This window comes from Acidithiobacillus sp. YTS05 (assembly GCF_024396695.1).
GTDB classification, from domain to species: Bacteria; Pseudomonadota; Gammaproteobacteria; order Acidithiobacillales; family Acidithiobacillaceae; genus Igneacidithiobacillus; species Igneacidithiobacillus copahuensis.
In genome coordinates this window covers 2134702-2248057 of sequence record NZ_CP094359.1, presented here as the reverse complement: position 1 = coordinate 2248057, position 113356 = coordinate 2134702, and the positions used below count along the sequence as shown (strand labels likewise).

Genomic DNA, 113356 nt, shown 5'->3' with positions numbered 1-113356 from the left:
ATCACCTGCATGCGACCTTACGCCGGCTGCAGCGGGACTTCCCGATCTCGCAAAAGACGGTGCAGCATCTCTTGCATACCATCGATGACAAACCGGCCTATTTGCCGCGCGTCCTGCTGACCAAACTATCGCCGGAACTGCTGGCGCGTTTTGCCGTACGGGAGGAAAGCTATCCCGGAGTTCGTCTTGCTGTGCGCTGGCACCGTTACTACCCTTATGGCAGCCTCTTTGCGAATACCATTGGTTATGTTGGGCCAGTCACCCAGAGAGATTTACAAGGGTTTGATCCGCAGCAGTATCTGTACCGGCACACCATTGGCGTCAGTGGCCTGGAGTACACCCTGGAACGGCAATTGCGCGGACATTTTGGCTATGACATCCGCAGCGTGAATGCCTTGGGGGACCCGGTGGCGCCTCTGCGCCGGGTGCCGCCCAAGCCGGGCGACGTTCTGCGCACCACCCTGCGTCTGCGGGTGCAAAAAGCCGTTGCCCACGTCATGAAAAAGGAGCACTACCGGGGTGCCCTCATCGCCATCAACCCCGATACCGGTGCGATCCTCGCCAGTGTCAGTAATCCCAGTTTCAATCCCAACTGGTTTGTCGGAGGCATCAGCAGCAAGCATTGGCAGGCGCTGTTGCATGATCCCGATCACCCCTTACTCAACCGAACCCTTGCTGGATTGTACCCTCCAGGCTCCACCATCAAGCCGTTTTATTCCCTGGAAGCTCTACAGAACGGTGTGATTGCTCCCAACTTCCATACCTACTGCCCGGGCTACATCAAGGTAGGAGGGCATGTCTTTTGGGACTGGTATCGCTCGGGTTTTGGCGAGACCGGACTGCGCAAGGCGTTGGCCTGGTCGGTCGATGTCTTCTTTTATAAATTAGCGCTGAAGATGGGGATTCAGCTGCAGGACCAGACCCTGTGGCGCTTTGGTTTTGGCAAACCGGCACCTATTGACCTCGTCGGCAGTGCCGCAGGATTCGTCCCTACACCCGCCTGGAAGGTCCGCCAACTCCATGCGCCTTGGTATACTGGTGATACGGTGATTCTGGGGATTGGTCAGGGGTATCTGTTGGTCACCCCGACCCAGTTGGTGCGCGGGGTCGCCGCCATTGCCAATGGGGGTAGTTTGCCCTATCTGCATGTACTGAGGGATGTGAAAAACCCGCAAACGGATCAGATCATCAAGCCGGATTTTCCGGCGGCACGCGAGTTACACCTTCCCGGATTTGCCCTACGTGCCGTGCGCGCGGGGATGCGCGCCTGTGTTACCTCAGGCACCTGCAAGACCGTCGCCTATCCGGGCCTGAGCGTGGCGGGCAAGACTGGCACCGCCGAGGTACCGGTGGGCTACAGAGACGGACGCACGATCTATAACGATGATTCCCTCTTTATCGGTTGGGCGCCTTACCATCACCCGAAAATTGCGGTAGCGGCGGTGGTAGAGGATGGCGGCGGCAATGCGTGGCAGGCCCTGCCACTGGCGAAGGCCGCGATCCTCTCCTATTTGCGTCCCAAGCTGAAATTGCATACGTTTACCAATATCGTCGTCAATCCGGCCCAGGCCTTCGGTTAAGCTCGATTGGAACTTGAGTCTACGCTTGTGTTCTAATATAGCCTCTAGTCAATAGTAAGAATGTAGGAGAGTAGCCATGTTTTATGCGTTGTTCATCGTTCTTAGCCTGCTCTGGGTCATCGCCATGGTCATGGGGATGAAGAGTACCTTCACCAGTGATGATGGTAGCGAGCGCTCCTAAAGGGACATTGGGTAGTGGGTATTCTGGTTCATGATGCGCGCTACTGAGCTGTTTCACTTTTCCCCCTGGCAGCGCTTGCGCCGTTGGGGTACGCGCATGCGTGCCGTTTTGCGTCTCGATCGCTGGTTCCCCCAAATTCCTTTGGCTTTGGCGGTGGCGGCGCTGGGCGCACTTTCTTTGCTACATGCCCTGCCTGCCTTGAAGTCGTTGATCCCGGAATTATCGGTGATCACTCCCAGCAGCAGTCTCACAGATCTGCCGATCATGTCGGAGCTTGGCGCTGTTCCAGCACTGGTCGTGGGTGCGGTGCTCCTGATCATGGCCTTTGGTCTGGTCTTCCGTTCCCGACTGTCCTGGGCTCTGACGCTGATGATTTCGGCCATCAGTCTGGCCCTCCTTCTGCACCGGTACCAGCATCTCAGTATCGCCATGCTGATATTCAACGGTCTGATTCTGCTCGGATTGCTGATCTTCCGGCGCCATTTTTCCCGGTCGAGTGTCGCCGCAGGTACCCTTTTTGCCTTTCTCTCCATCGTTTTACTGCTGAGCTATGCCGTCTTTGGTTCCTATGTCCTGGGAGCTGGTTTCAGTCCGCAAATCAAATCGTTGGACTCGGCTCTGTATTTTGCTGTGGTGACCATGTCTACCGTCGGCTACGGCGACATCGTGCCCAAAAGTCCGGAAGCGCGCTACTTTGTCATCTCCATCATCATCCTCGGGATCACCGTTTTCGCCACCTCGATCTCCGCCGTAGTCGTGCCGCTGATCAATGGGCGAATGCAACGCCTGCTGCTGGGCGAGAAAAAATCCGACTGGAGCGACCATTATGTCCTCATCGGTGACAATCTTTTCGCGCAGAATACCTACCGGGCCCTGCGCCGCCGCCACCTGCGCGTGTTGGTAGTAGCGCCGGCGCGACCGGAACCTCTGTGGCTACCAGAAGAAGACCTTTTCGTGGGTGATCCTACCGATCCCGAGATCCTTCGCCGCGCTGGTGCGATGCGGGCCCTGGGAGTCCTGGCGCTGCGCAACGATGATAGTGAAAACGCCTTCATCATTCTCACGGCCAAGGAGATGGCAGTTCCCGGCAAAACCGTGGCTCTGGTGGGAAACCAGCGGCACTTGCAACGTCTGCGTCAGACGGGCGTAGACCTGATCATTGCCCCGGAGGTTCTGGGTGGACAGCTACTCGTAGAAAGCCTCATGGGAGAGGAGTTTCACGGCGACGCGGTACTCGATACCATTTTCAGTACTGGCGCCAAGGTCTGATCAGTCAACTCCCTTCTGACTGAGCTGAAAATCGCCCAACTGCAGGCGGCGCAGGCTGTGCACGTAGCCCGCAGTGTCGTCGGTGCTTGCCAGCGGACCGATCTTAACGACATAGCCCTGGGCGGCGGGGACCAGATGCGCCGTCGTAATTCCGAAAGCCTGCAATTTTTGCTGTTCCGCACGGGCGCGCTGCAATTCCATGGGTTGGGTACTGATCAGGTAAATGACATCTTCCAGTTGGGGGGCGGAAAGCACCGGCCGTACAGTCGTCGTGACTGGCGTTGCGACTGGCTTTGCTGGAGCCGATAGCGGTTGCTGGGGACTGGCAAAAGCGCTGGCGACTACCGAGCGCAGTTTGGCCTGGGAATGCTGTACGCCAGAACCAGGCGACTGCAGGGTGGAGGGCACACTGGGTACGACGGCTCGAATGTTCTGTACCGGAACCAGTTGCTGCATTACCTGCGGACGATAGGGCGCTGGTGCGGGAACGCTACTTTGCACCGCCTGGATGTTCACTTGCGCCGTTCCCTGGTTGACGATGCCCAAGGCACGCGCACTGCCAATCGATAAATCCATGATTCGCCCAGCAACGAATGGGCCGCGATCATTGACCAGAACGAGAATGCTGCGACCATTTTGCAGATTGGTGACGCGTACGCAGGAGGGTAGGGGCAGCACCCGGCTTGCAGCAGTCAGGCGGTTGTCGTGAAAGGTGGTGCCCATAGCCGTGACGTGACTGGAGGAAGCGATGTCATACCACGAGGCGGTGCCCGTCTGGTTATACCCCTGGGCAATTTGCAGCGGGTGGTACCACTGCCCATTAATCTCGTAAGGCTGATTGTAGGCCGCCTGCAGATTGGGAGAAGGTGCGTAGCAGGTGGTGCCGGTGGAATAGGCCACTCCGGAACTCGAACTACGCGCCATGGAAGATGATGGCGGTGGTGTGGAGACGCTGGCACAGCCGGCCAGGGTCGCGAGCCCGGCGGCAACGCAAGACCAGCGCAGCAGACGGTTGGGTGCCCATTCCTGCATTCTTCTTTTCACCTCCATTTTTTCATGGCGAACTGGCGCGCCGCGATACCTATGGTAATACGCGAGATATGGATCTTAGTAAAATGAAAGATAGAAGAAAAAAATAGACTTGCCAAGGTGCTTGCAAGTATCGGCACGGATACGAGCGGGTTACCCGCTGACAGTCAGATATTTTTGTCGGCTCTGCAACCAGCCTTGCATGTTCTGCAGATCCCGCCGCAGCAGGCTGGCCATGATTGCCAGCGAAAAGCCGAGCACGCCGAGCGCCGTCCACCACAAAAAGGTAGGCATACCAAAGATGAGGTTTACCAGAAAAACCCCCAATATCGGTCCGAAGAGGAACAGGCTCAGCATCCATTCGCGCCGCAGTAATTCGATACTTGCCCCAAAACGATCGAGGCACAGGGGGTGCACCTCACCATCGGTGTTTTTCAGCGCAACGACTTCATTGCTGTGCAGCAGAATTTCACAATGCTCCTGCGCGGTTTTCTGCCCCGCTGAGGGAATTTGCATGACCATCTGTCGTCCATTGAGCTCAAGGCGCGCCCAGCGAAGCGGCCCAGAACCGGCAACGACGATCCCCTGTCGTTGCCAGAACGGAACGGCTTTCTGCCAGGTAAGGACGGCTCGCTGCCATATTTGTTGGTCAGGCCGCGCGTTGTCCCTTGCCAAAGCGTCGCCTGCTCTCAATTGGGGGTGCAGTTATAACCAGGGGGACAGCTGGGTGGCGTCTGATACTGTGGCGCGGTCGGTGTACAGGTATATCCTGGCGGGCACTGCACATTGTTGGCAGGCGGGGCGTAATAACTCGGCTGCGCTGGCTGGGGGGCCTGCTGTTCCTGCGACCGGGAAATGCCGTAGCCGGCCAGGCCACCGAGCCCTGCCCCGATGGCAGCGCCCGCCAATGGTGAACCGGTCTGATTGCCAATGACCGCGCCGGCAATGGAGCCCAGAAGTGCCCCGCCGGTGGCATTGGCCGTGGTCCCGTTACTGGCGTAGGGATTATTGGCACAGCCCGCCAGGACGGCAGGAACCATTGCGATGACTATCCAACGTATTGTCGTCATTGATAACTCCCTCTATCTATACCGTTACAATTGGCTTTACCCACAGTCAATATGGTAGCATTTTGTGACATGCGCAAGTAGGTGCCTTGGAGCTTCCCCAAGGTGATCCAGATCCCCTGCAGAGAGGATGTTTCCGTGAAGAAGAACATGATAATGGTGGCACTGTTGCTGGGAATGGCGGGTTCTCTCAGTGCCTGTAGTTCCACTGTTGCCCCGCAGATCAATCCGGTGCCGTACTACACCTACTATCCTGCCTCCCTTGCGACAGTCGTGAGTGCCACGGAGCGCGCCCTACCGGCCGCCGGTATGCGTTTTACCGGGACGAAGACCGTCAATGCGCAAACGGTGGAGTTGCGCGGATACACTGCAGGAGGGGACGCAATCCTGATCACCTTGCATGGACTTGGGGCGTCGGTCACAAAATTTGATGCGCGGATTGGCCTGTATGGTCACCTGCGCGACGTGCAGGACATTGAGCATTGGGTCGGTAAATATGTGGGAGAAGCGATCTCAGCTCCTGCCAATTAAAATGTGCAACGACTTGGACGTCGTCAGGCCGACACAAACCGTCAGGAAGATCCTGATTGCCGGTCATGTTGGGGCTGGCAAGACCACGGTATTGCAGACTCTCTTCGGCGATCAGGCCCTGACTACCGATGCGCTCCATAGTGAGGCGGTCTCGGATAGTAAAACCACGACCACGGTTGCTATGGATTACGGGGTGATCGATTGCCCGGTGAGCAATGACCGTTTGCACATCTATGCTATTCCGGGACAGGAGCGTTTCCAGTTCATGTGGGAAATTCTGAGCCGGAATGCCAGCGGGATACTGCTGCTGATGGATGCACGCATACCCAAACCGCTGCAGGCAATCCATCTCTACTTGGATCGGATTTTGCCCTATCTGCACCAGCCCTCCGGCGTAGTTGCGCTCAACAAGCTTTCCGGAGCGGAACGCGAAGAGCTGCGTCTTCCGCCCTATCTGCGACACGGAGACCTCCGCTTGCGTCTCACTACCACGGACGTCCGTGATCGCGAAGAAGTGCTGACATTACTGCGACTCCTCGTTGGTGAGATTGGACAGAGGAACGCTATGCACGACGAATTTTCTTTGGGCGGCATCCAACGCGGGGTGCCACAATCTCCTTCCCGGTAAATTTTCCATTTTCGACTAAGTGCCTACGCACAGAGTGGCAAGTCAGGAGCGTGATCCGTGCAGGGTTTGATGTTGATCCTGGAAATCGTTGTGGTGGTGCTGGTCGCTATTGAAGTGTACATCCGCTTCACGGGGCGACGTAAGGGTAAGAAACCGGCGCATAGCACCGAATTTCCCTTAGCCCCGCCTGCGCCCGAAGAGAAGCCCGTCGTCGCGGTGTCTCCTTCCGTCTCGGCGACGCCTGCGCCGCAGCAGGTCGTGCAGGAAGAAGCCCTGAGCGGGGAGGATCTGCTGCGGGAAGCGGACATCTATATGCAGTACGGCCATTATTCACAGGCCGCGACGGTCTTGCGTTGGTATGTGGATCTGCAGCCTGGCGATGGCCGAGCGATCAATCAACTCCTCGACGCTTACCTCGCCCTCGAGGATATGAATGCCTATACACAGTTGCTCGAGAGCCTTGGCGAATCGAGTGCCGTGCCCGGCGACGAGCTTTGGTGGAAGCAACGGGTGGGCGATGGCTTGCGACGCGATCCGGGAAATCTGGAATTGCTCGTCCTCGCGGAAAAGATGGGCATGCCCATTCCCTCGCCAGAGGCACAACTGCAGGAGCCAATGACGGCGGCCAAGGCACTAGCTTTGGTGTCACGCAATACCGATCCGCACTATGGCATTGCCATATTGCAAGCCGCCATCCAGGAAGAACCCCTGCGTTTGCCGCTGTATGCAGAACTGCTGCGCATCACTCACAATCAAAGAGATATCGATGGCTATATCGACGCCCTGATCCTGATGAATCTAGCGCTCGCTAGTGGTGGCGGCGGCATTCGCGAGCGGATGTTGCGGGCCGGCATGAATCTAGGGCCTCACCCACTGTGGGAGCGCCTGGCCAGAGATGGCAAAAACCCGGCAGCCCTGCGGCAACTCGCCGCAGAGCGCTCACTCCGTTTATCGCCGAAGCTACCGGAATAAATTAGATCCGCGCACGCAAGACTGGGTTGTCGAAGTGCTGTTCGTGGACCTGAATCTGGCGCAACGGGGCGGATTCCTCGAAGTTGCGGATTACCTCCAGCACGTCATGGTCGACGAATGCCACTTGCGCACCGTCTAGGGTGAGTACGCTGCCGTTTGGTAGAGAGTCCAGCAGATGTGCCAGACGAGCCTTGTTCACAAAGGTCAATTCGCGTTTGAAGCGCAACAGATAGTGATTGGGATCTTCCTGACAGAGCTCCAATGCACTGCGATAGTTGGCGCGCAATACGAAAAATAGACCTACTACCAGCCCGACAGCGACGCCGATCAACAGATCGGTAAAAAGTATGGCAACAATGGTAATGACAAAGGGGAGCAGCTGTGTCTTGCCCAGCGAATACATGTGGCGAAAGACTTTGGGGTGGGCGAGCTTGAAGCCGACCATGATCAACACCGAAGCCAGGGCCGCGAGCGGGATCTGGTTGAGGAAAGACGCCAACAGCAGCACGGCAAGCAGCAGAAAGACACCGTGCAGAAATGCCGCCGCCTTGGTCCTGCCGCCGGCGCTGATGTTGGCGCTGGAACGCACGATGACCGACGTCACGGGTAGCCCGCCAATCAGTCCACTGATGATATTGGCCACTCCCTGGCCGTAGAGCTCGCCATCCAGAGGCGTACGCCGCTTGAAAGGATCGAGTTTGTCGGCGGCTTCGATGGACAGTAGGCTCTCCAGGCTCGCGACGATGGCGATGGTCACGCCAACGATCCACACCTGCTGCTTACCCAGGGCCGACCAATCGGGAAACTGCACGAGCTGGCCGAGTTCTGCCGTAGAGTGGATGACGGGCAGTTGCACCAGCTTGTCGGTGTCAAGTTGCAGCCATGGGAGTACAGCACCAAAAAGCAGGTTGAGTAGTGTACCGGCAAGTACGGCCATGAGGGGGCCAGAAAACCAGGTTTGTCTTTTCAGGACCGGAACCAAGTCCCAGAGCAGAAGAATGGTCAGGCAGACCACGCTGATCAATACTGCACCCCACTGCAGGTGCCCCAGCGCGCTGAAAATGCCGGAGAAAGTGTTTTCCGTTCCACCGCTACTGAATTCCTGGCTGCCAAATTGTCCGAGATCGAAGCCCACTGCATAGGGAAACTGCTTCATGATCAAAATGATGCCGATGGCTGCAAGCATGCCTTCGATGACTGCAGAAGGGAAAAAATAGGCAATGCCACCGGCGCGCAGAACGCCCATCAGGATCTGCAGACCACCGGCGATGATGACCGCCAGCAGGAAAATGGGAAAGCTGTGCAGGTCTTCGATGGCAACAACAATGATGGCCGTGAGTCCGGCAGCGGGCCCGCTGACCGAGAGGGGCGATTTGCTGAACAGCGGTACGATCAAGCCGCCGACGATGCCCGCCAGAATACCCGCCATCAGCGGCGCCCCCGATGCTAAGGCCACGCCCAGACAGAGGGGGATGGCCACTAGGGCGACGACCAGGGCAGCAGGAACGTCGAAACGCAAATTGGCAAGGGGTGAAAGATTGAGTTTCTGGACAGCAGGCTGCTGCCCGGCGGAGGAGGTCTGTGGCAGACTCATCCATTGGCTCCCTTTATCAGATATGGCGAGTCATTAGAGTAACAGCGGGCAAGCTAGTTCCCTAGCCATAAAAAACCCCCGCAGGGCGGGGGTTGTTGGGTTTGGAAAACCTCTGTGCTCAGGCCAGGCGCTGGCGAATTTCCTGGGTGGCCTTGACCATGTTCTCCAGGGCTGGGGTCACCTCGGCCCACTTGCGGGTTTTCAGGCCGCAGTCGGGGTTGACCCAAAGACGCTCGGCAGGGACCACCTTGGCGGCCTTTTCCATGAGCTGCACCATCTCTTCCACACTGGGTACCCGCGGAGAGTGGATGTCATAGACGCCCGGCCCGATCTCGTTGGGGTAGTTGAAGGTGGCAAAGGCATCGAGCAGCTCCATCTGTGAGCGGGAGGTCTCGATGGTGATCACATCCGCGTCCATCGCCGCGATGGCCGGCAGGATGTCGTTGAACTCCGAGTAGCACATATGGGTATGGATCTGCACGTCATCGGGGGCGATCTGCGCCGAGATGCGGAAGGCACGCGAGGCCCAGCCCAGATACTTGTCCCAATCCTTGCGCTTGAGGGGCAGACCTTCGCGGTAGGCCGGTTCGTCGATCTGAATGATGCCGATACCGGCATCGATCAGATCCTTGACCTCATCACGGATGGCCAGGGCGATCTGCAGCGCGGTGCGCTCGCGCGGTTGATCGTCACGCACAAAGGACCATTGCAGGATGGTGACCGGACCGGTGAGCATGCCTTTCATCGGCTTGCTGGTGAGGGACTGGGCGTATTTGGCCCATTCCACCGTCATTGGGTGCGGACGCGAGACATCCCCGAAGATGAGTGGCGGCTTCACATAGCGGGAGCCGTAACTCTGCACCCAGCCGTGACGGGTAAAGGCGAAGCCGGCGAGCTGCTCACCAAAGTATTCGACCATGTCGTTGCGCTCGGGCTCACCATGCACCGGCACGTCCAGGCCTAGACGCTCCTGTTCCTTGACGACCAGGGCGACCTCCGCCTCCATCATCTTGTGGTATTTGGCGTCAGACAGCTCACCCTTGCGGTTCTGCAGTCGTGCCTTACGAATTTCCGGTGTCTGCGGAAAGCTGCCGATGGTGGTGGTAGGGAAGGGAGGCAGTTTGAAACGCGCGGCCTGGGCCTGGGCACGGGCCGGGAAGGGACTGTGGCGTTGGCCATCATCGTTGCCCAGCTCCTGCAGGCGGGCGTTGACGGCGGCGTTGTGGATGCGTGGCGAACTCTTGCGCGAGGCGACGGCCTTGCGCGCCGCTTCCAGTTCCTGGGCAACCGCCGACTCGCCCTTGTCGATTGCGCGGGCGAGCACCGAAAGCTCGTCCAGCTTCTGCACGGAGAAGGCCAGCCAGGATTTGAGTTCGTCATCCAGTTCTGTTTCCTGGGCCAGATCTACCGGACTGTGCATCAGGCTGCAGGAAGGCGCGATCCACAGACGATCACCAAGGGCTTTGTGCGCTGGCGCCAACAATTCCAGAGCGGCGTCGAGATCGGTTCGCCATACGTTCCGTCCATCCACAACGCCCAGAGAGAGGATCTTGTCGGCTGGGTAGTTCTGCAAGAAAACGTCGCGTTGCGCTGGCGTCCGCCGCAGATCCAGATGCAGTCCCGCCACGGGCAGGGCCTTGAGCCGTGCGGCATGATCGGCGACGGACTCAAAGTAGGTGGCAAGCAGGATCTTGGGTGTCTTCCCCTGAGTCAGCTGTGCATAGGCCGTGTCCAGCGCGTCCAGCCACTCCTGCGGCAGATCAAGGACCAGTGCCGGCTCGTCCATCTGCACCCATTCGACGCCAGCCGCGGCCAGCTTGGCAAGGATTTCGGCGTATACGGGCAGGACTTTGGGCAACAGACTCAGGCGATCGAAGCCGCTGTGGCGGGGCGCCTCGCCGTGACCAGCGCAGCCCTCATCGTGGCGATGACCAGCCTCGCCATGGGCGATGTCCAAGTCTTTTTCCTTCCCGAGCCACAGGTAGGTCAGCGGACCCACCAGCACCGGCTTGGCCTTCACGCCCAAGGCCTGGGCCTCTTTCACCTGGGCAAAAATCCGCTCGCTGCTCAGCCGGAACTCCATATCCTCATGGAATTCGGGGACGATGTAATGGTAATTGGTATCAAACCATTTGGTCATTTCCATGGCCGGCTGCGTCTTGGACCCACGCGCCATGGCAAAGAAGGTGTCACGATCGACTTCGCCACCTGCAAAATCGTAGCGCGGCGGGATGGCGCCCAGGGTGCAGCTCATATCGAGCATTTGATCGTAAAAAGTGAAATCGCCCACAGGGACGAGATCGACGCCGCAGGTCTGCTGGATACGCCAGTGACGCTCCCGCAGCTGCGCACCTCGTGCCTCCAGCTCGGCGCCGTCGATTTCGCCAGACCAATAGGCCTCGGTGGCCTTCTTCAGCTCACGCTTGTGGCCGATGCGGGGAAAACCAAGATTGTGCACCCGGGTCATGTCATCACTCCTCTGCCAAAATTGCAGCCATCATGCCCCGCTGGTGGGTGCGGCTCAAGTGGGAAATTTTACGCCCGGGGATGAATCCCCTTCACTGGCCGGATCAGTCGAGACGAAAACCGCGGTGGATGGCGACGATGCCACCGGACAGATTATGCACGTCGACCCGCGCAAAACCGGCATCCTCCATCATCATGCGGAAGGTGTCCTGATCGGGAAAGCGGCGTATGGATTCCACCAGATACTGATAACTGTCGCGGTCCTTGGCGACGATTTCGCCAATCTTTGGCAGGATATTGAACGAGTAAAGATCGTAGATCTGCTGCAGGCCCGGCCAACGCGGATGCGAAAACTCGAGGATCAAGGCGCGGCCGCCAACCTTGAGTACCCGGTAGATCTCCGCCAGGGCGCGTTCGGGATGGGTCATATTGCGGATGCCGAAAGCCAGGGTAACGAGATCGAATTGTTGGTCGGGGAAGGGCAGCTCTTCGGCATTGGCCTCAACGAATTCGACGCCGGCGAGCATGCCTTTGTCGGCGAGGCGCTTTTCGCCGACCGCCAGCATCTCCGGGTTGATGTCGGAGACGACAATGCGACCATTTGGCTGTAGACGTTTATAGAGAAGCGCCGCCAGGTCTCCGGTGCCGCCGGCCAGATCCAGCACCTGCTGCCCTGGGCGGGGCCGAGCCAGGTCTACCGTGTAGCGCTTCCACAGCCGATGCACCCCCAGCGACATCAAATCGTTCATCAGGTCGTAGCTGCTCGCAACGCTGCTGAACACCCCGCGCACCAGCTTTTCCTTTTCCGCCTCCGGAACTTCCTGATAGCCAAAATGGGTGGTGGTAGACTCTTGCTCGTTTTCCGGCAGGTCGTGATCGGTCATCCCTCTCTCCATTAGATTGAACGCAGCAGTAAACTGCCTTTCTCGCTCAAATAGTTACGCAGCAGGCTGGCAAAATCCGCCCGCACCGAGCTGGCGACTTCCGGCAACTCCATGAGTTGCGCGGTCCACCGCCGTAGTTTGCCGAGACTTTCCCAGCTCGGCAATGGTCGCAGGGCATGGAGGATTTCCATGCGCATGAAGAGCGGGGCGATGGCGGCGTCGACTAGGCTGAAGCGCTCTCCTGCGAAAAAAGGTCCGTCGCCCATTGCCGTTTCCAGTCGCTGCAGTTTGTCGAAGAGCTGCCGGTGCGCCGCAGTAAAGCGTTCCTCTCCCTGCGCCACCATCATCTGAAACTGATCTCCCAGCGCCTCGCCCCCCAGGGCGATCCACGCCCGGTGCCGGGCCCTTTCCAGGGGGTCCGCAGGATGCAATGGCGGCGGCAGAGTCTCGTCGAGATACTCGTTGATGACCTGTGATTCAAAGAGCACGGTATCGTTATCGATACGCAGGCAGGGAACCTTACCCAGAGGCGAGATGGCCAGAAACCACTCAGGTTTGTGGGCTAGGTCGATATGGGTCAGGGTGAAGAGAACCTCTTTATGCAGCAGGGTGATGACCGAGCGCTGCACATAGGGGCATAGAGGAAAGCTGATCAATTCCAGGGTCATGGCTGGCTCCAGCGGCGTGCGCTCAGTCCGCCTTGGCGCATCGATAGAGTGCCACTTCTCCGAGAAGATTGGGCAGAATGCGGTTACTCGCGGTGTTGCGACGGCGATCGTCCAACACTACGCGCTCGCGCACCTCGATGCGATTTTTGTGGCACAGGGCGTCAAAGTCGCGAAGGGTACAAAGGTGGATGTTAGGGGTATCGTACCACGTATGTGGCAAAACGTCGGTCATGGGCATGTGCCCGCCGACCCCGAGTTGCCAGCGCGCGCGCCAATGGCCCATGTTGGGAAAGGTAACGATTCCCTCGCGGCCCACCCGCAACATTTCCAACAGAAGATCGAGTGGGTAATGCACCGCCTGCAGGGTCAACGACAAAACCACCGTATCCACGCTACCGCTAGCAAATTGCCGCAGGCCACTATCCAGGTCTTGTTGCAGGACCGGCACGCCCCGCCGCAAGGCCGCCGCCACCCGCTCATCGTCCAGTTCGATACCGTAACCCTTGACCTGTTTTTGCTGCTGCAGATGAGAGAGCAATTCCCCTTCGCCGCAACCCAGGTCGAGCACGCGACTCCCGGGACGAATCCAGTCGGCAATGATCCGCAGGTCGTGTCGCAATGTCTGGCTCATACGCCGAGCTCCTCTGCCATACGCTCCAGATAAGAGCGCATGACCCGTAAGTACTGGGGAATCGGTAGCAGAAACGAGTCATGCCCATGATGGGATTCAATTTCGGCATAGCTCACATGCGCGCCGGCGGTATATAGGGCCTGCACGATCTCGCGCGATCGCTCGGGCGAAAAGCGCCAATCGCTGCTGAAGCTGGCGACAAAAAATTTTGCTTGGACCTTGGCGAGGGCTGCCGCGAGATTGCCTCCGTAAGCGGCAGCGGGATCAAAGTAGTCGAGTGCCTTGGTGATGTAGAGGTAGCTGTTGGCATCGAAGTGCTCGACGAAGCGGGATCCCTGATAGCGCAGGTAGCTTTCGACCTCGAAATCAATGTCAAAGCCATAGGAAAGAGTCTTGCCTAGCCGTGTTTCCCGACCGAATTTCTGCCCCATGGCATCGTCGGAGAGATAGGTGATGTGGCCGATCATCCGCGCCAGGGCAAGGCCGTGGCGTGGCTTGCTTTCGTAGCGGTAATAGTGCCCGCCGTGAAAATCGGGATCGGTCATGATCGCCTGACGACAGACCTCGTTGAAACCGATGTTCTGCGCACTCAGATTGGGCGCTGCAGCAATGACCAGGGCATGTCGCAAGCGCTCCGGGTAATCGATGGCCCACTGCAGGACCTGCATGCCACCCAGACTTCCGCCAACGATTGCCGCCCAGCAATCGATGCCGAGATGATCGCTGAGGGTGACCTGGGTACGAACCCAGTCCGACACGGTAACCATGGGAAAGTCCATCCCCCAAGGCTCGTTGCTTGCCGGATTGATGCTCGCCGGTCCGGTGGAGCCCTTGCAGGAGCCAATGAAATTACTGCACACCACAAAAAAATGTCGCGTGTCGATAGGTTTGCCGGGCCCGATCATGCTGTCCCACCAGCCTGGTTTTTTGTCTGTTGGGGAATGGTAACCGGCAGCATGATGGTCGCCAGACAATGCGTGACAGATCAAAATGGCGTTGCTGCGAGCGCTGTTCAACGTACCATAGCACTCGTAGCGCAGAGTGTAGCCGGGCAGACTGCGGCCACATTCCAAGAGTAGATCTTCTGTGATGTGAAGGTCCTGGTACTCTACCAGTCCCACGCAATCATCGGGTATGCGCTCCGGCATCAACGTCCCGCCTGGCTTGTAAGAAAGGCTGAGTCTACTCAGGGGGCGCACGGCGGACAAGGACTCGATAGGCGTCCGAAGGAAAAACTCCGCGAGCCACAGGATCCGCCTCTGCATGGCGAGTTCTTCCACGGCCCACTCTTTGGAAGCAGCATCGCACCAGAGGATCGGGACTTCCTTCAGCAAAGAAAAGGGCCTGAACCTATGTTCAGACCCTTGCTTTGTATGGGGTGACTGATGGGGCTCGAACCCACGACAACCGGAATCACAATCCGGGGCTCTACCTGCTGAGCTACAGTCACCGAAGAATAAGAATGATAACGCCCGCAGGCCCTCCTCTGCAAGATCTTCGGCGGGGCCTCCGGGCGAGAGATCAGTCCCAGCTCAGGGCGCCACCGGTTTGATATTCGGTGACTCGGGTCTCGAAGAAGTTCTTTTCCTTCTTCAGATCCATCATCTCGCTCATCCACGGGAAAGGGTTTTTGACCCCCTCCCACTGCGGCTTGAGACCGATCTGGCTGAGCCGGCGATTACCAATGAAATGCACATAGTCCTTGAACATTGGCGCATTCAGCCCGAGCACGCCACGCGGCATGGTGTCGTCGGCGTAGGCGCATTCGAGTTCCACACCCTGATGAATCAGGGCGATGATCTCTTCCTGGAATTCCTCGGTCCACAGGTGCGGATTTTCGATCTTGATCTGGTTGATCATGTCGATGCCGAAATTGCAGTGCATCGATTCGTCGCGCAGGATGTACTGGTACTGTTCGGCGGCACCGACCATCTTGTTCTGCCGCCCCATGGCCAGGATCTGACTGAACCCCACATAGAAGAACATGCCTTCCATGATAGTGGCGAAAACGATCAGGGAGCGCAGCAACAGCTGGTCATTTTCTGGCGTACCGGTCTTGAAATTGGGGTCCGCCAGGACTTCGATGAAGGGGATGAGAAAATCATCCTTGGCGCGTACCGAGGGGACTTCATGATACATATTGAAGATCTCCCCTTCGTCGAGCCCCAGGGATTCGACGATGTACTGGTAGGCGTGGGTATGAATGGCCTCTTCAAAGCCCTGGCGCAGCAGATACTGGCGGCACTCGGGCGCGGTGATGTGACGGTAGGTACCGAGCACAATGTTATTGGCTGCCAGACTGTCGGCGGTCACAAAAAAGCCGAGATTCCGTTTGACGATGCGGCGCTCGTCCTCCGTCAAGCCCTTGGGATCCTTCCAGAGGGCGATGTCGCGGGCCATCTGGACCTCTTGCGGCATCCAGTGATTGGCGCAGGCCGCGAGATACTTGTCCCAGGCCCACTGGTACTTGAAGGGTACCAATTGGTTGACATCGGCCTTGCCATTGATGATGCGTTTGTCTTCGGCGCGCACACGGGCAAAGCTGCTGGCCTGGATGCCAATATCGGCGCCGGCCTGACCTTGTTCGTGGTAAGCAGGCAGGGTGATGGACTGCGGTTGTTCTTCTGCAAAATCTAGCATCGGTCTCTCCAGTTTTCGGCTGCCTTACTGGCAGGCCTCGCAGGTGGGGTCGTCAATGGCGCAGGCCTTGAGGCTGCCGGGCACCGCATTGAGGGTACCGGTCTGCACCGTGGATTTTTCTGCCGCGGTGGCTCCCAAAGAGCGCAGGTAATAGGTGGTCTTGATACCGCGCCGCCAAGCCAGGCGATAGGTATCGTCGATCTTCTTGCCCGAGGGCGTACCGAAATACAGATTCAGGCTCTGCGACTGATCCAGCCACTTCTGCCGCCTGCCGCCTGCTTCGATCAACCAGTCGGGATCGGTCTCGAAGGCATTGGCATAGAGGGGCTTCAGGGCAGCCGGGATGCGGTCGATGGGCGCGACCGAGCCATCGAAGTACTTGAGGTCGTTGACCATCACCTCATCCCACAAATCCAGGCGCTTGAGGTCCTCCACCAAATACTGATTGACCACGGTGAACTCGCCGGAAAGGTTCGATTTGACGTAGAGGTTCTGGTAGATCGGCTCGATCCCCTGGCTGACCCCAACAATATTGGAGATCGTCGCCGTCGGAGCAATGGCCAGGCAGTTGCTGTTGCGCATGCCACCGCGCACCTTCTCGCGCAGGCCCGACCAGTCGAGCTGCTGGCTACGGTCGAGATCGACCCCCTGACTGCGGCTCTGCGCCAGAATCTCGATGCTGTCGATGGGCAGCACCCCCTGGCTCCAGAGGGAGCCTGCGAAACTTTGGTAGGTACCGCGCTCGCGGGCGAGGTCGGCCGAGGCATCGATGGCATGGTAGCTGATCAGTTCCTGGCTGATATCCGCAAAGCGCACCGCAGCATCCGAGGCATAGGGAATGCGCAGGGCGAGAAGGGCGTCGGAGAAACCCATCAAACCCAGTCCTACGGGGCGGTGACGCAGATTACTATTGCGTGCCTTGCCGAGGGCGTAGTAGTTGATGTCTATGACATTGTCGAGCATGCGCATGGCCACCCGGATGGTGCGCGCCAACTTTTCGCCATCGATGGCGGCGAGGATCTGCTCCGCGCTCAGGTCAGGGTTCAGGGCTAGCGGATCCTGCCCCGCCGGCTGACGCAGATGCGCGACAAGATTCACCGACCCCAGGTTGCAGACGGCGATTTCCTTGTCGCTGGTGTTCAGGGTGATTTCCGTGCAGAGATTGGAGCTGTGCACCACGCCTACATGCTGCTGCGGGCTGCGCAGATTGCAGGGGTCCTTGAAGGTGATCCACGGATGACCGGTCTCGAAGAGCATGGTCAGCATCTTGCGCCACAGTTGCACGGCCGGCAGTCGTTTGTAGAGCTCGATCTTGCCCGCCAGTGCCTGCTCTTCGTATTCCTCGTAACGGGCGCGGAAGGCAGCGCCGGTCAGATCATGGAGCTCGGGGACGTCGTTGGGGCTGAAGAGCGTCCAGTCGGCGCCCGCCTCTACCCGTTCCATGAATAGGTCAGGGATCCAGTTGGCGGTGTTCATATCGTGGGTGCGGCGCCGATCATCGCCGGTGTTCTTGCGCAGCTCGAGAAATTCTTCGATGTCCAGATGCCAGGTTTCGAGATAGGCGCAGACGGCACCCTTGCGCTTACCACCCTGATTGACGGCAACCGCGGTGTCATTCACTACTTTGAGGAAGGGGACCACGCCTTGGCTCTTACCGTTGGTGCCCTTGATGTAAGAACCCAGGGCGCGTACCCGCGTCCAGTCATTGCCAAGGCCACCGGAATACTTGGAGAGCAGGGCATTGTCCTTGATCGACTCGTAGATGCCATCGAGATCATCGGCGACGGTGGTGAGGAAGCAGCTCGACAACTGCGGTCGTAGCGTACCGGAATTGAATAGGGTAGGAGTGGAGCTGACGAAATCGAATTGAGAAAGTACCTCATAGAAGGCGATGGCCTGCTCCTCGCGATCGATCTCCTCGATGGCGAGGCCCATTGCGACGCGCATCCAGAAGGCCTGCGGCAATTCGATGCGCCGCTCGCGCACGTGCAGGAAATAGCGATCATAGAGGATCTGCAGGCCCAGATATTGAAAATTCAGGTCACGCTCTGGGCGTAGCGCTGCGGTGATGCGATCGAGGTCGAACTGCGCCAGACGCGGGTCGATGAGTTCGTGCTCGATACCCGTGGCTAGATAATCGCGAAAATAGTCGCTGTAACGCTCTGTCATCTGCGCCTGGGTACATGGCTGCCCGACCACCTCGCGACGGATGCGGTCGAGGAGCAGGCGCGCCGACACGTAGGCATAGGCGGGGTCGCGCTCGATCAGGATGCGGCTGGCAAGAATGGGAGCTTGATAGAGTTCAGCCTCACTGATTCCATCGTAGAGATTTTTCAGAGTGGATTGCAGGATCAGTTCTGGGGAAACCGCTGCACCCAAACCGGCACAGGCTTCGTCGATGACGGCCCGCAAGCGCTCGCGATCGAGGGGCTGGCTGCTGCCATCGGCCTGACGCACCTGCAATTCCGTGCATAGCTCCTGCTCCTGCTGTTTCTGCCGAGCGCGTTCCCGTGCGCGCTCTTCCCGGTAGAGAACGTAAGCGCGCGCCACCTCATGCTCCCCGGCACGCATCAGCGCCAATTCGACCTGATCCTGGATATCTTCGATGTGGAAGGTGCCGCCGCCCGGTTGCCGACGCTCCAGTGCGCCGAGCACCTGTTCCGTGAGTTTTGCTACCTGTTCCCGGACACGCGCACTGGCGGCTCCGCCCGTGCCTTGCACCGCGAGGAAGGCTTTGGTCATGGCGACCTGAATTTTGCTGGCATCGAAGGGCACCACCGCTCCATTGCGGCGGATGACGCGGTGACGGGAATCGGACAGGTCCGGGACAACGGCTGTGGCAGTGCTGGGCATGGGCTCCTCCTTGGTGATAGCACAAAATATAGTTATCCCAGTGCCATTGTCAACACTATATATAGTGTTGACAAGCTGTGGATGACCTGGGGATAGGCAGTGCAGAAATTGCATAAAAAATTTAGACTTGTTCTATATCGCTGGCCGGCGCATACTCTTTCGCAACATTCAGTCGGAGAAGCACGTCATGACGAATAACGCCCTCGATCTCGCCCGGGAAAATTTGCTGCAGCCCGCAGGAATCGACGAGACGGCACTGGAGCGCACCTTTACGCAGTTGCGCCGCCGCGCCCTTGACGATGCGGATCTGTACTTTCAATACAGCCGTAGCGAGGCTTTCAGCCTGGAAGAAGGAGTGGTCAAATCGGGCAGTCACAGCATTCATCAAGGAGTGGGGGTGCGTGCTATCCAGGGAGAACGCCAGGGTCTGGCCTACTCCGATGAAATCGCGGTGGAGGCACTGCTGGGAGCAGCGGAAGCGGCGCGCAGCATCGTTCATCACCCGGGCGAGCAGCGGGCGCTGCAGTGGCGCTCCCGCAGCGGTCTGGATTTGTATCCAAACGTCGATCCTCTGGCGAGCATCGAAAATCGCGAGAAAATCGCCCTTCTCGAGCGTCTGGAAGTGGCTGCACGGGCAGCCGATCCGCGTGTGGTGCAGGTAATGGCCAGTCTGGCCGCGCGCTACGAGGTGGTATTGGTGGCGCGTCTGGATGGCAGTCTGGCTGCCGATTTGCGACCGTTGGTGCGACTGAACGTCACGGTGATCGCCGAGGAGAATGGTCGGCGGGAACAGGGAAGCGCCGGTGGAGGGGGACGCCACGACTATCGCGCATTTCTTGCCAGCGACGTGGCCGAGGAGTATGCCCGTGAGGCAGTGCGGCAGGCGCTGGTCAACCTCGAGGCGGAGGCCGCTCCGGCCGGCGGTATGGAAGTTGTCCTCGGGCCTGGTTGGCCGGGTATTCTGCTGCACGAGGCCATCGGTCATGGTCTGGAGGGGGATTTCAACCGCAAAGGCACTAGCGCTTTCTCTGGTCGCGTTGGGCAGCGGGTAGCCGCGCCCGGGGTCACGGTGGTGGACGATGGCACCCTGAGCGGCCGGCGGGGAAGTCTCAATCTTGATGATGAAGGGCATCCAACCCAATGTACCGTACTGATTGAAGACGGCATTCTGCGCGGGTATCTGCAGGACAGTCTGAATGCCCGGCTTATGGGGGTTGCCCCTACCGGTAACGGTCGGCGTGAATCCTATGCGCATCTGCCTATACCGCGTATGACTAATACCTACATGCGCAATGGTCAGCACGATCCGCAGGAAATTATCGCCAGTGTCAAGAAGGGGCTATATGCCGTGAACTTCGGCGGTGGGCAGGTCGACATCACCAGCGGCAAGTTCGTGTTCTCGGCCTCGGAAGCGTATCTGATCGAGAATGGCCGCATCACGCGTCCAGTCAAAGGAGCGACCCTGATTGGAAACGGGCCGGATGTGCTCACGCGGGTTGAAATGATTGGCAACGACCTCCAATTAGATCCAGGAGTGGGGACCTGTGGGAAAGACGGACAGAGCGTGCCGGTGGGAGTCGGTCAGCCAACATTGAAAATTCGTGATCTCACGGTTGGCGGTACCCAATGATGCTGGGTTATCCGCTATGCGCGGGGTGCGCTATTGTCAGTTTTTCTGCAGAGGTCTAAGATCGCACATGTTGGGGTATTTTGTACCCGATCTAAACTCCCGATGGGGGAGGTGAGGAAATGAATAACGTTTTCAAAAACGTACTCTTGTGGGTGGCGATTGGGGTCATTCTCATTTTCGTCTTCCAGAATCTCAATTCGTCGAGTTCGACGCCAGCTCAGGCAATGAACTTCTCGACCTTTGTCAATAGCGTCAAGCAGGGGCAGGTTGCCGATGTGACTATGGACGGCAACCATCTGACCGGTGCGCTCAGTTCCGGGCAGCAATTCAGTGTCTACACCCCGCCCAACGATACCCAGTTGGTGCCGCAGTTGCTGGCCGCCGGGGTCAAGATCTCGGTCAAGCCGCCGCAAGGCCAGTCGTTGCTGTTGGCTTTGCTGATCAACTGGTTCCCGATGCTGTTGCTTATCGGTGTGTGGATCTTCTTCATGCGCCAGATGGGGGGCGGCGGTGCTGGTGGACGGGGCGCCATGAGCTTTGGTCGCAGTCGGGCACGCATGCTGAGTGAGGAAAACAACAAGATCACCTTTGCCGATGTTGCCGGTGTGGAAGAGGCTAAGGAAGAGGTGGCCGAAATCGTAGATTTTCTGCGGGATCCCTCCAAGTTCCAGCGTCTTGGTGGCCGTATTCCCAAGGGTGTATTGCTCATGGGTTCGCCTGGTTCGGGCAAGACCCTGCTCGCACGCGCCATTGCCGGCGAGGCCAAGGTGCCCTTCTTCTCGATCTCTGGATCGGACTTTGTTGAGATGTTTGTCGGTGTGGGAGCCTCGCGCGTACGCGACATGTTTGAGCAGGCGAAAAAGCACGCCCCCTGCATCATCTTCATCGACGAGATCGACGCCGTTGGTCGCCAGCGTGGTGCCGGTCTCGGCGGTGGCAACGACGAACGCGAGCAGACCCTCAATCAGATGTTGGTGGAAATGGACGGTTTCGAGGGTACGGAAGGGATCATCGTCATCGCCGCTACCAACCGTCCGGACGTGCTCGATCCTGCCTTGTTGCGTCCTGGCCGTTTTGACCGGCAAGTAACGGTTCCGCTTCCAGACATTCGCGGTCGCGAGCAAATTTTGCAAGTACACATGCGCAAGGTGCCTTTGGCGCCAGATGTGGACGCCAGAGTCATCTCGCGCGGCACACCGGGCTTCTCCGGTGCTGACCTCGCCAACCTCGTCAACGAGGCGGCCCTCATGGCGGCGCGCAAGAGCAAGCGCTTGGTCGATATGCACGACTTCGAGGACGCCAAGGACAAGGTGATGATGGGTGCCGAGCGCAAGTCGGTGGTGATGAGCGACAAGCAGCGGGAGACCACGGCCTATCATGAGTCGGGCCATGCGGTGGTTGCCAAACTGCTGCCGGGTACTGATCCGGTGCACAAAGTCACCATCATCCCACGTGGCCGTGCCTTGGGGCTAACCATGCAGTTGCCGACCGAGGATCGCTTCAACTACGAGCGCCAGGAGATCCTGCACAACATCTCTATCCTTATGGGTGGGCGGATTGCCGAAGAGGTATTCCTCAATCAGATGACCACTGGCGCGGGCAATGACATCGAGCGAGCCACGGATCTGGCGCGCAAGATGGTTACGCAGTGGGGCATGTCCACCATCGGACCCATGGTGATTGGCGAGAAAGAGGAAGAGATGTTTCTCGGGCGTGAAGTCACCAAACACAGCAGCGTGTCCGAGCGCACTGCGCAGACGGTGGACGAAGAGGTACGGGGGATCATTCAGGAACGCTATCAGGTGGCGCGCAAGCTCATCGAAGATAACCGCGACATTGTCGAGCGTATGGCCCATGCGTTGCTCAAGTTCGAGACCTTGGATGCCGGCCAGGTCAACGACCTCATGGCTGGGCGCGATCCGCGTCCGCCGCAGGACAACAACCCCGGCACACCAGCGGTCAGTGGTAACAGCGGCGTCGGCAATTCTGAGCAGGTTCCCAATAACCTGCCCAAGCTTAACCCCGGGGAACACCCCGTTTGAGTTCTGCTGTGCTGCAGCAAAGACGCCCCTGGCTGCAGGGGCGTTCTTGTATCATGGGGATCATCAACCTGACCCCAGACTCTTTTTCTGATGGTGGTCGCTATGTCTCGGTGACTGCGGCCTTGGCTCATGCACGTCGTTTGTGGGCGGAGGGGGCGGACATCCTTGATCTCGGTGCGGAGTCGACGCGGCCGGGAGCGATGGAAGTTTCGGTAGAGGAGGAACTCGAACGCCTCCTGCCCGCCTTGGAGGCGATCCGCGCCGAGATTCCCCTACCCATTTCTGTGGATACCCGTAAGGCAGCGGTGATGCGTGCCGCCCATGCGTACGGAGCTAGCCTCATCAACGATGTCAGTGCCCTGAGCTTTGATCCCGATGCGCTGGCGACGGTGGCAGAATTAGGGCTTGATGTTTGCCTGATGCATATGCGTGGAACTCCAGCTACCATGCAGACCCTCACCGCCTACGAAAATGTGCTTACCGAGGTACATGACTATCTTGCCCAGCGGCGCGATGCGTGCCTGCAGGCGGGTATCCGCGCGGAGTCCATCGTGCTCGATCCGGGCATCGGTTTTGCCAAGGAACAGGCTGATAATATTCGCCTGCTGCGGCATCTCGACCGCTTGGCGACGCTTGGGCACCCCATTCTGCTCGGCGTGTCGCGCAAAAGGTTTTTGGGGGAGATTGCCGGCGTGGAAAACCCCGGTGAGCGTGTGGTAGCGAGTGTGGCGGCCCTCCTCTGGACCCGACAGCGGTGTCGCAGCGCGATCTATCGGGTGCACGATGTTGCCGCTACGCGGCAGGCACTCAACATTTGGGAAGCGATGGAAGCGACAGGATAAAGCGAATATGGCCAGAAAATTTTTCGGAACCGACGGCGTGCGCGGTCGGGTGGGAGAAATGCCCATGCGTGCGGATTGGATCCTGCAGCTCGGCTGGGCTGCGGGTAGGGTGCTCACCAGGGGGGTAGCCGGCAGGCCGCAGGTGCTGATTGGTAAAGACACCCGCCTTTCTGGCTACCTCCTCGAATCGGCCCTGGAATCCGGGCTGGCGGCGGCAGGCGTCGATGTATTGTTGGTTGGCCCGCTGCCGACGCCCGCCATCGCTTACCTGACGCGTACCCTGCGGGCCCATGCCGGCATCGTCATCAGCGCTTCGCACAACCCTTACGAAGATAACGGCATCAAGTTTTTCTCTGGCGATGGCTACAAGCTCCCGGATACGGTGGAGGAAGCCATTGAGGCCGAGCTGGAAGGACCCATGCGCTGTGCTGCTGCAGACTCTTTGGGGAAGGCACGCCGCGTGGAGGATGCCGCCGGTCGCTATGTCGAATACTGCAAGACGACCTTTCCGGCGTCCGCCGATCTGCGCGGCGTGCGGATCGTTGTCGATGCCGCCCACGGTGCCGGCTATAAGGTCGCGCCCATGGTGTTCAGCGAGCTGGGTGCGCAGGTGGAGAGCATCGGAGCGCGACCCAACGGTGTCAATATCAATGATGGGGTCGGTTCGACGGCGCCGCAGGCGCTCATTGCTGCAGTGCGCGAGCGACAGGCCGATCTGGGGATCGCCCTGGATGGCGATGGCGATCGCGTCCTGCTCGTGGATGCGCGAGGTAATACCTGGGATGGCGATGCCGTCCTGTGGCTGCTGGCGCAGGCCTTCCGGGAACGGGGCGCCTTGCCAGGGGTCGTCGGTACGGTGATGAGCAATCTCGCCTTGGAAAAGGCGCTGACAGAGCAGGGAGTGCCTTTCGTGCGCAGCGCTGTGGGAGACCGATATGTGCTGGAGACGATGCGCCGTCTGGGCTATCCCTTGGGTGGGGAGAATTCCGGTCACCTCATCACTCCCGCAAATACCACGGGCGATGCCATTCTTGCGGCGTTGCAGGTGCTTGCCTTTTTGCAGCAGAAAGGCAGGAGTCTGCATGAGCTGGCCGCTGGTCTGAAACTGTATCCGCAGGTTTTGCTCAATTTGCGCCTGCCAGACGCGCGCCAGCACTTGGACCGCCCCGATGTGCAGCAATTGCTGCAGGCAGCGGAGGCACAGCTCGCCGGACGCGGGCGACTTCTGGTGCGTGCCTCGGGTACCGAACCACTGTTGCGTATCATGGTAGAGGCGGTTGACTGTGGGCTGGCGCAAAAGGTCGCTGAGGAGTTGCGGGCGCAAGTGGCCGCCGGTGTGACCGAATCTGTGGCGGTCTAGAGCGTGCGAACAGGGTAAATTGACCCTCGTCAGCGGACTCTTTACACTGCCCGTCCTATTAGCAATTGATGACAAATGTGAGGAAAGGCGACGTGCGGTCGATCATGGTAGCGGGCAATTGGAAGATGAATGGCTTGAATGCGGATGCCGAGCACCTCACCCAAGCCATTCTCGATGCGGGTCTGGCGCCAGCCTCGCCGGAGGTTGTGGTATTTCCGCCCTTCACGCTATTGCCGACGGTGCATCAGTTGGCCAAGGGCAGTTCCTTGCGTTGGGGCGGACAAAATCTCTTTTGGGAAGCGCACGGTGCCTATACGGGTGAGATCTCGGGACCGATGCTGCGCGATCATGGCTGTCGTTATGTTCTGGTTGGACACTCGGAGCGCCGTCAGATTTTTCAGGAGTCGGATGAAATCGTCCTGAAAAAAGTGAAGGCCGCCCTCCTGTCTGGTCTGATTCCCATGGTCTGTATCGGTGAAACCGAGCAGGAAAGGGTGCAGGGCCAAACGGAACAGGTGTTGCGGCGTCAGATAGATGCCGTTCTCCCGGCCTTGGGCAGTAGCGGACAGCAGGCCAACATGGTCCTTGCATATGAGCCAGTCTGGGCCATCGGTACCGGCAAGACGGCCAGCCCAGAGCAGGCGCAGGAAGTGCATGCCTTTGTGCGTGGCCTGGTCGCTGCAAAGAATCCCGATATTGCCCGCAAAATCCTCATTCTCTATGGCGGTAGTGTCAAGGCCGGCAACGCCCAGGTCCTGTTTTCCCAGCCGGATATTGATGGTGGTCTGGTCGGTGGAGCCTCATTGCAGGCAGTCGAGTTTTTGCAGATCTGTCAGGCCGCCCATGCGGTAGCCCGAGGTATTTGAGCATGTATACGGCGTTATTGATTTTTCAGGTACTGATTTGTGTCGTGCTGGTAGGTCTGGTACTGATTCAGAAAGGACAGGGCGCGGATATTGGCGCAGTCTTTGGCGGTGGTGGTTCGCAGACCGTTTTTGGTGCTGCGGGGGCGGGCAACTTTCTCAGCCACGTCACTGCAATTCTTGCCGCGATTTTCTTTCTCAACAGCCTGGCGTTGGCCTATCTGTCAGAACATGAGGCACACCAGATGGGGACGGGTATTGCGCTGCCAAGCTCGACGGCAGCGCCCTCTGCTGCCGCACCGGCAACGGCGTCGACCGCATCTGTAGCTGCAGGCGTGGCGAGCAGCGGGAGTCCAGTTTCCGCCTCGGCAAAATCCGCTGTGTCCGGAAAGAGCGTGGCCACCGGGAATTCCTCTCCAGGCAAGCCTTGACGTCCTGGGCGGGGCATGAGAAAGTTTTGATTCACTTGCCGAAGTGGTGAAATTGGTAGACACACCGTCTTGAGGGGGCGGCGGCGCAAGCCATACCGGTTCGAGTCCGGTCTTCGGCACCAAATTACAGCCCGCGTGGCTGTTTTTTTGTCTCTGTAGATTTGCAGAGATTTGATTATATAGAAAAAAAGTTTTTTATGGCGACCCTGATGGGTGCGTAATGACTTTGACGGAGGGGCCGGGTGCTCGGACATTATTTGCCTGTGCTGATATTTCTGCTGATCGCCTTGGTGGTTGGCATCGTGCCCTTGATTCTGGGCAGCAAGCTCGGTCCTAATCGGCCCGACAGCGAAAAGCTGTCTCCCTATGAGTGTGGATTCGAGGCCTTCGAGGACGCCCGCGTCAAGTTCGATGTGCGTTACTATCTGGTGGCGATTCTGTTCATCCTGTTCGACCTCGAAATCGCATTTTTGTTTCCCTGGGCCGTCGTCTTTGACTCCGTCGGCATGACCGGGTTCCTCGCCATGATGGTGTTTCTCGCCATTCTGGTGGTCGGCTTCATCTATGAATGGAAGAAGGGGGCTCTGGAATGGGAATAGAAGGGGTTCTCGAAAAGGGTTTCGTCACCACCAGTATCGATACGGTGGTCAACTGGAGTCGTACCGGGTCTTTATGGCCAATGACCTTTGGCCTTGCCTGTTGTGCCGTGGAGATGATGCACGCGGGTGCCGCGCGCTACGATCTCGATCGCTTTGGCATCATTTTTCGTCCCAGCCCGAGGCAATCCGACGTCATGATCGTTGCCGGTACCCTGGTCAATAAAATGGCCCCGGCCTTGCGCAAGGTCTACGACCAGATGGCCGAGCCGCGCTGGGTGGTATCCATGGGCTCTTGTGCCAATGGTGGCGGGTATTATCACTACTCTTACAGTGTCGTGCGCGGTTGCGACCGGATCGTACCGGTGGATGTCTACGTCCCAGGCTGTCCACCCACCGCCGAAGCACTTCTTTTTGGGCTGATCCAGCTGCAGAAGAAGATCCGCCGTACGCACACAATAGCCCGGTAACGCAAAAATGGACGATCTGGAAATGGTATCCCAGCAGATCGAGGCTGGGCTCGGGCAGCGGATACGCCGTCGGCAGATTGCCCGCGGCGAGCTGACCCTGGAACTCGCGTGTGACGACTTTCTTGCCAGCTGCACCTGGTTACGCGATGAGGCGGGTTTTGATCAGTTGATCGACATTTGTGGAGTGGACTATGCCGAGTACGGTGATGGTACCTGGGAGGGCGAGCGTTTCGCCGCCGTCTACCATCTGCTCGGTATTCAGAGTCGGCAGCGTCTGCGCCTGCGCGTGTTTCTCGACGAAGATCTTCCGATCATCGCCTCGGTGAATGCGATCTGGCCGGCGGCCAATTGGTTTGAGCGGGAGACCTTCGATCTCTTTGGTTTTCTCTTTGAGGGGCATCCCGATCTGCGGCGAATTCTCACCGATTACGGCTTTGTTGGCTATCCCTTCCGCAAGGATTTTCCTCTGGTAGGAACCGTTGAGATGCGCTACGACCCAGATCAGCGGCGGGTAATTTACGAGCCCACCCGTACCGAGGAGCGGGTGGTCGTGCCGCGCATCGTGCGCAGTGACGAAGAGGGGCGATACGATGCCAGAAATTAGTAACTTCACCATGAACTTTGGGCCGCAGCATCCCTCTGCCCATGGCGTGCTGCGGCTGGTGCTGGAGCTCGATGGTGAGGTGATCGAGCGCGCCGATCCGCATATTGGCCTTCTGCACCGCGCCACGGAGAAGCTCGCCGAGCACAAGACCTTCCTGCAGAACCTACCGTACATGGACCGGCTCGACTATGTATCGATGATGTGCAACGAGCACGCCTACTGTCGCGCCGTCGAGGGGCTGCTGGGGATCGAGATTCCCCAACGTGCCCAGTATATCCGTACCCTGTTCGACGAAATCACGCGGGTACTCAATCATCTGCTGTGGCTCGGCGCCTATGCCCTCGATGTCGGAGCCATGTCGGTATTTCTCTATTGCTTCCGTGAGCGCGAAGATCTCATGGATGTCTACGAGGCGGTCTCGGGGGCACGCATGCATGCTGCGTACTACCGGCCCGGTGGCGTGTACCGCGATCTTCCCGCGCAGATGCCGCAATATGAAGCGTCTCCTTACCGCGATGCGAAGCGGCTGGAGGAGCTCAATGCCAACCGTGGCGGTTCTGTCCTCGATTTCATCGAGGACTTTACCCGCCGTTTCCCTGGCTATGTCGACGAATACGAAACCCTGCTTACCGACAATCGCATCTGGAAGCAGCGCACCGTGGGAATTGGTGTGGTCGCGCCGGAGCGGGCCATTGCCCTGGGTTTCACCGGGCCGATGTTGCGCGCCTCCGGGGTCGCCTGGGATTTGCGCCGTACCCAGCCCTATGCGGCCTATGCCGATCTGGATTTCGAGATCCCGCTGGGCAAGGAAGGCGACTGTTATGATCGCTACCTGGTGCGCGTGGCCGAAATGCGCGAAAGTAACAAGATCATTGCGCAATGCGTCGACTGGTTGCGAAAAAATCCCGGCCCGGTCATGGTTGACGATTACAAAGTTGCGCCGCCCCCACGGGAAGAAATGAAGACCAGCATGGAGGCCTTGATCCATCACTTCAAACTCTTTTCCGAGGGCATGATTGTGCCGGCTGGCGAGATCTACGCCGCAGTCGAGGCCCCGAAGGGGGAGTTTGGTATTTACCTGCTTTCCGATGGAGCCAATAAGCCCTATCGCATGAAGATCCGGGCGCCGGGCTTTTCCCACCTTGCCGCCATGGACGAGATGGCCAAGGGGCACATGATTGCCGACGTGGTAGCGATTCTGGCGACCATGGATATTGTGTTTGGGGAGATCGACCGATGAGCGAATGGCTGTCGCAAAGCTCCCTCGATGCCATTGCGGCGGAGCGCAGCAAGTATCCCCCGGAGCAGGCGCGCTCGGCGCTCCTCGCGGCCTTGCGCATTGCGCAAGAGGAGCATGGCTATCTGCCCGAGCCCCTGATCGAGCATGTGGCGGCCATCCTTGGCGTACCAGCGATCCAGGCCTTCGAGGTGGCTACTTTTTATACGATGTATGACTTGCAGCCCGTCGGTAGACACCAGTTCTGTGTCTGCGGCAGCGTGTCCTGCTTTCTCAATGGCTCTGATGAGATCCTCGCCCATTTGCAGGAGCGCCTGGGCATTGGCATTGGCGAGACGACTGCCGATGGTCTCTTCACCATCAAAGAAGTGGAGTGCCTGGGGGCCTGTAAAGATGCGCCGATGATGCAATTAGGAGATCGCTATATCGAAGATCTCACGCCGCAGAAACTCGATGAGCTGATCGCGCAATTGCGCAAGGAGGCGGAGCAATGACGACGGAAACGTATGTGAATGGTGTTACCCTGCGTAACCGCGGTCTGCCGGATTCCCATCGTTTGCAGGTGTATCAGGACACTGGTGGCTATCAGGCCCTGCGCAAGGTCTTGCTGGAGGGGATGACGCCCGAGCAGATCATCAACGAAATGAAGACCTCGGCCCTGCGTGGTCGCGGTGGTGCAGGTTTTCCGACGGGACTGAAGTGGAGCTTCATGCCGAAGGGAGTTACTGGCAGGAAGTATCTGCTCTGCAATGCCGATGAGGGGGAACCTGGCACCTGCAAGGATCGGGATATCATGCGTTATGAGCCGCACCGGCTCATCGAGGGGATGATCATCGGCGCCTACGCCATGGGTGCGCGGGCCGGGTATATCTTCATTCGCGGGGAGTTCATCGAACCCATCCGTATTGTCGAGGCGGCCCTGGCCGAGGCCTATGCTGCTGGTCTGCTCGGCGAAAAAATCCTGGGAACCGATTTTTCTTTTGATCTTTACGTATACCGTGGTGCGGGGGCCTATATCTGTGGTGAGGAAACTGCCCTGATGGAGGCCCTGGAAGGGAAAAAGGGGCAACCGCGTTTCAAACCCCCTTTCCCGGCGAGCTATGGCCTGTATGGCCAGCCGACTACCATCAACAATGTCGAGACCTTCGCCTCGGTGCCTGACATTATCACACGTGGCGGACAGTGGTTCCTCGATCTGGGCAAACCCAACAATGGGGGAACGAAAATCTTCTCGGTGACCGGGCATGTGCAACGACCGGGAAACTTCGAGGTACCCATGGGTACCCCCTTTGCCGAATTGCTGGAAATGGCTGGCGGATTGCGTCCGGGACGGAAGCTCAAGGCGGTGATCCCCGGTGGTACCAGTACCGCCATGGTGGCCGGCGCGCAGATGATGGAAGTGACCATGGACTACGACAGCATCTCCAAGGCCGGTTCGGCCCTGGGTGCAGGCTCGGTGATCATCATCGATGACAGTGTTTGCATCGTCAAGGTAGTGGAGCGCATCGCTCGCTTCTACATGCACGAATCCTGCGGCCAATGTACCCCCTGCCGCGAGGGCATGGGCTGGCTGTGGCGGGTCATGCACCGGATCGAGAACGGACAGGGTCGCGACTCTGATCTGGAGTTGTTGCAGAATGTTGGGTCGCGCATCGAGGGGCGCACGATCTGTGCGCTGGCCGACGGCGGGGTGGCCCCGGTGACCAGCTCCCTGCGTCTGTTCCCGGATGAATACCTGCACCATGTCCGGCACAAGACCTGCCTGGTCGGTGCCGATGCCGCACGGAGAGTTGCCTGATGCCACGCATCGAGATTGACGGGCAGGAGATCGAGGTGGCTGCCGGCACCACATTGATGGAGGCCGCCGAGCAGCTCGGTATCTACATCCCCTTCTTTTGCTACCACCCCAAGCTGTCAGTGGCAGCCAACTGCCGTATGTGTCTGGTGGATGTCGAAAAGCAGGCCAAGCCCCTGCCCGCCTGCGCCACCCCGGCGAGCGATGGAATGAAGGTTTCCACCCGCTCGAAACGGGCGAAGATGGCGCAACAGGGCGTGCTCGAATTCCTGCTCATCAATCATCCCCTGGATTGCCCGATCTGTGACCAGGGCGGCGAATGTCCGTTGCAGGACATCACCATGGGCTATGCGAATCCGCACAGCCTCTACACCGAAGAAAAGCGGGTAGTAGAAGACAAGGACATCGGACCACTGATTGCCACCGAGATGACGCGCTGTATCCAATGCACTCGTTGCGTTCGCTTTGGCACCGAGATTGGCGGTATCAGTGAACTGGGCGCCACCGGACGAGGCGAGAAGATGGCCATTGGTACCTATGTTGCCAAGGCGGTACGTTCCGAGCTGTCCGGTAACATGATCGATCTTTGTCCCGTCGGTGCCTTGACCAGCAAGCCCTTCCGCTACAAGGCCCGCTCCTGGGAGCTCAAGCACAGCCAGAGTCTCTGTCCGCATTGCTCGACGGGTTGCAATACCGATGTGCAAAGCCTTGGCAAGGAAGTGTTGCGGGTCAAGCCGCGGGTCAACGAGGCGGTCAACGAAGAATGGCTCTGCGACAAGGGCCGCTTTGCCTATGCCGGATTGCAGGCAGCCGATCGCGTGCAGACTCCTCTCTTGCGTATCAACGGTTCTTTACAGCCAGTGTCCTGGGCCGATGCCCTGGAGGCGGCGGCGACAGCCTTGCAAAAGACCATCGGCCGTGCGGGACCCGACGTCGTGGCCGGAATCATCTCGCCGGCGGCCAGCAACGAGGAGCTCTATCTCTTCCAGGCCCTGTTACGGGGCCTCGGGGTGCGTGCTATCGAGCATCGCCTGCGGCAGACGGACTTCCGTGCCGACCCGGCCATGCCCTTATATCCGGCCCTGAACATGAGCCTGGAACAGTTGGAGACAGAGCGAAACATTATTCTCTGTCATGCCTACCCGCGGGAGCGGCAACCGCTGACCAACCACCGTCTGCGCAAGGCGGCCCTGGCGGGGGCGCAGATCTGGGCGCTGGATAGCACCGAACGGGAGTTCAATTTTCCTTTGCGGCAGATCCGCGCGGCAGCGGGAGCCGATCTGGCGGTCTATGAGGAGCTCTTGGCGCTTTTGCGCGATGGGACGCCAGCATCGAATCCTGCCTTGGCGGATTTGGCAGATACTGTGCGGGCAGCCGATAAGCCGCTGTTTCTGTTGGGTAGCGGTCTCTTGCAGCAGCCCCGGGCAGCGGAGCTGCTGGCCGTTATCGCTGAAATCGCGCAACAGACTGCCGCTCGCGTCTCCTGGCTGGCGGAGTCCGCCAATAGCGCTGGTGCTTGGCTACTCGGCTGTGTACCCGGACGTAAACCGGGAGGCGTGCAGGTCGAGGATGCGCCGCAGATCTGGGACGAGAAAAAGGCGTTCCTGCTCTATGGTGTCGAGCCTGAGGCGGATTCCATGGATGCGCCCGGGGTCCGCGCAGCTCTCGATGCTGCCGATGCGGTCATCAGTATCAGCAGCTTTCTGGGCGCCGCTGAGTCCTATGCCGATATCGTTCTACCTCTGGCGAGCTGGGCGGAAAGTAGTGGCAGCTTTTTCAATAACGAAGGGCGCTTGCAACAGTATCGTGCGGCGGTGCGGCCGGCAGGAGAGTCGCGCCCCGGCTGGAAAATCCTACGTGTGCTGGCCGATCATCTGGAACTGGCTGGCCTCGATTTCGATGATCTCGAAGCGCTGCAGGATACTTGGCAGAAACAGCTGGGGGATTTTCCCCTCGATGTCCCGGGTTTTGGGGTAATGCCAGAGATTGCCGCACGTCAGCAAGAAGGCGCCGAGGGGCTCCAATTGCTGGGCGACTGGCGTATCTATCAGCAGGACCTGCTCGTCCGACGTGCCCAGCCCCTGGAGCAGGAGCCGGTTTGTCGCTTGCACCCGGATACGGTTGCCGAACTGGGAATCAGCGGTGGCGCGGTAGAATTGCTGGCGCGCAATGGCGCGCAGGTGCAGTTGCCCTTCGTTCTCGATGCCGGAATTCCCCACGGCGCCGTCTGGCTCGATCTTGGTCATCCCGAGACGCAGGCGTTGGGAGGAGTCGGGACGACTCTGCGGGTACAGATGCCGAGTATTCGGGTGCGGGCGTAGGGAGGAAGGATGCACGATCTCGTCAATGCGGCCTGGTGGCCACCCGTTTGGGCCTTGATCAAAATCATCATCGTCCTAATCCCTCTTTTGCTCGGCGTCGCCTATCTGACCCTGGCCGAACGCAAGGTGATCGGCTACATCCAGATTCGCCTCGGGCCGAATCGCGTTGGTTTTCGCGGTATGCTGCAGCCGATTGCCGACGCCCTGAAGCTGCTGTTCAAGGAAGTTCTGATTCCCAGTACCGCCAACCGCTTTCTCTTTCTGGCGGCGCCGGTCTTGGCTTTCGTTCCCGCCATGCTGGTCTGGGCGGCGGTCCCCTTCGGTCCAGGTGTGGCCATCAGCAACATGAACGCGGGGCTACTCTACGTCCTGGCCATAGCCGGTCTGGGGGTGTACGGGATCATCATTGCCGGCTGGGCCTCGAACTCCAAATATGCATTTTTGGGGGCGATGCGCGCAGCTGCGCAGTTGGTGGCCTACGAAATTGCCATGGGCTTTGCCCTGGTGGGCGTGTTGATGCTGGCGCAGACACTGAATCTGAGCAAGATCGTCGAGGCGCAGGCAGGTGGAGGCTTCTGGTCGTGGTACTGGTTGCCGCTCTTTCCTTTTTTTCTGGTGTATTTCATCTCTGGCGTGGCCGAAACCAACCGCGCCCCCTTCGACGTGGCGGAGGGCGAGTCGGAGATCGTTGCCGGGTTTCATGTGGAATATTCGGGGATGGGCTTTGCGCTGTTCTTCCTGGCCGAATATGCCAATATGATCTTTATCTCGATCCTGACCACCGTGCTTTTCCTCGGGGGCTGGTATCCGCCCTTCAATGTCGCGCCTTTCACCTGGGTGCCGGGCCTCATCTGGCTCTTGTTGAAGACCGCCTTCCTGCTCTATGTCTTCCTCTGGATCCGCGCCACTTTCCCGCGCTATCGCTATGACCAGATCATGCGTTTGGGCTGGAAGGTCTTCATTCCCATTACCATCGCTTGGATCGTGGTAGTAGGTATTGCCCTCGAGACCCCGTTGCGGGCTATCCTGCGCTGAGGAGATTGTCATGGCCAATCCTGTCAAACGCTGGTTCCAGTCTTTTTTCCTGCTCGAAATGCTGCGCGGTATGCGGCTCACTGGACGCTATTTTTTCGCGCGCAAGTTTACCGTGCAGTATCCCGAGGAAACGACACCGCAGTCGCCGCGTTTTCGCGGTCTGCATGCCCTGCGCCGCTATGAGAATGGGGAAGAGCGCTGCATTGCCTGCAAACTCTGCGAGGCCGTTTGTCCTGCGCTGGCCATTACCATCGAGAGCGAGGAGCGTAGCGACGGGACGCGCCGCACCAGCCGCTATGACATCGATCTGAGCAAGTGTATCTTTTGCGGACTCTGCGAGGAGTCTTGCCCGGTGGATTCCATTGTCGAAAGTCGGGTGCTGAGTTATCACGCCGAGACCCGTAGTGAACTGCTCTACGACAAGATTCGTTTGCTGGGTAATGGTGATCGTTTGGAAGGCGAGTTAGCCCGCGATCGGCAGGCGGACAGTAGCTACCGTTAGGAGAGAACGAGAAAACGCATGATGCTCACCACCACCATCCTTTTTTATGTTTTCTCGGCCATTCTGCTGGTATCGGCCCTGTTGGTCATCACCGCGCGCAATCCGGTCTATTCGGCGCTTTATCTGGTACTCGCCTTTTTCAATGCGGCAGCTTTGTTTCTTTTGCTGGGCGCGGAGTTTCTCGGGCTGATTTTGATTCTGGTATATGTGGGTGCGGTGATGGTGCTGTTTCTCTTCGTGGTCATGATGCTGGATATCAACCTGGAGCGTCTCAAAGAGGGCTTTCTGCGCTACCTGCCCCTCGGTTTGGCGATTGCGATCGTTGGCGTGCTGGAGATGGTGGCGGTGTTCTGGACCGCGCCGATCGGTAGGGTGCCGGCACCAGGGCCGATCCCGGCGAATGCCGACAACACCCGCGCCCTCGGTGAGTTGCTCTACACCCACTATCTCTATCCCTTTGAAATCGCTGCGGTGATCCTGCTCGTCGCCATCATTGCCGCGATCGCCCTGACCTTGCGCCGACGGCCCGACACCAAGTCGCAGGCGGTCGGCAAACAGGTCGCGGTCGCCGTACGCGAACGGCTCCGCATGGTCGATCTGCGGGGGCCGAAGCCATGATCCCGTTGTCGCACTGGTTGATCCTGGGGGCGCTGCTGTTTTCCATCGGCGTCGTGGGAATTTTCCTGAATCGGAAAAATGTCATTATTCTGCTGATGGCGATAGAGATTTTGTTGTTGGCGGTAAATATCAATTTTGTCGCATTTTCCCGTTATTTGGGGAACCTTCAGGGACAAATCTTTGTGTTTTTTGTCCTTACCGTAGCGGCCGCTGAGGCGGCCATTGGCTTGGCGATCCTGGTGGTCTATTTCCGTAATCGCCGCAGCATCAATGTAGAAGACATCGACGACTTACGGGGCTGATATGTGGATCTTTGACTGGCTGCATGGCCTGCCACCCATCTGGGTCTATTTGCTCATTCCCCTGGCACCGCTGGCGGGCTCGCTAGTTGCTGGCCTAGGGGGATGGTTTCTGCGGGAGAGGGCGCATTGGGCACCCATCGCCGGTGTTGCCTTTGCCCTGTATCTGGCCATTTTTGTACTCTTGCAGGTGCTGCATGGGCAGACCTTCTATGGCAATGTCTATACTTGGGCGGTGTTTGGGAATCTACCGGTACACATCGGTTTCGATATCGACAGTCTGACCGCGGTGATGCTGGTGGTGGTCACCTTCGTTTCCCTCTGCGTGCACGTCTATACCATTGGTTATATGCATGACGATCCGGGTTATGCCCGCTTCTTCAGCTATATCGCCTTGTTTACCTTCAGCATGTTGATGCTGGTGATGGCCAACAACTTTCTGCAGCTCTTTTTTGGCTGGGAAGCGGTGGGGCTGGTGTCCTATCTTCTGATCGGTTTCTGGTTTACCCGCGAAAGCGCCAATCAGGCCTCGCTGAAGGCCTTTCTCGTCAATCGTGTCGGCGATTTCGGTTTTCTGATCGGCATCGCCGCTATCTATCACTACTGTGGCAGCCTGGATTATCGCACCGTTTTTGCCATGGTCCCCAGTCTGGTCGGGCAGACCGTTACCATCATCCCTGGGCATCCCTGGTCGGTACTGACCTGGATTGCCATCCTGCTCTTTATCGGGGCCATGGGAAAATCGGCGCAAGTACCCTTGCATGTCTGGCTGCCGGAGTCGATGGAGGGTCCGACGCCGATCTCGGCACTGATCCATGCCGCGACCATGGTCACCGCCGGAATCTTCATGGTCTCGCGCATGTCGCCGATTTACGAGCAGTCGGCAACGGCGCTGAGCGTCATTCTGATCATTGGCGCGATTACCGCGTTGTTTATGGGACTGATTGGGCTGGTACAGAACGACATCAAGCGCATCATCGCCTACTCCACCCTTTCCCAGTTGGGCTATATGACCGCGGCCTTGGGTGCGTCGGCTTTTTCTGCGGCCATATTCCACCTGATGACCCATGCCTTCTTCAAGGCATTACTCTTCCTGGCCGCCGGATCGGTCATCCATGCCATGCAGAATGAGCAGGATATCCGCAAGATGGGGGGGCTGCGCGCGCACATGCCCATTACCTATCTCACCTTTTTGGTGGGCGGGTTGGCGCTTTCCGGAATCCCGCCCTTTGCTGGCTTTTTCAGTAAGGACCTGATCATCGAGGCGGTCGGCGAATCGAGTTTGACCGGCGCGACCTTTGCCTATGTCCTGTTGGTGCTGGGTGCGCTGGTCACGGCGCTGTATACCTTCCGCATGTTTTTCTTGGTCTTCCATGGCAAGAAACGCATGGACGAACACACTCAGGAACATTTGCATGAATCGCCTTGGGTGATTACCGCCCCTCTGATCGCTTTGGCCATTCCCTCTTTGCTGGCGGGCTGGTTCTTTATTGCCCCGGTGGGCCTGGGCGCTTTTCTGGATAGCTCGCTACAGATTCGGGCGCAGTGGAATACCATCGGAGAAATTGCGGCGCACTGGCAGGGGACTGGCGCCTTCCTTGTCCACGGCCTGGAGTCCTGGCCCTTCTGGTTGGCCATTCTCGGCATCGCTTTGGCGGCATGGTTCTACCTGCTGCATGACGGCGTACCAGCGGCACTGAATCGCCTGCTTGCACCCTTCACCTGGGTTCTGCGCAAGAAATATGGCTTTGATGCCTTCAACCAGCTGGTATTCGTCCAGGGTGCCTTGTTGCTCGGTCGGCGCTTCTGGCATTGGGGGGACGAGGCAATCATCGACGGCGGAATGGTCAATGGCAGCGCCCGGCTGGTGGCGCGCGCGGCCCTTTCCTGGCGGCGCCTGCAGACCGGTTATATCTATCACTATGCCTTCGTCATGATCATTGGGCTCGTCCTCTTCATGACCTATTTCATGATCTGGAGGGGCTGATCGATGCATTCCTTTGGCCTTCTGAGCGCAGCGATCTGGGCGCCGATCCTTGGTGGCTTTCTGGTCCTTGCCGTGGGCGATCGCGCCGGCGGCAACCCGGCGCGCTGGCTGGCGCTGTTGGTCTCACTACTGACCTTTGCCATTACCTTGCCGCTATTCACGAGCTTCGATACCCATACGGCAGCAATGCAGTTTGTCGAACGCGTCCCGTGGATTCCGGCATTTCACATTGCGTATTTTCTGGGTATCGATGGGATTTCGCTCTGGTTCATCCTGCTCACCAGCTTCCTGACGGTGCTGGTGGTGATTGCCTCCTGGCGCAACGTCTCAATGCGTATTGCCCAGTATCTGGCCGCTTTTCTGATCATGGACGGGTTGATGATCGGGGTCTTCTGTGCCCTCGATGCCATCCTCTTTTATGTGTTTTGGGAGGCGATGCTCATTCCCATGTTCCTCATCATCGGGGTCTGGGGCGGGCCACGCCGGGTCTATGCCACCATCAAGTTCTTCCTCTATACCTTCCTCGGTTCGGTGTTGATGCTGGTGGCCTTTCTGTACCTGTATTTTCACAGTGGCGACAGCTTCAGTCTGCTGGCTTTTCAGAAAACGCCCCTGGGCGCGAACGCGCAGATCTGGATTTTTCTCGCCTTCCTGATCGCCTTTGCGGTGAAAATCCCGATGTGGCCGGTACATACCTGGCTACCCGACGCCCACGTCGAGGCCCCGACGGGGGGCTCGGTGATTTTGGCGGCGATCATGCTGAAAATGGGTGCCTACGGTTTCTTGCGCCTGAGTCTGCCGATCACCCCGGATGCCAGCCATCAACTCGCGTGGTTGATGATCGTGCTATCGCTGATCGCCATTGTTTATATCGCCCTGATTGCCATTGTGCAGCAGGATATGAAGAAGCTGATCGCCTACTCCTCCATCGCGCATATGGGTTTTGTCACTCTCGGCTTTTTCGTTTTTACGCAGACGGCGATAGAGGGCGCGATCATCCAGATGCTCTCGCATGGTTTTGTGAGTGCGGCGATGTTCCTGTGCGTGGGTGTGCTCTATGACCGCATGCATACCCGCGATATTCAGGCCTACGGTGGCGTGGCTAACGTGATGCCGATTTTTGCCAGCCTGATGATGCTCTTTGCCATGGCCAATGTCGGTCTACCCGGGACCTCGGGCTTTGTCGGGGAGTTTATGGTGGTGCTGGGCACCTACCAGGTACATCCGTGGCCGGCGATCATTGCCGCCACCGGGCTGATTACCGGCGCCGGCTATACCCTCTGGCTCTTCAAGCGGGTGATCTTTGGCGGCATCATCCATGCCGAGGTGGCCGCCCTCAGTGACCTCAATGGCCGCGAGATTCTGGTCCTTGGGTCTTTGGCAGTTTTTGTGTTGCTGCAGGGTGTGTGGCCGGCCCCTTTCCTCGACATCGTTCATCAATCCGTGGCGCATCTCTTACAGCAGGTCGCCACCAGTAAAATTCCTGGTTGAGGAGGCGCCATGCAGAACGCTCTGTTTCATTGGTCCTTTGCCATTCCTGAAATTTGGGTTCTGGCAATGGCCTGTGTGGTGCTGCTGGTTGACGTGTTTGTTGGCGAGCGCCAACGTGATGTCGCCTATGTGCTCAGTATTTTCACCTTGCTCGCGGCTATGGCCCTGACCTGGTCGCAGATGGGCCAGACAGGATTTGCCTTCTTCGGGCAATTCCATCTCGATCCCTTTACCAGCATCGCCAGTTTCTTCGTCGAGCTGCTGAGTCTGCTGGTGCTTTCGTATTCGCGCAAGTATCTCCTGCGTCGGTCCTTGTATCGCGGGGAGGTCTTCGTACTATTGCTCTTTGCCTTGCTAGGGGCGTTGATCCTCATCTCTGGGGCCAACCTGCTGATCCTGTATCTGGGGCTGGAGCTGCTTGCCCTCAGTCAATATGCCCTGGTCGCTTTTCAACGCGGCAATCTGCGCGCAACGGAGGCGGGACTGAAATATTTCATTCTTGGCGCGTTGGCCTCGGCCCTGTTGCTCTACGGCATGTCGTTGCTCTATGGCCTCACGGGAACCCTGGATTTGCACCAGATTGCCATTGCCCTGGTCAATGTGGGCAGTGCCAACTATCTGTTGATGCTCGCGGTGGTCTTTCTGGTGGCGGGAATCGCCTTCAAATTCGGTGCGGCACCCTTCCACATGTGGTTACCGGATGCCTATCAGGGCGCGCCAACGCCAGTCACCCTGTTTATGTCTTCCGTTCCCAAGATTGCAATCTTTGCCCTGTTTCTGCGTATCCTGGTGGACGGCGGCTATGGCAGCATCGAGATCTGGCGGCAGCTTTTCGTTGCGTTGGTGGTCGTCTCGCTGGTGATCGGCAATGTGGTTGCCATTGCCCAGACCAACCTCAAGCGCATGCTGGCGTATTCGACGGTGGGCAACATGGGCTTTCTCGCCTTGGGTATCGTCGCCGGTACGCAGAATGGCTTGGCCAGCGCCTTCTTCTATGCGGTCGTCTATGCCTTTATGGCAACCGCGGCCTTCGGTCTGATCGTCTATCTCAGCCGCGAAGGCTTCGAAGCCGAAGAGATCAGTGATCTCCGGGGTCTGGTCCGTACCCGTCCCTGGGCAGCCTTCCTGTTGCTGATCATCATGTTCTCTCTTGCCGGCGTACCGCCGACCATTGGTTTTTACGCCAAGCTTGCGGTCTTCCAGGCGCTCATCGAGGCCCATTTCATCTGGCTGGCGGTGTTTGGTGTGCTGATGGCGGTGGTGGGCGCGTTCTACTATCTGCGGGTGCTCAAGGTTGCATTGTTCGATGCACCGGCGGAAGATCTGGCGTATGGTGCCGATGATCCGTTGGCGGCTTCTGTGCTTACTGTCAACAGTCTTGCCCTGCTGATTCTCGGCATTGTTCCAGGCGCCTTGGTGGCGTTCTGTTATCATGCCTTACAGGGAGTGCTCTAATGGCCTTGCAACAATGGGCGATGATCTACATCCTGGTAGCGTTTATCGCCGCGAATCTGCCCTGGCTGAGTGGAAAGCGTTTTGTCTTTGGCAGTCGCAATCCGGTGAAGACCTTGCCCTGGTACCTTGGCGAGTGGTTTGTCATGTGCCTGATCATGGGACTCATCGGTATGGGCGTAGAGCGCCTGCTCGATGGTCATAATCATGGGCAGGGCTGGGAATTTTATGTGATTGCCCTGTGCATGTTTGCGGTTTTCGCCATTCCCGGTTTTATCTGGCGCTTCAATATCGTGCCGATGCTGCGCCGATCTTGACGAGTCCCGGCAAACACTGATACTTTTGCCCGACTTAGGCGCGTAGCTCAGGGGGAGAGCGCTACCTTGACACGGTAGAGGTCGGCGGTTCGAAACCGCCCGTGCCTACCAACACCCGCACCAGAGGGGCCTGGCTCACTGGTGCTTTTTCTTTGGAGAGGATATGCCCGAGATCCGTCTGCCGGATGGTTCTATACGTTCCTTTGCAGCGCCGCTGACGGGCGCGGAACTGGCGCGCGACATTGGCGCTGGTCTGGCCAAGGCAGCGCTGGCGTTGCGTGTTGATGGGCGCCTCTGTGATCTCGGTACTCCTATCGACCACGATGCCGAGGTGAGTATCGTCACCAAAGACAGCCCGGAGGGGCTGGAGATTCTCCGGCACTCCACCGCGCATCTCCTGGCACAGGCGGTCAAGGAACTGTCTCCCGATGTGCAGGTAACCATCGGTCCGGTGATTGACAACGGCTTCTATTACGATTTTGCCGCACCCAAACCGTTTACGCCGGAAGATCTGGAGGCCATCAGTGCCAAAATGCGGGAGCTGGTGCAGGCCGATCTGCCGGTGCGACGGGAAGTCGTCGGTCGTGACGCGGCAATCGAGCGCTTCCACGCCATGGGTGAGGAATACAAGGTCCAGATCATCCAGGACATTCCCGCGGGAGAGGAGCTGAGTCTCTATCATCAAGGGGATTTCGTTGATCTCTGCCGCGGTCCGCATGTGCCGCGCACCGGAATGCTCGGCGCGTTTGCGCTGCGCAGTGTGGCGGGTGCCTACTGGCGCGGCGACTCGCGTAATCCGATGCTGCAGCGGATTTACGGGACCGCCTGGGCAACGCAGAAAGATCTCGATGCCTTTTTGTTGCAGCAAGCTGAGGCCGAACGTCGCGATCATCGCAAGATTGGAACCGAACTCGAGCTCTTCTCGATTCAGGAAGATGCCGGCGGTGGCCTGGTCTTCTGGCACCCACAGGGATCGCGGGTGCGGCGGGTGATCGAGGATTTCTGGCGTGCCGCGCATATCGATGCTGGCTACGAACTTCTCTTTACCCCCCACATTGCGCATGAGGATCTCTGGTATACCTCTGGGCACAAGGACTTTTACGCCGAGTCCATGTTCCAGCCCATGGAGGACGAGGGTCAGCCGTATCAGCTCAAACCGATGAACTGTCCTTTCCATATCCTGGTATACAAGAGCAAGCTACGCTCCTATCGCGAATTACCAATCCGTTGGGCGGAGCTCGGGACCGTATATCGCCACGAAATGTCGGGAGCCCTGCACGGCCTGATGCGGGTACGCGGTTTTACCCAGGATGACGCGCATATCTTTTGTCGGCCGGATCAGATCGAGGCGGAGATCGCCGGGGTGCTGGCATTGACTCAGCGCATTCTTGGCACTTTTGGCTTCGATCGCTACGAGATCAATCTCTCGACGCGGCCAGAGGGTTCCGTCGGTAGCGACGAGATTTGGGAAAGCGCTACCAAGGCGCTGGAAGCTGCGTTGCAGCGGGCCGGTCTCGATTACCAGATCGACGCCGGTGGCGGCGCCTTCTATGGCCCCAAGATCGACCTCAAGATCGAAGACGCGATCGGCCGCAAGTGGCAATGCAGTACCATTCAGCTCGACTTCAATCTGCCCGAGCGCTTTGGTATGGAATATGTCGCGGAGGACAGTAGCCGGCAGGTGCCGATCATGATCCACCGCGCCATCTTGGGTTCGGTCGAACGGTTTTTTGGTGTGCTCATCGAGCATTACGAGGGCAAATTTCCCTTCTGGCTGGCGCCAACGCAGGTAGTGGTGGCGCCGATCAGCGAGCAGCACAGCGACTATGCCGAGCATGTGACCAGTCAATTGCACGCGCAAGGCCTGCGCGTAGAATCGGACTTGAGAAGCGAGAAGATCGGCTATAAAATACGCGCCCACACTTTGCGGCGGGTGCCATTCATGGCTATCGTCGGCGAGCGGGAAAAGAGCGAGGGTACGGTCAGCCTGCGGGATCGGAATGGCAAGGATCTTGGCGCCATCCCGCTGGAAATGTTGGGGAAGACTTTGCAACGCTTGGATACACGACGGCAGCAGGCCTTGGAACTGGCCTAGGGGGAGGGTAGGGCAATCGCGACGGAAAAAGAGATCCGCATCAATCGGGAAATTCTTGCGGCAAAGGTTCGGTTGATTGGGGACGAGGGAGAGCAGTTGGGTATCGTTCCCTTGCATGAGGCTCTTGCCGCTGCCGAAGAGGCGGATCTTGATCTTGTAGAGATCGCCCCGCAGGCCGTCCCCCCGGTCTGTCGGGTCATGGATTACGGAAAGTTTCGCTTTCAGGAAAGCAAGCGGCAGCACGAGGCGCGCAAGAAGCAGAAACAGAGCCAGGTCAAGGAGATCAAGTTTCGACCGCGCACGGACGATGCCGATTACCAGATCAAGCTCCGCAACATCATCCGCTTTCTTGAGGATGGTGATCGAGCAAAGGTTACCCTGCGGTTTCGCGGGCGAGAAATGAGTCACCCGGAATTGGGTATGGAATTGCTCAACCGGGTGGAAGCAGATTTGCAGGAAATGGGTGTGGTCGAGCAGCGGCCACGTATGGAAGGGCGGCAGATGGTCATGGTCATCGCCCCCAAGAAGAAATAGGAGAGGCAAGATGCCGAAGATGAAGACCAATCGCGGGGCCGCCAAGCGTTTCAAGCGCACCGGCTCGGGGAAATTCAAGCACCGGCAGGCGTTCTTGAATCACATCCTCACCAAAAAAAGTACCAAGCGCAAGCGTCATCTGCGCCACACCCTGGTAACGTCTGGCAGTGAGCAGGCCGCATTGCGGCGTATGCTGCCCTACGTCTGAGTCAAAAGGAGTACCCAGATGCCAAGAGTAAAACGGGGCGTTACCGCCCACGCCCGCCACAAGAAGGTTCTGGCGCGCGCCAAGGGCTTCCGTGGCCAGCGCAAGAGCAATTTCCGTATCGCCAATCAGGCGGTGATGAAGGCTTTGGTCTACGCCTATCGCGATCGCCGCACCAAGAAGCGCGATTTCCGTAGTCTGTGGATCGTGCGTATCAATGCTGCGGCGCGTTCCGAGGGTTTGAGCTACAGCCGCTTCATCAACGGGTTGCAGCGGGCTGGTGTGAGTCTGGATCGTAAGGTCCTGGCCGATCTCGCTGTGCGGGACAAGGCAGCGTTCTCTCGCCTCGTTGCTGTCGCGAAGGGTCAGCAAGACGCTGCTTGAGTCTGCGCAAGGAGGCTATGGTGGAAAATGCAGTGTCCCCGGCCTCTGGCGCGGAGGTGGCGGAAGCCATCGCCAAGGTTCAGCAGCTCGCCGAGCTGGAGCAGCTACGCGTACAGTGGCTCGGGAAAAAGGGTTACCTGACCCGGGCAATGCAGGGCTTGGGAGCCCTGGATCCGGAGCAGCGGCGAGCGCGTGGAGCGGAGCTCAACGCGCAGAAAGAGGCGATCCAACAGCTGCTGGAGCAGCGGCGAGCGCAACTGGAAAATGAGCTGCTGCAGCAACGTTTGGCAAGCGAATCCGTGGATGTCAGCCTGCCCGGTCGTGATGCCGGGCGGGGCTCTCTGCATCCGGTACGCCAGACCCTGAACTGGATTGAAGACTATTTTTCTCGTCTCGGTTTTGAGGTTGCCGATGGGCCGGAACTCGAAGACGACTTTCACAATTTCACCGCCCTCAACATTCCCGAAGACCACCCGGCGCGGGCGATGCATGATACCTTTTATCTCCAGGACGGACGGGTACTGCGAACCCATACCTCGCCGGTACAAATTCGTTATCTGGAGACGCATCAGCCGCCTTTGCGGATGATTGCGACGGGACGGGTTTATCGACGTGACTCGGACATTACCCATACACCGATGTTCCATCAGGTGGAGGGCCTCTATCTGGATGAGGGCGCGAGTTTTGCTGACCTGCGCGGTCTGTTGGCCGACTTCCTGCAGGAATTCTTTGACAACGGCGCTTTGCCGGTACGATTTCGCCCCTCTTATTTTCCCTTTACCGAACCCTCGGCCGAGGTGGATGTGGGTTGTGTCATCTGTCACGGGAAAGGATGCCGGGTCTGCAAGGATACGGGCTGGCTGGAGGTTCTTGGCTGCGGCATGGTGCATCCAGCGGTGCTGACGGCGGTAGATGTGGATCAGGAACGCTTCACGGGCTTTGCCTTTGGTCTGGGAGTGGAACGATTAACCATGCTGCGCTATGGCATTAACGACCTGCGCCTCTTCTTCGAAAACGACTTGCGCTTTTTGCGCGAGTTTGTCTAGGGTACGTCATGCGCGTTGCATTGGAGTGGATGCGGGACTATCTCGACACCGAGCGCTCGGCGGCAGAGCTGGCCGATATCCTCAGCATGATTGGCCTTGAGGTCGAGGCGGTGGAGGACGCGGCCCCGGACTTTTCCGGAGTGCTGGTGGGTCACGTGCAGCGCGTCTGGGCGCATCCTGCCGCTGACAAGCTGCGAGTAGCGGAAGTCGATGTTGGTGCTGGGAGCAGCAGCCAGATTGTCTGTGGCGCAGCCAATCTGCGGCAGGGAATGCGGGTTGCCGCGGCGCTACCCGGTGCAACGCTCCCGCACATGGAGATTGCTGAGGCCGAACTACGCGGTGTGCGCTCGTCAGGGATGCTCTGCTCGGCTGTAGAGTTGGGCATTGACGATGGCAGCAGTGGCATTCTTGAACTGGATGCTGATGCCCCGGTTGGTATGGACCTGCGCGCTTACCTGCGTCTCGATGATCCGGTCTTTACCCTGGGCATCACCCCGAATCGGGGCGATGCCTTCTCAATTCTTGGGGTAGCGCGGGATCTGGCGGCGCGGTGTGCCGGTCGTTTCCTAGCACCGACCTTGCCGGTCGCTTCCTGGACGCCCCACGCGGGCAGCGCGCAGTTGGCGAATTCCTTGCCGATACGCATCAGCGATGCGGCTCGGGACGCCTGTGGCAGCTATTCTGCATTGCAGCTAGACACGCTGCCGCAGCGCCTGCCAGACCGTTGGCGTGAACGCCTGCGGCGTGGCGGGCAAAAAAGTATTGCGCCTATGGTAGATTGGCTGAATGTGTGGATGCTGGCGCTAGGACAGCCCATGCATGCCTTTGATGCCGAAAAAATTCAGGGGGGGATCGAGGTGCGTTGGGCGCGCTCGGGAGAAATACTCGATGCCCTCGACGGCCGTGATCTTCCTCTCGACGATGACATGCTGGTGATCGCCGATGCGGCTGGCCCCGTGGCCCTGGCGGGGATCATCGGCGGGCGTCGTACAGCTGTATCCGCCAGCACTCGCTCGGTATTGTTGGAGGCGGCGTATTTTGCGGCGCGCGCCGTGCAGGGGCGTGCCCGTCGCTTGGGATTGCAGACCGAAGCGGCGCAACGCTATGAGCGGGGTGTGGACTTTCGCCTGGCGCTGCCGGCGGCCCTTGCGCTGGTCGAGCAGTGCGACGTGCGCTGTGCGGCGGGGGCGACGGCGCTGGGCACAGAACCCAGGTTGTCGGAAATTCGCCTGCGGCCACAGCGCATTGCTCGGGTCTTGGGTACGGTGATCGCCGCAGAGACGGTGGTCCAGCAGCTCCAGGCTTTGGGCTGCGGGCTCCGCAGCGAGGGCGAGGATCATCTGGTACTGCCCCCCAGCCATCGCTACGACCTGCGCATCGAGGCGGATCTCATCGAAGAGCTCGGTCGCCTGACAGGCTATGAACATCTGCCAACCCGGCGACCGCAAGCCATCCTTCGTCCTTTGCGGAGCACAGGTAGGCATCGGCGTGCCTTGATGGCTTTGCTCAGTGCCCGTGGATACAGCGAGATCATCAGCTATAGCTTCATTGCTCCAGAACTGCAGGCGCAGTTCTACCCTGGAATAGGGTCTCCGGTGCTGCAGAACCCCATTTCCGCCGATATGGCCGTCATGCGTGCGGGAATCTGGCCGGGACTTTTGCAGACCTTACACTTCAATCGCAACCGGCAGCAGGATCGCCAGCGCTTCTTTGAGATCGGGCGAGTCTTTACGGATCAGACGCAGCGCCTGCAAATAGCCGGTGCGTTGTTGGGTGCAGCCAAGGCAGAGTCCTGGCTGGAGAAAGCCCGAGCCAGTGATTTCTTCGATCTCAAGGGTGACGTCGAGGCCGTGCTCGGACTCTGGCCGCAGCGCCGCTTCCGTTTTGCCAAGGTTGCCGACCCAGCCTTGCACCCCGGGCAAAGTGCCGAGATTTTCTGGGGCGAGCGTGCGGTAGGACGCCTTGGCGCCCTGCATCCCCAGCTTGCAGAGCGCTATGATTTTGCGGAGTCCGTTTGGCTCTTTGCCCTGGATCTCGAAATATTGTTGGAAGCATCAGAGTTGCCGCGTTTTCAGCCGTTGTCTCCATTTCCTTCAGTGCGCCGCGACCTCGCCTTGTTGGTGCCCGAGAACTTGACTGCGGGCGATGTTCTGGCAGTTTTGGCTGCGGCGGAATCGTCTATATTGCAGGAAGTGTCCGTGTTTGACAGGTATATTGGCAAAAACCTCCCGGAAGGGCAGGTTGGTTTGGGGATACGTTTGCAGTTTCAGGGGCAAACGAGCACTCTGACAGAAGCACAGGTACAGGAAGAAGTGGATCGGCTTTTGCGTGCGCTGCAACAGGTCGCTCCCATTGCGTTGCGCAACTAGAGGTGAAAAATGGCAGTAACAAAAGCAGAAATCGTCGACATGCTCTTTTCGACCATGGGTCTCAACAAGCGCGAGGCCAAAAGTGTCACGGAGTCCTTTTTTGAGGGTATCCGCGAGACCTTGGCGAAAGGGGAAGAGGTTAAACTCTCAGGTTTTGGTAATTTTTCCCTGCGTGAAAAGAATCCGCGTCCGGGCCGCAATCCGAAGACGGGCATCGAAATCACCATTACCGCACGGCGCGTGGTGACCTTTCATCCCAGCCAGAAGCTCAAGGCGTATGTAAATGGCGATGGAGCCAGGGAGTAGGTCCAAACTAGCTAAGACCCTGCCGGCGCTGCCTGAAATCCCGGAAAAACAGTATTTTTCCATCAGTGAGGCAGCGACGCTCTGCGGGGTCAAAGCGCATGTGCTGCGCTATTGGGAGCAGGAATTTCCTCAGCTCCGTCCCCTGAAGCGACGGGGCAATCGCCGCTACTACCAAAAACATGATCTACTCCTGGTGCGGCAGATTCGCTCCCTCCTATACGGAGAGGGTTTTACCATCCACGGCGCGCGCGAGAGGATTGGCCAAGCAGTGCGCAACGATGGTCATTCTCCGCAGCTCGTCTTGGATATCGAGGTGGAAGACGATGCCCGCGAGTGCTCTCCGCAGCATTGGCGGCAGCGCCTCCAGACTTTGCGGCGGGAGCTGGAGCTGCTACGGAACCTCTGCGTGCGCAGCGATTGACCGCTGCGAAGAATCTGCGTACTCTGTGCAACTCGCGGGGCGTAGCGCAGCCTGGTAGCGCACCTGAATGGGGTTCAGGTGGTCGGAGGTTCAAATCCTCTCGCCCCGACCAATTTGCCTATAATGGTCAACGATAGTAACATTTTCCCTTTCGGCCACCATTCTGGTGGGCCAGCTGTCCATACATGCATCGGAAAAGCGAAGCGTAAGTCGACTGATCAACGTCAACTCATACAGCTATTCTTGCCGGTGGCGCAAGCATTCTCCGGAATGTGTCTCGTAAATCAGCCTCAAGATGGTCCAATAGTACTTTGGAAGCGGACTTCGCTGGCGGGCTATAGCTCGGCTTGGAAATGCTCCGGGTTGGAGACAACGGATTACTGCGGCCAGGGCCAGGGAACCCTGAGGTAGGAGCCTGCCAGATCTGAGCCAACGTCCAGGGACCATATTCGTGCATGCACTGTTATAGTGCATCATCTGCACCGAATTACAGCTATACGCATTACATCTATGCGCAAATCTGGAAACGTATGCTCTCGATAATTTCTATCAATGCATTGTTTTCGCCTTATCTTACTGCAAGATCTGGCGTATGGGTTGTTTGGGTACGAACTTTGCTTTGTCGCAACAGATGTATTCAATGCCAACCAAAGGAATCCCTATGTCGCACGATCGCTCAAGCCATCTCCGTACTCCACAGTTGGCGGCTATCTCCGCCCTATTCTTGGCTTTGCCTATGGCAAGCGGCTTGGCACTCGCCAGCCCTTTGTCACTGCCCAGTCCCCTGACCTTTTGCGCCGGCCCTCTGGGGCAATTGGACGCGCAAGGGATTGCCAGTGGCATGGCCTTCTACCAGGACAATCCCCAGGGCGCTCCAGGAACTTTGGGTGCTAAACGGGTTGGCGCGGGTGTCACCAATGGTATGGTGATCATTCAGAAAGAAAATGGTCCGATCCAGTTTTACCTGCAAGCGGGCGCCTATAGCTTCCCCACACTGGCCGCAGCCATTCCTTCCGCCTCCAGCAATATCCAGGAATTTGGGGCCCTTCCGGTGGCCTATTTGAAGGTTGCGCCTTCGTCTGATTATTCCGTCGAAATTGGGCAATTGCCGACCCTGATCGGTGCGGAGAGTGGATTCACCTACCAAAACATCAACATTGAACGGGGATTGCTCTGGGATATGGAGCCGATCATCAGTCGTGGCGTGCAGTTCAATGGCAGTGCAGGCCCTCTGAGCGCCTCGATTTCCTGGAATGATGGCTACTTCTCCAATCGATATAACGTCGTCAGTGGACTGCTGAGTTACGCGATCAATAGCGCCAACACGCTGAGTGTCTATGCTCAAGGGACGCTGGGCAAGTCACGAACGATTGCTAACGACACTGCCTACAGCCCTATCGGTAACGAGAGCCAGATTTACGGTGTAGAATATGAGTTCAGCTCGGGTCCTTGGATGATCGAGCCCTACTTCCAGTACATGCATACACCCGAGTCGCAGCGCCTGGGTATTCCGCACTCCTTTGACAACTACGGTGGCGCCGTGCTGGCAGATTACAGCTTTACCAATACGGTATCTTTGGGTGCTCGGGTCGAATACCTCCACGTCGGTGGACCACTGGGCGTCGGTTTGAACACCGGCAGTATTGCGTCAACGCTGACCGATTTGCCTGCCGATTCTCACGCCTGGTCGATTACCCTGACCCCAACCTATCAGGATGGAGCTTTCTTCGCGCGTGCGGAATTGTCGTATGTGACCGCATCTACTCCCGCAGGATTGGGATTTTCGGGAGCATATCCGCAGCTTCCCAATACCAACCAATTGCGCGGCATGGTCGAGACGGGCTTCATGTTTTGAGCAGGTATATCACACTCGCGGTTTCATTCGTGCGGTCCCAAATCTCATTCTGAATGCAGGAGACCTCTATGAAATATTCCACACAGTTTACCAAGCTGATGCTGCTGGGAGGAGCGGTAGCGCTTTCCGGTTGCGGCTTGTATGAAGTTACGCCTTGTCCAGCCGGACCAGCCCCTGTCGCGCCAGTAGCGTCTGTTATGCCACCTCCGCCGCCGCCACCGGCACCGATCGCTCCTGTGGAACGCACTGTGCTGGAAAGTAAACCGATTACCATCACCGGCATCAATTTCCAGACCAACTCAGCAAAATTGATGTCCCGGGACATCCGTACCCTGGATGAGGTGGCGGATTTTTCGAAGAAGCATCCTGAGGCGGTGCTTCATGTGAACGGATACTGCAGCAAGACCGGCAGTTATGCCTACAATTACAAGTTATCGAAGGCCCGCGCCGCAAGTGTGGCCGCCTATTTGGCGAAACATGGGGTGTCGCCCAGCAAAATGTCGGTAACCGGCCACTCCTACGAAGACCCCATCGCGTCCAACGCAACGCCAGCGGGGCGCTTTGCGAACCAGCGAGTGGAGATCAATTCCAGCATCATGGTGAAAACCACCGTCAAGTAGCTACACCACTGTGGACCGGGCCCTGCATCTCTGCATGTCGGGCTCTTTTTTTTGCCCGTTCTGCTAATTGTCCAGGCGAGGCATCGGTTCTAAAGCCGCAAAGCTTTGCGCACGGAAACGCCTTCCTGTCTGTATTGGTTGCACTATCCCTCTTCCGCTATCCACCGGTAGTAACACCCACCCCCATTCCCCTTTGGCGCTCGGAAAATCCTGGGGTGAAATTCTTCGATAGATGCTTCAATCAGGAAAGACGTCACAATAGTGTCATGAAAAGTTCATAAAACTGTCACATTGCTGCGCTATGATGCAGGTCCCAAGAAAATATTTGTGGACCGCCGACCATGCGCAATCGCCATCTTCTATGTTCCGCCCTAGCCCTGCTACCGCTGTATGGTCACGCCGATACCCTGGCGCAGATCATCCGGAATGGTTCGGTGAGTGGGGACATTCGCTCCTATTACTTCAGCAAACTGTACGGTGCGCCGACAAAGGCAAACGAGGATGCCTACAGTCTGGGCGGTATTCTCAATGCCCGGACCGGGAGTCTCGACGGTTTCAGCGCTGGGGCGAGTTTTTTTACCGCCAATAGCCTGGGGACCCACGGCAGCGACGGCAAAAACGTGGATACCACCCTGATGGGTATTGCGCCATCCATCAATGCCTTGGGGCAGGCCTATTTGCAGTATCAGATGCCCAAGCGTCTGCTCATCCGGGTCGGCAATCAGGTCATCAATACCCCGTGGATGGGACCGCGAGACTCCCGCATGCTGCCCCAGACCTTCCAGGGTGTTTTTGCCGAGCTACAGCCTTTGCCGGGCTTGAAGATCGAGGGCATGCGCATCTTCCGCTGGAAGAGCCGGACCTCCGATAATTACTATCGCGATAATCTCTATGAGGTGGTCCCCCTGGATTGGACAGCCTGCTGGAGTGATTAAGCTCTGAACCTGTTTCCATGGCGGGTCAGGCCACCAGCCTTTGTAAACCTTCTGCATAGACCACATCGGGTGTTCTGTCTCCCAGAGAGGAGTGCGGTCTTTCGGCATTATACCAGTCGAAGTAGGTCCTGAGGCCAGCTTTCAGCTCGGTTCCAGTTTCTGCTGGCCGTAGGTAGACGTGCTCGTATTTGACGGTGCGCCAAAGCCGTTCGACAAAGACGTTATCTAGGGCCCGGCCTTTGCCGTCCATACTGATTCGAATGCCGTGCTGGCGGAGTACAGAGAGGAAGGACTCCGCGGTGAACTGAGCGCCCTGATCCGTGTTGAAGATCTCGGGGGTGCCATAGCGGCGTATGGCCTCTTTCAGGGCCTCTACGCAGAAACCCGCATCAAGACTGTTGGAAACCCGCCAGGACAACACCTTACGACTGAACCAGTCCACTACGGCTACGAGGTATTGAAATCCTCGTGCCATGGGCAGATAGGTCACATCCGCGGACCAGACCTGGTGGGGACGGTCCACCGTCACGCCACGCAACAGATAAGGATATTTTGGGTGCTGGGGGTGGGGCTTGCTGGTGTGTGGTCCGGGCGCCACCGCGGCAATGTCGAGGATACGCATGGCCCGGTGTACCGTTTTGCGGTTGACCACGACATTCTCCGCTTTCAGCATCCGATGGATCTGCCGCCTACCCATGAATGGAAAGGCGGTGTAGAGGCGATCGATCGCCCGCAACAGCCCGTCGCCCATCGGCCGAGGATGCGCGCGGTAATAGACCGTACTGCGGGGCACGCCCAAAAGAGCGCATTGCCGTTGCACAGAAACTGAGGTTTGGGCCCGGTCGATCATTTGGCGCCTTTCCCGATCCGGGGCATGAGACCGGGCCTGGAGGCTAAAAAATCGCGTTCCATCTCCAGCTGTCCGATCTTCCGATACAAAGCCTGCACGTCCATGGGCTCCTCGGTCTGGGACTTTCCCCGTTCAAAGGCCGTGGCCGCATGCTCCACCAGCTGCCGGCGCCAGGCATTGATCATGGTGGGATGTACCCTAAATTCTTGAGCCAGCTCGGCCATCGTCTTATCGCCCTGCAAAGCCGCCAGGGCTACCTGCGCCTTGAATTCCGGCTTGTACTGCTTGCGTTTTCCCTTCATCCCTCGACTCCTTTCCTGAAGCCCAGAGCTTAACCCCTTGTCCAACTTTCGGGGGCCACTTCACTACTACCCGACAAATTACGACGAAGACCCTCTGTACGGGGTAAAAAAAGTAGGTCTCAAAGCGGATACGCCGGCCAGCAACGGTACGTTGGCGTTCGGTGCCCAATATTCTGTCATGGGCGCCAAATTGGCGGCCTGGTATTACAACTTCTATCAGTTCGCCAACCTGTTCTACGGCAGCGCTCAATACGGTCTGAAGATGGGCGGTGTTACTCCCTACCTCGCAGGACAGTTTTTGCGGGAGTGGGAAAGTAGCGGGATTCTGCAAAATTACCACGCGAAGCTCTTTGATCAAGAAGGGACGGTGAACACCACTCTCTGGGGCCTGAAGGCGGGCGTGAAGATTTCTCATGCCAATCTTTTCTTTGCCTACAACCAGCTCAACCCGCACGCCGACAGTTTCGGCGGGGGTGCCATCGTTTCCCCCTACGGCAATTATACCGCCATGTATGCCTCCTTCATGACGAACAATCTTCTGGCCTTTGGTCCCGGGCATGCCTGGCGCCTGGGTGCAGCCCTCGACGCGTGGCAAAAACAGATCCGTTTCCTGGCCGGCTTTGCCCATTTCAATACCAATTACGAGCGCAAAACCGATGGTGTGTATCTGGATTTGACCTATTTCCCCATACAGGTCAAGGGCCTGAGCATCCGCGACCGGGTGGCCATCGACAATGGTCTGGCAGCCTACGACGGACATTCTTACATCTATAACCGCCTGATGCTGCAGTATGCCTTCTGACGCGCCGGCGGGGCTGCAGATCGAGGGCTTGCAAGTCGAATTGGGTGGGCGGCCCGTACTCGCAGACGTCCATTTGCAGCAGGCGGCGGGGAGCTACGCCTGTCTGCTGGGGGAGTCCGGGTCGGGCAAAAGTACTTTGCTGGCGGTCATTGCGGGTCTGTTGCGTCCGCAACGCGGAACGGTTTCAGTCCATGGTCAGCAGGTGAACGGGGATAGCATCTTCATCGCTCCAGAGCGACGGCAGATTGGCATGGTGTTTCAGGATGCTGCCCTCTGGCCGCACCTAACCGTGCTCGAGAATGTACTCTACCCGCTGCGCGCGCGCCGGCAATCGGTAGATAAAACCCGCGCCATGACCCTGCTGGAGCGCATGGCCATACCTGTTGCCGCCGCTCGCCGGCGACCCCACGAGCTTTCGGGGGGGCAACAGCAGCGTATCGCCATTGCCCGGGCCATCATCGCCAAGCCCCGCATCGTGTTGTTGGACGAGCCGCTCTCGGCGCTGGATCACGGCGTGCGCGAGAATTTGCGCGAATTTCTCCACGAGCTCTTTGCCGAGGAAGGCATCACGGCCCTGCACGTCACCCATGATCCGAGCGAGGCCTTTTATCTGGGACACCGGGTCGGCGTTTTGCATGCCGGCCATCTGGAACAGTGGGACAGTCCGGAGAGCTTATACCAGCAGCCGACGAGCCTGGTGGTGGCGCGCCTGGGTGGTTCGGTGCGCGCCCTGCATGTGCCGGTTTTGCAGCATGCGGGAACGCAGGCCCTGATCCAGTGGGAAGACCGCCGCTGGCCGGTACCGGCATCTGCGGGGCTGAATGGCGCGACGCGCGCCACCCTGCTGTTGCGGCCAAACGATCTGGAAATCGATGCAGCACCTAGCGATGCCCCCGAGGCAACGGTGCGCCATTCGCACTGGCACGAAGGCCGTTATCTGCTGACGTTGCAGGCCGCCGATGGTCAGGAGTTTCTCGCCCAGTCCCGCCGGGGGGATCTGGGGCCGCGCCGGTGGCATCTGCGCCCCGATCACGGTTGGTGTATTCCCGTGCAGTCTTCCGCAAACGACCGATAGGAGTGCTTCGATGAAACGTCTAGTGATTGCCCTGCTGGGTCTGGGTCTGGCCAGTGCCGCCCATGCCGCTACCCTCACCCTCTACAGTGCCGCCCCGGCTACCCTGGCCAAATCCCTTGCCGCCGCCTTCGAAAAGAAGACTGGGGATCATGTCGAGGTCTGGACCTCTAGCACCGGCAAGGTCATGGCGCGTCTGGCCGCCGAAGCCAATCATCCCCATGCCGATGTCGTGATGGTCGCCGGCTGGTCGGCAGGACTGGATCTGGCGAAGCAGGGAATGGTCTACCCCTACCACCCAGCGGCCATTGAGAAGACCCTGGTCAAGCCTGCACAGGTGTCCGCACCTTTCCTGCCCTATGGCCTGGATACGGTGTCGATGGTCTTCAACACCAAGGCCCTGCCTGCAGGTGCCAAGCTGCCCGATAGCTGGTTTGCCCTGACCCAGCCCGAGTGGAAAGACCGGATTACGGCACCGAATCCGTTGCTCTCCGGCACTGCTTCGAGCTGGTTGGTGGCGTTTGTGGATCGGTATGGCAACAAGGCCTGGCAGTTTTTGCAGGATCTGAAGGCCAACGGCACGGTCTGGCCGGGTACCAATCATGCGGCGTTATTGCCAGTACTCTCGGGCGAGCGCAGCGGTATGCTGGAGTGTGTGGGGCATGCCGCCGTCGCCGCCAAGGCGCAAGGCAATTCGGTCTCTCTGGTCTATCCCAAAGAAGGCACGATCGTCATCCCTCGGCCGATCATGATTCTCAAATCTGCCCCGGATAAGAAGTTGGCAGAGCAGTTTGTCGACTTTGCGATGTCTCCGGCGGGGCAAAATCTGGTCGCCAAGAACAACCTCTATCCTGCCCTGCAAGGCGTTCCCGCCAAGCCCATCATGGCCAAGATGGGCAGTTTCAAGGTGACCCCCGTCGACTGGGCGAAACTGGCGGCGACGCAGCCTGCCGTGTTGGCGCGCTTCAAGAAGGACATTCTGGATCAGTGAGCCGCCTCTTCAACCATCTGTTGGTCTATGTCATCCTGGGGGTGCTGGTCTTAGCCCCCCTGGGGGCCATCATCTACGAGGCGCTACAGCCGAGTGGTGGTCAGACGCACGGGATCGCCCTGCTGCAACTCGGGGTCGACCAGCAGTTTCTGAAGTCCTTGTCCGGAACTCTGGGGATGGCCGCTCTGGCCGTCCTCTTTTCCCTGCCTATGGGGCTGGGTCTGGCCCTGCTCTTGTATTTCGTGCCACCGCGTCTCAGCCCCCTCTGGGAGGCGCTGATCCTGATTCCGTTCCTCATTCCTCCGTATCTGACCGCCGAGGCCTGGAGCCTCTTGACCGGACCCGTAGGAATGATCGAGCAGCTGACTGCCTGGCAAGCGTTGGGCACAACGCTCGAAGAGTTTTTGTTCTCGCTGGCCGGCATGGGCATGGTGATGGCCCTGCATCTCACTCCCTTGGTCTATATCCTGCTGCGAGCCGCCCTCGAGAATGGTAATCCGCGCTTGCTACAGGCAGCGCGGGTACATGGATCCTCGGCCCTGGGTGCCTTTCGTTTGGGCATTCTGCCGCTACTGCTGCCCGCGCTGGCCGCAGCAGGACTGTTGGTCTTTCTCGATACCTCAGCAGAGTTTGGCGTGCCGGCCCTGCTGGCCGGCTATGCCGGAGTGCAGGTGCTCAGCACCAGCATCGAGGCGGCCACCAACGTCTGGCCGGTGGATCTACCCAAGGCCTCGGCCATTGGCCTGATCCTCTGTGCCCTGGGGGTATTGGTCTGGTTTCTCTACCGGCCACTGGTGCGGAACAACGAGGGACGCATCCAGCGCCGTGCGCCAGCGCGCCGGGTATGGTGGAGTATCTTGCCGATTTCGATCTTTGCGCTGATCGGGGTGATTCTGCCGCTGGCTGCAGTGCTTGCAGTTTCCCTGGAAAAGGCCTTGAGCGTGGGACTACAGGCGGGCAATTTCACCTGGCACCATTATCACCATGTGCTCTCCCACAGCTCTTCTGGCCTCTCGGCCCTGGAGACCAGCCTCAGACTTTCCGCCCTGGTCGCGGTGTTTGGCATGGCATCGGCGCTGCTGGCCGCTAATCTGGTCCGCAAGGGTGGGCGCATCGCTGCCTTCGTCGATCTGCTGGCCACGCTGCCCATGGCCATCCCTGGCGTGGTGCTGGCGGTGGGCATGATCCTGTTCTGGAATGCCCCCTGGAACCAGCTTCCGGTCTTTGGACATCCAATCATCCTGGCCGTGGCCTACGCCACGGGAACTTTTCCCTTTGCCATTCGTTATGCCCGCACCGGTCTTGCGCAAATTCCCCCGCGCCTGGAGCAGGCGGGCAGGGTCCACGGTGGCTCACCCTTGCACTCGGTCTTGCGGATTCAGATACCCTTGCTTTGGCCCATGCTGGTAGGTGGGGCGACGGTGGTATTCGCCCTGTCCATGCGGGAGCTGGTGGCCTCACTCATGCTGCAGCCGGCGGGCGTGCAGGTGATCTCTACCTACATCTACGGAAATTTTCGGCAGGGAACCATTGGCAATGGTATGGCTCTGTCGGTCATCGGTATTTTCAGTTCGGCGCTCATTCTCGGTCTGGCCCGAGGAGCGCTACTTCGTCGCTAAAACCATCAGGAGAAGCATCATGCCCTGCCGCCGCCCGGTACTTTCTTTTTTCGCCTTGACGCTACTGACTGCTCTACCCTTGGCAGCCCAGGCCGTCCCGGCGGAAATCATCCTCGTGCGCCATGGCGAGAAGATCAATCCCTTTCAGCTATCGAAAATTGGCGAAGAGCGGGCGCATGCCCTGGCGCAGGTCTATCTGGGCAAGAACGCCAGTCACAGTATCCTGCCCAAGGGCGAGGAGCCGGCAGCCCTGATGACGGTCACCCTCCATACCATCGAAACCATGACCCCCACGGCGTTGAGCTGGAGGATGCCGGAGACGGCCTACACGGCGGTACCGGAATACTTCCAGACGGAGAAGCAGAAAAAGGCGCAAGAAACCCAGCGCACCCAGGAAGCTGCCTACACTCTTCTCCATGACCCCAAGTATGATGGTAAGGTAGTGATCGTCATGTGGGAGCACGCCCGTATTGCCAGCCAAAAACTGGAGGAGCATTTCCCCGATCAACAAGTCACTTTTCGTCAGCTTTTGCATCTGGCCAAGCTCCCCGGCGTGCCAAAAACCTGGCCCAAGCACACCTTCGATTATTTCTGGATCGTGAAGTATCAGGGCAACAATCCTGATCCGGTATCGTTTCAGATGATCAAGCAGACCTATACCGGAAAATATGCCAATCTACCGCAAAACGACTGGGGAAAGCCGGAGTAATTGCTCTGATATGCAGAGATTTGCTTTGGCCTCTGTTGATGCCATATCCCACCTGTCCGCGTACTTACCGCTGCGAGGTCAGGAGGGATTTGGCTTCAGGGTGCCGCGTCAGAAGGGATTCCATTTTCGCTGCCTAATAAATGCATCATAAAAATGGCCCCGTATTACCGGGGCCGAATTTTCTACTGATAAAAGAGCTGGAATCCGCGTTTAGAAGTTTGCGGTCAAGCTGACGTAAAAGGTCCGAGGTTCGCCAGGTAAACCGATCAAATCTCCCTTGGTGTTGGGGCCATAGGTGCCACCGCTACTGATGTATTCGTAGCTGTTGTAACGATTGCCCGCTACGTTGAGCAGATCAACATCCACCGCAATATTTCGGAAGTATTGCAGGTGCATCGGGATCTTGCTGTGTAGCGCCAGGTTCAGCAAGGTGTAGGCCGGAAGTTTGGCAGTTGGCGATGGCGATTTGGTGATGCTGTCGTAAAGCGCCTGCGGTCCGGTGTATTGGACCCAGATACGTGGCTCAAGTAGAAAACCATAGACAAAACTCTTGGCATAGGCGCCGATATTGAAGGTGCTGTCCGGGACATTGGCCACCGGTAGTCCAGAGTAGTTTTCCTTGCCGTTGTAATAGTTGCTGAAATGCGCCTGCTGCAGGGAGAGGTTCCCGAAGAGGTGCAGCCAATAGATGGGGTTATCAACGGCATAGAGATTGACGCCCTGATAGTCTGAGGTACCGAAGGCGTTGATGACCGTGCCGTCGGCCTCGGTGATCGGTAGGTACTGATCAGAAAAGCGGGTAAAATACCAGTTGGCGCTGAATAGGAAATGATGCAGGAAGCCGTCATGCTGCACATGCACCTTGAAGCCCGCCTGATAATTCTGCCCTTTTTCGAGGCTGATGGAGTTGCCGGGAAGTTTCTGGAACGGACCACCACCACCGCCGAAGGCCGGGATCTGGTTCGCTTCGGAATAGCTGGCGAAGAGCGCCAGATGCTGAATGGGGCGCCAACTGATGTTCACCGATGGCTCCACCGCGTTCAGGCTGCGGGAGTCTGCCGGGAGCTTAGATTCATTCCCCTTGGGATAGAGAACAGTGGATTCCGGGAAGGTTTCCGTGGTGTAGGGGGTGTAATTGAGTTGCCACTGTTCCACCCGCACCCCCGGAGTGATATCGAAGGTATGGGCAATATGGATTTTATCCTGGAAGAATGCCGACAGATTGGTCACATCCAAAAAGTCACTGCGATATTTGTCGTTGGGCACGAAGCGGTTGGCATTATAGGGAGGGTAACTGCTGAAGAACGCATTTTTGGAGTTGTCCCGCGCCTTGATGAAGTAGCCACCAAAGGCCAACTTGTTATAGGGCAGGCGGGTATCGAACCACAGTTTGTCGCCATAGGTTTCGCTGTGCGGGTCATTGTACTCGTTGGTATTGGGCGCGCCCACGGCAAATGAGGCATAGCGATTGTGCAGACGATGTCCATAGCGATACCAGATATCATTATGGAGCCAGGTCTTGGTACCGATATCCACATTCAATTTGTTATAGAACATCCAGGTACTGTTGGAATCGATTTTGTACGGGGCGGCATTGTAGAAGCCGGAAGTCTGTTCGCTGTAGAGCGGCCCCGGAATCGGCTTGCCGGTTTTGTAATCGTAGCCATTGATAGTCGTGCCCGAGGCTGGGCTCAGCGGGATGTCATAGGGCTTGTATGCTGAGCCCGAAGCAAGATAGGCGCCAAAGCTATCGTCACCGGTATGGAAGGTCTTCCTGATCTTGAGGAACCAGGCATAACTGTGGCTGGGTAGGACCACGCCGGAGGGGCTGTACAGGGTCGTTCCGGCGGGTACTCCGAGGAAGCTGTTGCCGCTGCTCACGCCGCCTGCCAAAATCGCCGAAAAGCCATCCACATTGCCGGTACGCAGATCAAAGTGGATGTTTTTGAAGTCATAACTGCCATAGCGTATACCGACACTGGCACCCGGTTTGGCGGTAGGCTGCAAGGGGACGAAATCGATACTGCCGCCAATATTGTTGTACCAGCGGTTTTCCGGATTGCCTGGCCCGTAGGTGACATGGATCCCCTGAATCAGGGAGGATTGGTTCACCTGCGGTGACTGCCAAAGTCCAGTAGCCGGGTTGTTCATGGGAATGCCGTCGAATTCGACGGCAATGCTGTGCGCGGCTTCGGAACCTTTGGGGTTGCCCCAGCCTTGCTTGATGCCATCGATACTGATCTGGGCCTTGGCGGCACCGGTCCCGTAGCTGGCCAGCACGTTCACGCCGGGGGCGTAACTAAGCATCTGCGCGCCCCCAGCGGCGGGCCCTGCAGCCTCGATTTCGGCGCGCCCCAGCACTTTGCTGGAGATTCCCGAGCGAAAGATCTTTTTCTGTGAGGGCAACAGGGGGGTATGCCCAGCGTAGGCCGATTGCGTCACTGCGTTGCTGGAGACCTCTCCCACATTGACCGCCTGGTGTTTGTGGTGCTTGTGATGCTTTTTATGGTGATGGGCAGTATTGTCCTGGGCGCTGGCAACAGCGCTATAGGACAGGGCGGCGGCTAAGGCAATGGCAAGAACGTGCCAACGTGGTGTACAGGCGGACATCGAGGTACTCCTTTCGTAGCGGTTGCGTGAAAATTTTTATGAAGGCTCAAAAGGTACCAGAGGAGTGTTACAGTATTGTGAACAATTCATGACAAAATCATGATATTTTGGATTTTCTTTTTATGGATGCATAAATGCATTCAGAAGATGAGCGAGGTTTGTCGCTGCGACCGACAACCTGAGCCAGCATCGCCGCAGTCTGGACGCTGCTGCTGCGACTGGTTACCCTTGCACAAAGCAGCCAAGATGAGGAAGGCCATACCAGCATGCGCAAGGGCATCATTCTGGCGGGGGGATCCGGTACCCGTCTCTATCCGTTGACTCAGGTACTGAGCAAGCAGCTCATGCCTATCTACGACAAACCGCTCATCTATTATCCCTTGTCGACCCTCATGCTGGCGGGCATCCGCGAGTTTTTGGTGATTTCTACCCCTGCCGATTTGCCGCACTTTCAGCGGCTTTTGGGTGACGGTTCGGCCTGGGGGCTCGATTTTCAGTATGCCGAGCAGCCACGGCCTGAGGGACTGGCGCAGGCCCTGCTGATTGCTGAAGACTTCCTGGCAGGAGCACCGGCCGCCCTGATTTTAGGGGATAACCTCTTTTATGGACACGACCTGAGCGAAGGCCTGCAAACGGTCAGTCAGCAAGAGTCCGGTGCTACGGTCTTTGCCTACCATGTCGCCAACCCGCGGGCCTATGGAGTGGTGGAGTTTGATGCCCAGGGGCGGGCGGTGTCGCTCGAGGAAAAGCCCGCCAAGCCGCGTTCCAGTTATGCCGTCACCGGTCTGTATTTTTATGACGCGCAGGCCAGCCAGATCGCGCGCACGATTCGACCCTCGGCGCGTGGCGAGCTGGAGATTACCGAGCTCAACGCTCGCTATCTGGAGGCGGGGCAGTTGCGGGTGGAGATTCTCGGGCGGGGCACTGCCTGGTTGGATACCGGCACGCATCAGGACCTGCTCAATGCCGGCGAATTCGTGCGTACCCTGGAAGAGCGCCAAGGGCTGAAAATTGCCTGCCCAGAGGAGATCGCCTGGCGCATGGGGTATATCGACGCGGAGCAGGTCTTGCGCCTGGCAGAGCCCTTGCGCAAAAGCGGCTATGGTGAATATCTGTTGCGTTGTCTGGAACAGGAGGAACGCTGATGGAAGTTCAGCGTCTCGCAATCCCGGAGGTCTGTCTGCTCACGCCGCGGGTGTTTGGTGACCAACGCGGCTTCTTTCTGGAGAGCTGGAACCGCAAGACCTTTGCTGATCTCGGTCTGGATCTCGACTTCGTGCAGGACAATCACTCCCGCTCCGCCCGCGGCGTATTACGCGGTTTGCATTATCAGATCGAGCAGGCGCAGGGCAAACTCGTGCGGGTGGTGGAGGGCGAGGTTTTTGACGTGGCTGTGGACCTGCGCAAGCGTTCTGTCACTTTTGGACAGTGGGTGGGGGCGCGCTTGTCTGCCACCAATCAGCAGATGCTCTGGATACCTCCAGGCTTTGCCCATGGTTTTTACGTGCTGAGTGAGTTTGCCCAGTTTCTGTACAAGGCCACCGATTATTATTTGCCCAGTGCGGAGCGTTGCCTGCTGTGGAACGATCCGACCCTGAACATCTCTTGGCCCATTCCCGCTGGCGAAACGCCTCTGCTAGCGGCCAAGGATGCAGCGGGCCTGCCCCTCGCCCAGTGCGAAGTTTTTGCCTGAGGGTATGTAGATGCGCCAGATCTGTATTTTGGGGGCTGGAGGGCAGTTGGGGCGGGAGTTGCTTCGCCGTTGTCCTGCGGATGTGACGGTGCAGGCTATTGATCGTTCGCTGCTCGACCTCGCCCGACCTGCGGAAATCTCCGCGCTACTGCAGCGCTTGCAGCCGCAGACCATCATCAATGCCGCTGCCTACACGGCGGTGGATCGCGCGGAATCTGAGGCGGAGCTGGCTTACAGCGTGAATGCCGAGGCGCCTGCACGCATGGCCCAGTGGGCGCAGGCAGCGGGGGCACGCCTGCTGCATGTCTCTACGGATTTTGTCTTCGATGGTCGGCAGGGCAGGCCCTATATGCCCAATGATCCCGTGGCCCCCCTGGGCGTCTATGGCGCCAGCAAGGCGGCGGGTGAGGAGAAGATCCGCGACATTCTCGGCGCAGACGCCCTGATTCTGCGTACCGCGTGGGTCTATAGCGAGTTTAGCAACAACTTCGTCAAGACCATGCTGCGCCTGATGGCTGAGCGGGAGACGCTCTCTGTGGTTGGCGATCAGATCGGCACCCCAACTTGGGCCGGGGGCTTGGCGGACGCGCTTTGGCGCGCCACCGAGCTACCGGAGTTCACTGGCACGCAGCACTGGACCGATGCCGGCGTGGCATCCTGGTACGATTTTGCGGTGGCGATCCAGGAGGAGGGCCGGCAACAGGGCTTGCTGACGCGAGAGATTCCTATACAGATGATTCCGACCACGGCCTATCCCACTCCGGCTAAACGACCCAGTTGTGTGGTGCTGGACAAGGCCGGCAGCTATAGCATTTTGGGGGCGGCACCGCATTGGCGGGTACAGTTGCGACGAATGATCCGGGTTTGGCAAGAAGGAAAGATCGATGGCTGAAAAGTTGATGCCGGCAGAGATGCGGCTCTTGGTGACGGGGGGGGCGGGTTTTATCGGCGCCAATTTTTGCCATTATTGGCGGCAGCGCTTTCCGCAGGGCCACTTGGTGGTACTTGATGCCCTGACCTATGCCGGTAACCAGGCGAGCCTCGCCGGGTTGATGAATCAGGCAGGATTCCACTTTGCCGAAGGGGACATCAACGATACGCCGCTGGTGGAAAAGCTCTTGCACGAACACAAGCTCAACACCATCGTCCACTTTGCCGCCGAGAGTCACGTCGACCGTTCCATCCACGACCCGGATGCCTTCCTGCATACCAACATTCTCGGTACCCACAGCCTCCTGCGGGCGGCGCGCAAGGTGTGGCTGGACGCGCCAGGTGGAGTCATCCCGCATCGTTTTCATCACATCTCTACCGACGAAGTCTATGGCACCCTCGGGCCGCAGGACCCGCCCTTCCGCGAGGACACGCCCTACGCGCCCAATTCGCCCTATGCCGCCAGCAAGGCGGCCTCGGACCACCTAGTGCGGGCCTATCAGCACACCTATGGCCTGCGCACGACGACCAGTAATTGTTCCAACAATTACGGGCCGTATCACTTTCCGGAAAAACTCATCCCCCTAGTGATACTCAATATTCTCCATGGCCGCCCTCTGCCCATTTATGGTGACGGGCAGCAGGTCCGCGACTGGCTCTTCGTTGAAGATCATTGCCAAGGCATCGGCCTGATTCTGGAGCGCGGTGAGGAAGGGGAAAGCTACAACATTGGGGGGCATAATGAGTGGACCAACCTCGATATCGTGCGCTTGATTTGCGAACTTCTGGATACGGCCTTTGCTGCCGACAGCTCCCTCGCTCAGCGCTTTCCCCATGCCGCACCGGCCCAGGGCAAAGCGGCGGAACGTCTGATCAGCTACGTCAAAGACCGCCCCGGTCACGACCGTCGCTATGCCATAGATGCCAGCAAAATCGGCAGAGAACTCGGCTACACGCCGCAACACAGTTTTGCCGAGGGTATTCGCAAGACGGTGGATTGGTACCTGCAGCATTCCGACTGGTGGCAGCCCCTGCTGGGGGACGCCTATGCCCAGTGGGTACAAAAACAATACGCTGGCTGAGCTCCTTCGCGTTTCACGGTTCTATTGCAGATGATGACTCGCTGGCGCTGCGCTCGCCTTCACGCTCTTTGCGTTGCAGAGCCACCAAGGCCATTACCTGATCACCGGGTTTGGGCAGGATCGCTTCGTCGGGCACTCCGGCAACAAAAGGCAGCAAGCGCTCCCCGCGCAGCAAAAATAGCGGCAGGAACCCCGCCTCGGCAAATTGCCGGCGATAGGCCTCCCAAGCGAATTGTTCGGAGAGTTTGGTAACTTTCACCGTCCACCCGTTTTCCAGACGCTGCAATAACTCCTCTGCCGTGGCTGTGGGAGCAAAGAGATATTGCTGGCGGTGACGACGCGCCATGCGCCAGCGAGCACTGTTCCGCTTCTGGCTACCATCCGGAAGGCTGAAGACCCCGTGGGCACCAAATTCTGGGGTATAGCGCAGACTGGCCACCAGATTCCGTGCCCGATCGGTAGAGAGGGCGAGCAGATAACCGACGCCTACCAGATCGAGCTCGCGGTCGGCAGCTTCCGAGACCGGTGAGCCATAAAAGGTGGGGACTCCCTGCATGCGTGCATTGCGGATCTGTGCAAAGTCATCATCTACCAAGAGGGGACGAAATTTCCATTGGCGAAGCTGCTCTGCTATGGCCATGGCCAGTGGGTTGGCGCCGATGATCAGGACGCCGCGTGGTTCCGTTTCGGCTACGCGCAGCAGGCGTGCCAGTGGGCGGCTGCTGAAACTTGCACTCAACACCGTGATGATGATGACCGCGAAAGTGAGAGGAACGAAGAGTTGGGCATCGGGATAGTGCTGCGTCTGTAGTTGCTCGGCGTAGACCGGGGCGCCCGCCGCAGCGACAATGCCGCGTGGGGCGATCCAGGCGGTCAGCGCCCGCTCGCGCCAGGAGAGAGTTTCGCGACGATCATAGGCCAGGAGTATCTTGAAGGGCTGGGCGAGAAGTTGAATGACCAAGTACAGAGCAAATCCCCAGAGCAGAACCTCGGCCAATGCGGCCAATTCCAGACGCGCGGCGAGCAACAGAAATAATAGGGAAATCAGAAGGATGGACAGACTCTCTTTGAAATTGAGAATATGTTCGCGCGGCACATTGCGCATATTCGCAAGCCAGATACCCATGATGGTCACTGCCAGCAGTCCAGATTCATGCACCAGGGAATTGGCGATGGCAAAGACGATGAATACCGTGCCCAGGGCGACAATGCCGTGCAGATAGTCGGGAATGGCCCGGTTGCGCAGCAGTCTTCCCAAGCCATAGCCAGCGCCGCAGCCGAGTCCGAAGCCCAGAGCGACGGTGCTGAAAAAGAGCTCGACTGCAGTCCACAGGCCACTATTCCCCTGATGGGCGATGACCCCCGAAAATACCAAGACGGCCAGCACCGCGCCGATTGGATCGATGAGAATACTTTCCCACATCAGCACATTGCGAATCTTGTCGTTGGGTCGTGCGGCACGTAACACTGGGCCGATAACGGTAGGGCCGGATACCACGATCACGGCGCCAAAGAGAATCGACATTGACCAGGGAAAACCGGTGATCCAACGCGTCGCAACCGCAAGGATCAACCAGCTACTGATGGCCCCAAGACCCACCATGCGCCGTACGACGCGGCCGAGTTTGCCGAGCTCCCGAAATTCCAGACTCAAAGAGCCCTCGAAGAGAATGACGGCGACAGCGAGGGAAATGCCGGGAAAGAGCAAAGGCCCAAAAAGCTCGTCGGGCTTTAATAGCCCGAAGACTGGACCGATGAGGATGCCGATGAGAAGTAGCAATAAAATTGCTGGAAGGCGCAGGCGCCAGGCCAACCATTGACTCGCGGCGGCAAGGATTACCAGGGCCGCCAGAAGCAACATCACGTCCATCGCGCTCTCCGCCAACTAGGGAAGAGCCAGCATAAGGCCTCATGCATCGGGGTCAAGTGACCCAGATGCATAGCGAGTTGATCTACAATGCCAGATTACTGAGCCGGTTTGTCCGTATCGAGGGCAAAGTGTCCACTGAATTCCGCTCGGTCGATCACATGTCCCAGGGGATGGAATTCGACGGCCTGTGGATCGTCGGCCGGGGGCGGCGCGATATCGCCAGGATCACGTTGCTTGCGGAGTTCTTCTTTGACCGCCTCCCAACTGGCTCCTTCCGCTAGTCCCAGATTGGGCAAATCACAAGCCAGAAGATGGAAATCATAGTGCTGCAACTTATGGCCAGGGTCGCCTACCGGTGGGTGATAGCCGGTGGACCCGAAGTCATTTTTTCCGACCTTGGCCCCCTCCGGAATCGGTCCACCCTCGGGAATACCCGCAGCACTCACCGGGATGTCGTAGACCAGCCAGTGGATCCGCTCTCCGGCTGTTGCGCCGCGATGTTCCATCAGCAGGATAAGGCTCTTGGCCGTGGCGGGAACATGGAGCCAGCTGATGGGCGGGATCTTCCCTTCTCCGGGTTGGGCAAAGCGTTGTGGAATCCAGTCTTCAGGATCAATACCGGTGCTGAATACTTTCATTTCTGCAGTCATCGTCGCCTCCTCTTCTCTTGCCTTTTCAGTCTAGGCAATGACAGCGCGTTTTGCCTCAGAGGCCAGTGGCACGGCGGATAAGGGGAAAATACCAGCGATAGGGAAGACAGCGCAGCACGTGAAAGCGGCGGGTAAAGGCGGGAGGGAATTCGATGGCGAAGCGCTGACTTTGCATACCTTTCAGTAGGGTTTGGGCTGCCTCTTCTGGTTGCAGTAGATGGGGCATGGCAAAATCATTCTGCGCGGTCAGCGGAGTGGCGACGAAGCCAGGATGCGCCACCTGCACGCCAAAGCCACGGGGTTCGAGATCCAGGCGCAGAACCTCGGCCAGATGAGTGAGTGCTGCCTTGCTCGGGCCATAATAGAGCGACTGTGGCAGCCCGCGCAGGGCAGCAATGCTGGAGACCAGAACGATTTTTCCGGGACCGCGCGCTTCCCAACCGGGTAACGCCGCCGCCAGGGTACGCAGGGCACCGCGATAATTGACGTCGAGGATGCTTTCTGCCTGCTGCAGATCGAGTTCCCAGCTGCGCGCTGGTGCATAGGCCCCGGCCAGATAGAGCAGCAAATCAAGCCCCTGCCAGTGACGTAGGATCTGCGCGTGTGCCTCCTCAAGACTCGCGGCTTCCCGAACATCCGCGGGGAGCAACAATGCGTTTTCTCCGTTCGGCAAGACCTGCTGAAGTTTGTCGGCGCTGCGCGCAGTGATTGCCACCCGTGCCCCGGCCGCGTGCAGGGCCTGGGCGGTGGCAGCGCCGATGCCGCTGCTGGCACCAATCAACCAGCAGCGTTTGCCGTGCCAGTAGCCTTTGTTCATCGGTACTCTCCCGGCTGTGGGTAGGTCCTCGCCAGTTCCGCCATGGATGCCGGCAGACGGTGAATTTCGATGATTGCCTCTCCGACAAAGATCCCCCAGAAGCGCATTCGACTATGATTGGTGACATGATCCGCATCCAGGCGATACATACGGTCATCGGTGCGCAGGTTGTAGAACTTCCCGCCCACGGGTTGGCGAACGGTGTAGCGCCAGTGCATGGCATAGCCCTCCGAGGCGCCCTCGGCGATGCCCACCAGGTCCCCAGCGGATCCCTTGGCAGTGGCGCGAAAATTTTTGCGGTCGGTGATCTGTAGATTCCAGATGCGTTCAGCGTGGCTGTTCGCGCCCTGGTCGTCAAGGAAAGTGAAACGCTCCTCCAGCGTCCCTGTTTCACCCTGCCATTCGCCAAACAGATGCATAAAGAAGCGGTTACGTACCCGGCCGCGGCGATCACAAAAGATGCCACTGGCCGCCAACGGACCGGAGAAAAACTGATCGAGGGGAAATTCGGGTACGCCTTTGGCGTACGCTCTCGTGCTGTCAACCGTCATGCTGGCGTCCTCCTGGCTTGTAGTGGATACGACGAAAACGGGCGGAGAGATGCAAAAAAAGGGAGCGCGAACGCTCCCCAATAGGCCACCAGAAGTCAATCTTTGCGAACAGGTATTCGCTGGGGGATTAGTTCCCCATGGGAATGTTCTTTTGGCACCAAGCCACTCAACGCGTAGGCAACGGCAATCAAGCCCAAGATTCCAGCACTCAAATTCCAGAAGGGAAGGCTAGCGGAGCCTTGGCTCGCGAAGAGTCCGGCGAGGAGCAGGAAAAATCCTGCCTTCATCCACGAAAAGTTGTGTACGTTCATCCCGTCCACCTCCTACGCGCTCAGCTTGGTGAGCTGATGTAGATCCATCACCGCTCGGGAGCCCGCCGACTGCCCCTGCGCGATGGAGTCATCGATGGTTTCCGGGCCCGTTGCGGCGCCACAAACATAAATGCCCTTGCGCGTGGTTCCTTGACTATTCGTGTACTGCTCCGCGCGGTCGATGAATCCATGCTTCTCCAGACCAATACCGAACACCTTGGCGATTTCCGGATTGAGGGCGTTGGGATCCATACCAATGGCGTGCACCACCATATCCATGGGGATGACAATGGGGCGCTTGACCAGGGTATCCTCGCCCTTCACCAGCAAACGGCCGTCGGGGGACTTGGTTACCTCGGCGATACGTGCCTTGACGAACTTGGTTTTGTACTCTTCCTGACTCTTCCAGTAGAACTTGTCTTCGTAGAGACCGAAGGTGCGGATGTCCATGTAGTAGATGAAAACATCGGTCGTTGGCGATAATTCTTTGATTTCCATCGCCAGGTTAGCAGAGACCGTACAACAGATCTTGGAACACCACTCGCGGCCGATCTGACGGTCACGGGATCCGACACAAAGCAGAATGGCAACACGTTCTGGTACACGACCATCAGAGGGACACCGAATCTGACCGATACCGACCATCTGCTCCATCTGTGTGGTGGTCAACACGTCCTCGTAGGTACCAAAGCCCCACTCGGGTTTGTTGATGGAATCGAAGTGAGTGAAGCCTGTGGCCAGAACGATGCTGCCAGCTTCGACCTTGTCACCGTTGCTTAGGGTGGCGATAAAGCTGCCCGCTTCGCCCTCCAATTGCGTCACTTTTGTCGATTTGCGGATGCTGACGTTACCGTCGCCGTCCACTCGGCTCACCATGCGCCCGATGGCGTCTTTCGCCCACTCGCCCGAGGGCACAAGTTTGGAGTAACCAGAGATTATCGGTGCGCCGCCCAGCACATCTTCTTTCTCGACGATGACTGCTTTCTTGCCCATTCCGGCGACGGTGGCAGCGGCCGATAGCCCTGCCGGACCCGCACCAACGATGAGAACTGTATCTTGAGATGCCATGACACTGCTCCTTTGCTGACCCTATGAGAGGAGCATAGTACTGGCATTTCTATCTGTCAACAGTTTGTACTAGACAAAATATGATCAAGATGATCGCGGCGGGTTCTGCCAGCTCTGCACCGCCTCAAGGAGCTCACGCAAGCGCCGAAAGCGTGGTTCGCCACCCTCTTCGTCGATCTCTTCCGCGCCACTGCCGCTCAACCAGAGCGTACTCTGCGCCGGCATCTCGCGACGCAGATGAGCAATGGCCTGTTGCGTAGTGGCAGAAACCGATGCCGCAGAAATCGCGATCAACAGCACCGGAACGGCACAGTGGCGTAGGCAGGCGAGCACCTCCTCCATATTCGGTTCACTGCCCAAAAACAGCACATCAGCGCCGCTGCTCAGCAAGAGGGTGCGGGTCATCTGCAGTTCGAGCGAGCGGTTTTCCCCGGGTAGGTCGGCGAGAACGATCTGCAGTGCCTTTGCATCCGGAGGGGGGAGCATAGCTATGGCTAGAGCCAAGGTCTCCAGGATCTGCTCCGTGGCGATCTGCAGGCTGAAGCCCGGCAGCGAGTCATCCAGTTCTGCACGACTCAGTCGTTGTTGCAGGGGGGCGGCGATCTGTGTAATGAACTGTCTCACCCCCTCGGCAGTCAGCTGCTGGCGCAGCAACCTTCGATGCGTGCGAAAATCCCGCAGGCGCAGAGACTCCCAGAGATCGTCCAGCAACGGAGACTCGCCCGGCGTGATATTGCTGGTGCTGCTGTCGGGAAGCTCTTCGAGTAGGCGATCGAGCTTTTCTTCGTCAGCACCGACCACGAAACCGGGACGATAGCCGGCAGCCAGCAGTTTGTTGATGTTCTGCAAACGTTCAATCTGCGATCGACTGTACAAGCGATTACCGCTGCCGTCGCGTTCGGGTACCGGAAACTCATAGCGGCGCTCCCACATCCGTAGCAATTCCTTGGAAATACCGGTTTCCTGTTCGACGACGCTGATCGGGTATAGGCTTTCTTCGCTTTGCATGGGATTTTCGTTCTCTATTTGTATAGGACGTACTTGAGACTGGGTTGAGGCTGGATTACACTGTTTCCAAGGTCACTATGCCGTATAGTACAAAAGTTTGCACACCTTCAACATAGGGGAGTCAGTGAAAGATTTTTTTCCGCAGGCATGGCGCAATCAACTCGCGCGTATCGACAAGCGCCAGATCGAAGATTGGGGTTTTGGCGTTATTGCCCTGGATGATGCGGCACGAGTGGTGCTGTTCAACAGTGCAGAAGAGCGGCTCAGTGGCTTGCCGCGCGCGGAGGTGATTGGCAAGGATTTTTTTGTCGAGGTCGCACCTTGCACCGCGAGCCGGTTGTTCCGTGGTCGTTATCTGCAAGCCCGTGCGCAGGGCCAGCTCGATGAGCACTTCTTCTATACCTTTACCTACCGCATTCGCCCAATCTCGGCGCATGTACACATGCTACACGACCGAAATCAATCGCCCCTGGTCTTCCTTTTTCTCGATCGTGTCGTTCCGCTCTTCGAGGATCTGGCATGAGCGCGCAACTGCAGCCACAGTCCGAGGAAGCCTTGCTGCTGGCTCTCGACGCGCTGCGACAACAGAAATTTCAAACGTCGGGACTGCGCGACGAACAGGATCTTCTGCTGTATTTCTGTCTGCAAAGCCTGTGGCAGCTCCTCAACAATGCTTATCAGGGGGACGGCAGGGCGTTTCTGAGCTCGGAGCAGACTCGGCTGCTGCAACTTGTCGATGGACGCATCGCCCAACTGGAAGCCAAGCTCCCTCAGGCATTGGTGCTGGGTGTGCAGCACTGTCTGCGCCGCTATCTGGCTGCCGTGGATGAAGCGCAGTCCGACAATGTGGAGGGGTCGGCGTGAATGCGCGCCGGGAGCTACTGCAGCTCCTGCGTGCCGGTCTTGAGTCGGGTTTCATTCTGGATTGGCGGGTGGCTGGCGCGAGCCATGGTTGGCCGGGTCCTGCGCTTCTTGCGTGGGCCTTGCGTTTGCGACAGCGTTGGCGCCAGCGCCTGGCCCCGCGTTCGCGGATCGCCGTCATGCTGCCCAATAGTCCGGCCTTTCTGGCGTATTGGCTCGCCGCCTGGCAGGGAAACTGGGTGTTCTGTCCGCTGCCACCGTTACCAGAGATGGAGCTGGAGCGGCGCTTGCGGCTGCTCGCGCCACAGCTCATGGTGCTCTGGCAGGATGGCGCGCTGCGCGAGCACTGGCATCCTGCGGCGCAGCCCGTTGCCGATCCGGAAGACCTGGCCAGCATTTTCTGGACCTCTGCGAGTGTGGGGCCGGGTAGCGCTTATGGTCTGGGGTATGACGCGCTGCTGTGGCAACTGCAGCAGCACGCCCCAGCGCTGGATCTCGACCGCAGCAGCCTGGTCCGCAACACCTTGTCTTGGGCACATATTTTTGCCGGCGTTCTCGAGCTCCTGCCGGCAGTGGCGGCGGGTACGGAGCTGCGCGTCGCTGCGCTCAGCGAGATCCGTCATGAGTCTTTCACGCATCTGTTTACGGTACCTCGCATTGCCCAGCTCCTCCCAAATCCAAGCATCTCTGCGCTGCAGGGTGGAATCATCGGCGGGGCGGCGGTGGATGCCAGTCTGGCCCAACGTCTGCTCGGCAGCGCCGTGCGGGTGGGGTATGGGCAAAGCGAGGCGGGACCCGGAATCTTATTGGGCGAGCCGGGCGTGTTCTCGGTCGCCTATGTCGGTTCGCGGCTGCCGCAGACTGAGCTGGAGCTGCGAGAAAGCCTGCGCTATCGCTCGCCGGGCCGGGCAATGGGGCGCTGGAATGGTCAGGGCTGGGAGGATCTAGAGGATGCGCAGGGCTGGGTTGATAGCGGTGATCGTGTCGTCGCCTTGTCCGATGGGCATGGTTTCCAATGGCAGGGGCGCATCGATGCCGCGTTCAAGTTGGCGGATGGTCGCGGCGTGCAGCCAGAGAACGAAGAGTTGCGCCTGCAGGCGCAGTATCCCGATCTGGAGGCGCTGATCCTGGGTGCGCCGGGATCCCGGCGTCTTACGGCTCTGGCGTCGGCGCCCCCCGCGCTCTGGCGCAGGCTGCGCTGGCACGAACGCTATCCGCTCTTTCTCTTGCCCCCGGAACAATGGAGCGTCTGGCAGGGCGCAACTGGCAAGATTCGACGAGGCGACTTGTACGCCCATTGGCGACATATTTTGGTGCAGGCAAGGCGCGTGTAAGGAGGCACAACATGGAACGATCACTACTGGTTACTGGAGCTTCGGGTTCGCTGGCCACGGAACTGATCCGCCAGGCGCGCGATGACAACTGGCGGGTGATTGCCGTATCCCGCAAATTGAGACCAGAAGACTGGGATAAAGAGGATCTCTGGCTGCAGGCGGACGTATCCACTGCGGCCGGCGCGGAGGCCGTTTTCGCGGAGCTCGCGCGGCAGGATCTGGTCCCGGATGCCCTGGCGCATTTGGCAGGCTCATTCCTGCTGGCGGGGCTGGCCCAGACTTCGGAAGCAGCGTATCGCCAGTGTCTGGCCGCCAACCTCGATTCCGCCTTTTTCCTCCTGCGGAATTTCGTGAATATCCGACGAAAAGCCGGTGGTGGCGGAGCCGCTGTCTTTGTCTCGTCCGTAGTGGCGGACATTGGTGTTGCCTTTCACGAAGCGGTAGCGGCGGCGAAGGGCGGCTTGGAATCCCTGGTGCTAGCCGCCGCTGCCACCCATGCACGCGACCAGATTCGCATCAATGCCGTGCGTTCCGGTCTGATGGATAGCCCGGCCGCAGCGCACATCCTGCGCAATGAGCGCGCGCGGGATCTCGCCCGCCAGCAGTATCCATTGGCTTCGCTGATTTCGCCTGAGGAAGTCGCTCAGGCCATTCTGTACTTACTGTCGGCAGAGCAGATTACCGGACAGATTCTGGCGGTGGATGGCGGGTTTGGCGCCATCCGGCCCTTGGTGACGCAATAGCAGCCCAGGGCCCGCAGTGCGGGTCCGGGGCAGGCTGATTACGCAGCGGGCATGGGCGCGACGCGGAAGGTCTCGAAGATGATGTCGATGGCGGTGTGTTGCGCCCCGTGCGCGACGGCGTCGAAGATGTCCTGATCGCTCCAGTCCAGCGCGCGCAGTGCAGCAATTTCTTCGTTCTTCACGCTATGCGGGTTACGCACCGCACGAAGCACATAGTCCAACAAGTGATTCTCCCGCTTCTCCAGAGGTCCTTCCAACGGATGCTCGCGGGCCTTGGCGATAGCTTCCGCTGAAAGTCCCGCATTCAACAGAAGCGATTTATTGAAGCCAATACAGAATTGGCAATTTCCGTCCTCTGACAGGATGTAGCGCAGCATCGCCAGAAAATTGGCGGAAAGCCGCGGGTGCTGGCCGAAATAGCCAAGGGTCTGCATCTGAATCTGCAAGAGTTTGGGGCTGACACCGAAGAGCTGCAGCCCCTCAGGCACGCCTCCGAAGGATTGGGTGATGGCCGCATAGAGCTCCGCCAACTCGCCCTGTGCGTCTTTGGGATCGGTAAGATGAAGTGTTGCCATGAGATGATCCTCCGTTAGATTGGAGAAGACAACATACCAACCGAACGGTATGTAATCAAGTAAAAAGAGTTCCGGCAAGCTGGGTGGATCAGTGCCACCAAAGAATCAAGCGCGGGGTAGTAGCTGATCTAGTGCATTTGCAAATGCCTGCCGATCGGCGTGGCTGAGTGCAGTGGGGCCCCCTGTGTGCACTCCAGAGTCGCGCAGTTGCTCCATCATGTCACGGATCCGCAAGCGCTCGCGGATGGTTTCGGGGGAATATCGCTCCCCACGCGGGCTCAGAGCATAGCCACTTTTCTCCAGCACGGCGGCGGCTAGCGGAATGTCGCCAGTGATTACCAGATCGCCTGCCGCGATTTGCCGGACAATTTCCTCATCGGCCACATCAAAGCCCCTTGGCACGACCAGAGTACGGATAAAGGCAGAGCGAGGTACGCGCAGAGGCTGATTGGCTACCAGGGTCAAGGGTAGCTTCAAGCGCTCGCTGGCGCGATACAGGATTTCTTTAATGACGTTGGGACAAGCGTCGGCATCCACCCAAATATGCATGTGACGGATCTCAGGAAGGTTGGACTGAAAACACCATGTCACAGATATGACTTTCTCACAATCGATGCCTTCAAGGAGGACAGTTGACTGCGTCTCCTATGAGAACCGCTAATCACACCTGGCGGCATTGCGGGCGATGTTGGACACCAACATGCTGCTTTCTGGCATTGCCTAGCCCGCCAGTGTGTCGGGCAAGATTCTGGCTGCGTGGCGACATGCTTCTGTCAGAGGTGCTGTTGTCAGACTATATCCTCGAAGACCTTCGGCGGGTACTGCCTCGACTGGCGCACCGCCATGGGTTGATTGCGACCGAGATGAGCGATCTGGTCGATATTATGCCTATCCAAGCAGAACTGATCACCCCCTACCTGGGCTCGATCCGCACTTGCGCTACGACAAGGGTCGACCGGTGCTGCATACTCCGCTGACCGCATTAAAGTCGTCGGGTGTAAACTATCTCATTACTGGGGTCAAAGATCTTCTGGCGTTAGCCGATCGTTACTCTGTTGTCACCCCAGCAGAGTTCTGGGAGGCGCATGGCGGAGTGTAACTCTGCAAGGGGTGCTTGAGACTGGAGGCGGATGCTGGGTTGGATTACTCTTCGACGAGAATGATTGGTGGTGCTCCGAAGCAGCCTGCAGGTCAGAGTGCCAATTTTAACTGCGAGCTTGATATTGACAAACGGAGTTAAGATGCAGTAATTTAGGTTAACTCGATAAATTCCAGATATTCAAAATCGGGTAAGTGAAAAACTTTCTCGGCAATCAATGCGTCAAGAAATTTTTAAAGGAATTATTTCATGGGTGCGTTATTTTTAGACTTTCTAAAAAACATTAATTCATTTACTTCATTTCTAGATTTGGTTTTAGTTGCCGTATTTATTGTTATCTTTAATGTAATTAATCTTCTATCTTCAGGAAAAATATATAGAATAAAAATATCTAAATCGGATACAAATTTAAATATTATTGAGAAGCTCGTCGGTAGCAGCAATGTAAACCTTAGCGATGAACAAAAAGCCCTTTGTGATCAGATAGTAACAGAATCTCTGATCAATATCTGGACCGGTTACAGGATCAGGCTTGATCAACTATCAGTATACAATTTTGTAATGGCAACCACTGGAAATCAATTTCTGGCAGTATTTTGCGCTAAGTCAAAAAGACCGGGGGAAACAATAAGAGAAAACTCCAAGAGATCTGCAGTGGAATCTGGGATAATTACTATATTTGTTTTTGTATTTTTATTTTTAGGATCTTTTCTTGCTGGGTTTATTATGTCTAAATCGAAAGTCGCAACTCGAATTGATCTAAATTTTAAATATACAATAGAATTTTATTCTGATATATTTTTTATGTTCGTTTTTTTTGTTGTCTACATTTTTTCTTTCAATCGGTTTACAAATTCTACTATACTCTGGTATAAATGCCGAAAAAACAAAGAATTTGGAGAATTCAAGTAATGAATTCATATAACGACTAGCTTCTGCACGCTGTTCGTTAAAAAACTGTAGACGTTTGTCCAATCAGATGAAAATATTCTGAAAGTAATCCTGTTGAATGCCTCGGTTATTTATCCAAATAGCCGCCATCCACCGTCGTTGGCCCTGATGGTCGGCAGCATACACTTTTCCTCAATGAAAGTCATCACATATAGGGTTAAGATTTTTTAACCGAATGTCATTTGTGCCTTTGGCTCATTAAGCCGAACTTTTAACAGCATTGGGAAATCAGCCGGCCAAGTCATGTATGCCAAATGCGGCGGATATTCCAAATTTATCAGATAAATGTGGCTATAATTGTGCGCTTCTCTGGCATCAACGTTTAGCCAAACGGGCAGTATCACGGTCTTATTTCCGAATATCTTCCGAGCAAGAATTGAGTCGAACTCCGCGTGTCCTCAGCCATCATTTGATAGAAAATTATGTGACAAAATAACAATGCATTTGTTAGTTTCACGAAGTCCACGCTCTATGCTTGATCAAAGGCTATCATCTACCTTCAATGAGAACTCATCGTACCACACTGTGCAGAAATTTTTTGCAAGCTTATGTGCGAGCTCTCGAACAAAAGAATCCTTGCCACGGGAGTCGTGTGAAATAAAGGCGAGCGGTTTCTCGCTCGCGGGGCGACTTCGGGCATGCTCTCGATCACAGATATACAGAAATAATCTCGCATTCAAAATTTATCAACTAGTGATGCTCTTTGCGCCATTGTGAGATCAAAATGGAGATAGAATTGAGCTCTTCTCGTGAGCTGAAGAGTCGCGCTCGATTGTCGCTCAGAGTATTCAGAGTGTCCCGTTTCCACATGGATAGTGTCTCCCCTGGATCTGAGACATCAATGTTCCGGTTCCGATGAGTGTAAGAGTGTGCTCTAAGCACTGAGACAACCCATTATTTCCTGGTAAATAGAAATACCAATACTTTGAGTTTGCTTCGAAATCATAAGCAATCTTGGCAATTAAGTTTGCAAGCACGACACCGTCTCTGGTGGCAAGAGTTCACGGAAGATGCATTGCCAGTACTAGTGTCCAGTCAGTATCAAAATACTCCAGAATGGTAGCCATTGAATTCTTCCAATATCCTAAGATGCTGCTGAAAAACCAACAATGAAATCCGGGAGACACCCATTTTCCCAAAAGATACGTCTTCTGAACGTTGGGTATCTGGAAACTTTTCGGCGAAGAAATCTGTTAGTTATCCTATCCGCTTTTCGCCTAGAAAACACGACTGTCAAACATACAGACCCATCTTTGAATGATAGCTTCCGCTGCATAATCGTCTATTCCGCATTGGATCATGCAGCCTCGTGTTGCAGGGATTCGTAGCCGATGCAGGCCAGCCAAACCGTCTTTGGTATGGGTCTGGCCCCACTTTTATAGTAGGCAATCATCCGGCGGGTCATACCAATAGCCTGGGCAGCCTGATTCAGGCTGAGTCGGTTCCGCTCCATCCAGCCAGCGAAGTCCTCGCGGGTCGGCAGGCCTGCCTGCTGGCGACCCAGGCTATACAATTGGTCTGCCCCCAAATCCAGCCCGCCCGGCCAACTCAGGCCATCTCCCCAGTCATCGCTCTGGACTTGCGCAAAAATCGCCGGATCGCGGAGAGCGGCAAAGGGGTCTCCTTCCCGTTTGGCACCGATAGTGCTGACCAGATCTGTCACAAAAGTTTCTCTAGTCGACCACTCAATGGTGGCCTGGAATGGCCCGGTGATCTCGATTTTACGAATTTGTGGTGCATGGTTCATGGATTCAGCCTCCGATATTCCGCTAGCAACATTTCTCGACGCGCCGCTATCCAAGCGCGCACGGGAAACAACCGCTTCCTCGGTGTCACAAAGCCTGAGAGTAATTCCCCGATTTCGATGGCCAAAGACACCCGTGATCCATCCCGGAATTGAACGTGGACGTGAGGCAACAGATGAGGCTCTCGACCGTTGATGCGTACACGCCAATCATCCACAGGAGGATACGTCATCATAAGTTGAGGATAGGGCATCTATTGCACTACCTCAAGGGGTGATCACCGCCTTTAGACGCCAACGGCAGATGAATTCGCACAGCTCAGACCCCTAGCAACTTGAAAGAACGTCTTTGGCAGATAATCTCTTGCTCAGCGTCGGTTCAGGCCGCGCTTTTGCAAAAATTCCCGCATGTGTGGGCGCGCTTCACGACCCACCAGGCCCGCTACCTGTTGCGACCAGGAGCTATCCTTGCTGTTGCTGCTACGTTGCCCGTAGTACGCACGCATCTCTTCATCGTAGGCCGCAATCCCATCCTGCTCGCTGTTGGCGTCGTAGTGGTCTTTCTTGCGCACGACGGACAGCGGCAGACGCGGCTTAACCTCAGGGTCCTGCGCGGGATAGCCCAGGCAGAGTCCGAAGACCGGGTAGGCCTGCGCCGGAATATGCAGAAGGTCACTGATCTCCTGTGGATGATTGCGCACGGCGCCGATATAGCAGGTGCCCAATCCCAGGGACTCCGCAGCAATCACGCAATTTTGTGCGGAGAGCGCGGCATCGATGGTGGCAATCAGAAAATGCTCCGTCATTCCATCGACAAAGGCTGTGCCTTGGCGTTCACAAATGTGTTCCGCCCGGTGCAGGTCGGCGCAGAAGAGCAAAAAGACCGCGGCAGTACGGATCTGGTCCTGGTCTCCCGCGAGCTGGGCAACCTGCGCCCGGAGATCACGATCATCGACCTGGATCACGGAGTACGCCTGGATGTTGCTGGAGCTCGCTGCCGCCTGGCCACAGCGTACAATCTCCTCTACCACGGCGTCCGCGACCGGCTCGGGACGAAACTGACGGATGGAGCGATGCGTCTGCAGAAGGGAAAAAACATCATTCATGCTATACCTCGGAAGTCAGCGAAGAGAGACAGCGCGGTTGAGCCACCAGACCGTACCGTTCAAATAAAAGGCCACGCAGAGCCAGAGCAGGTACGGGAGCATGAGCATACCGGCAACGGATTCGATTTGGAAAAAGAGGATGGTTGCGATCAGCACCAGGGCGAAGAGAAGAGACAAATCCAGCCAAGCGAGCAACATGCGCCTACGTCCAAAAAAGATCCACGACCAGGCGGCGTTGGCGACCAGTTGCAAGGCGCAGAGAATCAGGGCCGCACTGCGGATGGGCGCGGCGGGGGCGAGCCAGACCATCGCCGCGGCCAGCGCCATGAGGATGTAGAGCAGCGTCCAGACCAAAGGAAAAACCCATGGCGGGGGCAATCCCGGTGGCTTGCGCAGCGACTGGTACCACGAACCCGGCCGGTAGCGAGCCCCAGTAAAGGCAGTAGCAAAGCTCAAGGCCAGGCTGATGGTGTAGGTAAGTACGACCACGTTCCCTCCCAGCAACTGACGGGTGCCGGTATCACTTCCCCGCGCGAGGCGCCGCACAGGCGGGTAGAGTACGACGTCTACTCCGGGGATGTCATAGCCGCTCGATTGGCTGCGGTATCGGGGAGCTTATGCATTTCCAGAGTAATGTCCCCGGCATGCAGTCCATACCAGGTGACATCGGTGCGATCGATGACAACATCCGGCTGAATCATGTACATCCAGTCATCGGCATGGAGATTATAGTAGCTTTTCCCCACTGGCTGTTTGACGTTATAACTCCAGTGCAGGGCAAAGCCATAGGCGTCACCTTTCGCTGCCTTGACGTCCCCGGCCGAGCCTACCGCATAGCCCGAGAAATGATGGTCGCCATCGTCCTGCAAATACCACACGCGCTTGGCGTGGGTAATCTTGCCGTCGTTGGCAATATAGGTGAAATATTCATCCAGAGTGCCCTTGTTGCCGTCCCAATGGCCGAGCATGCGCACGGTGAAGCGGTTCACCACTTTACCGGAGCGGTTCTGAAACATGCCTGTAGCTAGCAGGGGACCGTTGAAGAATTCGCGCAGCGAAAAATGCGGCTGCGTGTGGGCGTAGTCTGACGGCAGTGTTGCGCAGCCCGACAGGGCTACGGCGATAGCCACGGGGGTTAGGATATAGGGGATCTTCATGGATGTGCTCCTGAGAGGGTGGTAAAACGAAGAGCGGCCCGGTCGACTCGCTCGGGTTGTAAAAGGTAGATGGCCCAGAGTTTGAACAGCGCGGGTACGAGGGCATATCCCAGCAGCAGGGCCCATAGATTCTGCCCTTCGACGCTGTACCCGAGCCATTGCAACAGGGGCAGAATGAGCCCAGCACCAATGGCGGTCGCGGCCTTGCCCACCCAGTTGTAGAGACCGAAATAAGAACCTGCACGAGCGTCCGGATCGGCATCAGTGTGATCGGCAAGAATACTGGGCGGCAACGCCTGATCGGCGCCGAGGGCCAGGCCACTGAACAGGCACACCAGGGCGTAGCCCCAAAGCAGACCAGGCCCAAGCAAGACCGCGCCGAGAAAGGCGAAGGTTGCCAGCAACATGGCCCAGCGCCAGGCGCGGGCCTTGCTCTGCCGATGGGAATACCAGAGCCAGAAGGGCATGCCAGCAGCTCCGGACAAGAAATAGAGCAGCAGAAATCCCGGCGCCCAATGCGGAGCTCGCAAGATCTGATCCACAAAAAAGAAGAAGAGGGTGGCAGCTACGGTGTTGGCGCTCTGCGAGAGGGTGTAGACGGCGAAGAGGCGTCGCGTTGCCGGCCGACGCAGAGGCTCGTAAAAGCGCCACCAGGCTCTCTGCGAAGTAACCGCTACCGGACGTCGCAGGCTCCGATTCCAGAGCGGAATGGCCGCAAAAAAGAGTAATACGACAAAAACCAGGGCAAAGGCCTGCCAGGCGGCCTGAGCGGGAAGATGCCGCTGCAGAAGCTCGGGCAGGATGGCCGCCAGGAGTACGCCAATCAATGCCGCCCCTTCCCGCGCCGTGGTCAACCAGCTACGCGCCTGATATTGGGTGGAGAGCTCGGCCGCCATTGCCTGGTAGTTCAACCCACTGACGCTGTAGGCGACGTAAAAGGCGATGAGTGCCGGGGCCAGAGACCACCAGATTGGGAGACTGCGAAGCGGGTTGAAGAGAAAATAAAAGCTGAGCGCAAGCGGCAATAGACCCCAGGCAATCAGGCCCACCCGCGCACCGTGCCGGGCTGCCCAGGCGTCGCTCCAGCGTCCAATCAGCGGGTCGATGACGGCGTCGCCCAGACGCGTCAGCAGGAGCAGCAGCCCCACCCCCCCCAACGACAGGCCGTAGCGGGTAGCATAGAGGTGCGGCAGGAGCAGGTATACTGGCAGAGCACCAAAGGCCAAAGGTAGGCCGAACGGAGCATAACGCAGGAGGATGGCAAATTTGGGACGCTCTGGTTCAGTCATGGAGACCCAACAGCTTTTTGCGCAGGCCGGGTACTCTGGTACGCGGATCGAGCCAGATGCCGAAAAATGCTGGACAGAATTTGGGATCGTCGATTTTGCTGTAAAGCTTTCCGTCAAAATAGAAGGCGGTGTACTGCTGTGGAACGCAGAGGCCGACCAGTTCATCGCCGCTGTGCACAGAGGGAAAGGCTTGTCGCAGCTCCCGAGCAAATTCCTCTCGCAGTGCCGGGTCGGGATGGCTCAATCGATCCATTTCTCGTAAGGAGGTTTTGGCGAGCTGAGCGCTGCTGAAACTTCGGTCATAGCGGATGGCCAAGGCGAAAGGCTCGGCAGCCGGTTCATAGTCCTTGCCGCTCACATACAGCGCTGCGTCGTAGACGTGAAACAAAAACCAGTCGAGTTGGCCTGCACCGAGCAGGTGTAGGTTGGGAACAGCGCTATACAACGCCGTTGGTAAGGGAATGTCTACGCTTTCGGCACATGCCAGGGGTGGAGCACCAAGCGCCAGTATGGTAACGAGGACCAGCAGCCTACGCATGGGCGAGGGTCCACTGGCCGACATTGATGCTGCCCTCACGGAAGCCGGCCTCGCAGTAGGCCAGATAAAATCGCCACAGCCGCTGGAAGCTTTGCTCGTAGCCCATCTGACTGAGCCGAGTGCTCTGGGCATCGAAGCGGGTGCGCCAATAGTGCAGGGTCCGGGCATAATCCTGGCCGAACTGGCGGCGCCCAAGAACTTGCAGTCGCGCTGAGCGCAGCTCTGCGTGAAATGCCTTGGGCGAGGGCAGGAAGCCGCCCGGGAAGACATGGCGCCGGATGAAATCCGAGCCGCGGCAATACTGCGGATAGAGTTCGTCAGCAATGTCGATGCTCTGTACTACCGCTCGTCCTCCCCGGCGAAGCAGGCGAGTGAGGGCCTGGAAATAGGTAGGCCACCACTCGCGGCCCACCGCCTCGAACATCTCGATGGAGACGATGCCATCGTAGCTGCCCGCAACGTTCCGATAATCGCGGTACTCCAGGGAGGCCAGATCGGCAAGGCCCGCTTTTTTCAGACGTTCCTGGCCGTAGTGCAGCTGCTCGCGCGATAGCGTGATGCCGTGCACGCGGTAGCCCTGACGTGCGGCATATTCGGCGAAAGCGCCCCAGCCACAGCCAATTTCCAGGATCGTCGCCCCCGGACGCAAACGCAGGCTGGCCAATGCTATGGCATATTTTCTTTCTTGTGCCTGCTCCATGCTTTCGTCTGCGTCCTCAGAAAAACAGGCACTGGAATAGCTCATGCTGGGATCGAGCCAGAGCTGATAGAAGTCATTGCCGAGATCGTAGTGCGCCGCAATGTTCTTCTGGCTACCCGAGAGGGTGTTGGCGCGCAAGCGGTCGAGCAGGGCAAAGAAACTCCGTCGCCACCAACTGCCCTGTATCCAGGCCTCTACAGCGTTTCGGTTGCGCAAGGCGAGACTGATCAATTGAACGGGATCATTGCTATCCCATAAGCCCTGGAAATAGCTGCGCCCCATTCCCACATCTCCGTCGCGCAGAATTTGACTGATGCTGCGCCAATCGTGGATCCGCCAGTGGGCCTGCGGTCCCGCTTTCTCACTTTGGAAGCGCCAAAGCTCCCCTTCCGGGGTCTGTACTTCCAGGGATCCGCATTGTAAATGTTGATCGAGAAGCCGATACAGCAGGCGGGCCCTACGCGAGCGTGGTTTACCTGCCCAGTGCAGGGGGGCGGCGGGTGAGGTACTCATGAGCTGATCTCCTGTGCCGGGGGAATGGGTTTGCGTTGCAGGCGAATGCCGGCCCGCCAGAGCTTGAGGGCTTCCCAATGGATGCCGATGGTGACCATCAGGCTCATCAGGGGGTTGCTCAGTACCGCACGCCAAGCGGTACCAGCGCTCAGCTCCTGACGTTGGCCGGCAAGCTGGGTGATCAGACGCACCTCACCATTTTCTCCGACATGATGAATGTCTATCTGGACCCTTTCTGACTCGAAGCGAAAGCGGAACCGGTAGTGGCCATCCACGGAGAAAAATGGCGAGACGTAGAAAGCCTTCTCGGCAATGAACCAGTCATGGCGATCCATCACCCGCCCGTCGGGGTGGCGCACCAGATAACTGTGGTGCTCACCGAAGGTATTGTTGACTTCGGCAAGCACCCCACGCAGCCCACCCTGGGCATCCACGCCCAGCCAGAAGCTGACGGGCTTGAAACTGTAGCCCCACAGACGGGGATAGGTGACCAAATAGATAGCGTCCGCCGCTACCCCGTGCCTGGCAAAGATATCGCGAATCCAGATCGCCGGATCGCTGCCGTCGCGACGTCCGTGATCTGCCACGCGAAAGCTGAGAGGCGTTCGATAGCGCAATGTTTTTCGCAGCTGCTCCTGCTGGCGGATGTCAAAACAGAGCTGAAAGCCGCGATAAAAGAAGGGGCGGCGCTTGGGCTGCAGGCGCTGGTGCATGACCCGTACCGTTAGCAGGGCACCGGTCAGATGGCGTTTTGCGGACATAGCGCACGTCCCTCCTCACGCTGTGCATTCTCCACCTGCCACGGCGCCCGGATACCCAGCGCATTTGCGACAGCCATGGCACTGCGCATGCCATCTTCATGAAAACCATGTCCCAACCACGCGCCGGCAAAGAGCAGTCCGGCATCTCCCTGCAACTCGCGTAAGGTCCCCTGCGCCTGCAACGCGGCAGCGTCGAAAACCGGATGCGCGTAAGAAATCTCCTTCCATACCAGTGACGGATCAGGCTCCCGCTCGGGATTCAGGGTGACGATCACCGGATCGCGAAAGGGGAGAGGCTGCAGACGGTTGATGAGATAGCTGACGGCTACTGAGGCGTCCGAATTGCCGGTGTTCTCGCGGTGGAAGTTCCAGGCCGACCAGGCCGCTCGCCGGGTGGGGAGAAAGCTGCGATCCCGATGCAGAATCGCCCGGTTGGGTTGGTAGCGAATCGCCTGCAGCGCCTGCCGTTGCCGCTGCCAATTATCACTCAGGAGTGCGGCTGCCTGATCGCTGTGTACGGCGCTGATCACCCGATCGAAGTCTTCCGTCCCTTTGCTACTGTGCACACGGATACCATTGCCGATGGGCTCGAGACGCTGCACGGGATGATTCAGGCGGACGTCTGGAAGTTCGCGCAGAATGCGCTCGACGTAGATCCGACCACCGCCGCGCACGGTGCGCCATTGCGGGCGGCGCAGCACATTCAGCAGGCCATGATTATGACAGAACTGCAGGAAGGAGCGAGCGGGATATTCTTCCATCTGCCGCACGGGACAAGACCAGATGGCGGCGGCCATGGGCAGCAGATAGGCCTCGCGCAACCAATCTCCGTAGCCCCCGCGTTCCAGAAACTGGCCCAAGCGAACATCCTCGGTACTTTTCTGCAACCAAGCCTTTGCATCCCGGTTGAAACGCAGGATGTCGCGCAGCATACCGTAGAAGGCGGGACGGGACAGATTGCGGCGTTGTGCAAAAAGACTGTTGAGATTGGTGCCGCTCCATTCCAGCCCCAGTTCGGAGAGACGAACGCTGAAAGACATGTTACTGGGCACGGTCTCGATGCCGAGCTCGGCGAAAAGGCCGAGCAGATTGGGGTAGGTCCAGTCGTTGCAGACGAGAAAACCGGTGTCCACTGGGGCACGGATTCCCTCATGCTGAATATCGACGGTATACGTGTGCCCACCGAAGCGGCTGTCCGCCTCGAAAAGGGTTACCTGATGCTGCCGGTTCAACAGCCAGGCGCTCGCCAAGCCAGAAATTCCACTCCCGATCACTGCTATGCGCATACCCTTCTCCGGTGCCTGTATTCAAGGTATCTACGTGGCTATTTCGTAGCTGGATGCAGCACCCATTGCTGCTGCGCCAATATGTTCATATTATGTATAGTACAAAATTTGCGCAAGAGATGACGAGATGAAAAAAGCCCAGCTTCCCCAGAAGCTATGCCCAGTGTGTAATCGGCCTTTTTCCTGGAGGAAGCGCTGGCGCAAGGACTGGGAGCAGGTCAAATACTGTTCTCAGGCATGCCGTAGTCAGAAACACAAGGAAGACAAAACATGAACGTGGATCGCCTGATTCTGATCCTGGGTGACCATCTCGACCCTCGCCATCCCGCATTGATGGACATGGATCCGGCTCGAGATCTCTGTGTCATGATCGAGGCGCACAGCGAGGCGGAGATTGTCTGGTCACACAAGCAGCGTATCGCACTGTTTCTGAGCGCCATGCGGCATTTCGCCGCCGAGTTGCAGGAGCGCGGACTGCCCCTGCTCTATCGCAGGCTTGAGCCTGGTCGGAGGATGTCGCTGACGCAGCAGCTCGATGAGATCCTGACAGAGCAGTGTCCCCGCGAGCTGGTCTGTGCTCGCCCCGGTACCTGGGCATTGCGCGAGGAAATCCGCAGTCTCTGCAGCAAATACGACGTGCAATTTCGCGAAATCGAAGATCACCGTTTTCTCTTCCCGCAGGAGGTCTTCGACAACTGGGCGGGCGGACGCAAACAGTACCGTATGGAGCTTTGGTACCGCCACGTACGCAGTCGCAGCGGCATCCTCATGGACGGTGACCAACCCCGCGGCGGGCGCTGGAATTACGACTCCGAAAATCGCAAGAGCTTCTCGCGTGCCGGGCCCGGATGGTTGCCGGAGCCCGTCCTCTTTCCCCCGGATACGATCACCGAGGAAATCTTCGCACTCGTAGAGCGGGAATTTCCGCAGCATCCCGGCGCTCTGCAGCATTTTTCCTGGCCGGTGACTGCGGCGCAGGCAGAGGAGGCGCTACAGGATTTTCTCCGCCATCGTCTACCCAGCTTTGGTGCGTTTCAGGACGCCACCTGGCCGGGTGAGGTCTGGCTCTATCATTCCCGTCTGTCGGCAGCGATGAATCTGGGATTGCTGGATCCACGCCGGGTGATCGCTGCGGCGATAGCCGAGCTGGATGCCGGAAAGGCGCCATTGGCGGCGGTAGAGGGCTTCGTGCGGCAGATCCTGGGTTGGCGCGAGTATGTGCGCGGGATCTACTGGCGCGAGATGCCTGGCTATCTGGAGAGCAATGCCCTGCGAGCCGCACAGCCGTTGCCGTCTTTCTACTGGACCGGTGACACGGAAATGGCGTGTCTGCGCGATGTGTTGCGCCGTACCCTGGACTTTGCTTACGCCCATCATATCGAGCGCCTGATGGTTACCGGCCTGTTCGCCTTGCTGCTTGGCGTGCGGCCCGTTGCGCTACACGAGTGGTATTTGGCCATTTATGTGGATGCCGTGGAGTGGGTGGAGTTGCCCAATGTTTTGGGCATGTCGCAGTACGCCGATGGCGGCATGCTGGCGTCCAAGCCGTATGTGGCCAGCGGCCAATATCTGCAGCGCATGGGTGGGCATTGCCAACGCTGCCCCTATCAGCCACAGCAGGCCGCCGGTGCGCAAGCCTGCCCCTTCTCCACGCTCTACTGGGATTTTTTGCAGCGCCACGCAACAAAGTTTGCGCAGCATCCTCGCACCGCCCTGCAATGGCGAAATCTGCAGCGAAAATCTGCGGCGGAGCTGGCCGAGATTCGCGTCCGGGCGGCGGAGCTGCGGGAGCGCTACACCCACGCTTGAGCGCCGGCGCTTTCCCCGGCTTCCACTGTCGCCGGCGCCTGTGCTATAAACCTGCCGAATCCGCAGGGGCAATGGCGTATGGCGAGTGGCATCCTGAGAGACGCTGGGAGTGGCGTGGAACAACTCTGGTTTCATCACCATGCGCCATCCGCGTCGGTGCTGGAAGCCTTGTTGCAGCAACTCGATCTGCCCGATGATCTTTTTGAAGAACTCCTGATCAGCGATCAGAGTCCGCGTTTGGAGCGGATTGGTTCGTTTCTCTTATTGGTGCTGCAATTTCCCTGGCGGGGCGACGACGATCCCGAGTCGCCCTGTGTGCTGCGCCCTTTTGCCCTGCTCTGGGGCGAGGACCGCCTGTGGACTTTTGCCGAGGTGGAATGGCCGTTTCTCGAGCAATGGAACGCGCGCAAGTTTGAAAACCCGCGGCAGACCCTGATCTGGATTCTGCAGATTCTGTCCTCCAGCTACCAGCACACGGTGGAGCGATTGCGGCAAGGGATCCTCGAGGTGGAAGTACGTCTCGACGAGACGCAGCGCACCGAGGACTTTTATGCCCTGCTGGCCCTGAGCAAGGCGCTGACCCAATTCTACGTGACCCTGGCGAGCAACATTGTTGCGATATTCAAGGTCTCGCGCAGTGCCGCCCTTGCCTGGCAAGACGAGGATCGCTCGGCCCTGAATCGTGCCATTGCTGATCTGCAGCATGCCCGGGATCGTGCCGAGATCAGTGCCAGCACTGCCAGTGACATGATGGATGCCTACGCCGGCATGGTGCAGATCAATATCAACCACGGGCTGAAGATCCTCACGGTGATGGCGCTGATCCTCTACGTACCGAGTCTGGTGGCCACGCTGTTTGGCGTGAACGTGCCACTTCTCGAGCAAAAGAGCCATTGGACTGCCTGGGTTGCAATTGGTACGGCCCTTCTCATTTCTACGCTGATGACCCTGCATTTCAAGCGACGAGGGTGGTTATGAAGACTTTGCGTGCAGCTCGTGTCATCGCCATTCGCGGCGAGGGACGCCGCACCTATCACTGGACCAGCGTGGTGGCGCCGGACAGCCAGCAGATAGCGCAATTGACCCAGCGCTTTCAGATTTATGAGGAATATTTTCAGGATGTTCAGGATCTTGACGAGCGCCCGCGTCTGGAAAAAGAGGCCAATAACACCCTGGTGATTCTGAAGGTTCCGGTGGCGCGAAGCGATCCCGATTCGGGCCGTCCCAGTTTTGCCGTGATTCCTTTGGGTATCGTGTTTGGCCGCGAAGAGATTCTTACCGTCAGTTCTGAGGAATTGCCGCTGCTGCGCGCCATCGAGCTACAGTTGCCGCAGGAAACCGACGAGCTCGATCCACGCTGGCTGACGGTAGAAGTGATTCAGCGCATGGCCCGGGCCTTTCTCGATGCCCTGCAGGTCATCAATGGCGAGATCGTGCACACGGAAGCGCGTTTGCATCACTCGCAGAGTAACGACGAATTCTTCAGCATGCTGAGCCTGAGCAAGATTCTGATCCGCTTCACCTCAGCCCTGCGCGGTAATATCTCCGTCTTGCAACAACTGCTGCGTCTACCCATCATTGCGCAGGACGAAGAAGACGCCGAAGATCTGGCCGACGCCCTCATCGATCTGCAACAAGCGCGGGACATGACGGAGGTCTATACCTCTACCATCACCAACATGATGGATGCCTACGGCGGCGTATTGCAGACCAACATCAGTAATACCCTCAAAGTCATTACCGGCTGGACGGTGATCATTGCCATCCCCGCCACCGTCGCCACGATTTACGGTATGAATGTACCACTACCCATACAGAACTGGCCCTACGCCTGGCCGGTCCTGATGGGCGGCGGGTTTCTTGTTTCCCTGTTCGCAGTGCTCTGGTTCCGGAGACGCCATTGGATCTGAACCCCTGGCTCTGGACCCGATGGCGCAGCCCTGCCGCCATGCCGGCGACAGCCCCCGCAACGGGTGCTTTCGTCATTGGTGTAGACCAGCGGGAGGGATGGCGTGGTTATGCAGCAGCCCTGGGTTTGCCAGCAGCCTGGTTTGCCTCATCGGACGCAGTCGTGACGCCTGGGAGTCTGGGGGGGCTACGTCTGGAACAGGCGGGCACCGGCGTCTGGCATCTCCATCTGCCTTATGTCTACGATTTCCAGGACACCGAGCGCGGGGAAGAGCGTTTGATGGAGTCTGTGCTGGGCGTGATCATCGGTCCCAGCGGCTTGTGGGTCGTGTCGCCCAGCGAAGGGCTGGACAACCTTTACCGGGAGCTGATCGAGATGAGCGACCCGGATAACCGCGAGCAGGCATTGCTGCGCCTGCTGCTGGTCGTGATCCATAGCCATGATCTCGGCGCGCAACGCATCGTCGCGCGCCTGAAGGAGCTGCGTGCCGACCTGCGCAAGTCGATGACCAACCGCGAGTTGCGCGAAATCGTCAAACTCAATCGCAGCATGGGTGATCTCGTGGTGTCATTGCGCGATGTTGGACATACCTTGCGTACCTGGTTGTGGGAACTGGAGGAAACGGATCCCCTGTTGCCCATCGTCGAAGAGCTGCAGGCAGAATTGCGGCGGGTGGAGGATGGCGTTACCCTGATCTGGGAGCGCTATACCTCGGTCACCAATTGCTACACCGGTATCGTGCAGAACAACTCGCACTCGGTCATGAAGGTCATGACCCTGTGGCTGGCGCTGCTGATGATCCCGATCGCCCTGATCATGCCCTTTCACATGGAAACCTATCTGCCCCTGGGACACTGGCATTTCACCTGGTATTTTCTGATCGCCTATGGTTTTGGGGCCTCGCTGCTTATGGCGTGGTGGGGACGCCGTCATGGTTTTTTCGATATCTAGGCGCCGCAGAGCATGCTGAAACGGGTAGAAGGCGCTTTTCTTACCGGCAATGGTCGCGCCCGCGACTGGCTGCAGTTGCTTGCCCCGAGCAAGGACGAGCTGGAACAGGCCGCCAATGGTCTTGGCGTGCCGGAGCCGTTTCTGCTCCGGCGCCTGGAGGACAAGCCTGCGCGCCCTTTTGTGCGGGAGAAGGGCTTCCTCGCGCTCCAGTTGACCGTCCCGCACCATCACGCCCCGCATTCCAGTACCTTCGACCTGTTGCCGCTGACGATTCTGCTGGTGCCAGGGTATCTGGTGACCTTGAGTCAGGAGCCCGTACGCTTTCTCGAAGATGTGCTCAACCCCGCCGCGCCGCGCAAGCGCTGGGAGTTAGTGCTTCAGATCATCCATGAAATCGCCCGCCGCTACGTGCGCATGTCTCGCGATGTTGGGCAGGAGTTGGGGCAGATCGAGAAGGAGCTGCGCCGCGCCCAGCGCGTCAATGTCATTTACAGTGCTTTGGAAGTGAACGACCGTTTGCTGGACCTCGATTTGGGTCTCTTGCAGCTGGAGCACCTTCTGGAGGAACTGCGTCCCTGGCTGCCCAAGGACTCTGCAGAGTTTCTGGAGTATTACGAAGACAGTCGCATCGAACTGCGCCAGGCGCGGGAGCAGGTCGATACCGAGCAGGAGACCATCAATAGTTTGCTCAACGCCTATACCTATGTGGTAAACAACAACGTCAACAACATCTTCAAATTCATGGCCGCCCTGATCATCCTCGCCACCATCCCGCTCTTCATCCCCGGTGCCGCCGCCATGAACGTGGACCTCGGTCCGCTCCCCGATTCCCATTCTGCCTTTTACCTCATCACCGGCGGCCTGATTCTGGTAGAGGTCACTACTGGCCTCATCTTCTATCGGATTGGCTGGCTGCGGTTGCGCTAATAGCTCAAGCCACAGTCTATTTTGTCTCCATCCCACTTTGGTTGCGGCACATACCGGTCTGCGTGATTCTGGTTGCATCACTTATTCCCTATGAGTTCTGATCTCTCAGCGGGCGCCCTGACTTTCAAGCTGGACATCACCCGCCCGCGCAAAGCCTAGCCTGTTTACGAGTCATCAGGCGAAGGGTGATGACGCCTGCCTCTTCCAGACCGCTAGCGACTGCTCCCCGACAGTGCGATGCCGCATTCTCAGCGTTGCGTAAAATGCAAATGAGGTGGACAAAAATTGCGCTTTTCTTGCAACGCTAATTTCGTATCATGGGCATGAGAGCAAGATTTGAATGAGATCTATTTTTTGGTGCAACGATGCACCATGTTAGTGCGCTCAGGAGACGAATTTCCTCCATCTTGCAGATAAATTTCTGGCACGCTGATTGCGTGTCGGTAACTCTAGGCACTGAGGCCTGCTGATACTAGGGAAGGGCAACATTATGACATTTGCATATATCGTCCATTTAGCAAACTACTCTGACGGGGTTCTGTACCTGTTGATGATTCTGCTTGCTATCGAACTGGCAGTGATTATTGATCGTTTCTGGTTTTTGCGAAACGCGATGGCCAAGGGTAGGAAAATTCTGTGGCTGGTGTCCAATCGCGGTAAACTCCGGCGTCCGGATCTTGAAGAACTCTCCGCGATGGCCAAGGGGTTGCCTGAGGAGTCGCTGATTGGCGTGGCTCTGCGCCACTTCAATCTGGTCCACCATTATGGCAGTGCTCGTGGCGAGGCCTTCGCCAACCGACTGGATGAAGCCATCTTCCTAACTACGCCAAGCCTGGACAAGCGGTTATGGGTACTGGACACGATCGTGACCCTCGCACCGTTGTTGGGTCTTTTCGGTACGATTCTGGGAATGTTTCACGCATTCAGTATCCTGGCCGCTCCTGGTCACGACGCGACCTCAGTGACGGGAGGCGTGGCGGATGCCTTGATCGCTACGGCTTCGGGTCTAGCGATTGCCATGATTGGTCTGATCAGCTTCAACGCCTTCAATAACTCCATTGATAAAACCATTTTCCAATTGGAGTCGCTCAAGGTGGTCTTGATGAACCGCCTCGATGGTGCGCCAGTTGTGCTCGAAGAATCAGAGGCGAGCTCTCCAAATGTGAAATCTACCCAGGTTGCGGTAAACGCGTAAGGAGGGTGTCCCATGCTACCTGTTCGTCGTCAACGCAAAAAAGGTCGGGTAGAAATCATCCCGATGATTGATGTGATGCTCTTCTTACTGGTGTTTTTCATCATGATCACCTTGCAGATGATCACCGATAAGGGGCTCAAATTGCAGCTTCCGAGTTCAAGCGAGGCGAAGGTCCTTCCGCATCCCCATTTTGTTCTGAATATTCTCAAGGATGGTGTGGTAGAGGTGAAAGGTAAGAAAATGGACTTGCAGGCCTTGACGGGTTTTCTCGCGACTGACGGCGATGTAACCCATACCCAGGTAACCATCGCTGCTGACAAGCTGGTGCCGTTCAAAGACTTTGTGCATGTGATGGATGCCTGTCAGAAGGCAGGGGTCACAGCGATCGGCATCGCCACCAAGGCGACTTAATCCGATACCACAAACCAATGGCTGGAGAGTTATACAAATGGCTAGCGCAGTCTTAAATACTGTGGTCCTACCACCAGATCCGGAACAGGGCAATCGACGTTTTGCGGCGGCCCTGGTTGCTGGAGTGATATTGGAAGTGGCACTGATCGGTGCGCTCGTCTGGTACGGCGAAACGCATCAGACAAAAGTGGTACCACCGCCCAAGAAGCATGTCATTGCGGTACAGATGGTGACGCTACCTCCGCCTCCGAAGGTTGTCCCGAAGCCGGTAGTGAAACCAACACCGCCCAAGCCCATGCCTCCGAAACCGGTCATTCATCATTCACCGCCACCGCCACCGACACCGCATCCGAAGATGGTCGTGCCACCGAAACCGGTGCCGACGCCACCCGCTCCACCGGTGAAAGTGGCGCCGCCACCTCCCAAGCCGGTTCCGGTACCCAAGCCGGTGACGCCACCACCGCCGCCCGCGCCACCACCAATGTCAGCGGCGGAAAAGGCGGATCTAATGGGACAATACGTCGCGGAGTTGCGTCCAATCATTCAAAACCAGCTGCATGTACCGGCAGAGTTGCGTGCAATGGGACTGTCAGGCACGGCAACGGTAGAATTTGAGGTTTCGCCCAGTGGTCAGGTGCTTTGGGCCAAAGTCATCAAACCGAGCCCGCTGGGGCCTGTGAACCGGGCGGCAGTGGCGGCAGTGAAGAGTGGGAATTTCCCCGCATTTTTGCAGAAGATGCCCAAGCAGAACACGGTGTTCGAGATCCCCATCGAAGTGGGGGCAGGCTCAAGCTCGTAAGGAATTTGGAGGTTACCCATGGCAGACGTTCACTCTCTCTCGCCCACGCTGGATACAGAAAGAACAGCTTCGCCACGCGGGGTGGGCTTGATTTGGTTGGCCGCCACGATGACGGCATCCACGCTGCCATTGGGTGCGCTCATCGTTGCGCTTTTCCCACGCGCCAATTTTTTGTGGGTGCTTTTCCTTGCTTCCTTATTCTTTGTCACGGTCGGAATCATCAGTTTGCCGGGGTTTCGCTGGGGAATTCCGACCATGGCGATATCTTCCAAACTATTCGGAGAAAGGTTCAATCGACTGATTTCTGTCAGCAACTGGTGTTCGCAGGTAGGCTGGCAGGCAGTCGTATTGGTGTTGGTGATATTTGTTTTGCGCAGTGTTCTCGAATATTTGCGAATTGCCCACGGCCCAATGGCATTGGGGTTGGCAATCTTGTTTGCTGTACTCGCTAATTTTGCGGTGCCGGTGATCGGCTACGCGGCTATTGTTCGCGTGCAGAGTCTCGCGTCGCTGGTGATGGGTGTATTTGCGTTTTATATCTTGTGGCGCTTACATGGCTTCGACTTGCTATGGTCCCGCTCCTTTGCAAGCCCTGAAACCTCCTGGCTGCAAACCTTCGCTGCACTGTCGTTAGCGCTGATGGGTGGGGCACTATCCTGGACAATGTTTGCCTCCGATTATTCGCGCTATCTAGGACGGAATAGTGCCCGTACGGCAGTCTTTTTCTGGCCCGCGCTGGGAGGTGCCGTGGGTGGGGCATTGATCTTGTCTCTAGCGATTGTGTTGTCGTTTTCCGGAGGGGTGAATCTCAGCTCTGGTGGCCTGACCCTGGCCGCCAAGGGGATGGACTCACCGGTCCTCTATTTGGCGTTCTGCGGCTTTGCAATCCTCGGATTATTGGCATCCAACTTCCTCAACTCCTACAGTTCAGCATTCAGTCTGGCGGTTACGCTGGGCCGTGATCTCAACCGCAAGATGGTGACAGTACTTGATGCCGGTTTGGCAACCCTGCTGGCATTCTATGTGCTATTTGTTTCCCCTTCCTTCTTCGACGCATTTCAGACATTTCTTGATCTTTTGATCATCGTCGCCGCCCCTTGGACGGGAATTGTGTGCATCGTTGTGTTGTTCCGGCAGAACGCTGCCGTACCGCAAAATCCGGCTGCGTCGACGCGCTGGCGGGTGATGATCCTGTTGCTGGGGATACTCTTGACGATTGTGTTTTCGAACAATCCTTTGTGGGAAGGATGGGGCGCATATCTTTTTGCAAACAACGATCTTTCTCCTCTTGTGGGTTTCGGTTTGGGGGCCACTTTGGAACTGGTGCACCAACTGCTATGCAAGTACGGTGAGATGGAGCGCCTTGGAAAAGTGGCAGCTACCGTTGCCGAGCATCAATGATGATGGCAGTCTCCGTGAAGTTGCACCGTGCGGCAATCCTTAACCCGCGGGGTCCCTCTTCTTGGGACTACTGGATGGATGGAGTCTGTGCTGTGCGCGATGGATTGGTGGTGGCTTGTGGCAGCGCCGCCACGGTTCTGGCCGAATTCCCGGGCGCCGATCTTGTCGAGCACGAAGGTGTTCTGATGCCTGGTTTCACCGATCTGCACTGCCACTGGGTGCAGCATGCCGTACGCGGGGCCTATAGCGGCGAGCTTTTACAGTGGCTGCAAGAATACATCTGGCCAGAGGAAGGTCGGTTTGCCGATGAAGAGCTGGCGCGGAAGCGGGCACGAACGTTCTATTCTGACATGCTTTCTGCTGGCACGGTCATGGGCCTGAGCTTTTCCAGCGTGCATCGCGCCGCGACGGAAATCGCCTTGCAAGAAATGCGTGGTGACTGGGTGATCGGTAATGCGTTGATGGCGGTAAATGCCCCAGCGTACCTGACGAGCCATAGTCAACACGCGCCAGAGGAAATGTCTGCATTGCTGGCGAGCGTCGTGACTGAGCACTATGCCGTTACGCCACGTTTTGCCCCCAACATGCGCATGCAAGATCTACAGGTGGCTGGCAAAATCGCACGTGCACAGAATCTTCTGGTGCAAACGCACCTTGCCGAGAGCCGAGCAGAAGTGCGGTGGGTTAGGGAGTTATTCCCAGCGGCGGAGAGTTACACCGATGTGTATGACCAGGCGGGATTGCTCGGAGAGAGGAGTGTCCTTGCGCATTGTATCGAGATGACCGACGCCGAATGGGCCTGTCTTGCCGATCGCGGTGCGTGGGTTGCACATTGTCCGAGCAGTAACGAGGCCTTAGGAAACGCTAGGATGCCGCTGGAAACACTGCGTAGGTACAACATCCCCTGGGCTCTTGGGTCAGACATTGGTGCCGGTCCCAGTCATAGTATGCTGCATGTGTTGCAGCGGTTTTTCTCCATTCACGGCAGTGCCGGTGTCGAAGTATCCGCCGCCGAGGGCTTGTATCGCGCGACCTTCGCAGGAGCCATGGCGATGGGTAGAGCCGCGCGGGCGGGTAATTTACTGCCTGGGAAACGTGCGGATTTTGTTCTGATGCCGGGGAAGCCAAAACCCACCGATCTTGACGGATGGTTTCGTGATCTTTGCCAGGGTGAGGCCGAAGAACTGGAAACGCGGCCCCAGGAAACATGGTTGGCAGGAATGAGAGTAAATTGATTGGGAGCTTCATGAATACGCAAGAAAAGAAGAAATTGGCGGGAATGCCCAAAGTGGAATTGCATCTTCATCTGGAAGGCACGCTTGAGCCAGAGATGTTGCTCAATTTGGCGGAGAACAACAGTGTCTCTCTACCATACAGGAATGTGGACGCTATTCGCGCGGCATATCGCTTTGCGGATCTGCAAAGTTTTCTCAACCTGTATTATCTTGCTACCCAATGCTTGCGAAAAGAGCAGGACTTTTATTCGTTGACGCTTGCCTACCTACGTCATTGTCGTGATGAAAACATTGCGTACACGGAAATGTTTTTTGATCCACAGACACATCTCGAGCATGGCGTACCACTGACAGTCGTTATGGCAGGAATCTCTGCTGCACAGAAAGAAGCAGAGCGAGAGTGGGGAGTGCTATCGGGTCTGATTCTCTGTTTTGAGCGTGATCGTCCGGCAGAGGGCACAATTGCTCTACTGGAGGAAGCGGAAAGAATCGGGGGGATCATCGGTGTAGGACTGGATTCTGCCGAACGAGATCATCCGCCGGGAAAATTTCAGGAAACATTTGCAGTTGCCCGTGCACTGGGTTTGCATCGGGTGGCGCATGCGGGTGAGGAGGGGCCCCCAGAATATATTACGGACGCATTGGATACGCTCTTTGTAGAACGCATCGACCATGGAGTGCGCGCTATCGAATCGCCGGAGTTGTTACGGCGTCTGCGCGAGGAGCAAATTCCACTGACCGTGTGTCCATTTTCCAATGTTTCATTGGGAGGTTTCGGTAGTCTGCAACAACACAATGTCGGTCGGCTGTTGGATGCCGGCCTGAAAGTGACCATAAACTCTGATGACCCGGCGTATTTTGGAGGGTATCTCACCGAAAATATTATCGCCACCTGGGAGGCTTTGGGGCTGTCCTTTGAGCAAGCTGTCCAGGTTCAGGTAAATGCGATTGAGGGTTCTTTTGCAGAGGAACAGAAAAAACGGGATATGCTCCAGAATCTCATGTCCTATTTGGATCAGCATTGATGAGAAAGGATAAATAAATGCAAATCAAAGGAGTTGTTGTTGGGTTTTGTGCGCTCGCTAGCGTGATGCTCTCGGCGCCGGTATCCGCAAGTGTGGATAGTCGGTACACGCCGAAAGTTATCGTATTGACTGCCTTTCCCCCGGAGTGGCACGCCTGGAGCACGGAAAAGTCTTATCAGGTCAAGAAGATGATGATTACCGGTTTGATCCGGCCGCTGATTTGCGATACCCATAGGGTATGTGTTACGGAAACTGGCGAAGGAGAGATCAACGCTGCGGTATCTGTGGCCAGCATAATCAAGGACACTCAGCTGGATTTGCGCAAGACCATATTTGTTCGCAGTGGTATCGCTGGAGGCGTCGATCAGGCAGATTCTCCTCTTGGCAGTGTTTATATCAATGATTGGGTGATTTCCTGGGCTTTCGGGCATCACTATCTCTCCGACAAGAAAGCCCTGGCGTGGGCACCGCCAGGCTGCAACGATTATGCCAAAGATTTCGAGCATCCAACAGACTGCGCGAATTACGCGCAAAATGGCATGGAGAACTTGGCATACCGGATCAATCCACGGCTTCTCTCCCTCGCCGAAAAGGCAGCACAAACAGTGAAACTTGAGAATGATTCTGCGGCGATTTCATTGGATGATAAATTTCACTTGCAAAAACAACCACGGGTCTTGGTCGGCGCGACGATTACCGGCGATGATTTCTGGATTGGTAAGCAAGATCAGGAAATAGCGCAGAAAATTGTTAAGCTATACACCCAGGGCACAGGACATTATACGAATACTGCGATGGAGGATTTGGGCGACATTGCGGCATTGTCTCGGTTTGGGTTAGCGAATCACTATTTGTCCATTCGTGGCATTTCTGATATTGATGTTCCGCCACCGGGTGAAACCGAGGAAAGCATTTGGGCAAAAGGCGATCTCTACGCCGGAGAGCTGGCCGAGAAGAACGCAGTTCTCGTCACAAAAGCGGTCATCCAGGAAATTCTGGCAACGAAAGATTGAGTTATGTCCTCGTTTTTGCGCCTTGCAAGGGATCTTGGGCGGGGTATTGCGAACAGGAAAGATGCGCTTTATGCGGGAGGTATCATGGGAAGTATGGAACAGAATATCGTGAATGTCCCTCTGATAGATGCCGATCAAGAATCCTTGCGGGATTATGGCGTCATGATCTCAGAAGAAGTCTACTCTCCAGGCTTGGCCATTCCGTTTTACCGGGGGAGTGTAGAAGAGGGGCAAAACCTTGACTTTGTCTACACCGGGAAGGCGGTGGTACGAACTGCTCGGATTTCTCATCGCAGTCCGGTTGTTACGTGGCTGGAGCGCCACCTACATATGAGCCAGATTTTCGTCGGCTTGGGCAGTTCACCGTTTGTCATGGTGCTGGCTAAACCAAACCATCTTGCTGGGGGATATGTCCCAGATTTGGCAGATGTGATGGCATTTCGCATTCCTGCAGGTCATGGGGTCATGATTCACCCGGGTACTTGGCATGATTTCCCCATGGCTTTTGACGGTAAACCGGTGACCGTGCTCACCATGAATTCCGACGAGGTGGTCACAGCCCTCGCATCAGCCAAGGCGGCCGATGAGATGGACGCTGGGGACGTCTACAAGATCGATATTGAGCGACGCACCGGAAAGGTGCTGCGGGTACCTTTCTGAGGGGCAACGATGCGTACTCGGGTTTTTCGTTTTTTTCCTGCAAACCCAGGCGACGTGAGCGGTCTCGCTGAGGCAATCGCTACCGGGGTGGTGCAGGCCGAACAGATCGTTGCAATCCTCGGTAAGACCGAAGGCAACGGTGCGATCAACGATTTTAGTCGTGGACTGGCCATCATGTCCTTCGGTCGCTTGCTGGGCCCCTTGTTGGGCTGTGCTCCAGAGCAGGTCGAGGATCGCATCGTTCTCTCCTTCTCGGGCGGTACGGAGGGGGTAACCTGTCCGCATTATCTGGTCTTTGCGATCGATGATGCAGATGGCCATACGGAGGATCGCGGCCTTGCCCTGGCGGTGGGATACACCCGTTCTTTTGCGCCAGAGGAGAGCGGGCGTCTGCCGATGATTCTGGAAACCGCGCGGGTTGTTGGAACGTTACAAAGACATCTTGCGGTCGACAGTGGCGATGTACATCTAGTGCAGGTCAAGGCCGCCATCCCCCCAGTACCTGCCGACCCAGGGCGGGCACATGCGCGTGAGTGGCGTTGCGACATGGCCTGGTCTCGGGGTGCTTCGGCGCTTGGTGTGGCATTGGCCTTGGGAGAAGTTTCCGCTGCCAGATTGCACGACGATATGATCAATCGCGATTGGAGTCTATATTCCACCCGTGCCAGCGTCTCGGCCAAGCCAGGACTTCTGCGCTCAGAGATTTGTGTCTTTGCGAATGCCCGAGGATGGGCTGGCGAATTCCAGATCGTGCACGACGTAATGCAGGATATTCTGGATGTCGCTGCGATCCACCGGGTGCTCCATAAAATGGGACTTCGACCGGTAGATGGCCAGTTGCCCCAAGAGGAGTCGAGGCGTATTTATGGTGCATTTGCGAAGTCCGACGCTGATCCGCGGGGTCATGTGCGTGGGCGCCGGCACACGATGTGGACAGACGGTGACATCTCGGATATGCGTCATTCTCGATCTGTGATTTCCAGTTTGCTTTCGGCGGTGCTTGGGGAATCTGCGGTCTACGTTTCCACCCGTGCCGAGCACCAAGGTCCCCTTGGGGGCGGGCCGGTGGCGATCATCGCAAGAAATGTTTCAGAGGGATCTGCTGCCGCGAATGGAGCTTCTGCAGCGACTGAATATGAAGGAGATATGAAATGCCCTTAACGCAAAACAGCTCAGAGGAACTAGCCCAGTATCTCACTGCCGTAAGTGCCATTGTCGGACTGTCGATTGCTCCAGAGTATGCCTCTGGGGTCAAGAGATATTTGCAGATCTCCCTGCGGATGGCGGCAACATTGGAGGGAGTGCCGTTGCACACAGAGGATGATTTCGCCCCCGTTTTTCATGCTCAGTAGGAGAGTGCGTATGACCTGGATGAGCGCTGTGGAAATCGCCGAAAAAGTTCGTTCCGGTTCCTTGCGGGCAATGGACGTCACTGAGCAGACCATTGCTGAGATCGCCGCACGAAATCCCCTGCTCAATGCCTTTACCCTGGTGACAGCGGAGCGGGCGCGGCGGGAGGCGGCACGCGTTGATCGGCTGCGAGAGGAGGGCGAAGATCCCGGGTGCCTTGCTGGGGTGCCTTTTGCGGTAAAAAACCTATTCGATATCAAAGGGGAAGTGACGCTAGCGGGATCGAAGATCAATCGCGATCTGCCGCCCGCACAGCAGGATGCCATTCTGATACAGCGATTGACTGCTGCTGGAGCGATCCTGGTCGGCGCCCTGAATATGGGAGAGTATGCCTATGATTTTACGGGGGAAAATCTGCATTATGGCGCCTCGCGCAATCCCCATGACCCGCAGCGTATGAGTGGTGGATCCAGCGGCGGTAGCGGTGCCGCTGTTGCTGGCGGTCTGGTGCCAATCGCATTGGGATCCGATACCAATGGCTCAATCCGCGTGCCCGCATCCCTTTGCGGGATCTTTGGTTTCAAGCCCACCTACGGTCGCCTGTCTCGCGCTGGAACCTTTCCGTTTTGCTCCAGTCTTGACCATGTGGGCCCCCTGGCCCGCAGTGCGAAGGATTTGGCGCTGGCCTACGACGTGATGCAGGGCCATGATGATGTCGATCCGGGCCTAAGCCCACGCCCGGTGGAGCCCACTGGTAGCTTGTCTGCGGAGCTGGATCCCAGCCTGCGCATCGCCACACTCGGCGGTTATTTCGCGAAGCAGGGTACTGCAGCGTCGCAGCAGGCCTTGCAGCGGGTGGCTGAGGTCTTGAAAATCACACAGGAACTGGAACTCCCGGAAGTCGCTGAGGCACGTGCCGCGGCCTATGTGATTACCAACGCTGAAAGTAGTGCCTTGCATTTACCCAACTTGCGTCAACGTGCCGCGGATTATGATCCGGATGTGCGTGATCGGATGCTGGCTGGTGCTCTGCTGCCTGCGGTCGCCTATTTGCAGGCACAACGGGTCCGTGCGCGTTTTCAGAGGCAAGTCGCGGAAATATTTCGTCGCTTCGACGTGCTTCTCGCACCGGCTACGCCAATGACTGCGCCAGCCATTGGGCAAAAAACGATGGCGCTCGATGGCGAAGAAATGCTCGTACGACCGCATCTTGGCCTCTACACGCAGCCGTTTTCCTTTATTGGCCTGCCGGTGGTGACCGTACCGGTACAATTGCCAGACTCGTTACCCATTGGTGTGCAGATCATTGCTGCACCATGGCAGGAGGCCAAGGCCCTGCATGTGGCGCGAGTTCTAGAAGCGCGTGGTTTTCGTAATGCAATTCCGCAAAGCTAAGGAGAACAGTCATGCAAACACCAAAAATCAACCTGCCCGCTGTACATGCCGAGGTCTGCGCGGTCTTTGAACGCTATGAAAAGGCGCTGGTAGAAAACGACGTCGACGTTCTCGATGAATTGTTTTGGAACTCGGAATACACCTTGCGCTACGGTGTGGCAGAAAATCTCTATGGATATTCAGAAATTGCCAAGTTTCGGGCCAGTCGTCCTGGTCAATCGTTGCAGCGACGTCTGGTAAATACCGTCATTACTACTTATGGAGAGGATTTTGCTACCGCCAACACCGAGTTTTTGCGCGATACTGTCCATGGGCGGCAAAGTCAGACCTGGATGCGAACCCCGGAAGGGTGGCGAGTCGTTGCTGCACATGTGAGTCTGATGCCCAAGCCGCAATGATTATCATCGCGACCACCCCCACAGTCCCGCAGCGCGGACGCAGTCGCACTTTGGAGCGAAGGTGATACTGTTTACGTGGGCCGGGAGGTGGAGCGGATGACTCTCGCGACGGAAAGTAGCCGCGGGCTGGTTACGGCTCCCCATGCCTTGGCGGCAGACGTCGGAGCCAGGCTTCTGGCGTGCGGCGCTAACGCCATCGAGGCGGCAATTGCCGTATCCGCTGCCCTGTCGGTGGTCTATCCGCATATGACCGGCCTGGGTGGGGATGCTTTCTGGCTGATCTCCGATGGCCGGGAGTCTTCCGTACGCGGGCTGGCGGCCGCAGGTCAGGCGGGGCGTGCCTATCACGCAGATATCTTTCGTGCGCGTGGCCTATCGCAGATCCCCTTTCGCGGGGCGCTGTCGGCCATGATCGTGCCTGGGATGCTGCGTGGCTGGGAGGCAGCACATTCCTTCTCCGCCGCCACTTGGGGGGGTACGATGGGCTGGAGTGAGCTGCTCACTCCAGCCTACGAACTTGCTGCTGGCGGTTTCCCATTGAGCGGCAATCAAGACCGAACCTTGCGTCACTATCTGTGTGCCCTCGAGGGTGATGTGGAATTCTGTGCGCAATATCTGCCCCAGGGAAGGTTACCGGTGGCCGGGGAAACTTTTCGTCAACCGGCTTTGGCGCGCACATTCGGTCGTCTGCTCGACGAAGGGGTGGGTAGCTTCTACAGTGGAGACTTGGCCGAAGAGATGGTAACCAGCCTGCAGGCCAAGGGCAGTTTGCTGCAGTTGGCAGATTTAGAAAGCTGTCTTGCGGAGTGGGTAACGCCGCTGCAGTTGCCGTTTGCAGGCGGGACGGTCTTCAACCTCCCGCCACCGAGTCAGGGCATGGCTTCGCTGATGATTGCCGGCATCATGGAGCGGCTGGGGTTGGCAGATGCGGATCCCCTCGGCGCAGAATTGGTGCATGGTGCCGTTGCGGCAACAAGGCGGGTATTTCCTTGGCGGGATCGCGTCGTCCACGACCCACGACGCGCATCCAATCATTCCCTCAACGATCTGCTGTTTGGGGAATTTCTCGATCAGCAAGCGGACGAGATTCGCTCCGAAATGGTCGGGGTGGCGAATCGTTGGCAATCTGCGCTAGGCGATACGACTTGGTTTGCCGTTGCCGACGGTGCGGGACGGGTAGTGAGTGTTATCCAGAGTTTGTACCACGAGTTCGGCAGTGGGGTCGTGGCGGGCTCCTCCGGCGTACTGTGGAACAATCGAGGATGTGCCTTTACCTTGGAACCCAAGGATCCACGCGGCTTGCTACCGGGAATGCGGCCCTTCCACACCCTCAACCCAGCACTTTTTGGACGCGACGGAGCCATACAGATGGCCTATGGCAGCATGGGTGGGGACGGACAGCCACAAACCCAGGCGGCGTTGCTCTTTCGCCATCTGTGTCATGGTCTGGATCCAGCAACAGCGGTGGATGCGCCGCGTTGGCTGTTGGGCCGTACCTGGGGTGACCCAGTCACCGCTCTGCGCCTGGAATCGCGCTATGAGCAACGGGTCAGAGAGCGTCTGGAGCGTTGGGGACACACCCTGCAGGTCGTACCGGCGTATAGCGATTTGATGGGACATGCAGGTATCCTGCGCGCCCTGCCCAACGGCAACTGGATTGGAGCCAGCGATCCACGCAGCGATGGTGGCGTCGCTGGGCCTGACTCAAGCTAATTCCTCTTTTGCGATCTGCATGTTCTCCATCTCCTGAATTACCAGATTGGAGAATTGGGCTGCTGCAACGGATAATCCGCGGTTGCGCAGTTGCGCGCAGATGATGGGTACCGGGCGAAATTCGCGGGCGTTGATCGGTCGATAGACAAGAGAGTGTTTATCTGCCGGCTGTTGTTCGCCGGTGTACAGCATAAAGCCAATTTGATCACTGTCCTGGAGAAGGCCGCGCATCACCTCATAGGAGTTGGTTTCCGCACCGATTTTAACGTCCCGCCCCAGGGGGCGCAGAGCAGCGTCCAGCATCTCCCGGGTCGTCAACCCCGTAGACGGGAGCAGGAGCGGATATTGCAGGCAGTCACTTAGGCGTAGCACAGGCGAGCTGGACAAGGGGTGATCCTTGTCCATGACGGCGAGAAGCGACTGGTTTACCACGGCGAGATCAAAAACGTCAGGGTGCTTGGGCGGTGCGATGATAATGGCAAGATCGACATCAAAACTCAGCAGATATTGCAACGCCAGTCCGTGCCGCGCGACCTTGATGACAAAAGAGATGCCGGGATGCTGCTCGCGAAATTTCCGTACGAGGCTAGGGGTGAAATTGCTGGCCAGAGCGGGGCTGACAGCAATTGCAACCTGCCCCTGTTGCATGCCTTGCAAGCGATCGATTTCTGACTGGACACGCTGACTCTCGGCAATGTGACGCCGGATGTAGTTGACGTAAATTTCTCCTGCCGAAGTCAGCCGCATGCCGCGCGCGTGGCGCTCAAAGATCCTTGTGCCGAGTTCCTCTTCCAGGTCTTGTAGGCGACGATCCAAGGCAGACGCTGTCACGTAGAGCTTTTCCGCAGCCCGCCGCACGGATCCCTCGCGGACGATCGCATCAATATATTGGAATAGGCGCAAATGACGCATGGAACCTCCGTCCACTAATTTGCAACGCAATTCATGAAAAGTACCAGCTTATTGGATACCTGGCTAGCCGCTATGCAGAGCTGGCGTAAAGGTCCTCTGCTGTATGGAAAGATGGCAAGCTCACGGTCACCATGCCGCGCCTGGCGAGCTCGCAGCCGATTCGGTAGCGTTGCGGAAAACTCAACATATAGTAAATAAATTAGCGATTTAATAGATCGATATAATCCTGCACTATTTTGGCTCGACGCCATTCGTTTAAGGATTTGAAGAGAGTCACACGCCATGCATCGTGAACCATTATAGTGCAGATCGTGATCCATACGCCGCATCAACTGGCTACCGGGCTGAAATCGCCTTGGCATATTCCTTGCTGTGAATATGGTTAAGAAGGCCGCTGCTACATCAACAGGAGATTGCTATGAGTGCAGTTAGAAACAACCAGATCAGATCGGCTCTTTTCGCCGCCGTCGCGGCAATGGCCTGCGGGGCTCCGCTGGCGACGCACGCAGCGGATGCAGATAAATCGTCCGCGAATAAGGTCTATAAGATCGAGAAAATAAAAAAGAATCTTTTGCGCATGGTTGACAAGGCCGCTCTGACGCATGTCAAACCGGTATATGGGGCAGAGACTGCTCTGATCCCCAAAGAGTTCATCAAGGGCCAAGAGTCCACTCAGAATGCCTCAACGATTCTGAGTTTTGTGCCGGGAATCAACGCCACCAGTACCAATCCTATCGGTGTCAAAACGCATATCTCCGTGCGCGGATTCTCGCAAACACAGGTGGGCTACACCTTCGATGATTTGCCTATTGCCGATTTGTTCAATGGTGGTCTGTCTGGCGGTAACAACAACTATGCAGACCTGACCAATCTCGTTCCCATCACTCTTGGAGAAACCTCGGGCATTCGCGTTACCTATGGCACTCCTGCGCCTGATATCAATTCGGTGGGGGCAATCGGCGGCAACATTGACTATCTGCCGCGTATGCCTGGTAAGGAGATGTACGCTACCGTTTTCGGCGGCTATGGTTCCTTCGCAACGCTGAATTATGGAGTCGAAGCAAATACCGGAGAAAATGCAGGATATGGAAACCTATTTGCGCGTTTCTCATCGCGGCAGACCGATGGCTATCTTCAGGGAGCCCACGACCGGCAGTATTCCTATTATGCAGCCTATGATTTGCCGGAAATCTCACCCACATCAAAATGGTCGCTGATCTTCCTTTTGAATAAAAATCAGGGGGCAACTCCAGCGCGAATGCCAACGGCGGTGCTCGACCAATATGGGCGATATTACCAATGGCCGAGCAATTTTACTTATTCCAACAGCAAGACGGAACACATGATGGCCGTGTTGCAGAACAAGACCTTGCTTTCCGAAGATACCGTTCTTGGCGTAAAGGCATTCTATGCCTACTCGAATTCCGATCGACTGGAGTATGTCGATCCCAGTTCCAATTCGCCTTACAACAGTTTTGTTACCTTTTATCTCAACCCGCCGATGACGGTGTGCCAGTATTCCGGGAATGACTTCATGGGTAACGATTCCGCTGCTTGCCAGGCACAAACCATCAATGGCGACAACTACCACAGCTATACGTATCAGACAAATACCTTTGGTTTGAACCCATCGGTGCATTGGTTTCAGCACTATGTTGATTTGAAGGCGGGTGGCTTGGCCATGGTGTCCACCTATGACTCTCAGGATTTTGTGTATGGCAGTCCAGATGTCCCGAAGATTTCTGGGTACAATGACCTATGGGACGAGCACGGCTGGCGTATGTACAGCAAAGTGTATGCCCAAGCCAAGATCAAACCCGTTTCCTCGGTAGCGATCACGCCCGGGCTGAAGTATGAGACGATGTATACTCATCTCAATGACGTACCCGGATACTACTATTCCGTTGGTGCCAATAGCGGGCGAAGCTATAGCGAACTCAGTCCCTACGTGGGAATTGAATATCAACCGATACCCTCGGTGAAGCTATTCGCGGATTACGCGGTGGGTTACAAATATCCGAACATCACTGCATTTTATTCGGCGGATAGCAACGCGACGACCACCAGTCCATCGACTCCGGTAACCATCAAGCCGGAGCGGGTAAATACCTACCAGTTTGGTGCGCAGTATCATCATGGACCAGTCGATGTGAGTCTTTCATTCTACCGATCCGATTTCGTGCATACCTTTAGTTCGTATTACGATACTACCACCGGCCTGACCTATGAATATAACATTGGTTCTTCGCAATATCAGGGAATCAATCTTGCCACCCAAATTGCTCTCGATCGATATCTTTCCTTGTATGGGAATTATTCCTTGCAAAATGCCGAGTACACTAGCAATTCTTCCAGTCAGTATGGTGTGGCAACCAGTATAGGTCAGCCTCGTCCAAACACCCCAACGTATCTTGCGGGCCTGGGTATTTTGGCTCACTATGAGGGTACCAAAGGGCGTTTATACGCGAACTTGGTGGGCCCCCAATACATCGAGGCCAGCACTGGCGCGCCTACCAGTCTGAGTATGCCAGCCTACGCGACCATGAGCTTCAATTTATCCCACGAATTTCCCGTACACGAAGACGGTATTGATGACATCACCCTCAGCTTGACGGGGGTGAACCTGCTGAATTCCGATGCCTATGTCATGGAAAAACAGTTCGCTTACGTCAATGGTTACAGCGGCAACTATCTGGAGGCAGAGCCAATGATGCCGCGCTCATTTTTCGGGACGGTTCAAGTGCGCTTCTAGTAAGACTCTTCCGCGACTCCGCCCAGGTGGTGATGATCGCCTCTCGGGCGGACGAGAACATCGAAGTCTCCTGATGGTCTGCACCTGCGCGCCGCATGATGCAGTACCCAGCAGCTAGCCGTAATGTTTTTGAAGAAGCTCAGGCGGAATAAAAACGCAGATCCGGTCTAGTCTATGCCAGCGACTCCAAGATGCTCCTCAGCGTCTTTTCCATTTGCGCAAGGTGTTCAGGCTCCAGAACCAACGGCGGAGACAGAGCAATCGTGTCGCCTGTTACGCGAATCAGCAAACCCGCAGCAAACGCAGCCGTCAGTGCGGCATGGCCACGTTCTCCGGGTTTTCCGGGAATGGGTTCCAATTCTATGGCGGCCATCAGACCGAGATTGCGGATATCCACTACATGCGCAAGGCCGGCTAGACTGTGAATCATCTCCTCGAAGGCCGGCGCGACTTCCGCGGCCCGCGAAAAAAGGGCTTCGCGTTCGTAAATATCCAGGGCCGCAAGACCTGCCGCACACGCGAGCGGGTGGCCTGAGTAAGTGTAGCCGTGAAAGAACTCGATTTGTTCCTCTGGCCCCGTCATTAAAGTTTCGTGAACGGTATCGCTGACAAATACCGCCCCCATAGGGACTGCCGCATTTGTGAGGCCCTTGGCAGTTGTGAAGATGTCAGGAAGCACATCAAAAAATTGACTTGCAAATGGAGTTCCGAGACGGCCAAAGCCGGTAATGACCTCATCAAAGATCAGTAAAATACCGTGTGCGGAGCAAATTTCTCGCAGCCGTTGGAGGTAGCCCTCGGGCGGGATAATGACACCAGCGGAGCCTGCCACTGGTTCGACGATGACCGCTGCGATGCGGCCCGCACCATGCTGATCAATCAGCGTTTCCAAGGCTTCGGCTGGTTCCACCGCATAAGGCGGTAGTCCACGGCAGAAACGATGCCGTTTCTGATCCAGGGTATGCGGTAGATGGTCTACCTGAAGCAGATTGCCAAAGGCACGGCGATTGTTGGGTAGCCCGCCCACCGATATTCCACCGAACCCCACGCCATGATAGCCCTTCTCCCGGCCAATCAGTAGAGTCCGAGCAGTATCCCCCTTGGCATGATGATAGGCAAGGGCGAATTTGAGCGCAGTATCAACAGACTCTGACCCAGAGTTAGTGAAAAAGACATGGTCCAGACCCGTCGGGCTGTGTTGCGTCAGACGTTGGGCAAACTGGAAGGGAAGGGGGTGCCCCATCTGAAAGGTCGGGGCAAAATCCAGATCCGCACTTTGTTTGCTAATGGCTTGCTGAATCTCGGCTCGACAGTGACCAGCGTTTACACACCAGAGCCCGGAAGTCGCGTCCAGAATCTTTCGTCCCTCAGTATCCCAATAGAACATCCCTTCGGCGCGTTCCAAAAGGCGGGGAGCGGCCTTGAAACGGCGATTGGCGGTGAATGGCATCCAGAATGCGTCGAGCGGCATTTCTTTGGGCATTAGTGCTTCCCTAATGTGAAAAATGCAGGAACAAAAGCAATCCTCATGCCTCAGTATTCCAAAAACTGTTTTCCGAGTAGTCCAGAAAATGCCCCAACGTGGGGACCCAAAATAGTGCGATAGCATCATTATCGTGCATTATCAGCTGAAATCCTGTGTAAAAAAGTGCACGCTACCCATAGTGTTGCGCAACGGTAACTCTGGTAAGGAAAACTCTTGCACTATTTCGGATGGGAGTTTTCTGAAGATTGCTCGGTCGGACGACGTTACGCTCTATGGCACGAAGCTTGCATTTGCAGTGGCAAAAACACCTACGGTATTTTAGCGCAAGGAAAGTTCATGAGTAGAATCGTTAAAGTGGCTTTGGTGCAGGCGCCGCAGTCCGCAGGCGCAGCAGAGATGACTCCGCAAGCCATCAAGGTAGAGATGATTGGCCGTCACTTGCGGCATATCGAAAATGCTGCCGCGCAAGGTGTGCAGATACTTAGTATGCAGGAGCTCTTTTATGGTCCTTATTTCTGTCCCAGTCAGGATATCCGCTGGTATGGGTTGACCGAACCGGTACCGGAGGGAGAAACGATTAAACTGATGCAGGAGTATGCCAAAAAATATTCCATGGTATTGATTGTTCCCGTCTATGAAGGGGAGATGGCCGGCGTCTATTATAATACTGCCGCTGTTATCGATGCAGATGGTCGCTATCTGGGGAAATATCGTAAGACACATATTCCCCAAGTACAAGGATTCTGGGAAAAATTCTTTTTTCGTCCTGGCAACTTAGGATATCCGGTATTCCAGACGGCGTATGCCCAAGTAGGTGTCTATATTTGCTACGATCGTCATTTCCCGGAAGGGGCGCGGGCTTTGGGGCTGCACGGTGCCGAAATTGTCTTCAACCCCTCTGCTACCGTAGCCGGACTCTCGGAATATCTCTGGAAGCTGGAGCAACCAGCTCATGCAGCAGCGAATGGGTATTTTGTCGGTGCTATAAACCGTGTCGGCACGGAAGGGCCATGGAACATTGGTGAATTTTACGGGCAAAGTTATTTTGCCAATCCCCGCGGCCAGATTATTGCCCAAGCGAGTCGGGACCAAGAGGAAGTTCTGGTGGCCGACCTGGATCTGGAGCAAATTGCCGAAGTACGTGATCTTTGGCAGTTTTATCGGGACCGACGCCCGGACTTGTATGGGCCGCTATGCCAACCATGAGGGTTTTCTGATGGAGCGGCATGCCTTGACCGAGGAGGCGGTAGCCAATCGCTTTCGGGGTATGGAAACGCGGCTGGCAGATGTCGATGCAGTTGTGGAGGCAGAACGCTGCTTTACCTGTTACGACGCTCCCTGCACCGACGCCTGCCCGGCAGCGATCGATATCCCCGCCTTTATTCGTGCCTTGGCCGTTGGCCAGCCCGCACGAGCCGCTTCCCTCATCCTTCGCGAAAATCCCTTGGGCATGAGTTGTGCCCGTGTCTGCCCGGTGGAAGCCTTGTGTGAGGCATCCTGCGTGCGTGTTTCTGATGCCGGGGGTGCCGTGCGCATCGGTCTTTTGCAGCGGTTAGCCATGGAGCACGCGCGTCCTGGAGCCACGGCGCCAGTATCGGCCGGTAGCTTTCGCGTCGCCATCATTGGTGCAGGACCGGCGGGTATGACCGTCGCACGCTTGCTGGCTGAGGAAGGGGCACAGGTCACCCTGTTGGATGGCGATAGTCGGCCGGGGGGGCTCAATGAAACGGGGATCGCTGCCTACAAAATGCTCGATGATGCGGCGCAGAAGGAGGCGGCGTGGCTCTTACGGCATCCATGCATCGAGATTCGTTTGCAGACCGTCTTGGGTCGGGATGTCACACTTGCATCCTTACGCGAGCAGTACCACGCGGTTGTTCTGGCGCTGGGCCTCGCCGCCCAACGTCGACTGCAGATCCCTGGTGAGGAGCTGCCAGGGGTTCTGCCTGCCGTTCCTTTCATCGCCGCACTGCGGCGGGGCGAGACCGTGCCGGTCGGTCGGGAAGTGGTGGTAATTGGTGGTGGTATGACCGCGATCGATATCGCTATTCAGATTCGCCTGCTGGGCGCTGGCATCGTCCACATCTGCTATCGACGGGGCATTGAAGACATGGTGGCGAGCGAGCACGAGCGCCAATTGGCGCGAGATCAAGGGGTGCTGATTCATGCAGGATTGCGGCCAGTGGAGATCCGGGAAGCCGTGGGTGGCGGCATGGAGCTGTTGATGGATTTCTGGCACAAAGAGGCGGGGAAGTGGGTCCCCTCGGGAAAGTCGGTGACTTGCTTCGCCGATCAGATCTTTACAGCGATTGGACAGACGCTGGATCAAAGTGCTTGGGTGGATGACCCAAAGTTGATGTCAGTGGCGCTCGATGCTCAGGGCAAGATTGCTGTCGATGCGCTAGGGCGCACCAATCTACCCTTTGTCTATGCGGCAGGGGATTGTGCCGGCCGCAGCCCGGATCTTACCGTGCATGCGGTTGCCGATGCCAAGCGCGTCGCCAGCGCCATTCTCGCTGATCTGAAATCTGAGGTCGCTTGATGGCATCTTTGCACAATACCTTTGTTGGCATTTCCTCGCCCAATCCTTTTTGGCTTGCCTCGGCGCCGCCCACCGATCGCGAAGTGAATGTCGAACGGGCGTTTGCGGCCGGCTGGGGTGGGGTAGTCTGGAAAACCTTGGGGATCGATCCACCAGTCGTCAACGTCAATGGTCCCCGGTATGGCTTCTGGCGTGGTGACAATCAGCGGGTGCAGGGCTTCAACAATATCGAGCTGATCAGTGACCGACCCATCGGCACAAACCTGGAAGAAATTGCCCGTATCAAATCGCGTTGGCCCGACCGCGCGGTCGTGGTTTCGGTGATGTTTCCCCTAGAAGAAGAGCAGTGGGCCCGCTGGTTGCCGGAAATTGCTGCTACCGGGGCCGACGGCATCGAACTGAACCTGGGTTGCCCTCATGGAATGTCGGAGCGCGGTATGGGCGCGGCCATGGGGCAGGCGCCACAGCTGGTGGAGGCAGTCACCCGCATGGCCAAGGCGCATACCCGTTTGCCCGTGATTGTAAAATTGACTCCCAATGTCACAGATATCACCTGGAGCGCGGTCGCGGCCAAGGCCGGCGGCGCCGACGCAGTGTCCCTGATCAACACCGTCAATTCCTTGATCAGTGTGGACCTGGATACCATGGCCCCGGTGCCCAGCATTGATGGTAAAGGCACGCACGGAGGCTATTGCGGCCCCGCAGTCAAACCCATTGCGTTGCACATGCTTGCAGAAATCGGTCGGCATCCGACTCTCGCCGGACTGCCGGTTTCCGGTATTGGCGGGGTGACCAGTTGGCGCGATGCCGCCGAGTTTCTGGCCTTGGGTGCGGGCAATGTGCAGGTCTGCACCGCCGCCATGCTCTATGGATTTCGCATCATCGAGGATCTTGCCGAGGGTCTGGAGATGTGGATGGACGAGAAAGGCTACGCAACATTGGCAGATCTGCAAGGCAGGGCCCTGCCCAACGTCTGCGACTGGAACTGCCTGAATCTGAATTACGTGACCAAGGCGGAGATTGACGCGAATCGTTGTATTGGCTGCGGACGCTGTTTCATTGCCTGTGAGGACACCTCGCACCAAGCCATTGAGAAAGTATCCGCGACCGGGCTGTACCAAGTGAAGGCCGCGGATTGTGTGGGTTGTAACCTGTGTGTAGCGGTATGTCCTGTGCCCGATTGCATAAGTATGGCGCCAATGCGCGAGGGTACGGACCCGCGAACGGGGCAAGTCATCAATTCTATTCCCCGCAGCTGGCGAGAACATCCAGCGAATCCTCTGGCGCTTTGTCACGCGATGGAACGAGAGAAGGAGTAGCCCATGTCACTCTTGATCAAGCACGGTACGGTCATCAATGCTGATCAAAGCTATGCGGCTGATGTCCTTTGTGAGGACGGAAAGATCGTCGCATTGGAACCGGGCATTTCTGCCAGCGGGATAGACACCGTGATCGATGCCCGCAATTGCCTGGTGATGCCCGGCGGCATCGATCCGCATACCCACATGCAACTACCGTTCATGGGCACGGTGGCGAGTGAGGATTTCTACTCGGGCACCGCTGCCGCGCTTGCCGGTGGCACGACGATGATCATCGATTTTGTGATCCCCAGCCCTGGGGAGCGTCTCTTGGACGCCTATCACAAATGGCGCCAGTGGGCCGAAAAGAGCTGTTGCGATTATTCCTTCCATGTCGCCGTGACTTGGTGGGATGAATCGGTCCATGACGACATGGGCACTTTGGTGCGCGACTGGGGGGTGAACAGCTTCAAGCACTTTATGGCATACAAAGGGGCCATCATGGCAGACGATGGAGTGCTCACCCAAAGTTTTCCGCGTGCCCTGGAGTTGGGAGCGTTGCCTACCGTTCATGCCGAGAACGGGGAGCTGGTGGACTATCTGCAGAAACTGCTACAAAAGAAGGGGATATTGGGCCCCGAGGGTCATCCGCAATCACGTCCCCCAAAGGTAGAGGGTGAGGCTGCACAGCGGGTCATCCAGATTGCCGGAATTCTCGGCGTGCCATTATACCTCGTGCACAATTCTGCTATCGAGTCGGTTGACGCTATTGCGGCAGCGCGGCGACAGGGCCAACGCGTCTTCGGGGAATGCCTCACCCAGCACCTTCTCATCGATGAATCAGTGTATTACGACAAAGACTGGAATCGCGCTGCCGCGCACGTCATGAGTCCGCCCTTTCGCCCCAAGGCCCATCAGGAAGCCCTTT

At 57.5% G+C, this 113356-nt stretch carries 108 protein-coding genes and 4 tRNA genes (2 of these 112 running past the window's edge); 78 read left to right on the top strand and 34 right to left on the bottom strand.

Annotated elements, in window-relative coordinates; all coding sequences use genetic code 11:
- Both mrdA and kch read left to right on the top strand, forming a co-directional pair.
- Positions 1-1580, top strand: the 3' portion of a protein-coding gene (mrdA, locus tag MQE22_RS11050) for a penicillin-binding protein 2 (RefSeq protein WP_255789738.1). Its footprint begins 337 nt before the window's first position; 1580 of the gene's 1917 nt are visible here — the last part of the coding sequence; its start codon lies beyond the left edge, outside the window; it ends in the stop codon at positions 1578-1580.
- Between the two features lie 211 nt (positions 1581-1791).
- Positions 1792-3030 (top strand): voltage-gated potassium channel protein, encoded by a 1239-nt coding sequence (gene kch / locus MQE22_RS11045; RefSeq protein WP_226827780.1) that lies wholly within the window; start codon positions 1792-1794, stop codon positions 3028-3030.
- On the opposite strand, the gene MQE22_RS11040 is transcribed toward kch, so the two are convergent.
- From MQE22_RS11040 to MQE22_RS11030, 3 genes are all read right to left on the bottom strand, one after another.
- The gene (locus tag MQE22_RS11040; protein ID WP_215871650.1) at positions 3031-4062 is read right to left on the bottom strand and encodes a septal ring lytic transglycosylase RlpA family protein; all 1032 of its coding nucleotides are present in this window, start codon (positions 4060-4062) and stop codon (positions 3031-3033) included.
- 150 nt (positions 4063-4212) lie between these two features.
- Entirely contained in the window at positions 4213-4734 is a 522-nt protein-coding gene (locus MQE22_RS11035) for a hypothetical protein (RefSeq protein ID WP_215871649.1), read from the bottom strand.
- A 14-nt stretch (positions 4735-4748) separates the two neighbouring features.
- Complete coding sequence (locus MQE22_RS11030; RefSeq protein ID WP_215871648.1) at positions 4749-5129, bottom strand: glycine zipper domain-containing protein; 381 nt, start codon at positions 5127-5129, stop codon at positions 4749-4751.
- Between the two features lie 135 nt (positions 5130-5264).
- Between MQE22_RS11030 and MQE22_RS11025 the strand changes: the two genes are divergently transcribed.
- Genes MQE22_RS11025 through MQE22_RS11015 form a run of 3 tightly spaced genes read left to right on the top strand, consistent with a single transcriptional unit; the run spans position 5265 to position 7257 of the window.
- Positions 5265-5657: a DUF3568 domain-containing protein gene (locus MQE22_RS11025; protein WP_255789737.1), complete on the top strand. Its 393-nt coding sequence runs from the start codon at positions 5265-5267 to the stop codon at positions 5655-5657.
- A 13-nt stretch (positions 5658-5670) separates the two neighbouring features.
- On the top strand, positions 5671-6285 hold the full coding sequence (locus MQE22_RS11020; RefSeq protein ID WP_226827777.1) for a GTP-binding protein: 615 nt from the start codon (positions 5671-5673) through the stop codon (positions 6283-6285).
- Positions 6286-6342: 57 nt separating this feature from the next.
- On the top strand, positions 6343-7257 hold the full coding sequence (locus MQE22_RS11015) for a type IV pilus assembly protein FimV (protein WP_215871646.1): 915 nt from the start codon (positions 6343-6345) through the stop codon (positions 7255-7257).
- 1 nt (position 7258) lies between these two features.
- Here MQE22_RS11015 and MQE22_RS11010 read toward each other — a convergent pair whose 3' ends face one another.
- The 9 genes from MQE22_RS11010 to MQE22_RS10970 all read right to left on the bottom strand — a co-directional run bounded on the left by MQE22_RS11010 (position 7259) and on the right by MQE22_RS10970 (position 18993).
- Positions 7259-8851 (bottom strand): SulP family inorganic anion transporter, encoded by a 1593-nt coding sequence (locus tag MQE22_RS11010; RefSeq protein WP_215871645.1) that lies wholly within the window; start codon positions 8849-8851, stop codon positions 7259-7261.
- Positions 8852-8969: 118 nt separating this feature from the next.
- On the bottom strand, positions 8970-11318 hold the full coding sequence (gene metE, locus MQE22_RS11005) for a 5-methyltetrahydropteroyltriglutamate--homocysteine S-methyltransferase (RefSeq protein WP_215871644.1): 2349 nt from the start codon (positions 11316-11318) through the stop codon (positions 8970-8972).
- A 103-nt stretch (positions 11319-11421) separates the two neighbouring features.
- The gene (gene ubiE, locus MQE22_RS11000) at positions 11422-12201 is read right to left on the bottom strand and encodes a bifunctional demethylmenaquinone methyltransferase/2-methoxy-6-polyprenyl-1,4-benzoquinol methylase UbiE (RefSeq protein ID WP_215871643.1); all 780 of its coding nucleotides are present in this window, start codon (positions 12199-12201) and stop codon (positions 11422-11424) included.
- Between the two features lie 11 nt (positions 12202-12212).
- Positions 12213-12869 carry a glutathione S-transferase family protein gene (locus MQE22_RS10995; protein ID WP_215871642.1) on the bottom strand — a complete coding sequence of 219 codons (657 nt, stop codon included), beginning with the start codon at positions 12867-12869 and terminating at the stop codon, positions 12213-12215.
- 22 nt (positions 12870-12891) lie between these two features.
- Entirely contained in the window at positions 12892-13500 is a 609-nt protein-coding gene (gene metW, locus MQE22_RS10990) for a methionine biosynthesis protein MetW (RefSeq protein ID WP_215871641.1), read from the bottom strand.
- Positions 13497-14780: a homoserine O-succinyltransferase MetX gene (metX, locus tag MQE22_RS10985; protein ID WP_215871640.1), complete on the bottom strand. Its 1284-nt coding sequence runs from the start codon at positions 14778-14780 to the stop codon at positions 13497-13499. Before metX ends, metW begins: the two co-directional genes overlap by 4 nt.
- A gap of 94 nt (positions 14781-14874) precedes the next feature.
- Positions 14875-14950: transfer RNA gene (locus tag MQE22_RS10980), tRNA-His, on the bottom strand.
- 71 nt (positions 14951-15021) lie between these two features.
- Positions 15022-16140: a ribonucleotide-diphosphate reductase subunit beta gene (locus tag MQE22_RS10975; protein WP_215871639.1), complete on the bottom strand. Its 1119-nt coding sequence runs from the start codon at positions 16138-16140 to the stop codon at positions 15022-15024.
- A 24-nt stretch (positions 16141-16164) separates the two neighbouring features.
- Positions 16165-18993 carry a ribonucleoside-diphosphate reductase subunit alpha gene (locus MQE22_RS10970; RefSeq protein ID WP_215885651.1) on the bottom strand — a complete coding sequence of 943 codons (2829 nt, stop codon included), beginning with the start codon at positions 18991-18993 and terminating at the stop codon, positions 16165-16167.
- Between the two features lie 187 nt (positions 18994-19180).
- Between MQE22_RS10970 and tldD the strand changes: the two genes are divergently transcribed.
- The 35 genes from tldD to MQE22_RS10795 all read left to right on the top strand — a co-directional run bounded on the left by tldD (position 19181) and on the right by MQE22_RS10795 (position 51655).
- Positions 19181-20623, top strand: a complete 1443-nt coding sequence (gene tldD / locus MQE22_RS10965; RefSeq protein ID WP_215871637.1) for a metalloprotease TldD — start codon at positions 19181-19183, stop codon at positions 20621-20623.
- A 119-nt stretch (positions 20624-20742) separates the two neighbouring features.
- Entirely contained in the window at positions 20743-22665 is a 1923-nt protein-coding gene (ftsH, locus tag MQE22_RS10960; RefSeq protein WP_215871636.1) for an ATP-dependent zinc metalloprotease FtsH, read from the top strand.
- A complete protein-coding gene (folP, locus tag MQE22_RS10955) occupies positions 22662-23507 on the top strand; it encodes a dihydropteroate synthase (RefSeq protein ID WP_319643712.1) in 846 nt (281 codons plus the stop codon). The genes ftsH and folP overlap by 4 nt, the downstream gene beginning before the upstream one ends.
- A 7-nt stretch (positions 23508-23514) precedes the next feature.
- Positions 23515-24867, top strand: a complete 1353-nt coding sequence (gene glmM / locus MQE22_RS10950; protein WP_215871635.1) for a phosphoglucosamine mutase — start codon at positions 23515-23517, stop codon at positions 24865-24867.
- Positions 24868-24935: 68 nt separating this feature from the next.
- Positions 24936-25733: a triose-phosphate isomerase gene (gene tpiA / locus MQE22_RS10945; protein ID WP_255789736.1), complete on the top strand. Its 798-nt coding sequence runs from the start codon at positions 24936-24938 to the stop codon at positions 25731-25733.
- 2 nt (positions 25734-25735) lie between these two features.
- Positions 25736-26161 carry a preprotein translocase subunit SecG gene (gene secG, locus MQE22_RS10940; RefSeq protein ID WP_215871633.1) on the top strand — a complete coding sequence of 142 codons (426 nt, stop codon included), beginning with the start codon at positions 25736-25738 and terminating at the stop codon, positions 26159-26161.
- Between the two features lie 37 nt (positions 26162-26198).
- Positions 26199-26283, top strand: a tRNA-Leu gene (locus tag MQE22_RS10935).
- Positions 26284-26403: 120 nt separating this feature from the next.
- Positions 26404-26760, top strand: a complete 357-nt coding sequence (locus MQE22_RS10930; RefSeq protein ID WP_215871632.1) for an NADH-quinone oxidoreductase subunit A — start codon at positions 26404-26406, stop codon at positions 26758-26760.
- Complete coding sequence (locus tag MQE22_RS10925) at positions 26751-27227, top strand: NuoB/complex I 20 kDa subunit family protein (protein WP_215871631.1); 477 nt, start codon at positions 26751-26753, stop codon at positions 27225-27227. The genes MQE22_RS10930 and MQE22_RS10925 overlap by 10 nt, the downstream gene beginning before the upstream one ends.
- A gap of 7 nt (positions 27228-27234) precedes the next feature.
- Positions 27235-27831: an NADH-quinone oxidoreductase subunit C gene (locus MQE22_RS10920; RefSeq protein WP_215871630.1), complete on the top strand. Its 597-nt coding sequence runs from the start codon at positions 27235-27237 to the stop codon at positions 27829-27831.
- Positions 27818-29071, top strand: coding sequence for an NADH-quinone oxidoreductase subunit D (locus tag MQE22_RS10915; protein ID WP_215871629.1), 1254 nt, complete (start codon positions 27818-27820; stop codon positions 29069-29071). The genes MQE22_RS10920 and MQE22_RS10915 overlap by 14 nt, the downstream gene beginning before the upstream one ends.
- Positions 29068-29562, top strand: a complete 495-nt coding sequence (nuoE, locus tag MQE22_RS10910; protein WP_215871628.1) for an NADH-quinone oxidoreductase subunit NuoE — start codon at positions 29068-29070, stop codon at positions 29560-29562. The genes MQE22_RS10915 and nuoE overlap by 4 nt, the downstream gene beginning before the upstream one ends.
- Complete coding sequence (gene nuoF, locus MQE22_RS10905; protein WP_215871627.1) at positions 29559-30866, top strand: NADH-quinone oxidoreductase subunit NuoF; 1308 nt, start codon at positions 29559-29561, stop codon at positions 30864-30866. The genes nuoE and nuoF overlap by 4 nt, the downstream gene beginning before the upstream one ends.
- On the top strand, positions 30866-33184 hold the full coding sequence (gene nuoG / locus MQE22_RS10900; RefSeq protein WP_215871626.1) for an NADH-quinone oxidoreductase subunit NuoG: 2319 nt from the start codon (positions 30866-30868) through the stop codon (positions 33182-33184). The genes nuoF and nuoG overlap by 1 nt, the downstream gene beginning before the upstream one ends.
- 9 nt (positions 33185-33193) lie before the next feature.
- Positions 33194-34219 (top strand): NADH-quinone oxidoreductase subunit NuoH, encoded by a 1026-nt coding sequence (gene nuoH, locus MQE22_RS10895; RefSeq protein WP_215871625.1) that lies wholly within the window; start codon positions 33194-33196, stop codon positions 34217-34219.
- A gap of 10 nt (positions 34220-34229) precedes the next feature.
- Positions 34230-34721 carry an NADH-quinone oxidoreductase subunit NuoI gene (nuoI, locus tag MQE22_RS10890; RefSeq protein WP_215871624.1) on the top strand — a complete coding sequence of 164 codons (492 nt, stop codon included), beginning with the start codon at positions 34230-34232 and terminating at the stop codon, positions 34719-34721.
- Positions 34722-34739: 18 nt separating this feature from the next.
- Entirely contained in the window at positions 34740-35339 is a 600-nt protein-coding gene (locus MQE22_RS10885; RefSeq protein ID WP_226827394.1) for an NADH-quinone oxidoreductase subunit J, read from the top strand.
- Positions 35336-35641 carry an NADH-quinone oxidoreductase subunit NuoK gene (nuoK, locus tag MQE22_RS10880; RefSeq protein ID WP_215871623.1) on the top strand — a complete coding sequence of 102 codons (306 nt, stop codon included), beginning with the start codon at positions 35336-35338 and terminating at the stop codon, positions 35639-35641. The genes MQE22_RS10885 and nuoK overlap by 4 nt, the downstream gene beginning before the upstream one ends.
- A 1-nt stretch (position 35642) precedes the next feature.
- On the top strand, positions 35643-37625 hold the full coding sequence (gene nuoL, locus MQE22_RS10875) for an NADH-quinone oxidoreductase subunit L (protein ID WP_215871622.1): 1983 nt from the start codon (positions 35643-35645) through the stop codon (positions 37623-37625).
- Between the two features lie 3 nt (positions 37626-37628).
- On the top strand, positions 37629-39116 hold the full coding sequence (locus MQE22_RS10870; RefSeq protein ID WP_215871621.1) for an NADH-quinone oxidoreductase subunit M: 1488 nt from the start codon (positions 37629-37631) through the stop codon (positions 39114-39116).
- 9 nt (positions 39117-39125) lie between these two features.
- Entirely contained in the window at positions 39126-40571 is a 1446-nt protein-coding gene (gene nuoN / locus MQE22_RS10865) for an NADH-quinone oxidoreductase subunit NuoN (protein WP_215871620.1), read from the top strand.
- Positions 40571-40885, top strand: coding sequence for a DUF2818 family protein (locus MQE22_RS10860; protein ID WP_215871619.1), 315 nt, complete (start codon positions 40571-40573; stop codon positions 40883-40885). The genes nuoN and MQE22_RS10860 overlap by 1 nt, the downstream gene beginning before the upstream one ends.
- Positions 40886-40921: 36 nt before the next feature.
- A tRNA-Val gene (locus tag MQE22_RS10855) sits at positions 40922-40996 on the top strand.
- Between the two features lie 52 nt (positions 40997-41048).
- Positions 41049-42980 carry a threonine--tRNA ligase gene (thrS, locus tag MQE22_RS10850; protein ID WP_215871618.1) on the top strand — a complete coding sequence of 644 codons (1932 nt, stop codon included), beginning with the start codon at positions 41049-41051 and terminating at the stop codon, positions 42978-42980.
- Between the two features lie 15 nt (positions 42981-42995).
- Entirely contained in the window at positions 42996-43514 is a 519-nt protein-coding gene (gene infC, locus MQE22_RS10845) for a translation initiation factor IF-3 (protein ID WP_255790297.1), read from the top strand.
- Between the two features lie 10 nt (positions 43515-43524).
- Positions 43525-43722: a 50S ribosomal protein L35 gene (gene rpmI, locus MQE22_RS10840; RefSeq protein ID WP_215871617.1), complete on the top strand. Its 198-nt coding sequence runs from the start codon at positions 43525-43527 to the stop codon at positions 43720-43722.
- Between the two features lie 18 nt (positions 43723-43740).
- Positions 43741-44103, top strand: coding sequence for a 50S ribosomal protein L20 (rplT, locus tag MQE22_RS10835; RefSeq protein WP_215871616.1), 363 nt, complete (start codon positions 43741-43743; stop codon positions 44101-44103).
- Between the two features lie 17 nt (positions 44104-44120).
- Positions 44121-45149, top strand: a complete 1029-nt coding sequence (pheS, locus tag MQE22_RS10830) for a phenylalanine--tRNA ligase subunit alpha (RefSeq protein WP_215871615.1) — start codon at positions 44121-44123, stop codon at positions 45147-45149.
- 8 nt (positions 45150-45157) lie between these two features.
- Positions 45158-47518 (top strand): phenylalanine--tRNA ligase subunit beta, encoded by a 2361-nt coding sequence (gene pheT / locus MQE22_RS10825; RefSeq protein WP_255789734.1) that lies wholly within the window; start codon positions 45158-45160, stop codon positions 47516-47518.
- 9 nt (positions 47519-47527) lie between these two features.
- Complete coding sequence (locus tag MQE22_RS10820) at positions 47528-47824, top strand: integration host factor subunit alpha (RefSeq protein WP_215871613.1); 297 nt, start codon at positions 47528-47530, stop codon at positions 47822-47824.
- Positions 47802-48245, top strand: a complete 444-nt coding sequence (locus tag MQE22_RS10815; protein ID WP_226827390.1) for a MerR family transcriptional regulator — start codon at positions 47802-47804, stop codon at positions 48243-48245. Before MQE22_RS10820 ends, MQE22_RS10815 begins: the two co-directional genes overlap by 23 nt.
- Before the next feature lie 35 nt (positions 48246-48280).
- A tRNA-Pro gene (locus MQE22_RS10810) sits at positions 48281-48357 on the top strand.
- 549 nt (positions 48358-48906) lie between these two features.
- Complete coding sequence (locus MQE22_RS10805) at positions 48907-50100, top strand: outer membrane beta-barrel protein (protein ID WP_215873013.1); 1194 nt, start codon at positions 48907-48909, stop codon at positions 50098-50100.
- Positions 50101-50168: 68 nt separating this feature from the next.
- Positions 50169-50720 (top strand): OmpA family protein, encoded by a 552-nt coding sequence (locus tag MQE22_RS10800; protein ID WP_215873012.1) that lies wholly within the window; start codon positions 50169-50171, stop codon positions 50718-50720.
- A 341-nt stretch (positions 50721-51061) separates the two neighbouring features.
- Complete coding sequence (locus MQE22_RS10795; RefSeq protein ID WP_255789733.1) at positions 51062-51655, top strand: OprD family outer membrane porin; 594 nt, start codon at positions 51062-51064, stop codon at positions 51653-51655.
- Between the two features lie 25 nt (positions 51656-51680).
- Here MQE22_RS10795 and MQE22_RS10790 read toward each other — a convergent pair.
- Positions 51681-52807 (bottom strand): IS3 family transposase gene (locus MQE22_RS10790; RefSeq protein ID WP_483190451.1). Its coding sequence is split into 2 segments (ribosomal slippage): positions 51681-52538 and positions 52541-52807, totalling 1125 coding nucleotides; the frame shifts between segments, so codons are not numbered across the junction.
- A 37-nt stretch (positions 52808-52844) separates the two neighbouring features.
- Here MQE22_RS10790 and MQE22_RS10785 point away from each other — a divergent pair.
- Genes MQE22_RS10785 through MQE22_RS10765 form a run of 5 tightly spaced genes read left to right on the top strand, consistent with a single transcriptional unit; the run spans position 52845 to position 58000 of the window.
- Positions 52845-53609: a hypothetical protein gene (locus MQE22_RS10785; RefSeq protein WP_255789731.1), complete on the top strand. Its 765-nt coding sequence runs from the start codon at positions 52845-52847 to the stop codon at positions 53607-53609.
- Positions 53599-54684, top strand: a complete 1086-nt coding sequence (locus MQE22_RS10780) for an ABC transporter ATP-binding protein (RefSeq protein WP_255789730.1) — start codon at positions 53599-53601, stop codon at positions 54682-54684. Before MQE22_RS10785 ends, MQE22_RS10780 begins: the two co-directional genes overlap by 11 nt.
- 10 nt (positions 54685-54694) lie before the next feature.
- Positions 54695-55672, top strand: a complete 978-nt coding sequence (locus MQE22_RS10775) for an extracellular solute-binding protein (RefSeq protein ID WP_215873009.1) — start codon at positions 54695-54697, stop codon at positions 55670-55672.
- Positions 55669-57291, top strand: a complete 1623-nt coding sequence (locus MQE22_RS10770; RefSeq protein WP_215873008.1) for an ABC transporter permease — start codon at positions 55669-55671, stop codon at positions 57289-57291. Before MQE22_RS10775 ends, MQE22_RS10770 begins: the two co-directional genes overlap by 4 nt.
- Before the next feature lie 19 nt (positions 57292-57310).
- Complete coding sequence (locus tag MQE22_RS10765; protein WP_215873007.1) at positions 57311-58000, top strand: hypothetical protein; 690 nt, start codon at positions 57311-57313, stop codon at positions 57998-58000.
- A 210-nt stretch (positions 58001-58210) separates the two neighbouring features.
- Here MQE22_RS10765 and MQE22_RS10760 read toward each other — a convergent pair whose 3' ends face one another.
- Positions 58211-60610, bottom strand: a complete 2400-nt coding sequence (locus tag MQE22_RS10760; protein ID WP_215873006.1) for a TonB-dependent receptor — start codon at positions 60608-60610, stop codon at positions 58211-58213.
- 266 nt (positions 60611-60876) lie between these two features.
- On the opposite strand from MQE22_RS10760, the gene rfbA reads away from it, so the two are divergent.
- The 4 genes from rfbA to rfbB are packed head-to-tail and all read left to right on the top strand — an operon-like array spanning position 60877 to position 64315.
- Complete coding sequence (rfbA, locus tag MQE22_RS10755) at positions 60877-61755, top strand: glucose-1-phosphate thymidylyltransferase RfbA (protein WP_215873005.1); 879 nt, start codon at positions 60877-60879, stop codon at positions 61753-61755.
- Positions 61755-62303: a dTDP-4-dehydrorhamnose 3,5-epimerase gene (gene rfbC / locus MQE22_RS10750; protein ID WP_215873004.1), complete on the top strand. Its 549-nt coding sequence runs from the start codon at positions 61755-61757 to the stop codon at positions 62301-62303. Before rfbA ends, rfbC begins: the two co-directional genes overlap by 1 nt.
- A 10-nt stretch (positions 62304-62313) precedes the next feature.
- Positions 62314-63195: a dTDP-4-dehydrorhamnose reductase gene (gene rfbD / locus MQE22_RS10745; RefSeq protein WP_215885534.1), complete on the top strand. Its 882-nt coding sequence runs from the start codon at positions 62314-62316 to the stop codon at positions 63193-63195.
- Positions 63188-64315: a dTDP-glucose 4,6-dehydratase gene (gene rfbB / locus MQE22_RS10740; protein WP_226827483.1), complete on the top strand. Its 1128-nt coding sequence runs from the start codon at positions 63188-63190 to the stop codon at positions 64313-64315. The genes rfbD and rfbB overlap by 8 nt, the downstream gene beginning before the upstream one ends.
- Positions 64316-64328: 13 nt before the next feature.
- Here the strand turns inward: rfbB and MQE22_RS10735 are convergent, their stop codons facing one another.
- The 6 genes from MQE22_RS10735 to MQE22_RS10710 form a co-directional block, all read right to left on the bottom strand.
- On the bottom strand, positions 64329-66185 hold the full coding sequence (locus MQE22_RS10735) for a cation:proton antiporter (RefSeq protein ID WP_215873002.1): 1857 nt from the start codon (positions 66183-66185) through the stop codon (positions 64329-64331).
- Between the two features lie 95 nt (positions 66186-66280).
- The gene (locus MQE22_RS10730; protein ID WP_215873001.1) at positions 66281-66835 is read right to left on the bottom strand and encodes a YbhB/YbcL family Raf kinase inhibitor-like protein; all 555 of its coding nucleotides are present in this window, start codon (positions 66833-66835) and stop codon (positions 66281-66283) included.
- A 55-nt stretch (positions 66836-66890) separates the two neighbouring features.
- Positions 66891-67652 carry an SDR family NAD(P)-dependent oxidoreductase gene (locus MQE22_RS10725; protein ID WP_215873000.1) on the bottom strand — a complete coding sequence of 254 codons (762 nt, stop codon included), beginning with the start codon at positions 67650-67652 and terminating at the stop codon, positions 66891-66893.
- Entirely contained in the window at positions 67649-68203 is a 555-nt protein-coding gene (locus MQE22_RS10720; protein WP_215872999.1) for a DUF3833 family protein, read from the bottom strand. Before MQE22_RS10720 ends, MQE22_RS10725 begins: the two co-directional genes overlap by 4 nt.
- Positions 68204-68526: 323 nt before the next feature.
- Positions 68527-69582 (bottom strand): CoB--CoM heterodisulfide reductase iron-sulfur subunit A family protein, encoded by a 1056-nt coding sequence (locus MQE22_RS10715; RefSeq protein WP_215872997.1) that lies wholly within the window; start codon positions 69580-69582, stop codon positions 68527-68529.
- Between the two features lie 84 nt (positions 69583-69666).
- Complete coding sequence (locus MQE22_RS10710) at positions 69667-70590, bottom strand: MerR family transcriptional regulator (protein ID WP_215872996.1); 924 nt, start codon at positions 70588-70590, stop codon at positions 69667-69669.
- Between the two features lie 124 nt (positions 70591-70714).
- Between MQE22_RS10710 and MQE22_RS10705 the strand changes: the two genes are divergently transcribed.
- Genes MQE22_RS10705 through MQE22_RS10690 form a run of 4 tightly spaced genes read left to right on the top strand, consistent with a single transcriptional unit; the run spans position 70715 to position 73528 of the window.
- Positions 70715-71113, top strand: coding sequence for a PAS domain-containing protein (locus tag MQE22_RS10705; protein WP_215872995.1), 399 nt, complete (start codon positions 70715-70717; stop codon positions 71111-71113).
- Positions 71110-71454, top strand: a complete 345-nt coding sequence (locus tag MQE22_RS10700; protein ID WP_215872994.1) for a hypothetical protein — start codon at positions 71110-71112, stop codon at positions 71452-71454. Before MQE22_RS10705 ends, MQE22_RS10700 begins: the two co-directional genes overlap by 4 nt.
- Positions 71451-72785, top strand: coding sequence for an AMP-binding protein (locus MQE22_RS10695; RefSeq protein ID WP_215872993.1), 1335 nt, complete (start codon positions 71451-71453; stop codon positions 72783-72785). Before MQE22_RS10700 ends, MQE22_RS10695 begins: the two co-directional genes overlap by 4 nt.
- Positions 72786-72796: 11 nt before the next feature.
- Positions 72797-73528, top strand: coding sequence for an SDR family NAD(P)-dependent oxidoreductase (locus MQE22_RS10690; RefSeq protein ID WP_215872992.1), 732 nt, complete (start codon positions 72797-72799; stop codon positions 73526-73528).
- 38 nt (positions 73529-73566) lie between these two features.
- On the opposite strand, the gene MQE22_RS10685 is transcribed toward MQE22_RS10690, so the two are convergent.
- Together MQE22_RS10685 and MQE22_RS10680 are read right to left on the bottom strand one after the other, a co-directional pair.
- On the bottom strand, positions 73567-74103 hold the full coding sequence (locus MQE22_RS10685) for a carboxymuconolactone decarboxylase family protein (RefSeq protein ID WP_215872991.1): 537 nt from the start codon (positions 74101-74103) through the stop codon (positions 73567-73569).
- 105 nt (positions 74104-74208) lie between these two features.
- Complete coding sequence (locus MQE22_RS10680) at positions 74209-74652, bottom strand: YaiI/YqxD family protein (protein WP_215872990.1); 444 nt, start codon at positions 74650-74652, stop codon at positions 74209-74211.
- A 799-nt stretch (positions 74653-75451) separates the two neighbouring features.
- Between MQE22_RS10680 and MQE22_RS10675 the strand changes: the two genes are divergently transcribed.
- The gene (locus MQE22_RS10675; RefSeq protein ID WP_215872989.1) at positions 75452-76114 is read left to right on the top strand and encodes a hypothetical protein; all 663 of its coding nucleotides are present in this window, start codon (positions 75452-75454) and stop codon (positions 76112-76114) included.
- A gap of 1336 nt (positions 76115-77450) precedes the next feature.
- On the opposite strand, the gene MQE22_RS10670 is transcribed toward MQE22_RS10675, so the two are convergent.
- The 10 genes from MQE22_RS10670 to MQE22_RS10625 all read right to left on the bottom strand — a co-directional run bounded on the left by MQE22_RS10670 (position 77451) and on the right by MQE22_RS10625 (position 85247).
- The gene (locus MQE22_RS10670) at positions 77451-77900 is read right to left on the bottom strand and encodes a DUF2442 domain-containing protein (protein ID WP_215870723.1); all 450 of its coding nucleotides are present in this window, start codon (positions 77898-77900) and stop codon (positions 77451-77453) included.
- Positions 77897-78130 carry a DUF4160 domain-containing protein gene (locus MQE22_RS10665; RefSeq protein WP_215870763.1) on the bottom strand — a complete coding sequence of 78 codons (234 nt, stop codon included), beginning with the start codon at positions 78128-78130 and terminating at the stop codon, positions 77897-77899. The genes MQE22_RS10670 and MQE22_RS10665 overlap by 4 nt, the downstream gene beginning before the upstream one ends.
- Positions 78131-78265: 135 nt before the next feature.
- Positions 78266-79003: an oxygen-insensitive NADPH nitroreductase gene (nfsA, locus tag MQE22_RS10660; RefSeq protein WP_215870724.1), complete on the bottom strand. Its 738-nt coding sequence runs from the start codon at positions 79001-79003 to the stop codon at positions 78266-78268.
- A 15-nt stretch (positions 79004-79018) separates the two neighbouring features.
- A complete protein-coding gene (locus MQE22_RS10655) occupies positions 79019-79492 on the bottom strand; it encodes a TspO/MBR family protein (protein ID WP_215870725.1) in 474 nt (157 codons plus the stop codon).
- A 77-nt stretch (positions 79493-79569) separates the two neighbouring features.
- Entirely contained in the window at positions 79570-80160 is a 591-nt protein-coding gene (locus MQE22_RS10650; RefSeq protein WP_215870726.1) for a DUF3833 domain-containing protein, read from the bottom strand.
- Positions 80157-81449, bottom strand: a complete 1293-nt coding sequence (locus MQE22_RS10645) for an MFS transporter (protein WP_215870727.1) — start codon at positions 81447-81449, stop codon at positions 80157-80159. Before MQE22_RS10645 ends, MQE22_RS10650 begins: the two co-directional genes overlap by 4 nt.
- Positions 81442-81987 carry a chalcone isomerase family protein gene (locus tag MQE22_RS10640; protein WP_215870728.1) on the bottom strand — a complete coding sequence of 182 codons (546 nt, stop codon included), beginning with the start codon at positions 81985-81987 and terminating at the stop codon, positions 81442-81444. The genes MQE22_RS10645 and MQE22_RS10640 overlap by 8 nt, the downstream gene beginning before the upstream one ends.
- Positions 81980-83200: an SAM-dependent methyltransferase gene (locus MQE22_RS10635; protein ID WP_215870729.1), complete on the bottom strand. Its 1221-nt coding sequence runs from the start codon at positions 83198-83200 to the stop codon at positions 81980-81982. The genes MQE22_RS10640 and MQE22_RS10635 overlap by 8 nt, the downstream gene beginning before the upstream one ends.
- Entirely contained in the window at positions 83197-83961 is a 765-nt protein-coding gene (locus MQE22_RS10630; protein ID WP_215870730.1) for a DUF1365 domain-containing protein, read from the bottom strand. The genes MQE22_RS10635 and MQE22_RS10630 overlap by 4 nt, the downstream gene beginning before the upstream one ends.
- Positions 83940-85247, bottom strand: a complete 1308-nt coding sequence (locus tag MQE22_RS10625) for an NAD(P)/FAD-dependent oxidoreductase (RefSeq protein WP_215870731.1) — start codon at positions 85245-85247, stop codon at positions 83940-83942. Before MQE22_RS10625 ends, MQE22_RS10630 begins: the two co-directional genes overlap by 22 nt.
- A gap of 127 nt (positions 85248-85374) precedes the next feature.
- Between MQE22_RS10625 and MQE22_RS10620 the strand changes: the two genes are divergently transcribed.
- The 19 genes from MQE22_RS10620 (at position 85375) to MQE22_RS10530 (ending at position 103438) form a co-directional block, all read left to right on the top strand.
- The gene (locus MQE22_RS10620) at positions 85375-85521 is read left to right on the top strand and encodes a DUF2256 domain-containing protein (protein WP_215870732.1); all 147 of its coding nucleotides are present in this window, start codon (positions 85375-85377) and stop codon (positions 85519-85521) included.
- Positions 85518-87056: a cryptochrome/photolyase family protein gene (locus tag MQE22_RS10615; RefSeq protein WP_215870733.1), complete on the top strand. Its 1539-nt coding sequence runs from the start codon at positions 85518-85520 to the stop codon at positions 87054-87056. Before MQE22_RS10620 ends, MQE22_RS10615 begins: the two co-directional genes overlap by 4 nt.
- 78 nt (positions 87057-87134) lie before the next feature.
- Complete coding sequence (locus MQE22_RS10610) at positions 87135-88034, top strand: magnesium transporter CorA family protein (protein WP_215870734.1); 900 nt, start codon at positions 87135-87137, stop codon at positions 88032-88034.
- Positions 88031-88966: a magnesium transporter CorA family protein gene (locus MQE22_RS10605; protein ID WP_215870735.1), complete on the top strand. Its 936-nt coding sequence runs from the start codon at positions 88031-88033 to the stop codon at positions 88964-88966. The genes MQE22_RS10610 and MQE22_RS10605 overlap by 4 nt, the downstream gene beginning before the upstream one ends.
- Positions 88957-89916 (top strand): CorA family divalent cation transporter, encoded by a 960-nt coding sequence (locus tag MQE22_RS10600; protein ID WP_215870736.1) that lies wholly within the window; start codon positions 88957-88959, stop codon positions 89914-89916. The genes MQE22_RS10605 and MQE22_RS10600 overlap by 10 nt, the downstream gene beginning before the upstream one ends.
- A 12-nt stretch (positions 89917-89928) precedes the next feature.
- A complete protein-coding gene (locus MQE22_RS10595; protein ID WP_215870737.1) occupies positions 89929-90843 on the top strand; it encodes a CorA family divalent cation transporter in 915 nt (304 codons plus the stop codon).
- Positions 90844-91333: 490 nt separating this feature from the next.
- Positions 91334-92038 carry a MotA/TolQ/ExbB proton channel family protein gene (locus tag MQE22_RS10590; protein WP_215870738.1) on the top strand — a complete coding sequence of 235 codons (705 nt, stop codon included), beginning with the start codon at positions 91334-91336 and terminating at the stop codon, positions 92036-92038.
- Between the two features lie 12 nt (positions 92039-92050).
- Positions 92051-92449: an ExbD/TolR family protein gene (locus MQE22_RS10585; protein ID WP_215870739.1), complete on the top strand. Its 399-nt coding sequence runs from the start codon at positions 92051-92053 to the stop codon at positions 92447-92449.
- Between the two features lie 37 nt (positions 92450-92486).
- Positions 92487-93248 carry an energy transducer TonB gene (locus tag MQE22_RS10580; RefSeq protein WP_215870740.1) on the top strand — a complete coding sequence of 254 codons (762 nt, stop codon included), beginning with the start codon at positions 92487-92489 and terminating at the stop codon, positions 93246-93248.
- An 18-nt stretch (positions 93249-93266) separates the two neighbouring features.
- On the top strand, positions 93267-94649 hold the full coding sequence (locus tag MQE22_RS10575) for a purine-cytosine permease family protein (RefSeq protein ID WP_215870741.1): 1383 nt from the start codon (positions 93267-93269) through the stop codon (positions 94647-94649).
- Between the two features lie 74 nt (positions 94650-94723).
- Positions 94724-95884, top strand: coding sequence for an amidohydrolase family protein (locus MQE22_RS10570; RefSeq protein ID WP_226830526.1), 1161 nt, complete (start codon positions 94724-94726; stop codon positions 95882-95884).
- A gap of 11 nt (positions 95885-95895) precedes the next feature.
- The gene (locus MQE22_RS10565; RefSeq protein ID WP_215870742.1) at positions 95896-96909 is read left to right on the top strand and encodes an adenosine deaminase; all 1014 of its coding nucleotides are present in this window, start codon (positions 95896-95898) and stop codon (positions 96907-96909) included.
- A 17-nt stretch (positions 96910-96926) separates the two neighbouring features.
- Positions 96927-97922, top strand: coding sequence for a phosphorylase family protein (locus tag MQE22_RS10560; RefSeq protein WP_215870743.1), 996 nt, complete (start codon positions 96927-96929; stop codon positions 97920-97922).
- 84 nt (positions 97923-98006) lie between these two features.
- Entirely contained in the window at positions 98007-98582 is a 576-nt protein-coding gene (locus MQE22_RS10555; protein ID WP_215870744.1) for an ureidoglycolate lyase, read from the top strand.
- A gap of 9 nt (positions 98583-98591) precedes the next feature.
- Complete coding sequence (gene atzD / locus MQE22_RS10550; protein ID WP_215870745.1) at positions 98592-99743, top strand: cyanuric acid amidohydrolase; 1152 nt, start codon at positions 98592-98594, stop codon at positions 99741-99743.
- Positions 99734-99934 (top strand): DUF4089 domain-containing protein, encoded by a 201-nt coding sequence (locus MQE22_RS10545; protein WP_215870746.1) that lies wholly within the window; start codon positions 99734-99736, stop codon positions 99932-99934. Before atzD ends, MQE22_RS10545 begins: the two co-directional genes overlap by 10 nt.
- Before the next feature lie 10 nt (positions 99935-99944).
- Positions 99945-101327 carry an AtzE family amidohydrolase gene (locus tag MQE22_RS10540; RefSeq protein WP_215870747.1) on the top strand — a complete coding sequence of 461 codons (1383 nt, stop codon included), beginning with the start codon at positions 99945-99947 and terminating at the stop codon, positions 101325-101327.
- A gap of 11 nt (positions 101328-101338) precedes the next feature.
- Positions 101339-101725, top strand: a complete 387-nt coding sequence (hpxZ, locus tag MQE22_RS10535; protein ID WP_215870748.1) for an oxalurate catabolism protein HpxZ — start codon at positions 101339-101341, stop codon at positions 101723-101725.
- 96 nt (positions 101726-101821) lie between these two features.
- Positions 101822-103438 (top strand): gamma-glutamyltransferase family protein, encoded by a 1617-nt coding sequence (locus MQE22_RS10530; RefSeq protein ID WP_215870749.1) that lies wholly within the window; start codon positions 101822-101824, stop codon positions 103436-103438.
- Here MQE22_RS10530 and MQE22_RS10525 read toward each other — a convergent pair.
- A complete protein-coding gene (locus tag MQE22_RS10525) occupies positions 103430-104350 on the bottom strand; it encodes a LysR family transcriptional regulator (RefSeq protein WP_215870750.1) in 921 nt (306 codons plus the stop codon). The genes MQE22_RS10530 and MQE22_RS10525 overlap by 9 nt on opposite strands.
- 418 nt (positions 104351-104768) lie before the next feature.
- Between MQE22_RS10525 and MQE22_RS10520 the strand changes: the two genes are divergently transcribed.
- Complete coding sequence (locus MQE22_RS10520) at positions 104769-107102, top strand: TonB-dependent receptor (RefSeq protein WP_226827479.1); 2334 nt, start codon at positions 104769-104771, stop codon at positions 107100-107102.
- 172 nt (positions 107103-107274) lie between these two features.
- On the opposite strand, the gene aptA is transcribed toward MQE22_RS10520, so the two are convergent.
- Positions 107275-108585, bottom strand: a complete 1311-nt coding sequence (aptA, locus tag MQE22_RS10515) for an omega-aminotransferase AptA (protein ID WP_226827477.1) — start codon at positions 108583-108585, stop codon at positions 107275-107277.
- A 216-nt stretch (positions 108586-108801) separates the two neighbouring features.
- Between aptA and MQE22_RS10510 the strand changes: the two genes are divergently transcribed.
- The 4 genes in view from MQE22_RS10510 to hydA are tightly spaced (at most 3 nt apart) and all read left to right on the top strand, a layout consistent with a single transcriptional unit that may run on beyond the window.
- On the top strand, positions 108802-109794 hold the full coding sequence (locus MQE22_RS10510; protein WP_255789729.1) for a nitrilase-related carbon-nitrogen hydrolase: 993 nt from the start codon (positions 108802-108804) through the stop codon (positions 109792-109794).
- Positions 109718-111130 carry an FAD-dependent oxidoreductase gene (locus tag MQE22_RS10505; protein ID WP_215870752.1) on the top strand — a complete coding sequence of 471 codons (1413 nt, stop codon included), beginning with the start codon at positions 109718-109720 and terminating at the stop codon, positions 111128-111130. The genes MQE22_RS10510 and MQE22_RS10505 overlap by 77 nt, the downstream gene beginning before the upstream one ends.
- Entirely contained in the window at positions 111130-112449 is a 1320-nt protein-coding gene (gene preA, locus MQE22_RS10500; protein ID WP_215870753.1) for an NAD-dependent dihydropyrimidine dehydrogenase subunit PreA, read from the top strand. The genes MQE22_RS10505 and preA overlap by 1 nt, the downstream gene beginning before the upstream one ends.
- A 3-nt stretch (positions 112450-112452) precedes the next feature.
- Positions 112453-113356, top strand: the 5' portion of a protein-coding gene (hydA, locus tag MQE22_RS10495) for a dihydropyrimidinase (protein WP_215870754.1). It continues 566 nt past the right edge of the window; only the first 904 of its 1470 coding nucleotides appear in the window; the start codon lies at positions 112453-112455; the stop codon falls past the right edge of the window.

What these genes read in the sequence shown, in the direction of transcription:
- MQE22_RS10970 (WP_215885651.1), bottom strand. Translation starts at nt 18,993, where the DNA reads ATGCCCAGCACTGCCACAGCCGTTGTCCCGGACCTGTCCGATTCCCGT.
- MQE22_RS10595 (WP_215870737.1), top strand. Translation starts at nt 89,929, where the DNA reads ATGCTGAAACGGGTAGAAGGCGCTTTTCTTACCGGCAATGGTCGCGCC.
- MQE22_RS10665 (WP_215870763.1), bottom strand. Translation starts at nt 78,130, where the DNA reads ATGACGTATCCTCCTGTGGATGATTGGCGTGTACGCATCAACGGTCGA.
- MQE22_RS10520 (WP_226827479.1), top strand. Translation starts at nt 104,769, where the DNA reads ATGAGTGCAGTTAGAAACAACCAGATCAGATCGGCTCTTTTCGCCGCC.
- MQE22_RS10700 (WP_215872994.1), top strand. Translation starts at nt 71,110, where the DNA reads ATGAGCGCGCAACTGCAGCCACAGTCCGAGGAAGCCTTGCTGCTGGCT.
- rfbD (WP_215885534.1), top strand. Translation starts at nt 62,314, where the DNA reads ATGCGCCAGATCTGTATTTTGGGGGCTGGAGGGCAGTTGGGGCGGGAG.
- MQE22_RS10920 (WP_215871630.1), top strand. Translation starts at nt 27,235, where the DNA reads ATGGACGATCTGGAAATGGTATCCCAGCAGATCGAGGCTGGGCTCGGG.
- rfbC (WP_215873004.1), top strand. Translation starts at nt 61,755, where the DNA reads ATGGAAGTTCAGCGTCTCGCAATCCCGGAGGTCTGTCTGCTCACGCCG.
- MQE22_RS10815 (WP_226827390.1), top strand. Translation starts at nt 47,802, where the DNA reads ATGGCGATGGAGCCAGGGAGTAGGTCCAAACTAGCTAAGACCCTGCCG.
- metE (WP_215871644.1), bottom strand. Translation starts at nt 11,318, where the DNA reads ATGACCCGGGTGCACAATCTTGGTTTTCCCCGCATCGGCCACAAGCGT.
- nuoI (WP_215871624.1), top strand. Translation starts at nt 34,230, where the DNA reads ATGGCCAATCCTGTCAAACGCTGGTTCCAGTCTTTTTTCCTGCTCGAA.
- MQE22_RS10525 (WP_215870750.1), bottom strand. Translation starts at nt 104,350, where the DNA reads ATGCGTCATTTGCGCCTATTCCAATATATTGATGCGATCGTCCGCGAG.
- MQE22_RS11040 (WP_215871650.1), bottom strand. Translation starts at nt 4,062, where the DNA reads ATGCAGGAATGGGCACCCAACCGTCTGCTGCGCTGGTCTTGCGTTGCC.
- MQE22_RS10730 (WP_215873001.1), bottom strand. Translation starts at nt 66,835, where the DNA reads ATGACTGCAGAAATGAAAGTATTCAGCACCGGTATTGATCCTGAAGAC.
- MQE22_RS10670 (WP_215870723.1), bottom strand. Translation starts at nt 77,900, where the DNA reads ATGAACCATGCACCACAAATTCGTAAAATCGAGATCACCGGGCCATTC.
- MQE22_RS10675 (WP_215872989.1), top strand. Translation starts at nt 75,452, where the DNA reads ATGGGTGCGTTATTTTTAGACTTTCTAAAAAACATTAATTCATTTACT.
- MQE22_RS10735 (WP_215873002.1), bottom strand. Translation starts at nt 66,185, where the DNA reads ATGGACGTGATGTTGCTTCTGGCGGCCCTGGTAATCCTTGCCGCCGCG.
- MQE22_RS10625 (WP_215870731.1), bottom strand. Translation starts at nt 85,247, where the DNA reads ATGCGCATAGCAGTGATCGGGAGTGGAATTTCTGGCTTGGCGAGCGCC.
- MQE22_RS10610 (WP_215870734.1), top strand. Translation starts at nt 87,135, where the DNA reads ATGGCGAGTGGCATCCTGAGAGACGCTGGGAGTGGCGTGGAACAACTC.
- MQE22_RS10820 (WP_215871613.1), top strand. Translation starts at nt 47,528, where the DNA reads ATGGCAGTAACAAAAGCAGAAATCGTCGACATGCTCTTTTCGACCATG.
- MQE22_RS10800 (WP_215873012.1), top strand. Translation starts at nt 50,169, where the DNA reads ATGAAATATTCCACACAGTTTACCAAGCTGATGCTGCTGGGAGGAGCG.
- MQE22_RS10650 (WP_215870726.1), bottom strand. Translation starts at nt 80,160, where the DNA reads ATGAAGATCCCCTATATCCTAACCCCCGTGGCTATCGCCGTAGCCCTG.
- MQE22_RS10780 (WP_255789730.1), top strand. Translation starts at nt 53,599, where the DNA reads ATGCCTTCTGACGCGCCGGCGGGGCTGCAGATCGAGGGCTTGCAAGTC.
- MQE22_RS11010 (WP_215871645.1), bottom strand. Translation starts at nt 8,851, where the DNA reads ATGAGTCTGCCACAGACCTCCTCCGCCGGGCAGCAGCCTGCTGTCCAG.
- MQE22_RS10685 (WP_215872991.1), bottom strand. Translation starts at nt 74,103, where the DNA reads ATGGCAACACTTCATCTTACCGATCCCAAAGACGCACAGGGCGAGTTG.
- nuoH (WP_215871625.1), top strand. Translation starts at nt 33,194, where the DNA reads ATGCACGATCTCGTCAATGCGGCCTGGTGGCCACCCGTTTGGGCCTTG.
- nuoL (WP_215871622.1), top strand. Translation starts at nt 35,643, where the DNA reads ATGTGGATCTTTGACTGGCTGCATGGCCTGCCACCCATCTGGGTCTAT.
- MQE22_RS10885 (WP_226827394.1), top strand. Translation starts at nt 34,740, where the DNA reads ATGATGCTCACCACCACCATCCTTTTTTATGTTTTCTCGGCCATTCTG.
- pheS (WP_215871615.1), top strand. Translation starts at nt 44,121, where the DNA reads ATGGTGGAAAATGCAGTGTCCCCGGCCTCTGGCGCGGAGGTGGCGGAA.
- atzD (WP_215870745.1), top strand. Translation starts at nt 98,592, where the DNA reads ATGCGTACTCGGGTTTTTCGTTTTTTTCCTGCAAACCCAGGCGACGTG.
- nfsA (WP_215870724.1), bottom strand. Translation starts at nt 79,003, where the DNA reads ATGAATGATGTTTTTTCCCTTCTGCAGACGCATCGCTCCATCCGTCAG.
- MQE22_RS10605 (WP_215870735.1), top strand. Translation starts at nt 88,031, where the DNA reads ATGAAGACTTTGCGTGCAGCTCGTGTCATCGCCATTCGCGGCGAGGGA.
- MQE22_RS10545 (WP_215870746.1), top strand. Translation starts at nt 99,734, where the DNA reads ATGCCCTTAACGCAAAACAGCTCAGAGGAACTAGCCCAGTATCTCACT.
- rplT (WP_215871616.1), top strand. Translation starts at nt 43,741, where the DNA reads ATGCCAAGAGTAAAACGGGGCGTTACCGCCCACGCCCGCCACAAGAAG.
- nuoG (WP_215871626.1), top strand. Translation starts at nt 30,866, where the DNA reads ATGCCACGCATCGAGATTGACGGGCAGGAGATCGAGGTGGCTGCCGGC.
- MQE22_RS10645 (WP_215870727.1), bottom strand. Translation starts at nt 81,449, where the DNA reads ATGACTGAACCAGAGCGTCCCAAATTTGCCATCCTCCTGCGTTATGCT.
- pheT (WP_255789734.1), top strand. Translation starts at nt 45,158, where the DNA reads ATGCGCGTTGCATTGGAGTGGATGCGGGACTATCTCGACACCGAGCGC.
- MQE22_RS10765 (WP_215873007.1), top strand. Translation starts at nt 57,311, where the DNA reads ATGCCCTGCCGCCGCCCGGTACTTTCTTTTTTCGCCTTGACGCTACTG.
- preA (WP_215870753.1), top strand. Translation starts at nt 111,130, where the DNA reads ATGGCATCTTTGCACAATACCTTTGTTGGCATTTCCTCGCCCAATCCT.
- MQE22_RS10580 (WP_215870740.1), top strand. Translation starts at nt 92,487, where the DNA reads ATGGCTAGCGCAGTCTTAAATACTGTGGTCCTACCACCAGATCCGGAA.
- MQE22_RS10630 (WP_215870730.1), bottom strand. Translation starts at nt 83,961, where the DNA reads ATGTCCGCAAAACGCCATCTGACCGGTGCCCTGCTAACGGTACGGGTC.
- tpiA (WP_255789736.1), top strand. Translation starts at nt 24,936, where the DNA reads ATGACAAATGTGAGGAAAGGCGACGTGCGGTCGATCATGGTAGCGGGC.
- nuoN (WP_215871620.1), top strand. Translation starts at nt 39,126, where the DNA reads ATGCAGAACGCTCTGTTTCATTGGTCCTTTGCCATTCCTGAAATTTGG.
- thrS (WP_215871618.1), top strand. Translation starts at nt 41,049, where the DNA reads ATGCCCGAGATCCGTCTGCCGGATGGTTCTATACGTTCCTTTGCAGCG.
- MQE22_RS10615 (WP_215870733.1), top strand. Translation starts at nt 85,518, where the DNA reads ATGAACGTGGATCGCCTGATTCTGATCCTGGGTGACCATCTCGACCCT.
- nuoF (WP_215871627.1), top strand. Translation starts at nt 29,559, where the DNA reads ATGACGACGGAAACGTATGTGAATGGTGTTACCCTGCGTAACCGCGGT.
- MQE22_RS10640 (WP_215870728.1), bottom strand. Translation starts at nt 81,987, where the DNA reads ATGCGTAGGCTGCTGGTCCTCGTTACCATACTGGCGCTTGGTGCTCCA.
- MQE22_RS10760 (WP_215873006.1), bottom strand. Translation starts at nt 60,610, where the DNA reads ATGTCCGCCTGTACACCACGTTGGCACGTTCTTGCCATTGCCTTAGCC.
- MQE22_RS10570 (WP_226830526.1), top strand. Translation starts at nt 94,724, where the DNA reads ATGGATGGAGTCTGTGCTGTGCGCGATGGATTGGTGGTGGCTTGTGGC.
- MQE22_RS10870 (WP_215871621.1), top strand. Translation starts at nt 37,629, where the DNA reads ATGCATTCCTTTGGCCTTCTGAGCGCAGCGATCTGGGCGCCGATCCTT.
- MQE22_RS10575 (WP_215870741.1), top strand. Translation starts at nt 93,267, where the DNA reads ATGGCAGACGTTCACTCTCTCTCGCCCACGCTGGATACAGAAAGAACA.
- MQE22_RS10565 (WP_215870742.1), top strand. Translation starts at nt 95,896, where the DNA reads ATGAATACGCAAGAAAAGAAGAAATTGGCGGGAATGCCCAAAGTGGAA.
- ftsH (WP_215871636.1), top strand. Translation starts at nt 20,743, where the DNA reads ATGAATAACGTTTTCAAAAACGTACTCTTGTGGGTGGCGATTGGGGTC.
- MQE22_RS10720 (WP_215872999.1), bottom strand. Translation starts at nt 68,203, where the DNA reads ATGACGGTTGACAGCACGAGAGCGTACGCCAAAGGCGTACCCGAATTT.
- MQE22_RS10805 (WP_215873013.1), top strand. Translation starts at nt 48,907, where the DNA reads ATGTCGCACGATCGCTCAAGCCATCTCCGTACTCCACAGTTGGCGGCT.
- secG (WP_215871633.1), top strand. Translation starts at nt 25,736, where the DNA reads ATGTATACGGCGTTATTGATTTTTCAGGTACTGATTTGTGTCGTGCTG.
- rpmI (WP_215871617.1), top strand. Translation starts at nt 43,525, where the DNA reads ATGCCGAAGATGAAGACCAATCGCGGGGCCGCCAAGCGTTTCAAGCGC.
- MQE22_RS10725 (WP_215873000.1), bottom strand. Translation starts at nt 67,652, where the DNA reads ATGAACAAAGGCTACTGGCACGGCAAACGCTGCTGGTTGATTGGTGCC.
- MQE22_RS10690 (WP_215872992.1), top strand. Translation starts at nt 72,797, where the DNA reads ATGGAACGATCACTACTGGTTACTGGAGCTTCGGGTTCGCTGGCCACG.
- rfbA (WP_215873005.1), top strand. Translation starts at nt 60,877, where the DNA reads ATGCGCAAGGGCATCATTCTGGCGGGGGGATCCGGTACCCGTCTCTAT.
- ubiE (WP_215871643.1), bottom strand. Translation starts at nt 12,201, where the DNA reads ATGACCGATCACGACCTGCCGGAAAACGAGCAAGAGTCTACCACCACC.
- kch (WP_226827780.1), top strand. Translation starts at nt 1,792, where the DNA reads ATGATGCGCGCTACTGAGCTGTTTCACTTTTCCCCCTGGCAGCGCTTG.
- nuoE (WP_215871628.1), top strand. Translation starts at nt 29,068, where the DNA reads ATGAGCGAATGGCTGTCGCAAAGCTCCCTCGATGCCATTGCGGCGGAG.
- MQE22_RS10530 (WP_215870749.1), top strand. Translation starts at nt 101,822, where the DNA reads ATGACTCTCGCGACGGAAAGTAGCCGCGGGCTGGTTACGGCTCCCCAT.
- MQE22_RS10635 (WP_215870729.1), bottom strand. Translation starts at nt 83,200, where the DNA reads ATGAGTACCTCACCCGCCGCCCCCCTGCACTGGGCAGGTAAACCACGC.
- MQE22_RS10680 (WP_215872990.1), bottom strand. Translation starts at nt 74,652, where the DNA reads ATGCATATTTGGGTGGATGCCGACGCTTGTCCCAACGTCATTAAAGAA.
- MQE22_RS10715 (WP_215872997.1), bottom strand. Translation starts at nt 69,582, where the DNA reads ATGGCATCTCAAGATACAGTTCTCATCGTTGGTGCGGGTCCGGCAGGG.
- MQE22_RS10620 (WP_215870732.1), top strand. Translation starts at nt 85,375, where the DNA reads ATGAAAAAAGCCCAGCTTCCCCAGAAGCTATGCCCAGTGTGTAATCGG.
- MQE22_RS10590 (WP_215870738.1), top strand. Translation starts at nt 91,334, where the DNA reads ATGACATTTGCATATATCGTCCATTTAGCAAACTACTCTGACGGGGTT.
- MQE22_RS10975 (WP_215871639.1), bottom strand. Translation starts at nt 16,140, where the DNA reads ATGCTAGATTTTGCAGAAGAACAACCGCAGTCCATCACCCTGCCTGCT.
- MQE22_RS11030 (WP_215871648.1), bottom strand. Translation starts at nt 5,129, where the DNA reads ATGACGACAATACGTTGGATAGTCATCGCAATGGTTCCTGCCGTCCTG.
- MQE22_RS10560 (WP_215870743.1), top strand. Translation starts at nt 96,927, where the DNA reads ATGCAAATCAAAGGAGTTGTTGTTGGGTTTTGTGCGCTCGCTAGCGTG.
- MQE22_RS10925 (WP_215871631.1), top strand. Translation starts at nt 26,751, where the DNA reads ATGGGAATAGAAGGGGTTCTCGAAAAGGGTTTCGTCACCACCAGTATC.
- MQE22_RS10585 (WP_215870739.1), top strand. Translation starts at nt 92,051, where the DNA reads ATGCTACCTGTTCGTCGTCAACGCAAAAAAGGTCGGGTAGAAATCATC.
- MQE22_RS10540 (WP_215870747.1), top strand. Translation starts at nt 99,945, where the DNA reads ATGACCTGGATGAGCGCTGTGGAAATCGCCGAAAAAGTTCGTTCCGGT.
- MQE22_RS10995 (WP_215871642.1), bottom strand. Translation starts at nt 12,869, where the DNA reads ATGACCCTGGAATTGATCAGCTTTCCTCTATGCCCCTATGTGCAGCGC.
- MQE22_RS10775 (WP_215873009.1), top strand. Translation starts at nt 54,695, where the DNA reads ATGAAACGTCTAGTGATTGCCCTGCTGGGTCTGGGTCTGGCCAGTGCC.
- hpxZ (WP_215870748.1), top strand. Translation starts at nt 101,339, where the DNA reads ATGCAAACACCAAAAATCAACCTGCCCGCTGTACATGCCGAGGTCTGC.
- MQE22_RS10795 (WP_255789733.1), top strand. Translation starts at nt 51,062, where the DNA reads ATGCGCAATCGCCATCTTCTATGTTCCGCCCTAGCCCTGCTACCGCTG.
- MQE22_RS10710 (WP_215872996.1), bottom strand. Translation starts at nt 70,590, where the DNA reads ATGCAAAGCGAAGAAAGCCTATACCCGATCAGCGTCGTCGAACAGGAA.
- metW (WP_215871641.1), bottom strand. Translation starts at nt 13,500, where the DNA reads ATGAGCCAGACATTGCGACACGACCTGCGGATCATTGCCGACTGGATT.
- rfbB (WP_226827483.1), top strand. Translation starts at nt 63,188, where the DNA reads ATGGCTGAAAAGTTGATGCCGGCAGAGATGCGGCTCTTGGTGACGGGG.
- MQE22_RS10555 (WP_215870744.1), top strand. Translation starts at nt 98,007, where the DNA reads ATGGGAAGTATGGAACAGAATATCGTGAATGTCCCTCTGATAGATGCC.
- tldD (WP_215871637.1), top strand. Translation starts at nt 19,181, where the DNA reads ATGACGAATAACGCCCTCGATCTCGCCCGGGAAAATTTGCTGCAGCCC.
- MQE22_RS10915 (WP_215871629.1), top strand. Translation starts at nt 27,818, where the DNA reads ATGCCAGAAATTAGTAACTTCACCATGAACTTTGGGCCGCAGCATCCC.
- glmM (WP_215871635.1), top strand. Translation starts at nt 23,515, where the DNA reads ATGGCCAGAAAATTTTTCGGAACCGACGGCGTGCGCGGTCGGGTGGGA.
- aptA (WP_226827477.1), bottom strand. Translation starts at nt 108,585, where the DNA reads ATGCCCAAAGAAATGCCGCTCGACGCATTCTGGATGCCATTCACCGCC.
- nuoK (WP_215871623.1), top strand. Translation starts at nt 35,336, where the DNA reads ATGATCCCGTTGTCGCACTGGTTGATCCTGGGGGCGCTGCTGTTTTCC.
- MQE22_RS10860 (WP_215871619.1), top strand. Translation starts at nt 40,571, where the DNA reads ATGGCCTTGCAACAATGGGCGATGATCTACATCCTGGTAGCGTTTATC.